At 40.1% G+C, this 115,343-nt stretch carries 90 protein-coding genes, 10 tRNA genes and 1 riboswitch (1 of these 101 running past the window's edge); of the genes, 74 read left to right on the forward strand and 26 right to left on the reverse strand.

The window, feature by feature from the left end; all coding sequences use genetic code 11:
* From L877_RS0100775 to rpsI, 11 genes are all read left to right on the forward strand, one after another.
* Nucleotides 1–474, forward strand: the 3' portion of a protein-coding gene (locus L877_RS0100775; RefSeq protein ID WP_026834469.1) for an XTP/dITP diphosphatase. Its footprint begins 114 nt before the window's first position; the window shows 474 of its 588 coding nt (coding positions 115–588); the start codon falls outside the window, past its left edge; the stop codon is at nt 472–474.
* Nucleotides 475–477: 3 nt separating this feature from the next.
* Entirely contained in the window at nt 478–984 is a 507-nt protein-coding gene (locus tag L877_RS11615; RefSeq protein ID WP_051437590.1) for a YfcE family phosphodiesterase, read from the forward strand.
* 14 nt (nt 985–998) lie between these two features.
* Nucleotides 999–1,475 (forward strand): COG2426 family protein, encoded by a 477-nt coding sequence (locus L877_RS0100785; protein ID WP_034784730.1) that lies wholly within the window; start codon nt 999–1,001, stop codon nt 1,473–1,475.
* A gap of 27 nt (nt 1,476–1,502) precedes the next feature.
* Nucleotides 1,503–4,187, forward strand: a complete 2,685-nt coding sequence (locus L877_RS14515) for a DUF6020 family protein (RefSeq protein WP_341349113.1) — start codon at nt 1,503–1,505, stop codon at nt 4,185–4,187.
* Between the two features lie 69 nt (nt 4,188–4,256).
* The gene (locus tag L877_RS0100795) at nt 4,257–4,949 is read left to right on the forward strand and encodes a glycosyltransferase family 2 protein (protein WP_026834472.1); all 693 of its coding nucleotides are present in this window, start codon (nt 4,257–4,259) and stop codon (nt 4,947–4,949) included.
* A 15-nt stretch (nt 4,950–4,964) separates the two neighbouring features.
* Nucleotides 4,965–5,324 carry a DUF2304 domain-containing protein gene (locus L877_RS0100800; protein ID WP_026834473.1) on the forward strand — a complete coding sequence of 120 codons (360 nt, stop codon included), beginning with the start codon at nt 4,965–4,967 and terminating at the stop codon, nt 5,322–5,324.
* A 9-nt stretch (nt 5,325–5,333) separates the two neighbouring features.
* Nucleotides 5,334–6,596: a lipopolysaccharide biosynthesis protein gene (locus L877_RS0100805; RefSeq protein WP_026834474.1), complete on the forward strand. Its 1,263-nt coding sequence runs from the start codon at nt 5,334–5,336 to the stop codon at nt 6,594–6,596.
* Between the two features lie 392 nt (nt 6,597–6,988).
* On the forward strand, nt 6,989–9,049 hold the full coding sequence (locus L877_RS0100810) for a GGDEF domain-containing phosphodiesterase (RefSeq protein ID WP_026834475.1): 2,061 nt from the start codon (nt 6,989–6,991) through the stop codon (nt 9,047–9,049).
* A gap of 25 nt (nt 9,050–9,074) precedes the next feature.
* Nucleotides 9,075–9,290 carry a hypothetical protein gene (locus L877_RS0100815; RefSeq protein WP_026834476.1) on the forward strand — a complete coding sequence of 72 codons (216 nt, stop codon included), beginning with the start codon at nt 9,075–9,077 and terminating at the stop codon, nt 9,288–9,290.
* Between the two features lie 183 nt (nt 9,291–9,473).
* On the forward strand, nt 9,474–9,902 hold the full coding sequence (rplM, locus tag L877_RS0100820; protein WP_026834477.1) for a 50S ribosomal protein L13: 429 nt from the start codon (nt 9,474–9,476) through the stop codon (nt 9,900–9,902).
* A gap of 21 nt (nt 9,903–9,923) precedes the next feature.
* Nucleotides 9,924–10,316 carry a 30S ribosomal protein S9 gene (gene rpsI / locus L877_RS0100825; protein ID WP_026834478.1) on the forward strand — a complete coding sequence of 131 codons (393 nt, stop codon included), beginning with the start codon at nt 9,924–9,926 and terminating at the stop codon, nt 10,314–10,316.
* Nucleotides 10,317–10,667: 351 nt separating this feature from the next.
* Here rpsI and L877_RS0100830 read toward each other — a convergent pair whose 3' ends face one another.
* Both L877_RS0100830 and L877_RS14020 read right to left on the reverse strand, forming a co-directional pair.
* On the reverse strand, nt 10,668–10,883 hold the full coding sequence (locus L877_RS0100830) for a hypothetical protein (RefSeq protein WP_207637208.1): 216 nt from the start codon (nt 10,881–10,883) through the stop codon (nt 10,668–10,670).
* On the reverse strand, nt 10,864–11,001 hold the full coding sequence (locus L877_RS14020; protein WP_156922950.1) for a hypothetical protein: 138 nt from the start codon (nt 10,999–11,001) through the stop codon (nt 10,864–10,866). The genes L877_RS0100830 and L877_RS14020 overlap by 20 nt, the downstream gene beginning before the upstream one ends.
* Nucleotides 11,002–11,373: 372 nt before the next feature.
* Between L877_RS14020 and L877_RS0100840 the strand changes: the two genes are divergently transcribed.
* The 6 genes from L877_RS0100840 to L877_RS14455 all read left to right on the forward strand — a co-directional run bounded on the left by L877_RS0100840 (nt 11,374) and on the right by L877_RS14455 (nt 19,784).
* Entirely contained in the window at nt 11,374–13,416 is a 2,043-nt protein-coding gene (locus tag L877_RS0100840) for a hypothetical protein (protein WP_026834480.1), read from the forward strand.
* A gap of 25 nt (nt 13,417–13,441) precedes the next feature.
* Nucleotides 13,442–14,779: a dicarboxylate/amino acid:cation symporter gene (locus L877_RS0100845; RefSeq protein ID WP_026834481.1), complete on the forward strand. Its 1,338-nt coding sequence runs from the start codon at nt 13,442–13,444 to the stop codon at nt 14,777–14,779.
* Nucleotides 14,766–15,935 carry a hypothetical protein gene (locus tag L877_RS0100850; protein WP_026834482.1) on the forward strand — a complete coding sequence of 390 codons (1,170 nt, stop codon included), beginning with the start codon at nt 14,766–14,768 and terminating at the stop codon, nt 15,933–15,935. Before L877_RS0100845 ends, L877_RS0100850 begins: the two co-directional genes overlap by 14 nt.
* A gap of 305 nt (nt 15,936–16,240) precedes the next feature.
* The gene (locus tag L877_RS0100855) at nt 16,241–17,557 is read left to right on the forward strand and encodes a leucine-rich repeat domain-containing protein (protein WP_026834483.1); all 1,317 of its coding nucleotides are present in this window, start codon (nt 16,241–16,243) and stop codon (nt 17,555–17,557) included.
* A gap of 349 nt (nt 17,558–17,906) precedes the next feature.
* The gene (locus L877_RS0100865) at nt 17,907–19,175 is read left to right on the forward strand and encodes a leucine-rich repeat domain-containing protein (RefSeq protein WP_026834484.1); all 1,269 of its coding nucleotides are present in this window, start codon (nt 17,907–17,909) and stop codon (nt 19,173–19,175) included.
* Nucleotides 19,176–19,661: 486 nt separating this feature from the next.
* Nucleotides 19,662–19,784: a hypothetical protein gene (locus tag L877_RS14455; protein ID WP_278244171.1), complete on the forward strand. Its 123-nt coding sequence runs from the start codon at nt 19,662–19,664 to the stop codon at nt 19,782–19,784.
* Nucleotides 19,785–20,143: 359 nt separating this feature from the next.
* On the opposite strand, the gene thiC is transcribed toward L877_RS14455, so the two are convergent.
* The 3 genes from thiC to thiE all read right to left on the reverse strand — a co-directional run bounded on the left by thiC (nt 20,144) and on the right by thiE (nt 23,001).
* Entirely contained in the window at nt 20,144–21,451 is a 1,308-nt protein-coding gene (gene thiC / locus L877_RS0100875; protein WP_034784731.1) for a phosphomethylpyrimidine synthase ThiC, read from the reverse strand.
* A 23-nt stretch (nt 21,452–21,474) separates the two neighbouring features.
* The gene (thiD, locus tag L877_RS0100880) at nt 21,475–22,281 is read right to left on the reverse strand and encodes a bifunctional hydroxymethylpyrimidine kinase/phosphomethylpyrimidine kinase (RefSeq protein WP_026834486.1); all 807 of its coding nucleotides are present in this window, start codon (nt 22,279–22,281) and stop codon (nt 21,475–21,477) included.
* 81 nt (nt 22,282–22,362) lie between these two features.
* Entirely contained in the window at nt 22,363–23,001 is a 639-nt protein-coding gene (gene thiE, locus L877_RS0100885; protein WP_026834487.1) for a thiamine phosphate synthase, read from the reverse strand.
* 52 nt (nt 23,002–23,053) lie between these two features.
* A riboswitch (TPP riboswitch) is annotated at nt 23,054–23,160 on the reverse strand.
* A 440-nt stretch (nt 23,161–23,600) separates the two neighbouring features.
* Between thiE and L877_RS0100890 the strand changes: the two genes are divergently transcribed.
* From L877_RS0100890 to rlmB, 17 genes are all read left to right on the forward strand, one after another.
* Nucleotides 23,601–27,188, forward strand: coding sequence for a S8 family serine peptidase (locus L877_RS0100890; RefSeq protein WP_084554717.1), 3,588 nt, complete (start codon nt 23,601–23,603; stop codon nt 27,186–27,188).
* Between the two features lie 26 nt (nt 27,189–27,214).
* Nucleotides 27,215–28,933, forward strand: a complete 1,719-nt coding sequence (locus L877_RS11620; RefSeq protein ID WP_051437591.1) for an outer membrane protein assembly factor BamB family protein — start codon at nt 27,215–27,217, stop codon at nt 28,931–28,933.
* 165 nt (nt 28,934–29,098) lie between these two features.
* Entirely contained in the window at nt 29,099–29,212 is a 114-nt protein-coding gene (gene rpmJ, locus L877_RS0100905) for a 50S ribosomal protein L36 (RefSeq protein ID WP_022749217.1), read from the forward strand.
* A 294-nt stretch (nt 29,213–29,506) separates the two neighbouring features.
* Nucleotides 29,507–29,875 carry a 30S ribosomal protein S13 gene (rpsM, locus tag L877_RS0100910; RefSeq protein WP_026834490.1) on the forward strand — a complete coding sequence of 123 codons (369 nt, stop codon included), beginning with the start codon at nt 29,507–29,509 and terminating at the stop codon, nt 29,873–29,875.
* 16 nt (nt 29,876–29,891) lie between these two features.
* Entirely contained in the window at nt 29,892–30,287 is a 396-nt protein-coding gene (gene rpsK / locus L877_RS0100915) for a 30S ribosomal protein S11 (protein WP_022341208.1), read from the forward strand.
* A gap of 29 nt (nt 30,288–30,316) precedes the next feature.
* On the forward strand, nt 30,317–30,910 hold the full coding sequence (rpsD, locus tag L877_RS0100920) for a 30S ribosomal protein S4 (RefSeq protein ID WP_026834491.1): 594 nt from the start codon (nt 30,317–30,319) through the stop codon (nt 30,908–30,910).
* A gap of 27 nt (nt 30,911–30,937) precedes the next feature.
* Nucleotides 30,938–31,900: a DNA-directed RNA polymerase subunit alpha gene (locus tag L877_RS0100925; RefSeq protein ID WP_026834492.1), complete on the forward strand. Its 963-nt coding sequence runs from the start codon at nt 30,938–30,940 to the stop codon at nt 31,898–31,900.
* Nucleotides 31,901–31,927: 27 nt separating this feature from the next.
* Nucleotides 31,928–32,464, forward strand: a complete 537-nt coding sequence (locus L877_RS0100930; protein ID WP_026834493.1) for a bL17 family ribosomal protein — start codon at nt 31,928–31,930, stop codon at nt 32,462–32,464.
* Between the two features lie 88 nt (nt 32,465–32,552).
* On the forward strand, nt 32,553–33,212 hold the full coding sequence (locus tag L877_RS0100935) for an ATP-binding cassette domain-containing protein (protein WP_026834494.1): 660 nt from the start codon (nt 32,553–32,555) through the stop codon (nt 33,210–33,212).
* Complete coding sequence (locus L877_RS11625) at nt 33,175–33,852, forward strand: energy-coupling factor ABC transporter ATP-binding protein (RefSeq protein WP_051437592.1); 678 nt, start codon at nt 33,175–33,177, stop codon at nt 33,850–33,852. The genes L877_RS0100935 and L877_RS11625 overlap by 38 nt, the downstream gene beginning before the upstream one ends.
* A gap of 25 nt (nt 33,853–33,877) precedes the next feature.
* Complete coding sequence (locus L877_RS0100945; RefSeq protein WP_026834495.1) at nt 33,878–34,585, forward strand: energy-coupling factor transporter transmembrane component T family protein; 708 nt, start codon at nt 33,878–33,880, stop codon at nt 34,583–34,585.
* Nucleotides 34,582–35,337, forward strand: coding sequence for a tRNA pseudouridine(38-40) synthase TruA (gene truA, locus L877_RS0100950; RefSeq protein WP_026834496.1), 756 nt, complete (start codon nt 34,582–34,584; stop codon nt 35,335–35,337). Before L877_RS0100945 ends, truA begins: the two co-directional genes overlap by 4 nt.
* 86 nt (nt 35,338–35,423) lie before the next feature.
* Nucleotides 35,424–38,885, forward strand: a complete 3,462-nt coding sequence (locus L877_RS13235; protein WP_026834497.1) for an Ig-like domain-containing protein — start codon at nt 35,424–35,426, stop codon at nt 38,883–38,885.
* Between the two features lie 162 nt (nt 38,886–39,047).
* A tRNA-Val gene (locus L877_RS0100960) sits at nt 39,048–39,120 on the forward strand.
* 28 nt (nt 39,121–39,148) lie between these two features.
* Nucleotides 39,149–39,222: transfer RNA gene (locus L877_RS0100965), tRNA-Met, on the forward strand.
* A 125-nt stretch (nt 39,223–39,347) separates the two neighbouring features.
* Nucleotides 39,348–39,824, forward strand: coding sequence for a 2-C-methyl-D-erythritol 2,4-cyclodiphosphate synthase (gene ispF / locus L877_RS0100970; RefSeq protein WP_026834498.1), 477 nt, complete (start codon nt 39,348–39,350; stop codon nt 39,822–39,824).
* A 42-nt stretch (nt 39,825–39,866) separates the two neighbouring features.
* Nucleotides 39,867–40,643 carry a 23S rRNA (guanosine(2251)-2'-O)-methyltransferase RlmB gene (gene rlmB, locus L877_RS0100975; RefSeq protein WP_026834499.1) on the forward strand — a complete coding sequence of 259 codons (777 nt, stop codon included), beginning with the start codon at nt 39,867–39,869 and terminating at the stop codon, nt 40,641–40,643.
* Between the two features lie 39 nt (nt 40,644–40,682).
* Here rlmB and L877_RS0100980 read toward each other — a convergent pair.
* Nucleotides 40,683–40,755: transfer RNA gene (locus L877_RS0100980), tRNA-Thr, on the reverse strand.
* A 73-nt stretch (nt 40,756–40,828) separates the two neighbouring features.
* On the opposite strand from L877_RS0100980, the gene L877_RS11635 reads away from it, so the two are divergent.
* The 4 genes from L877_RS11635 to rplT all read left to right on the forward strand — a co-directional run bounded on the left by L877_RS11635 (nt 40,829) and on the right by rplT (nt 44,789).
* A complete protein-coding gene (locus tag L877_RS11635; RefSeq protein ID WP_169729777.1) occupies nt 40,829–42,979 on the forward strand; it encodes an HAD-IC family P-type ATPase in 2,151 nt (716 codons plus the stop codon).
* Between the two features lie 693 nt (nt 42,980–43,672).
* Nucleotides 43,673–44,167 (forward strand): translation initiation factor IF-3, encoded by a 495-nt coding sequence (gene infC / locus L877_RS0100990; protein WP_026834500.1) that lies wholly within the window; start codon nt 43,673–43,675, stop codon nt 44,165–44,167.
* A 35-nt stretch (nt 44,168–44,202) separates the two neighbouring features.
* A complete protein-coding gene (rpmI, locus tag L877_RS0100995) occupies nt 44,203–44,406 on the forward strand; it encodes a 50S ribosomal protein L35 (RefSeq protein WP_026834501.1) in 204 nt (67 codons plus the stop codon).
* 26 nt (nt 44,407–44,432) lie between these two features.
* Nucleotides 44,433–44,789, forward strand: coding sequence for a 50S ribosomal protein L20 (gene rplT, locus L877_RS0101000; RefSeq protein ID WP_026834502.1), 357 nt, complete (start codon nt 44,433–44,435; stop codon nt 44,787–44,789).
* 437 nt (nt 44,790–45,226) lie between these two features.
* Here rplT and L877_RS0101010 read toward each other — a convergent pair.
* Nucleotides 45,227–45,311, reverse strand: a tRNA-Leu gene (locus L877_RS0101010).
* Nucleotides 45,312–45,427: 116 nt separating this feature from the next.
* Complete coding sequence (locus tag L877_RS0101015; RefSeq protein ID WP_242837096.1) at nt 45,428–45,886, reverse strand: Mini-ribonuclease 3; 459 nt, start codon at nt 45,884–45,886, stop codon at nt 45,428–45,430.
* A 334-nt stretch (nt 45,887–46,220) separates the two neighbouring features.
* On the opposite strand from L877_RS0101015, the gene L877_RS13240 reads away from it, so the two are divergent.
* The 6 genes from L877_RS13240 to carB all read left to right on the forward strand — a co-directional run bounded on the left by L877_RS13240 (nt 46,221) and on the right by carB (nt 59,854).
* Entirely contained in the window at nt 46,221–48,902 is a 2,682-nt protein-coding gene (locus L877_RS13240) for an Ig-like domain-containing protein (RefSeq protein WP_026834505.1), read from the forward strand.
* A gap of 207 nt (nt 48,903–49,109) precedes the next feature.
* On the forward strand, nt 49,110–50,822 hold the full coding sequence (locus L877_RS14235) for a hypothetical protein (protein ID WP_051437594.1): 1,713 nt from the start codon (nt 49,110–49,112) through the stop codon (nt 50,820–50,822).
* A 207-nt stretch (nt 50,823–51,029) separates the two neighbouring features.
* Nucleotides 51,030–53,330: an endo-1,4-beta-xylanase gene (locus tag L877_RS0101030; protein WP_026834506.1), complete on the forward strand. Its 2,301-nt coding sequence runs from the start codon at nt 51,030–51,032 to the stop codon at nt 53,328–53,330.
* Between the two features lie 245 nt (nt 53,331–53,575).
* Nucleotides 53,576–55,909 carry an endo-1,4-beta-xylanase gene (locus L877_RS0101035; protein WP_026834507.1) on the forward strand — a complete coding sequence of 778 codons (2,334 nt, stop codon included), beginning with the start codon at nt 53,576–53,578 and terminating at the stop codon, nt 55,907–55,909.
* Between the two features lie 188 nt (nt 55,910–56,097).
* Complete coding sequence (mscL, locus tag L877_RS0101040; RefSeq protein WP_034784738.1) at nt 56,098–56,529, forward strand: large conductance mechanosensitive channel protein MscL; 432 nt, start codon at nt 56,098–56,100, stop codon at nt 56,527–56,529.
* A 100-nt stretch (nt 56,530–56,629) separates the two neighbouring features.
* Nucleotides 56,630–59,854: a carbamoyl-phosphate synthase large subunit gene (carB, locus tag L877_RS0101045; RefSeq protein ID WP_026834509.1), complete on the forward strand. Its 3,225-nt coding sequence runs from the start codon at nt 56,630–56,632 to the stop codon at nt 59,852–59,854.
* 179 nt (nt 59,855–60,033) lie between these two features.
* On the opposite strand, the gene xylB is transcribed toward carB, so the two are convergent.
* From xylB to L877_RS0101060, 3 genes are all read right to left on the reverse strand, one after another.
* Nucleotides 60,034–61,512, reverse strand: a complete 1,479-nt coding sequence (gene xylB, locus L877_RS0101050) for a xylulokinase (RefSeq protein WP_026834510.1) — start codon at nt 61,510–61,512, stop codon at nt 60,034–60,036.
* A gap of 126 nt (nt 61,513–61,638) precedes the next feature.
* Entirely contained in the window at nt 61,639–63,129 is a 1,491-nt protein-coding gene (locus L877_RS0101055) for an L-fucose/L-arabinose isomerase family protein (RefSeq protein ID WP_026834511.1), read from the reverse strand.
* 190 nt (nt 63,130–63,319) lie between these two features.
* A complete protein-coding gene (locus L877_RS0101060; RefSeq protein WP_156922952.1) occupies nt 63,320–64,027 on the reverse strand; it encodes a hypothetical protein in 708 nt (235 codons plus the stop codon).
* Between the two features lie 141 nt (nt 64,028–64,168).
* Here L877_RS0101060 and L877_RS0101065 point away from each other — a divergent pair.
* Nucleotides 64,169–64,251: transfer RNA gene (locus L877_RS0101065), tRNA-Leu, on the forward strand.
* A gap of 73 nt (nt 64,252–64,324) precedes the next feature.
* Nucleotides 64,325–65,653, forward strand: a complete 1,329-nt coding sequence (locus L877_RS0101070; protein WP_242837097.1) for an MATE family efflux transporter — start codon at nt 64,325–64,327, stop codon at nt 65,651–65,653.
* Between the two features lie 239 nt (nt 65,654–65,892).
* Here the strand turns inward: L877_RS0101070 and L877_RS0101075 are convergent, their stop codons facing one another.
* Both L877_RS0101075 and L877_RS0101080 read right to left on the reverse strand, forming a co-directional pair.
* Nucleotides 65,893–66,990, reverse strand: a complete 1,098-nt coding sequence (locus L877_RS0101075) for a ComEC/Rec2 family competence protein (protein WP_026834514.1) — start codon at nt 66,988–66,990, stop codon at nt 65,893–65,895.
* Between the two features lie 20 nt (nt 66,991–67,010).
* Nucleotides 67,011–68,441 (reverse strand): undecaprenyl-phosphate glucose phosphotransferase, encoded by a 1,431-nt coding sequence (locus L877_RS0101080; protein WP_026834515.1) that lies wholly within the window; start codon nt 68,439–68,441, stop codon nt 67,011–67,013.
* 401 nt (nt 68,442–68,842) lie between these two features.
* On the opposite strand from L877_RS0101080, the gene L877_RS11655 reads away from it, so the two are divergent.
* From L877_RS11655 to hisC, 4 genes are all read left to right on the forward strand, one after another.
* Nucleotides 68,843–70,480 carry a S1C family serine protease gene (locus tag L877_RS11655; RefSeq protein ID WP_051437595.1) on the forward strand — a complete coding sequence of 546 codons (1,638 nt, stop codon included), beginning with the start codon at nt 68,843–68,845 and terminating at the stop codon, nt 70,478–70,480.
* A 162-nt stretch (nt 70,481–70,642) separates the two neighbouring features.
* Nucleotides 70,643–72,319, forward strand: coding sequence for an ATP-dependent Clp protease ATP-binding subunit ClpX (clpX, locus tag L877_RS0101090; protein WP_034784740.1), 1,677 nt, complete (start codon nt 70,643–70,645; stop codon nt 72,317–72,319).
* A 12-nt stretch (nt 72,320–72,331) separates the two neighbouring features.
* Nucleotides 72,332–73,516 carry a pyridoxal phosphate-dependent aminotransferase gene (locus tag L877_RS0101095; RefSeq protein WP_026834517.1) on the forward strand — a complete coding sequence of 395 codons (1,185 nt, stop codon included), beginning with the start codon at nt 72,332–72,334 and terminating at the stop codon, nt 73,514–73,516.
* A 23-nt stretch (nt 73,517–73,539) separates the two neighbouring features.
* Nucleotides 73,540–74,622 (forward strand): histidinol-phosphate transaminase, encoded by a 1,083-nt coding sequence (gene hisC, locus L877_RS0101100; protein ID WP_051437596.1) that lies wholly within the window; start codon nt 73,540–73,542, stop codon nt 74,620–74,622.
* A gap of 158 nt (nt 74,623–74,780) precedes the next feature.
* On the opposite strand, the gene L877_RS0101105 is transcribed toward hisC, so the two are convergent.
* The 5 genes from L877_RS0101105 to L877_RS0101125 all read right to left on the reverse strand — a co-directional run bounded on the left by L877_RS0101105 (nt 74,781) and on the right by L877_RS0101125 (nt 75,351).
* Nucleotides 74,781–74,852 (reverse strand) — tRNA-Gln (locus L877_RS0101105).
* Nucleotides 74,853–74,880: 28 nt separating this feature from the next.
* Nucleotides 74,881–74,954, reverse strand: a tRNA-His gene (locus tag L877_RS0101110).
* Nucleotides 74,955–74,960: 6 nt separating this feature from the next.
* A tRNA-Arg gene (locus L877_RS0101115) sits at nt 74,961–75,034 on the reverse strand.
* A gap of 91 nt (nt 75,035–75,125) precedes the next feature.
* Nucleotides 75,126–75,196: transfer RNA gene (locus L877_RS0101120), tRNA-Gly, on the reverse strand.
* 80 nt (nt 75,197–75,276) lie between these two features.
* Nucleotides 75,277–75,351: transfer RNA gene (locus tag L877_RS0101125), tRNA-Pro, on the reverse strand.
* 249 nt (nt 75,352–75,600) lie between these two features.
* Here L877_RS0101125 and L877_RS0101130 point away from each other — a divergent pair.
* Together L877_RS0101130 and L877_RS0101135 are read left to right on the forward strand one after the other, a co-directional pair.
* Nucleotides 75,601–75,873 (forward strand): hypothetical protein, encoded by a 273-nt coding sequence (locus tag L877_RS0101130; RefSeq protein WP_026834519.1) that lies wholly within the window; start codon nt 75,601–75,603, stop codon nt 75,871–75,873.
* A 68-nt stretch (nt 75,874–75,941) separates the two neighbouring features.
* Nucleotides 75,942–77,882 (forward strand): O-antigen ligase family protein, encoded by a 1,941-nt coding sequence (locus L877_RS0101135; protein ID WP_026834520.1) that lies wholly within the window; start codon nt 75,942–75,944, stop codon nt 77,880–77,882.
* Here L877_RS0101135 and L877_RS0101140 read toward each other — a convergent pair.
* Genes L877_RS0101140 through L877_RS0101150 form a run of 3 tightly spaced genes read right to left on the reverse strand, consistent with a single transcriptional unit; the run spans nt 77,839 to nt 80,680 of the window.
* Entirely contained in the window at nt 77,839–78,195 is a 357-nt protein-coding gene (locus L877_RS0101140) for a PilZ domain-containing protein (protein WP_026834521.1), read from the reverse strand. The genes L877_RS0101135 and L877_RS0101140 overlap by 44 nt on opposite strands.
* Nucleotides 78,196–78,221: 26 nt before the next feature.
* The gene (locus L877_RS0101145; RefSeq protein ID WP_026834522.1) at nt 78,222–79,175 is read right to left on the reverse strand and encodes a calcium/sodium antiporter; all 954 of its coding nucleotides are present in this window, start codon (nt 79,173–79,175) and stop codon (nt 78,222–78,224) included.
* A 14-nt stretch (nt 79,176–79,189) separates the two neighbouring features.
* On the reverse strand, nt 79,190–80,680 hold the full coding sequence (locus L877_RS0101150; RefSeq protein ID WP_026834523.1) for a sugar transferase: 1,491 nt from the start codon (nt 80,678–80,680) through the stop codon (nt 79,190–79,192).
* 457 nt (nt 80,681–81,137) lie between these two features.
* Here L877_RS0101150 and L877_RS0101155 point away from each other — a divergent pair, with 457 nt between their 5' ends.
* The 7 genes from L877_RS0101155 (at nt 81,138) to L877_RS0101185 (ending at nt 89,158) form a co-directional block, all read left to right on the forward strand.
* Complete coding sequence (locus L877_RS0101155; RefSeq protein WP_026834524.1) at nt 81,138–82,295, forward strand: glycoside hydrolase family 11 protein; 1,158 nt, start codon at nt 81,138–81,140, stop codon at nt 82,293–82,295.
* Between the two features lie 162 nt (nt 82,296–82,457).
* On the forward strand, nt 82,458–83,663 hold the full coding sequence (locus L877_RS11660) for an alanyl-tRNA editing protein (protein WP_051437597.1): 1,206 nt from the start codon (nt 82,458–82,460) through the stop codon (nt 83,661–83,663).
* Nucleotides 83,664–83,722: 59 nt separating this feature from the next.
* Nucleotides 83,723–84,637 carry a phosphate butyryltransferase gene (gene ptb, locus L877_RS0101165; protein WP_026834525.1) on the forward strand — a complete coding sequence of 305 codons (915 nt, stop codon included), beginning with the start codon at nt 83,723–83,725 and terminating at the stop codon, nt 84,635–84,637.
* A 63-nt stretch (nt 84,638–84,700) separates the two neighbouring features.
* Nucleotides 84,701–85,768, forward strand: coding sequence for a butyrate kinase (gene buk / locus L877_RS0101170; protein WP_026834526.1), 1,068 nt, complete (start codon nt 84,701–84,703; stop codon nt 85,766–85,768).
* Nucleotides 85,769–85,789: 21 nt separating this feature from the next.
* The gene (purE, locus tag L877_RS0101175) at nt 85,790–86,278 is read left to right on the forward strand and encodes a 5-(carboxyamino)imidazole ribonucleotide mutase (protein ID WP_026834527.1); all 489 of its coding nucleotides are present in this window, start codon (nt 85,790–85,792) and stop codon (nt 86,276–86,278) included.
* Between the two features lie 232 nt (nt 86,279–86,510).
* Nucleotides 86,511–87,773, forward strand: coding sequence for a leucine-rich repeat domain-containing protein (locus L877_RS0101180; protein ID WP_026834528.1), 1,263 nt, complete (start codon nt 86,511–86,513; stop codon nt 87,771–87,773).
* A gap of 176 nt (nt 87,774–87,949) precedes the next feature.
* On the forward strand, nt 87,950–89,158 hold the full coding sequence (locus L877_RS0101185) for a leucine-rich repeat domain-containing protein (protein ID WP_026834529.1): 1,209 nt from the start codon (nt 87,950–87,952) through the stop codon (nt 89,156–89,158).
* Between the two features lie 94 nt (nt 89,159–89,252).
* Here the strand turns inward: L877_RS0101185 and L877_RS13250 are convergent, their stop codons facing one another.
* Nucleotides 89,253–90,323, reverse strand: a complete 1,071-nt coding sequence (locus L877_RS13250) for an expansin EXLX1 family cellulose-binding protein (protein WP_051437598.1) — start codon at nt 90,321–90,323, stop codon at nt 89,253–89,255.
* A 143-nt stretch (nt 90,324–90,466) separates the two neighbouring features.
* On the opposite strand from L877_RS13250, the gene larE reads away from it, so the two are divergent.
* The 5 genes from larE to L877_RS0101215 are packed head-to-tail and all read left to right on the forward strand — an operon-like array spanning nt 90,467 to nt 95,132.
* Complete coding sequence (gene larE / locus L877_RS0101195) at nt 90,467–91,312, forward strand: ATP-dependent sacrificial sulfur transferase LarE (RefSeq protein ID WP_479723593.1); 846 nt, start codon at nt 90,467–90,469, stop codon at nt 91,310–91,312.
* Nucleotides 91,287–92,072, forward strand: coding sequence for a nickel pincer cofactor biosynthesis protein LarB (gene larB, locus L877_RS0101200; protein ID WP_026834531.1), 786 nt, complete (start codon nt 91,287–91,289; stop codon nt 92,070–92,072). Before larE ends, larB begins: the two co-directional genes overlap by 26 nt.
* The gene (gene larC / locus L877_RS0101205) at nt 92,065–93,348 is read left to right on the forward strand and encodes a nickel pincer cofactor biosynthesis protein LarC (protein ID WP_026834532.1); all 1,284 of its coding nucleotides are present in this window, start codon (nt 92,065–92,067) and stop codon (nt 93,346–93,348) included. The genes larB and larC overlap by 8 nt, the downstream gene beginning before the upstream one ends.
* A 21-nt stretch (nt 93,349–93,369) precedes the next feature.
* Nucleotides 93,370–94,500, forward strand: coding sequence for an aldo/keto reductase (locus tag L877_RS0101210; protein ID WP_026834533.1), 1,131 nt, complete (start codon nt 93,370–93,372; stop codon nt 94,498–94,500).
* A gap of 26 nt (nt 94,501–94,526) precedes the next feature.
* Entirely contained in the window at nt 94,527–95,132 is a 606-nt protein-coding gene (locus tag L877_RS0101215) for a hypothetical protein (protein ID WP_026834534.1), read from the forward strand.
* Nucleotides 95,133–95,207: 75 nt separating this feature from the next.
* Here L877_RS0101215 and L877_RS0101220 read toward each other — a convergent pair whose 3' ends face one another.
* Both L877_RS0101220 and L877_RS0101225 read right to left on the reverse strand, forming a co-directional pair.
* On the reverse strand, nt 95,208–97,181 hold the full coding sequence (locus L877_RS0101220; RefSeq protein WP_026834535.1) for a beta-propeller domain-containing protein: 1,974 nt from the start codon (nt 97,179–97,181) through the stop codon (nt 95,208–95,210).
* A 15-nt stretch (nt 97,182–97,196) separates the two neighbouring features.
* On the reverse strand, nt 97,197–97,703 hold the full coding sequence (locus L877_RS0101225; RefSeq protein ID WP_026834536.1) for an RNA polymerase sigma factor: 507 nt from the start codon (nt 97,701–97,703) through the stop codon (nt 97,197–97,199).
* Between the two features lie 286 nt (nt 97,704–97,989).
* Between L877_RS0101225 and L877_RS0101230 the strand changes: the two genes are divergently transcribed.
* Nucleotides 97,990–99,180 (forward strand): LL-diaminopimelate aminotransferase, encoded by a 1,191-nt coding sequence (locus L877_RS0101230; protein ID WP_026834537.1) that lies wholly within the window; start codon nt 97,990–97,992, stop codon nt 99,178–99,180.
* Here the strand turns inward: L877_RS0101230 and L877_RS0101235 are convergent, their stop codons facing one another.
* Together L877_RS0101235 and L877_RS0101240 are read right to left on the reverse strand one after the other, a co-directional pair.
* Nucleotides 99,181–99,993: a DNA-3-methyladenine glycosylase family protein gene (locus tag L877_RS0101235; protein WP_026834538.1), complete on the reverse strand. Its 813-nt coding sequence runs from the start codon at nt 99,991–99,993 to the stop codon at nt 99,181–99,183. It lies immediately after the preceding gene.
* Between the two features lie 12 nt (nt 99,994–100,005).
* Entirely contained in the window at nt 100,006–100,551 is a 546-nt protein-coding gene (locus L877_RS0101240; RefSeq protein ID WP_026834539.1) for a hypothetical protein, read from the reverse strand.
* 243 nt (nt 100,552–100,794) lie between these two features.
* Here L877_RS0101240 and L877_RS0101245 point away from each other — a divergent pair, with 243 nt between their 5' ends.
* The 9 genes from L877_RS0101245 to L877_RS0101285 all read left to right on the forward strand — a co-directional run bounded on the left by L877_RS0101245 (nt 100,795) and on the right by L877_RS0101285 (nt 115,265).
* On the forward strand, nt 100,795–101,700 hold the full coding sequence (locus L877_RS0101245; protein WP_026834540.1) for a DUF1002 domain-containing protein: 906 nt from the start codon (nt 100,795–100,797) through the stop codon (nt 101,698–101,700).
* 17 nt (nt 101,701–101,717) lie between these two features.
* Nucleotides 101,718–103,901, forward strand: a complete 2,184-nt coding sequence (locus L877_RS0101250; protein ID WP_026834541.1) for a bifunctional glycosyltransferase/CDP-glycerol:glycerophosphate glycerophosphotransferase — start codon at nt 101,718–101,720, stop codon at nt 103,899–103,901.
* Between the two features lie 68 nt (nt 103,902–103,969).
* Nucleotides 103,970–106,384 carry a bifunctional glycosyltransferase/CDP-glycerol:glycerophosphate glycerophosphotransferase gene (locus L877_RS11670; RefSeq protein ID WP_051437599.1) on the forward strand — a complete coding sequence of 805 codons (2,415 nt, stop codon included), beginning with the start codon at nt 103,970–103,972 and terminating at the stop codon, nt 106,382–106,384.
* 3 nt (nt 106,385–106,387) lie between these two features.
* On the forward strand, nt 106,388–107,566 hold the full coding sequence (locus L877_RS0101260) for a CDP-glycerol glycerophosphotransferase family protein (protein WP_026834542.1): 1,179 nt from the start codon (nt 106,388–106,390) through the stop codon (nt 107,564–107,566).
* The gene (locus L877_RS0101265; RefSeq protein WP_156922953.1) at nt 107,563–108,549 is read left to right on the forward strand and encodes a hypothetical protein; all 987 of its coding nucleotides are present in this window, start codon (nt 107,563–107,565) and stop codon (nt 108,547–108,549) included. The genes L877_RS0101260 and L877_RS0101265 overlap by 4 nt, the downstream gene beginning before the upstream one ends.
* Nucleotides 108,550–108,564: 15 nt before the next feature.
* Entirely contained in the window at nt 108,565–112,086 is a 3,522-nt protein-coding gene (locus L877_RS0101270) for a DUF5717 family protein (protein ID WP_034784743.1), read from the forward strand.
* A gap of 21 nt (nt 112,087–112,107) precedes the next feature.
* Complete coding sequence (locus L877_RS0101275) at nt 112,108–113,310, forward strand: DUF5716 family protein (RefSeq protein WP_026834545.1); 1,203 nt, start codon at nt 112,108–112,110, stop codon at nt 113,308–113,310.
* Nucleotides 113,311–113,320: 10 nt separating this feature from the next.
* The gene (locus L877_RS0101280) at nt 113,321–114,076 is read left to right on the forward strand and encodes a hypothetical protein (RefSeq protein WP_026834546.1); all 756 of its coding nucleotides are present in this window, start codon (nt 113,321–113,323) and stop codon (nt 114,074–114,076) included.
* 13 nt (nt 114,077–114,089) lie between these two features.
* Entirely contained in the window at nt 114,090–115,265 is a 1,176-nt protein-coding gene (locus L877_RS0101285; protein ID WP_026834547.1) for an AAA family ATPase, read from the forward strand.
* Nucleotides 115,266–115,343: the final 78 nt, after the last annotated feature.

Raw genomic sequence — 115,343 nt, forward strand, 5'->3', positions numbered from 1 at the left:
ATCGTAGAGGATGGCAAGACTTTTGAAGAAAATGCCATTATCAAGGCCAAGGCGATTTGCGAGGAAACAGGTGAAATGGTCCTAGCAGATGATTCTGGATTTGAAGTTGACTACTTAAATGGAGAACCGGGAATATACTCCGCCAGATACTTGGGAGAGGATACCCCTTATGAAATCAAGAATGCCAAGATTCTTGAGAGGTGTAAAGATGCAAAGGACGAGGAGAGAGGTGCTAGGTTCGTCTGTGTGATTGCATGCGCGTTTCCGGATGGCACTGTGAAGACGACCAAAGGTGTTATAGAGGGCAAGCTTGCTTATGAGCCGGCAGGAACACATGGATTTGGCTATGATCCTATATTCTATCATCCGGAGAGTGGATGTACAACCGGTGAGCTCTTGCCAGAGGATAAGAACAAAATCAGCCACAGAGGAATAGCTCTTCGAAAGATGGTTGATGTTCTTAAGAAAGGTTGATATATGGGAAAATATCTTGTATTTAGTGATTCTCACGGGAGCTCCGAGATGATGTTTAGCATTATAAGGGAGCATCAGACTGAGATTAGCGGAATATTTTTCTTGGGTGATATAGGTGGGGACGAGGACTTGCTTAGGAATTTGACAGGGTTGCCTACGTATATCGTCAGAGGAAATTGTGATTGGAGTTCCCAAGCCCCTGACGAGCTGTGTTTTAGAATTGGTAAGCACAAGGTGGCCATCACTCACGGTCACAGATATTCTGTGAATCGGGGCGTGGATGTGCTCAAGTACTGGGCCATGGAGAAAGAGGCGGACATAGTTATGTATGGACACACTCATGTCCCTTTTTTGGAGCGGGGATACAATCTCACGGTACTTAACCCGGGAAGTATCTCAAGGCCAAGGCAATCGGATTTTACGAAGACATATGCCATGATTGATATAGATGATGACAAGGATGTTGACGTTAAGTTTTATAGAATTAATGGTGACATATATAGATATTAGAAATTAGGAGGAAAATGATGCTAGGATATTTAGTAACTTTTTTGGTATCGATGGTACCGCTTATCGAACTTCGAGGAGCTATTCCAATTGGAACAGGAATGGGAGTACCGGTGGTTCAGGCGTTTGTGATTGCAGTAGTGGGAAATATGGTTCCTGTGCCAATCATCTATCTATTTGCCAGAAAAGTATTGGAGTGGGGAGCAGATAAGCCGGTTATTGGAAGATTTTTCACTTTTTGTCTGGAGAAGGGCAAGAGCGGTGGAGAAAAGCTCAAGGCAAAGGCAGGAAGAGGGCTTTTTGTGGCACTTCTTCTATTTGTCGGAATCCCTATTCCGGGAACCGGAGCGTGGACAGGAACATTGGCGGCAAGCCTTTTGGATATGGACTTTAAATCAACCATCCTCGCGGCTATGGGAGGCGTACTCTTAGCTGGAGTTATCATCGGATTGGCGAGCTTTTTGGGATTTGGTGCATTGTCAGTTATTAAATAATTTAGAATTTGTACGGAGGAGAATTAAATGAAAGTCCTTTCAAAACCCCTAAATAAAGCCAAAATTTTGCAGAGCATTATCATGGCATTTTTGGCGAGCATATCACTTAACCTCTCTCTAAGGGTAATTACCGAGAGAGAGCTTGTTGAAGATATGGGAATTAAGAATGCCGGAAAACTCTTCAAGTTCATATGGGATGTTAAGATGTCTTCTAGCGGCTACAGAATAGAGTCGATAATTGTATGGCTTGCTTTGGCAGCAGTCATATATATAGTTATAATGAAAGACAGAAGAGTATATCTCGCCGAGTTTTTGCTGGCGGCGGTATTCACATTCTTTGTGATTTTCGGTTACAGCTATAAGACCACAGCGAGCTGGGATTGCATCTTTGCAACCGGGAGAAATGTTCTGAAATCTCTCATTTCTGCAATCGGATATATGTGCCTTTTCTATACGGCAATCCGTGGGCTGATGATGATTATAAATGTTCTGCCCTTTAGGACTGAGAAGGAGAATCCGTGGAAATACTTTACCAATAATAAAAAATCCATATTTGCAGTTGCGATAATACTGCTTTTGGCATGGTTGCCATATCTTATTTCATATTTTCCGGGTCTTACAAATTATGACTTCTTTGATATGTTGGATTCGTTCTATGGAAACAATACCAACAGTATCAGAGTGACTTTAAGACTTGATCCCAATGTAACTATGAATAATAACAATCCTGTTCTTCAGACGCTTATAGGCGTGGCTATAATGAAGATTGGAACAGGGCTTGGTTCACCATATGCAGGTTTGTTCTTGTTTGTCGCAATCCAGACAATTATATATGTTTTTGTATTGTCATATATGATTTACTATCTTGCATATCGCAAGGTAAATCGCGTGATAAGAATTATTATAACAGCCATATTTGCGCTTGTGCCGGTACATTCAAACTATGCATTTACAACTCTTAAGGATACGAACTTCTCCTTTATTATGTTGTTGTACATTATTTGTCTGGTAGAATTCTTGACAAATACCAAGAGTTTTATGGAGAAGAAGAGAAACCTTGCATTTTTGGTTGTATTATCACTCCTTGTTATGTTCTTGAGAAACAATGGTGTGTTTGTGACTATATTTACAGCAATTCCTGTTATTATCGTTATGAGACAGTATTGGAAGAAACTTGTTCCGGTGCTAATCTTGCCGATTATTTTCTATTATTTTGTGACTGGCGTTGTATATCCGGCATTTTATATATCACCGGGAAATGCAGTGGCCGCTTACTCGATTCCGGTTCAGCAGCTCGCTAGGCTTGCCACAGAGAAACCTGGTGCAATCGAGAAAGAAGACATTGAAAAAATCAATAAAGTTTTTAACTTTGAGGCATTTGAAAAGCGCTACAATCCTGAGCTGGCAGATCCTGTTATGTCAAGTTTCAAAAAGGAGAGGACGGCACAGGAGTGGAGTGACTTTATGGGTGTCTGGAGCAAGTACCTCGCTAAGTATCCTACGGTATTTGTTCAGGCAACTATGAACGGTGCATATGGTTACTTCTATCCAAGTGCTTATAACTGGATCACATATACGGAGATCACGCCACCGGCGAAAACCTATGGAATGGTGCCATATACTGACCTCGAACCATATCATACAGAGGCCACCAAGCTCATATATGCACTGGGAAGCATACCTGGAATTGGTATGTTTGCAAGTATAGGATTCTACGTGTGGATGCTTGCATTTATCTTGGTTTATGTCATTAGGAATAGAAGGTTGAAGAGCATCTTGGTGCTCGTTCCTCTTCTCACTCTAGTTCTAACAAGTATTGCAAGTCCGGCAAATACCATGTTTAGATATGTATATCCAATCGTGGTTTGTACGCCTGTTCTCTTTGCACTTTTGGGAACAATAGGCAAGAGTGACAAAAAAGCCAGGAAGATTTCCCACACATTTGCAATCTGTGCATATAAGGAGAGTGAGTATCTCGAGGAGTGCATCCAATCAGTAAAAGACCAAACTGTAAAGACAGATGTGATTCTCGCCACTTCTACGCCAAATGAATATATAGCTGGTCTCTGCCAAAAGTATGAGATTCCTATGTATGTCAATGAGGGAGAGTCGGGCATAACTCAGGATTGGAATTTTGCTTATTCCTGCGCTGACAGTGAGTGTGTTACAATTGCACATCAGGATGATATATATGCAAGCAATTATGTTGAGGAACTGATGGCGTCTGTGGAGGAAGTTGGAAAGCCAATCATATTCTTTACCAATTACGGTGAACTCCGAAATGGGGAGAAGGTTCACAACAATAAGTTGTTGAAGATTAAGCGAATTATGCTAATCCCTATGAGAATATTTGCCTTCAGAAACAGCAAGTTCATAAGAAGAAGAGTGCTTTCTATGGGTTGCCCTATTTGTTGTCCGTCTGTCACTATGTTCAAGGAAAATTGTCCGCGGCGTGTTTTCAGTCACGGTTTTCGCTCTGATGAGGATTGGGAGGCTTGGGAAAAGCTTTCTAGGAGAAGTGGAGCATTTGTATACAATAAGGAAATACTCATGTATCACCGAATTCATGAAGATTCTGAAACATCTAAGATTTTGGGAGATAATGCAAGAACTGAAGAGGATTTTGTCATGTTTTCAAAGTTTTGGCCTAAGGGAATTGCGAGATTCCTGACTAAAGTCTATGGAACGAGTGAAGAATCCAATAATTTGTGATATTTTCAGAGTAATGTGTTATAATTGAAAATAGATGAGTCAAATATAAAGATGATTGGAGAGAAATAATTGAAGAAGTTAGTTGTTATTCCGGCTTACAATGAATCTGCTAGCATCGTCTCCACGGTGGCAGATATCCAAAAAAATGCACCGGATTTTGACTATATCGTCATTAATGATTGTTCGACTGACAATACTTTAGAAGTATGCAAGGCAAACGACATAAAGTGTTTGAAGTTGCCAATAAATCTGGGAATAGGCGGAGCTGTTCAGACCGGCTATCTCTACGGAGTCCGAAACGGTTACGACGTGGCTGTCCAGTTTGACGGCGACGGACAGCACAGTGCCAAGTATCTTGATAGCATGGTTAAGGCAATGGAGGAAAACGGTGTGGATATGGTTATAGGCTCTAGGTTTATAACCAATGAAGGGTTCCAGTCCTCTGCCATGAGGAGAATGGGAATCAAGATTTTGAGTACCGTTATAAAGTGCTTGACCAGAAAAACTATTACGGACCCAACTTCGGGAATGCGCCTTATTAACCGAGATGTTATGGAGATGTATGCCGAGGATTATCCCAAGGATTATCCGGAGCCTGAGAGTTTGGTTCAGATTATAAGTACCGGCAAGAGTGTTATGGAGATTCCGGTAATCATGAATGAGAGAACCGAGGGAGTTTCGTCGATTTCTCCTATAAATTCGGTTTATTATATGATAAAAGTGACACTGGCAATTATATTTACAAAGTTTAAGAAGAGATAGTGAGGAGGAGATGTCATGACAATTAGATTACAATTGATAGTTGCGGGACTTGTCCTCTTGATGCTTATCTATGTTTCGAGGATGATTTCCAAGGACAAAATAGATGTAAAGTATGCTCTCAGGTGGCTAGCGCTCTGCGTTCTGGTGCTCATACTGGATTTCTTCCCAGGAATTCTCTACTGGTTGGCAGGAATAAGTGGAATTCACCTTCCATCGAATATGATATTCCTTGTGGCGATTCTGCTCCTTATCATGACAGTATTTGCCCTGACAGCTAATGTGAGTAGGGTATCTCAAAAGAATACAAGGTTAATCCAAGAGGTGGCATTGTTGCGCGATGAGATAGAAAGATTACAAGAAAAAGAGAAAAAGTAAGGATAATAAATGCTGAAGAGATTGATTATTGGCGGAGAGCCAAGTGAAAAAAAACTATTTTTCTGGAACATGATGGGAAGTGGAGTATATGCCTTTACTTCCCTTATTTTAACGTATATGACAATTAGATTTGCAGGAGACAGAGAGGGCGGCGTCTTTGCCATTGCTCTCACACTGGCTCAAATGTTTATCTATATTGCATATTACGAGATGAGAAACTACCAAGTAACAGATGCTGAGGACAAGTTCACATTCTCTCAGTATCATGCTGTAAAAATCATTAATTGTATTGTGATGATGGTGATAGTAGCAGGATATATAATTGTTATGCGCTATGATATGCATAAGGCAATAATAGTTTTCTTGGTATGCTTTTATAGAATGCTAGATGGTTACTCAGATGTATATGAGGCAGAATTCCACAAGCGAGGAAGGCTAGATCTTGCCGGAAAATCCATGACTTTCAGATCGGTCATATCAGTAGCTGTATACTTTATTATCCTAATTTTAACCGGAGATTTACTGTGGTCTGTAATTGGCGCCATTGTAAGTGGTTTGATTGGAATCGGAGTATTTAACCTTCTTGTTTTTGATTGTGTTGGAAAGATAAGTGTTGAATTCGAGGGGGCTACGATAAAAAAAATTCTGACAGAGTGTTTTCCTTTGTTTGTGGGAATGTTTTTGTGGACCTATCTTCTCAGTGCATCGAGGATAGCAGTGGATGCCAAGATGGCAAGTGAGTTCCAGTCTTATTATCAGGTTCTCTTCATGCCTGTATCGGTAATCAATCTTTTTGCAGGATTTCTCATCCGTCCAAGCCTTCTAGGGCTGACGGAACAATATGCAAACGGAGATATGAAGCCTTTTTGGAAGACAATACGTAAAATGGTCCTTCTTCTAGTGGCATTTACAGTAGTTTGCATGGCTGGAGCTTATATCTGCGGAATTCCTATTCTTGAGGTGCTGGTTAAGTGCGACCTAAAGGCTTATAGGATTATGTTTGTATTTCTCATATTTGCAGGAGGAATTAACGCTCTTGTGTACCTGCTTTATTATATTATGACTATTTTTAGAGCGGGTAAGGGTATCATGATAGGATATATTACATCATCTGTAATTGCATTTTTTGTATCGGGGGTTTTGACTGAAAAACATGGGCTCTGGGGAGCTTCTTGGAGCTATTTGTTGTCGGTTGGATACTTGATGTTGTTTTTTGTGATTTGGATAATTAAGAAGAGGGTTTGGCATGCCCCGAGAGTGGGAGAAAGTTGATTGAGAAGAAGTGAGGGGCATGCCTATGTGAAAAAAGAGAATTTGGCATGCCCCCGGAGGGACTTGCTCCGTTCCTAAGCGAGCTACGGGGCATGCCTATGTGAAAAATCAGGATTAGGCATGCCCCCGGAGGGACTTGTTCCGTTCCCAAGCGAGCCACGGGGCATGCCTATGTGAAAAAAGAGAATTTGGCATGCCCCCAGAGGGACTTGTTCCGCTCCCAAGTGAGCCACGGGGCATGCCTATATGAAAAATCAGGATTAGGCATGCCCCCAGAGGGACTTGCTCCGTTCCCAAGCGAGCTACGGGGCATGCCTATGTGAAAAAAGAGGATTTGGCATGCCCCCGGAGGGACTTGCTCCGTTCCCAAGCGAGCCACGGGGCATGCCTATGTGAAAAAGAAGGGTTTGGCATGCCCCAAGAGGGGAAAAAACTTGATTGAGAAAGGACTGTCTATGAAGAAGAATAGTAGAGAAAAAAAGTTTAAAAAGATTAAGAAAAAACATATCTGGCCATCAATTGTTGGACTGATTCTGGTTACGATTGTTGTGGCTGTTTTGTCTGTAGCAAGCATGGCTCTTATAAGTGAATATATGCTTTTTGCAAGTGTTGAGAGGGAGTATGCGAGTGCGGAGAGCTTAGTGGAACTGTGGTCTGCAGTTGATAATTCCAATCCTAAAAAAGTAGATGAGCTTGTCAAGGGCAAGGTGGAGGCATATGTTGTCAGGGACGATAAGAAAAATATAGAGTATTCGTTCGGAGATAACACATGTGAGATGGACCATGAGTTGATGGTTTATACTACGGACAAGGGGGAGATTTTGCTCTATAAAGACAACAAAACTCTTGGTTTTGACAGCGACGGAACATTTGAATTGCAAAAGAGTATTGATGATTTTGTGGGATTCCAAGAGGGCAAGATTAGTATAGAAAAGAACATTATGAATCCCAATGCTATTTTTCGCGTAACCCCATTTTGGATTTCGATTTCTTCAGGGAAAAGGGAATTTTTGGTTAAGTCTTATGTTGGATTGTCTTATCCGGCTATCCTCCTATTGGCGCTTCTAGCAGGTATTCTTTGTTTTTTAACTATAGTGATTTATGTCGCTTTAGTGGCAGGGATTGTCAGAAGAGTAATAGATAAAAACAAGATGGTGGGACTTTTCCTCACGGATGAAGTAACCAGAGGTTATAATTGGATGGGATTTGTCATAAATAGCGGACAAATCCTAAAGCGGAAGAAAAATAGAAGAGCTAATTATGCAATAATTGATGTGAATTTTATTAACTATAGATACTTCTGCATGTGTCATTCCGTAGCTCAAGGCGAGGAAATTCTCCAGAAAATGAGTGGTATAATGCGAAGTATGGCAGCCAAAAGAGAGCTTGTTGGTCACTTTGCATCCTCAAACTTTGCTATCTTATTAAGATATGAAGATTTGGAGGAGTTAACCAAGAGGCTTAAGAATTTGACTGCAAAACTTGAAAGTGTTGATACAGAGCACAAGTTTAGTTTTCACATTGGAATAAAGCAGATAAATGATCCGAAGTTTGAGAATGACAGTAGAAAGCAGTTAATTGATATCGAAAAAGAGTATAACGATGCAAGTACTGCTACAACCACTTTGGATGGTAGTGATGAGTCGGGAATAGCATTATTTGATAATAAGCTTGTCGAGGAGCAGAAGTGGATAGAAATAGTCAATGCAAATCAGCAAAAAGCATTGGAAAATGAAGAGTATAAGGTGTTCTATCAACCGAAATATGAACCAAAATCAGGGGAGCTTCGAGGAGCAGAAGCTCTGATAAGATGGATTTCTCCTGAGTTTGGCTTTGTCTCTCCGGGAAGAATAATTCCTATTTTTGAGAAAAATGGTTTTATAACAGAGATAGACCACTATATGATAAGACATGTGGCAAAGGATCAAAAGCGTTGGTTGGACATGGGACTACCTATAGTTCCTGTATCAGTAAATGTATCAAGGGCTCACTTTATGGAGCCTGATCTGGCAGAGCAGATTAGGGATATAGTAGATGCAGAGGGAGCACCACATGAATTTATAGAACTTGAGCTCACGGAAAGTGCATTCTTTGATGATAAGAATGCGATTCTAAATACCATAAAAAAACTTAAGAGTTTTGGATTCGCAGTTTCTATGGATGACTTTGGCTCGGGATATTCATCTCTGAATTCCTTAAAGGATCTTCCGCTAGACGTTCTTAAGCTTGATGCGGAATTCTTTAGGGGGGATGTGGACAATGATAGACGCGAGATAATAGTATCTGAAACAATTAAGTTAGCAAAGAATCTCAGTATGAGAACTGTGGCAGAGGGAATAGAAGTTAAGGAACAGGTAGAGTTTCTCGCTCAGATGGGGTGTGATATGATACAGGGGTATTACTTTGCTAAGCCAATGCCAGTGGAGGAGTATGAGGAGAAGATGAATCTATAAACTAGAGTGAAAGGAATCGTGAAAAATGGATAATAGATTAATTGACAAGATTGCTAAGTATGGTTTAGCTATATCAAGCGGAATTGGTGTAATAATGTTCTCATCTGCAATAGTATGTGTACTTTTTCATAAAAGTCGCTATGTATTGTATTGTTTGTTCGCAGGAATTGTTGCACTGGGAATAGGTTTGATTGTATTTTTTATTACATATACTATAAAAAGAAAAGATTTATTAAACTAAAAAAACACTTGACAGACTCTCAAGACTAGTGTACAATAATATGGTGTGACAAAACGCATAAGTTTCTATGTGGTCTAGCCCGGCTGCTAAGATGCTTGTTTTGTCGGAGATCTACTGTTTCGGACATTGCAGGAAGATTTCAATGAAAATATAGTAATGTAAAACTAATAGGAGGTTTCCAGGATGAAAAGTTATATGGCAAGTCCATCCGATGTGGAAAGAAAATGGTATGTCGTAGACGCTGAAGGAAAGACTTTGGGACGTCTCGCATCAGAAATTGCAAATGTTTTAAGAGGCAAGAATAAGCCTATATATACACCTCACATTGACACAGGTGATTATGTAATCGTTGTTAATGCTGAGAAGGTTGTAACTACTGGTAAGAAGCTTAACCAGAAGATTTACTATCATCATTCAGATTATGTTGGTGGTATGAAAGAGACAACATTGAAGGAAATGCTTCAGAAGAAGCCTGAATTTGTTATGACTCATGCAGTTAAGGGAATGCTTCCAAAGGGACCTTTGGGACGTCAGATGCTCAAGAAGCTTCATGTATATGCTGGCCCAGAGCACAATCATGCTGCACAGAAGCCTGAAACATTGGATATTTAATTCTGAAAGGAGGATATAACATTGGCTACAGAGAGATATTATGGAACTGGTAGAAGAAAATCAAGCGTTGCAAGAGTATACCTTGTACCAGGTAATGGTAAAGTAACAATTAATAAAGTAGATATGGATGAGTTCTTTGGACTTGAGACATTGAAGATTATCGTTCGTCAGCCACTTGAGGCAACAGGTATGACAGATAAGTTTGACGTACTTGTTAATGTAAAGGGAGGCGGATTTACAGGACAGGCTGGAGCAATCCGTCACGGTATTGCTAGAGCACTTAATGCATATGATGCAGACCTTCGTCCAACTCTTAAGAAGGCAGGATACCTTACACGTGATCCTAGAATGAAAGAGCGTAAGAAGTACGGCCTCAAGAAAGCTCGTAGAGCTCCACAGTTTAGTAAGAGATAATATATTATATATTTTTGTGATTTACTCCAATAAAATAATTATGTTTACCAAAAAGGTCTTCCGTGTTATCGCGGGAGGCCCTTTTTTTATTGGGAAACGCATATTGCTGGTCTTACTCACGCCGTTCGTAAGACAATAAACGCATATTGCTAATCTTACTCCCTACGGTCGTAAGACAATAATCGCATATTGCTGGTCTTACTCACGTCGTTCGTAAGACAATAAACGCATAGCGCTGGGGGGTGTTGCACCAGCGGTTGAACGTCTTTTACGGAAAATTTCTTGGATACTCTCTTTTTTGCCGTACCATGCTCTCTTATTCAATCACTCGTTCAGCAATTCTATCTCCATTTACGGAAATTTCTTTGAATTTCTTAGTTTTTTCCGTACTTCTTCTTCTACTTGCATTCTCTGTTCAGCCCATTTTTTAAAGAATACGGCTAGATTTCTTGTTCCCGCCATTCTAGCCGTACTGACCACCAAAAATGTCGTGACACAGTTCCCCCAGTTTCCCCTCAGTACGGCTAGATTTCCTGCTCCCACCATTCTAGCCGTACCGCCCCTCAAAATACCGTGACACAGTTTCCCCAGTCCCCCTCAGTACGGCTAGATTTCTTCTTCTCGCCATTCTAGCCGTACTAACCACCAAAACCACCGCATCACCCTCTCCCCCGCCAGCTCTCACGGCCCTTCCTCCCCCGATATAAACTTCATAACAAAATACAAAATGGCAGAACTGGGACACATTTATTTCCTTTGAGAGCCGCATAAATTTTAAAAAAGTTAAAATGGCTTTTCAACAGGGCTTAGATAAGTGCGCCTTTTTCTGGAATACATGCTTGTTATCAAAAAAATTAGGATAATTCCCTTGATTTTAGACTAAAAAAGGAGCTGCACACTAACGATTTTTAATCTTTAATGCGACAGCCCCAATTCTTGCAATAAACAAATCTTATTACATACGATAATTTTTAAGGATTAGACAAAGTAAACCGTTGGGATATATAATTAGTCAAGTGATCACGAAAGATAAAATAAAGAGAGGAGAACAATCAATATGAGAAAAAATATAAAGAATAATATTAAAAGAGTAACGGCGGCTTTTGCTTTGGCAGGAATCCTATCAGGGAATCTGGGAGTACAAAGTGTAGATATCAAGGGTGCGGAGAACGATGCAAAACAATTTCCATGGTCAGTTACCAAACAGGATACAACCGGAAATTATATAGTTGATTCATATGGAATAAAGAAAGAAGATAATATTATTAGGGAGTTGACACAGGAGAGATTGTTGGATTTGGTCAACTCAAAGGGTGACTATTATATTATATTTGGTGGACCTGAGAAGAGCTCAAGTAAGAGTATTGTTCCGGAACTTTCTAAGCAGGCCAAAGAAAATGGAGTAAAAGAAATTTATGAATTTGATCCTGTAATTGACGGGTATCAGTTGGATGTAAGTGACAAGAATTCTCCATTTTACGGGAACTATACAACAGTAACAGGAGGAGATGGATCAAGGCATCTTGAGAAAAACTCTGTTTACCAGATTTGGGAGAGTGTGGTTAAGAACTTCCCTGACGGAACATTTTCCGAATATACTTCAGATGACACGCTTGTATTGCTGCTTCACAATGATGGAAAAACAAAAGCAGTTACAGACAAAGTTCTTGTTAAGAATGATGTAGAAGTTGACGCGAGCAAGGAAGTGAAGGAACTAATTCACGGCGGTAGTGAAAGCGGAGCTGTTGTGAAGGGTGATACTCGTTCTGATTTTGACTATTATCAGAGAGTATGGAATGCGAGTGCTTCGTATATTGAGAATACAAGATATGAGGCCGCTGCATTGAAGGCACAGGTTGACGGTGGAAAGAGAATTGGAACGAATGTAAAGCTCTTCGAAGATTCTGATAAAGATGGTTTTGCACTCAGACAGGTGACATTTAGAGAGTTAGTTGATATTTTGAATTCACCTGGTGAGCATTATGTATTCTTTGCATTGTCATGGTGCCACAATACACAGGCGATTATCTCTTCAGTTCAGAAGAAGGCAAAAGCAAATGGAAAGACAGTATATGTATATGATCCACAGATTGGTAATCAGTTAATCTGGAATGACGATTATACAGAAGTTAAGGGAGTTAGCTCAACTTTTAATTCCAGAACAAGCGTGACTGGAAGTGTAAAGCTTGGTGCAGAGTCCGTTGATGATGCTAAGGGAAGTAACAATATTAGTTATTTATATGGTGAACTTGCAAAGAATTACTTCGGAGAATTTATTACAGAAAATAATTCAAAGAAGAATAATAGCATTAGTTATTATCCAGATGGAGATATTACCAAAGAGCCAACTCAGGTTAAGCCATGGGATCAGGCTAATGATGGGGAAGTAAATAGTGCAATTAGACTTCAAATTCCATTTTTGTTTGAGTATAATAAGGCGGCTGCAAAGCCTATTACAAAGCAGTGGATTCACAAGAATGCTGCGAATGATGGAACATATACTGAGTACATGTTAGAGCTTGCATGGGTTTGGGCTACAGATCCTGCCAAAGCTTATTCAGAAAAGCAAAAGGCAGCAAAGGCAAAGCCAGAAGCTCAGAGATCTGAGGAAGAGGTTGATCTTACCAAGGGATTAATTGATGGCCTTAGCTATGTAGAATTCGGTCAGGAAGCTTTGAAGGAGTTGTCTACTGTTCTTGGAAGCAAGGGAAATGTTTCCCCAGCTGAGCCAAGCTCACCGGTTGAAAAGAAGGCTGATGAAATTAAGAAACCTGCAGCAACTAATAATACAGCAAAAGCAAATGCAAAGACTAGCGCAAAAGCACCAAAAGCTCCTAAGATTACAAGTGCTAAGGTGAAGAAAAACAAGCTTGTGATTAAGTGGAGCAAGGTTAAGAATGCTAAGGGATATGTAATTTACAGCTCTTCAAAGAAAGCTGGTAAGTATAAGAGTATTGCTAAGGCATCAGCAAAAGCTACCAAAGTGACTATTAAGTACAACAAGCGCACAAAGTTTGTCAAGATCAAAAGCTATATTAAGTCTGGTAGCAAGAAGGTTTACTCTGGATACAGCTTAGCCAAAAAAGTTGTAAAGAAATAGTTTATAGAGAATGAGGTGAAGTGATATGAGTATAGATTGGCTCTCATTTGCCGCACTGGCAACGGTTATAGCGCTTTTTGCAGTAATATTTATATTGAGAAAAAAGAAGGTTAACTTTACATTATTGATTTTGGGAACACTTGTAGCGGGTGTTGTAGTAGGAATTATATTTAGTGGACATACATCATATATTACACCAATAGGAAAGATATATGTCAGCGTATTAAATGCAATGGTTATTCCTATTATCAGCATATCGATAATCAGCAGTGTCACTTCACTTTCAGGAGTAGCACAGTTAAAGGGGATTGGACTTAAGTCCATCCTCTGGCTGTTAACCACGACGCTCATAGCGATAGTATTGACAATAGGATTGGGACTCACATTTGGTGTAGGTAAAGATTCATATTTGTCTATAGAGGGAGTAGATGCATCTTCATTTACAAATAAAGTTACTTCTTTTTCGGAAGTAGTAGTGAATTTCTTTCCGAGAAATATAATTAGTGATATGGCGGATGAGAATACAATTCCGGTAATCCTATTTGTATTATTGATCTCTGTTTCATATGTGCTTGTTGCGAACAAGAATCCTGAGAAAGTTAAGCCATTTAAGGATTTTGTGGAGGCGGCTAAGGAAGTTATATTCAAAGCACTCTCAATAGTAGTTCGCCTCACGCCATATGCAGTCCTCTCTTTGATTGCAACAAGCATAGGAAATGGAGTAAACAAGAAGGGAATGCTATGGTCGCTCGTAGTATTATTAATTGTATCATTTATCGCATTTGTAATCGATACATGGGTAATTAATGGTGCATTAATTAGTTTGTTTACAAATTTAAATCCGATCTATTTTTTTAGGAAAATATTCCCAGCGCAGGTTATCGCGTTCTCAACCCAGTCAAGTGCGGGAACATTGCCGGTATCACTTGATATTCTCAAGAATAAAATTGGTGTAGATGAGAAAGTGGCAGATGTAACCACACCTCTTGGAACAACTATTGGAATGCCAGGTTGTGCAGGAATCTGGCCGGTTATAATTGCTATTTATGGAATAAATGGTCTCGGGATTAACTTCAGTGCCAGTCAGTATGTGCTTTTAGTGGTAGTATCATTGTTTATATCACTTGGAACGGCGGGTGTACCTGGAACTGCTACGGTAACAACAGCAAGTCTACTGACTATACTGGGACTGCCTCTTGAACTCATCGTCTTAACTCTTCCTATTTCGTCTATTGCAGACACGGGAAGAACAGCGACAAATGCGACAGCGGCTATTGTATCTGCGACATTGGTTGCTGCAAGTGAAGACGAGATTCATGAAGTTGAAGATAAGGAATGGAGGAAGGAATATGCTAAGATTTAATAGAATATTGAGAATTGCGTCGATAGCCCTGTTTGCTGGAACGCTGACTATTGCAATACCTCAGTTTAGTAGAGATGCCAAAGCGATAGTATATGAGGATTGCGATCTTGATGGATACGATGATGCAACCGGTGCATCAATGCCTTGGATAGGATTTGATGCAACCAAAGGTGATGAAATTCCTTCGGATTGGGATGGAAAAACCATATACGGAAGCAAGGCTGAGTATAGAAAAGCTCATGAGAAGAAAGAGCAGGTTAAGCAAGAGCAATCTCAATCATCATCTGAGAAAAATGTTCAGCAGACAACATCATCTCAGAAATCTTCTTCAAAGACTGTAGAAAAAAAGACTGTTACAAGTGTGAAGAAGAAATCAGGAACAGCTACCAAGGCGGATTCTAAGAGTGACAAGAAAGACACAAAAAAGTCGGACAAGTCAAAAATCAAAGAATCCAAGAAAGCGGATTCCAAGAAAGATAAAGCTAAAGACGATAAAGAGTCCAAATCAAAGAAAGATGATAAGGATTCAGAAAAATCAGACAAGAAAGATAAAAAAGCAAAAAAAGAGGAGAAGAAAGCAGCTAAAGCTGATTCTGAGAAGGAAGAGAAAGATTCCGGAAAGGCCAATGAAGAAGTGGAGGGCAGCACGGGCGCGGATGAGGAATCAGCAGAAGAGCCAGCTGCGGTAGTAAGTGATGATACTTCAGAGAATTCTTCGAGTTCGGATGGAATCAAGTTAACGGTTAGGGAGTCGGATGGAAGCCTTATTCATGCAGGCGGAAATCTCACAATAACAGGTGAGGGCACTGAGATCGAGGGAACAAAAGTGTCTTTGGAACTTAGATCGGATAATAAGATTTCTCTAGGTGAGGTTGTTGTGAATGACGACGGAATATTTGAATTAAATGCTCAAATACCGGAAAATCTTGAGCCCGGCGAACATGAAGTTGTGGCAATAGTAGACGGACAAGATATTGTCAGCAACAAAATCCAAGTTGGAAGAAAGGGTGTTGAAACGTTTGCAGAGGCATTCTTAGTTGGCTTTGATGGAACCAATGCCGGATTTGTTCCTGGGTTGTTAATACTCATAACTCTTGGAGCTTTGTCAGCTGTTGGATATATTGTTGGTGGTGTAGTGAAAAAAGATAAGAAGTAGATAGTATAAAGTCAGGAGTCATTGTGTGAGTGACTACCTGACTTTTTTTGGAAACGCATATTGCTGGTCTTACAAGCTTTGCTTGTAAGACAATTTTTGTGAATCGCATAGCGCTGGTCTTACTCACGTCGTTCGTAAGACAATTTTTGCTAATTGAGACAAGTAAAAAAAACAGATATGCCATTTTATTGACTAATATTAGTGTTATTATTACTAAGGGTGTAATGGTGAATTGTATGCATCTGTAAGTGTTTATCCTCAGGGAACAGAGTGGGATACAATCAAGTAATTAAGGAGTATAATTAATGAAAAGAGAGAGTAAACTTAAAAACACTATATTAGTTATAGCATTGCTATCAATATGTGCATGCAACAAAGAACAAGTGGGAAACACTGTTGCTACGAGTAGTGCAGCAACTAATAAGGTATATAATGCAGAAAATGTGGTTACTAGTAACGTACCGACAATAAATCCCACATCAGAGCCGACAGAAAAGCCAGAGCCAACTCCGACGGTTAGTCCAATATCAGTGAAGACAGTAAAACTCAGTGATGAAGTGACAATCAAAGTCGAAATGGGCGAAAAGGAGTGTTCAATTTGCAAGATCACTGCGAAAAAATCATGCAGGAAGATTGTAATACCAGGAAAGGTTGATGGCAAACCTGTAACAAAGATAGAATACGAGTACAGATGGCAACCAATTGAAGATAGTACTTATAACATTTTTGGCAAAGAGAATAATAACAGTGATGTGGAAGAAGGAACACCAGAAGATTGGTATGAAGCCAATAATAAAAATATAGAGGAGATTATTCTTCCGGATTCTATCAGAAGAATTAAAGGATATTCTTTTATGGGACTAACAGGACTAAGGAAAATAAAGTTACCAAAAAATCTCGAAAAGATTAGCACAAGAACATTTGCAAGATGCTCTAGGCTTACAAGAATTGATATTCCAAAGAAATGTAAAAAGTTTGGAATGGGTGCATTTATATTGTGCTCAAATTTAAAGAGAATTCATATCCAAAAGGGAAACAAAAACTATGTAGAAATAGGAGATTGTATTCTCAAGAGAGATAAGATGTATATGTATACATTTGCCAATTTTAAGAAAAACATAGTTATTCCTAAAGAAGTAAAAGGTTTTTGTGGAGATTCCTTTAACTACTTTAAGCCAAGTACAATTACGCTTTCAAAGAAGAATAAATACCTGAAAATGAGGAGTAATTGCTTATATGAGAAGAAGACAGGAAAACTTGTTTTTGTAAAATCAAACTCCAAAAGGGAAGTAAAGGTACCGAATGGAGTAAAAGTATTAGGTAAAGAAATAGCAGTAGTAGGCTATGTGAATAAGATTACTCTCCCGAAAACTGTAAGGGTATGGTGTGAACAGTGGGCAAGGCATATGTATACAGAGCATGGTAATACAGAATCGACAGTGATTGTTGTTAAAGGTAATAGAGTTCCAAGATTTAAAGGAAATGGATATGTAGTTATACCAATAGGTGTTGAATTTGAATTCAAAGAAAAAGTTGCTAGAAAGTATAATAAGTTGTTTAAAAAACACGGATGCAGAATAATAAAAACAAATCAGAATACGTACTATTCTGATTTGAAATAATTGGAAACGCATATTGCTGGTCTTACAAGCTTTGCTAGTAAGACAATTATTAATCCAATTTTTTCTCAAAAAGTACTTGACATTATATATAATGGTTTAGGCAAGTGTGCGCATGCACACAAATAATAGAGAAAAATGGAGATTATAATCATGTAAAAAAAAGCATTCCGTTTACCTAGGATAATCAGCGTGAGGATGCGACATACAGACTTTTGGGATTAAAAAGATACATGAATTCTGCCGGGGAAAGTGAAGATAAATACCTTGATATGTATGGTTCTGTAAGCGTAACTCCATTTGGAGATACACCGGATACAATAAAGTAGTTATTTTATGGAGGATTAAGATTATGCAAACATTTAAAAGATATGCAATGAGTTCGTTAGTAGTGCTTATTGTAATTTGCGCTTGTGGGAAAGCGGAAAATCATATAACAGAAGCTGCAGATAGTATATTGCCAAGACAGACGGAAGAAGCAAAAGAATTAGTAGCACAGCCAGTAGAGGTTAAGGATATATCACTTAATAAAGATGTTATATTAAAAGTAGCTGTTGGCTCAAAGGGATGTTGTATTCGTAAAATAACTGCCAAGAAGTCTTGTAAGAAACTCGTTATTCCGGGAAATATTGAGGGCGTGCCTGTTACTAGTATTGAACATACTAGCAACAGTACAGCTGCGCCTGACGATGATGAAGATGACGACGGTCTTTCAATCAATATTTTTGGTGTGATGAATAATAATAGTGATTGTGACGGAGCTGCGTCTACAGAGGAATTAATGCATGCCAATAATACAAATATTCAGGAAATTGTACTTCCAGATTCAGTTAAAACTATAGCAAAATCATCATTTCAGGGCTTGACAGGATTGAAGAAAATTCATCTGCCGAAGCAATTAAAAGAGATTGAGGATTACACATTTGCAAGATGTTCTAAATTAAAGAGAATAGATGTTCCGCAAAATGTTTCTAAGATTGACATAGGAGCTTTTTGGCTCTGCAAGAGTTTCAAAAGATTGCATATAAAATCTGGGAATCAGTTTTTCTTGGAAAAAGGCGATGTGATACTGAACAAATCAGATTATTCGATGTTTATGTTTTCAAAGAAAAAGAAGAATGCTGTGATTCCCAAAGAAGTGAGAACGGTTGGACGGAATGCTTTTAATTTCTTTGAGCCTAAAACTATAAAGGTTTCAAAGAAAAACAAATATATAAAGCAAAAGCAAAATTGTATATATGAGAAAAAAAGCAAAACCCTTGTTGCCGTTAAAAGTGACAAGAATAATGTTGTAAATATTCCCAAAGGGATAAGAACTTTGGGGAGTGAAATTTGTTGTATTGGATTTGTTGATAAAATTATTATTCCTAAAAGTGTAAAGTACTGGTGTGAGTATTGGTATTATAATATGTACAACGATAGTTCTAGGAGTAGAAGATGTATTATTTATATTAAGGGGAAAAAGACTCCAACTATTATAGGTGATGGGGAAAAAGCAATACCATGGGACTATGCGTACAAATTTAAAAAGAATTACTTTAAATTGTTTTATAAGTCATTTAAAAAAAATGGCAGAAAGCTTAGATGGAGTAAAGTATTTAAAGCATATGTATGCGAATAATGCCCATTATTAAGATTTTTAGAGAGTATAAAACAAGAGCAGCATATCCTGCTCTTGTTTTATAGCAATAAAAATAAATGTGGCTGTCGCACTAACAATTAAAAAATTGTTAGTGCTCAGCTCCTTTTTGCAGGCTAAATTAGGGAGATTTTATTAAAATTCTTTGTTAATTGAGGAGTGAGGGGCATGCCTATTTGAAAAAGAAGGATTTGGCATGCCCCGAGAAGGGGAGAGACTTGTTCGAGAAAGAGTGAGGGGCATGCCTATTTGAAAAAAGGGGATTTGGCATGCCCCGAGATGGGAAAAGACTTGATTGATAATGCGTGAGGGGCATGCCTATTTGAAGAAAAAGGTTTTGGCATGCCCCGAGAAGGGGAGAGACTTGTTCGAGAAAGAGTGAGGGGCATGCCTATTTGAAAAAAGGGGATTTGGCATGCCCCGAGATGGGAAAAGACTTGATTGATAATGCGTGAGGGGCATGCCTATTTGAAGAAAGAGGTTTTGGCATGCCCCGAGAGGGGGAGAGGCTTGATTGATAAGCGTGAAGGGCATGCCTATTTGAAAAAAGAAGATTTGGCATGCCCCGAGAGGGGAGAGAGACTTGAATGAGCCTTCTGCCTGAATACTTTGATTCATACGATATCTCAGCTTTTTCGAAGCCTGAGATTTTATTGGAAACATCGGAATCGCATGGCGCTGGTCTTACTCACGTCGTTCGTAAGACAATAAACGCATATTGCTTGTAAGACAATTATTTTTTTGGAGGAATGTCAGCACTAGATAAGTATAATAATTGTCTTACGACCACAGGGAGTAAGACCAGCAATATGCGTTTCCAAAAAAACAGGAAGAGGCCAACCAGAGAGAGACTTCAATGCGCATGCATTGCGTCTCGAGTCGGTTAGACTCTTCCTGTTTTTAGACTGTCTTAGTGCGACAGCCCCCATGATTATGTAGATTAACTTGTTTTACAATATATCAATATATTCACCGGATAACGCCTTATTCATGCTTCGAACTGCACAGAATTTTCCGCACATACTACATGCTTCAGAGTGGTCATCTTCTGGAAGTCTGTCGTCGCGGATTGCCTTGGCTGTTTCAGGGTCAAGGGCGCATTCGAACTGAGCATCCCAGTCGAGGTTTCTTCTGGCATCGGCCATTTTGTCGTCAATATCTCTTGCATGCGGGATTCCCTTGGCGATGTCCGCTGCATGGGCAGCGATTCTTGAAGCGATGATTCCCTGCTTAACATCGTCTACGTTTGGAAGTGCAAGGTGTTCAGCTGGTGTAACATAGCAGAGGAATGCTGCTCCGTTCATAGCTGCAACTGCGCCGCCGATAGCAGAAGTGATATGGTCATATCCAGGTGCAATGTCAGTTACAAGAGGTCCTAGAACGTAGAAAGGAGCTCCCATACAGATTGTCTGCTGAACTTTCATATTTGCTGCGACTTGGTCTAGTGGAACATGACCTGGTCCCTCTACCATTACCTGCACGTTGTGGTCCCATGCGCGCTTTGTGAGTTCGCCGAGGCGAACAAGTTCTTCAATCTGGCATACATCAGTTGCGTCTGCAAGACATCCTGGTCGACATGCATCTCCGAGAGAGATGGTTACGTCGTGCTTTTCGCATATTTCGAGGATTTCATCGTAGTACTCGTAAAATGGGTTTTCCTCCCCGGTCATGCTCATCCATGCGAATACAAGTGAGCCACCACGACTTACGATATTCATTTTTCTTTTGTGTTTTTTAATTTGTTCAATAGTCTTTCTAGTGATTCCACAGTGAAGTGTGACAAAGTCAACACCGTCTTCTGCGTGAAGTCTTACTACATCTACGAAGTCCTTAGCTGTTAGGGTTGCAAGGTCTCGCTGGTAGTGGATAACGCTGTCATATACAGGTACAGTTCCGATCATTGCAGGACACTCGCTTGTGAGTTTCTGTCTGAACGGCTGCGTATTTCCATGGCTAGAGAGGTCCATAATCGCCTCTGCGCCAAAGTTTACTGCATTCATAACCTTCTGCATCTCGATGTCATAATCCTTGCAGTCTCGAGATACGCCAAGGTTTACATTTATTTTGGTTCTGAGCATAGAGCCCACGCCTTCTGGGTCAAGAGATTTGTGATTTTTATTTGCCGGAATGGCAACTTTTCCCTCGGCGACAAGCTTCATGAGCTTATCCACATCCATATATTCTTTCTTTGCAACAGTTTTAATTTCTTCGGTGGCAATACCCTTGCGCGCCGCATCCATTTGTGTAGTGTAATTCATTTTTTTCCTCCATATACTTATAATTATTTTGTAAAGTAACCATTAATATCAAATCCATGGTTTATCGGACCACTGCCCTTTCCAAGATCCAGACCGGATGAAATGGCTTTGGAAATATACGTTTTTGCTCGCTCTATTGCTTCGGATAAATCATAACCCTTTGCTAGGTTTGATGCAATAGCTGATGACAGTGTGCATCCTGTCCCGTGAGTGTTGGGATTGTTGATTTTTTCACCGGAGAACCAGTGGACTTCACCGTCTTTGGTGAGAAGTAAGTCGTCACAGGCATCTTCGCTTAGAGAATGTCCTCCCTTACAAAGTACGGAACAGCTGTACTTTTGTTGGATTTGCTCAGTTGCTTTTGTTAAATCGGCTTTTGATTTAATACTCATGCCTGAGAGTGCCTCGGCCTCCGGAATATTTGGAGTGATAACTGTTGCCAGTGGAAATAATTCGTCAGACAGAACTCTGACGGCCTCATTGTTTATGAGAGATGATCCGCTAGTGGCAACCATGACTGGATCGACTACAACGTTCTTTGCTCCATACTTCCTGAGTTTATCTGCAATCACTCGTATTAAACTCGCCTCAGAAACCATCCCGATTTTAACTGCATCGGGGAAAATATCTGTAAAGATACAGTCTAACTCATCGGCCAAAAAATCGTCGGTGGCATTGAGTATAGACGTGACGCCCGTCGTATTTTGAGCAGTCAATGCTGTCACTGCGCTCATGGCATATACGCCATTTGCTATCATTGTTTTAATATCTGCTTGAATACCGGCGCCTCCGCTAGAATCACTTCCAGCGATTGTTAATGCTGTTCTCATATAAGAATCCTCCTATTCTTAGCATTAATTTTATATAGCGGCAGAAGGTGGTGCCCCCAATCTGTCGCATCTAACACTAGACTATAAGACAGTCTGTGTTATAATCTTTTTTAATTCTCTTGTTGACTCTTCGATGTTTGGCATGCCATAGATGGCACTTATTGTCGCAATTCCGCTTATACCATTGCCCTTTAGTTGCGGAATATTATCCTTGGTTATTCCGCCTATTGCAGCTACGGGAATTGAGACGGTTTCGCATATTTTGCGAAGCATCTCATGAGTTATTGGAAGTGCATCTTCTTTAGAACTCGTGGGAAAAACTGCGCCGACGCCAAGGTAGTCAGCCCCCATCTGTTCGGCGGCAATTGCCTGCTCGATAGTCTTGGCCGTTACGCCTATAATCTTGTCTTTGCCGAGAATCTCTCTTGCCTTTGAAGCTGCCATATCGCTTTGTCCCACGTGGACTCCGTCAGCGTCGACTTCTGCAGCGATGCTTATATTGTCATTTATGATAAATGGTACGCTGTATTTCTTGCAAAGATCGCGAAGTGCTTTGGCTTCTTGGAGAAAAGCCGCTTCATCTAGATTTTTCTCACGGAGCTGAATCATAGTAGCTCCACCGCGAAGACTCTCTTCTACAACCTCTGTTAGAGGACGGTTGCCCAGCCAATGTCTATCGGTGATAGCATATAGTAAGATTTGCTCTTTTGAACAATTCATAGTCTTCCTCCATAAAAAAAACTCGCTGAATCTATGATTCACCGAGAGATAATACTAAAACTCTATATCTCCCTACGCTGGCATTATCCAAGTCAGGTTTAAGGGTCCGAGCTTTCATCTCGTTCTCAGCCTGTCTCACAAGCTCCCCTGATGTTATAATAAATTGATAAAAATATGGAAAAGGCACGGAGAGTGCCTTTTCCTGTGATGAGTTAGCACGTCAATGTGACGTCGAAGGAGTGACATCACATCAACAAAAGGAATATACAAAACCCCTTAAGCTTTTATGTCATTCGGCAAAAGCCGATGTCATCCGGTTGGAAACGCATATTGCTGGTCTTACTCCTTTCAGTCGTAAGACATTTCCTATGTAATTGTACCAAATCTGAAGTGATTATGCAAGGGGAAACTGCGTACTTTCGAAAAAAGTGTATTCGTGTTTCGATATAAAGGGATTGCAATTTGCATATTTCAATAACAAGCAACTGAACAATCACTCTGTCAAAATAATCTGAAATTATACAGGTTGATTTTAGTGTCTTACGCAAGTATAATATAATAAGGGAGTTCTATAATCAACTTGAAAGGATTGGAAAATTATGAAGAGGAGAATAGTGGGTGTCATGTTGGCGACTGCGCTTATGGCACAGCAATTTGCAGGCGGAATATTTTACCTTGATAAGAGAGGGACGGCAGTTAAGGCAGCTGAAACTTCATCAGAATGGTATGAAAACATCGATGAAATGATAAATGGTCAGAGATACGTGGAGGGCGAGGTGATTGCCCGAATTAACAAGACGGAGAGTCGCTTTCTCAGAAAATCAGCAAAGAGTTCATATAAAACTAAAAAATTATATGAATTAGAGGGGGATAGTGAGCAAAAGCTCTTATCGGAAGACGGCACAGCAACTACAGAGATAGTCAATATAAGCGACTCTACCAAGTCTACCAGGGAGTTGTTGGAAGAGTTGGCGGAAGATGATTCGGTGGTATATGCTGAGCCGAATTACAAGTTCAGTGCGGAGAGTTTGGCAGATGCGTCACCGGATCCAAGAAATAGTGGAAGCAATCTCAACACGAGAGATTTTAGAGATATGCAGTGGGGGTTTGGCGGCAGAGGTTTTCACAGTGGTGAGGATAATTATTCTATGAATATTCCTAACTGGGGTGGCGAATCAAACATGGATAATGAGGTTGTCGTTGCCGTAATGGATACGGGAGTTGACTGGACCCATTCGGATTTGACAGACAGAATGAAGACCTTTAGCAAGGAGCAGCAGGAGAAGCTTGGATGTGCTGAACATGGATACAAGACTCTGGCGACTGATCAGTCAGTTGTGGATGATCCTGGTTATGTTCACGATGTGATTGATTCTCACGGCACGATGGTGTCTAGTGTAATTGCCGGAAAATGGGATGAAAAGGGAATTAGCGGTGCTGCTTCTAAGGCAAAGATAGTTGGTATTGAGCTGGAAATCACGCCGGAATTCAGTTTGGCCAGTATTCTCGACGGATTTTCGTTTGTCAAGAGGGCGAACGAGGCCGGGATTGATATAGATATTATGAACAATTCCTGGGGATATGAATGTTCTTCTAGAGCTGTGGAAGATGCTGTCAGAGATTTGGGAGCTAACTATGGAGTTTTAAATGTTTTTGCTGCAGGAAATGAAATGATGCAGGGTGATGGAATTCCAAATGTGACTAGTAAGTTTTATGACAATCCATATGTGATTCGTGTGGGAGCTTCAGATATTGATGGAAAGATGGCTTATTTCTCAACTTATGGTAAGACATATGCTGATGTTTTTGCTCCGGGGCAAGATATACTACTAGCTAATAACAATTCTAAATCATCATATAATGTAGATCTGTCGCCGGTTGAGGAAGCATACTACTATGGCGCAGATGACGACAGGCCTGTCCCTTTTGAATTATCAAATCCTGATGGGAAAAAGGTTAAGGTTGAAATCAGCGATAAGGTTTCAGCTCAAGGCGGTAAATCCTATCATATTTACTCTGATGAGGGGGATGCAGAGGTGATACTGGTTTCGAAACCGGTAAATATAAGCGACATTATCAAGGGGAAATTGACAGATAATAAACTCACCTATTGTTTTAGATATAATGATGCCAAATCGAGGTTTGTAAAGTGCGAAGTAAAGGATGTAGATGGTAACTGGATTCAGGTATATGGCGGAGATGCGTATATATCGGATACAGCTTTTGTCCGCGTGTACAATAAAATCATAGATGTGGCGGATCTGGAAAATTTTCAGTATCGCATGAGCTTTAAGAATGTCGGAGGCAAAGACGGCGGTATTTACATGGATTCCATAGGCATAGCGACGTCTTCTTCGAACTTTACCATCAATTCCGGAACCAGTTTTTCAAGCCCTGCCGTTGCCGGCGCTGCAGCTATCTTCAAATCTCGCAACATGTCAGCAACTCCTCAGGAACTCAAAGCAGAGATAGTGGGTCATACTCGGAATATTTCTGACTTGAAGGAGTGTTGTGCAAGTTCTGGAATTGTGGATTTTGCAGTCCCTGACGAGGAAATTTGTCCGTGCATATCTGAAGTGGAAGTTGTCGGTGACAAGCACATAATCCGCGGTTTTAACTTTGGAAATGAAGAGGGAAAAGTTGCAATTGAATCAAGCAGTGGCCAAAAGTACAGGAAAATTTTCAATAGTATAGAAAAATGGTCCGACAAGGAGATAATTGCCAAGACGGATGGAAGTCCGGCAGGCATGCTGAGAATTTCTGTGACAAGTGCCAACGATAGAACTTATGTAAAGCAAGTTTATGCGGGAAAAAGCGATAAGTTATTTGAAAAAGTTCTCTCAAGTCCTGTCAAAGAGGATGGAGATACGTATTTCACAGCCAATGGTCCATTGATTCCAATGAATGATAAGATTTATTTTATGCAGTTGGGATCAGAGTATGAGTTTTCTTTTTACTGTGGAAGGATCTGGGAGTATGATATCAAGACCGATCGATGGTCTGAGCCAACCAAGCTTCCCGAGGCGCTGGCTGATATATCTGCCGTGTCATGGCAGGGAAAAATAGTATTTGAAGGCCGAACTATGACCAAGGATACCAGAGGATATGTGTGGGACGACTCTCCTGAAGAACATGTATATATATATGATCCTTCAAGTGGTGGATTCGATCGCCTTGATTCAACGGGATTGGCCGATGGAGCTTCCGTGATGACATTTGATAAGAAGCTATATATGTTTGATGGAGACAAGGCGATAAAGAATTATGGAATTGATACCGGACTCGGAGATACTTATGTTGAGATCCCACATTATGCATACAATCCTAAGTCGGTAGAAAGCGATGGAGCTATGTATGTGTTTGGTAGTTGCCCATGGAACAATCCAAACCTAACCATAGCAAAAATTGAAAATGGAAAGTATGTAGAAATGAATGAGATAGGCTTTGATTCTGATATGCTTAAACACAATTATAATCAATACTTCTATGACTCCATATCGGTATGTACTATAAAAGGCGGATTTATATATGCAGGTCCCGGTGAAAATGGAGATTATACTAGTATATGGAAGTATACGGCTGGAGTTTTTGAACCGTTTTCCAAGCAATTAGGGGATGAATATGTATATGATAAGGCAGTAACCAGCTATAAGGGCTACCTCTATGGTCTGGCATCGGATGATGATTGTCAAGGGGGGATAAGCTTCAGGGCAACAGCTGTTGATACTGTTCAAGTCGAGGAGACTTCGGCTCCGACTGCCACGCCTAAGCCGGTTGCATCGTCTAAACCTACTTTGGCTCCTAAGGCGACGGCAACACCGGTTGCAAAAGTGCAACCTAAGACGACTGCATCGCCTAAGAAATCTTCTAAGAAGAAAACCACCAGCAAGTCTACTAAGAAAACCACCAAGAGAAAGGCGAGTAAAGTTAAGTTGTTGGTGAAGAAGAAGAAAGTTGCCATGGGCAGCAGTTATAGAATTAAGCTTCGAAATAAGTATAAGCAGCCTATCGCCTACTATTATTCTAAAAAATATAAGAAACTTGGGATAAAGGTGAAGAAAAATGGTCGAATATTTACATCGTCTGACATTACGCCGACGGGAACGTATAGTTTTACCGTCAAGGCTAAAAAGACCAAGAAGTATAAATCCAAAAAATTTAAGTTTAGGTTGGAAGTTATAGAATAATATGGGCTGGATAAGAGGAGATAGGCATGAAAAAGATAATTAAAATAATAGGGATCATATTGGTTGTTGTAGCTATGGGAATAGGCGCTTTGTTTACGGTGCTCTTCACCGTTGGAAGAAACAAAGCCGGAAATGCTGACTTGACAGAAGAGACTAAATCTCAGGAATCTGACAATGCTGCTCCGGAAAGTGAGACAGAAAAACAGTTGATTGAAAATTTCGAAGTTTCACATACCAGCGAAACGATTCCATCGAAGATGATGGAGTTTACGGAGGTCAACGTCGGCGGAAAAAATGTGAAGAAGTACCACTCAGCGAATGATATAACATTCGGTGCACCATCTGCCTACAGCGACTTGGAGGGAGTTATAACTTTTCGAGGAAACAACTTCAGAGACAATCCCACATTTGGCGAGGCGGAGATGAAAAAGTACCAACTCAAGCCCCTTTGGAATGTGGGTACGGGATCAATGAGGGTTGGAGAGGCATATTGGAGTGGCAACGGATGGACAGGACAACCCCTTCTTGCGCACTGGCCCAGAGAAACTAAAAAGCATATGAAGATGAAGAAATGGGCCAAGGAAGATGATAATCTTGTTGAAGCTATATATGCCAGCATGGATGGAAACATATATTTTCTTGATATTAAGACAGGAAGAGCTACAAGAAAACCTATGAAACTTGGATTTGTATTCAAGGGTGCAGGTGCTCTTGATCCAAGAGGATATCCTATCATGTATGTAGGTGCCGGCTACGATAGTGCCAAGGGGACAGCCAGAGCATTTATCATAAATCTTGTGGATTGCACTGTGATGCATGAGTATGGTAGTGTGGATCCGTTTTCCCTGAGAGGGCACCTCAGTTACTTTGACTCCTCCGCCTTGGTGGATGCTGAGACCGACACGTTGATACAACCCGGAGAAAATGGAATTCTGTACTTGATAAAGCTCAACACTTCCTATGATAAGAGCACGGGTAAGCTCTCCATAAATCCGAAAAATGTAGTAAAGTGGCGCTACAAAGGAAAGCGAAACAACACGCAGAACTACTGGGTGGGCATGGAGGACAGTGCGGCTATATATGGAAACTATCTTTACATAGCAGACAACGGTGGAAATCTCATGTGCCTTGACCTCAATACCCTGAAGGTTTGTTGGGTTCAGGACATAGTAGATGATTCTAACTCCACGCCGGTTTTGTCAGTAGAAGAAGGCAAACTCTACTTATATATAAGTACATCATTTCATCTGGGATGGAGAAGCAAGACTACTGCGAAAGTACCTATATGGAAAATCGATGCCTCCAACGGCAAAGTTATATGGAAGAGAGATTATACGTGCTCATCTGTGGATGGTGCATCTGGTGGAGTTCAGTCGACTATTGCCTGCGGAAAGAAGTCTTTGGATAAGTATATATATGTAACAGTTAGTCGAACCAAGGGGACGGGCAGGGGTGTCCTTGCCTGCATAGACAAGGCGACAGGTAAAATAGTCTGGGAGCAGGAGGGCCCCTACAGTTGGTCATCTCCTGTATGCGTATACAACAAAGAGGGGAGCGGTGGAAAAGACATGGTGGTCTATGCCCGCTGTGATTCGAAACTAATAATGGTGGATGGACTGACTGGAGAAACTGCCAGCGAGTTGAGCCTTGGAGGTGGCAACGTGGAAGCGAGTCCGGCTGTTTATAACGATACTTTGATTATTGGAACACGCGGATGTAAGATATATGGAATTAAACTTGGCTAAAATAAAAGTCAAAAAAAACTTGCAATTGAATAAAAAGTATGATATTATTGTAAATGGACTTTGTCGCATTGCGCTCTTTTTGCGCGATTTTATAATCTTTCTAACCCAAAAGATTAAGGCAAAGTGCTGTAGAAACAAAGCAATAAGCGAAAGGAGGTTTATACTGTGAAAGTTAGATCTTCAGTAAAACCAATTTGCGAAAAGTGCAAAGTTATCAAGAGAAAGGGTCGCGTTAGAATTATCTGCGAGAACCCAAAACACAAGCAAAGACAGGGCTAAGAATTTATCTGATGCTTGGAGCGTGTGGCTTTAGGCTGTATATATGATAGAAGTCTTGCTTTCTGTGTTACAATATATACCGCCGTCATCGGTATACATTGTGATATCATAGCGCTAATGCTTTTACATTTCTCTGAATTAGATAAAGGAATTATTTAAGTTTTCTTATGTAAAGCATTGTTATGATTTAAAGCGGCTGCGAGAAAGTGGAGTGATCTGTGAAGCTTTCTCAACATGAAGTAATTGCACATATGTGCGGAAATTTTAAAGAAAATATGGAGGTGTAAAGTACACATGGCTCGTATCAGTGGTGTAGATTTACCAAGAGAAAAACGTGTAGAGATAGGTCTTACCTATATTTATGGTATCGGTCTTGCAAGCTCCAAGAGAATCTTGGCAGAAGCTAATGTAGATCCTGATATCCGTTGTAAAGATCTTAGCGATGAAGATGTAGCTAAGATTCGTGATGTTATTGACAGAACTCAGGTTGTTGAGGGTGACCTTCGTAGAGAGATTGCTCTTAATATCAAGAGACTACAAGAAATCGGATGCTACAGAGGAATTCGTCATAGAAAGGGACTTCCTGTTCGTGGTCAGAAGACTAAGACTAATGCCAGAACAAGAAAAGGACCAAAGCGTACTGTAGCTAATAAGAAGAAATAATTAGGAGGTTTTGTCAATGGCTAAGAAAGTTGCAAAAAAAGTGACTAAAAAACGTGTCAAGAAGAATATTGACCGTGGACAAGCGCACATTCAGTCATCTTTTAATAATACAATCGTAACTCTGACAGATATGCAGGGAAATGCTATTTCCTGGGCAAGTGCAGGTGGACTTGGATTCCGTGGATCTAGAAAGTCTACTCCATATGCTGCGCAGATGGCAGCAGAGACAGCAGCAAAGGCTGCTTTGCCACATGGATTGAAGTCAGTAGAGGTAATGGTTAAGGGACCTGGTTCAGGTAGAGAAGCTGCAATCCGTGCTATTCAGGCTTGCGGAATTGAAGTAACAAGTATTCAGGATGTTACACCTGTTCCACACAATGGTTGTAGACCACCAAAACGTAGAAGAGTTTAATTGTTATACAGATTTAGGAGGTATTAAAAATGGCAGTAGATCGTACGCCTGTTTTGAAAAGATGTAGATCTCTTGACTTGGATCCAGTATATCTTGGAATTGATAAGAAGTCTAAGAGAAATGCTAGAAGTGGAAGAAAATTAAGCGAGTACGGAACACAGTTGAAGGAAAAGCAGAAAGCTAAGTTCATCTATGGTGTACTCGAGAAGCCTTTCCGTAACTACTATGCAAAGGCTCAGAAGTTAAAATATGGTACAGTTGGTGAGAATCTTATGATCCTCCTTGAGCTCAGACTTGACAATGTTATGTTCCGTCTTGGTTATGGAAGAACAAGAAAAGAAGCTCGTCAGATCGTAGATCACAAGCATGTACTTGTAAATGGTAAGCCAGTAAACATTCCTTCATATCAGGTTAAAGCTGGTGATGTTATTGAAATCAAAGAAAAGTTCAAAGGAGCACAGAGATATAAAGATATCCTCGAGGTAACAGGAGCTCGTATGGTACCTGCTTGGTTAGAGGCAGACCATGAGAATCTTAAGGGAACTGTAACACAGGTTCCTACAAGAGCTGAGATCGATGTTCCAGTTAATGAGGTGCTTATCGTCGAGTTGTACTCCAAGTAATAAAAATCCCAAAAGGAGGGTCCTAGAGTGTTTGAATTTGAAAAGCCACGTATTGAAATTGCAGAGATTTCTGAAGACAAGAAATATGGTCGTTTTGTAGTAGAACCACTTGAAAGAGGATACGGAACAACTTTGGGTAATTCTTTGAGAAGAATAATGCTCTCATCTCTTCCAGGTACTGCTGTTAGTCATATTCGTATTGACGGCGTTGTACATGAGTTTAGTGCAATACCTGGAGTAAAGGAAGATGTTACTGAGATCGTTATGAACATCAAGAGCCTTGCTATTAAGAATACAAGTGAGGACTTTGGTGAGATTAAGACTATGTACATCGAAGCTGAAGGCGAGGGCGTTGTTACAGCAGCTGACATCAAGTGTGACTCTGATATTGAGATTATCAATAAGGATCAGGTTATCGCTACTTTGAACGGTGGTGCTGACTGTAAACTTAGCATTGAGATGACTGTTGTAAATGGTCGTGGATATGTAAGTTCTGATAAGAATAAGAGAGAGGAGATGGCGGTTGACGTCATTCCGATTGATTCCATATTTACTCCAATTGAGAGAGTAAATATCTCTATAGAGAATACTCGTGTAGGTCAGATGACTGATTATGACAAGTTGACATTGGATGTATTCACTAATGGAACACTTGCTCCAGACGAGGCTGTCAGCCTTGCTGCCAAGGTTATGAGTGAGCATCTCAATACATTTATTGATTTGTCAGAGAGAGCATCAAATGCGGTTATCATCGCAGAGCCTATCGAGGAAGAGTCCGGCAAAGTGCTTCAGATGAGCATTGATGAACTTGAGCTTTCAGTTCGTTCATTTAACTGCTTGAAGAGAGCCGGAATCAACACTGTTGAGGAAATTACAGAGAAGACTCCAGAAGAGATGGTTGGTATCAGAAACCTTGGAAGAAAGTCTCTTGAAGAGGTTATTGCCAAGCTTGAAGATCTGGGCTTAAGTCTTAAGAAGAACGAAGAATAATAGATAATAATTTAGGAGGATTGTAAGATGGCAGGTTATAGAAAGCTCGGAAGAACAGCTAGCCAGCGTAAAGCATTGCTTCGCAACCAGGTAACAAATCTTCTTTATCATGGAAAGATCGTTACTACAGAAGCTAAGGCTAAGGAGATCCGCAAGATCGCTGAGCATATGATAGCTATGGCAGTTCGCGAGAAAGATAATTTTGAGACAATTACTAAGACTGTCAAGGTTCCACAGAAAGATAAAGATGGAAAGCGTGTTAAGGAAGTTAAAGACGGTAAGAAAGTTACTGTATTTGACGAAGTAGAGAAGTCTATCAAGAAGGAGAACCCTTCAAGAATTCACGCTAGACGTCAGATGAATAAGATGCTTTATGGTATCACAGAAGTTCCAACTACTACAGCTGGAAAGAAAAAGGGAACAAAGACTGTTGATGTTGCAAGCAAGCTCTTTGATGAGATTGCTCCAAAGTATGCAGATCGCAAGGGTGGTTACACACGTATCATCAAGATCGGACCACGTAAGGGCGATGCAGCTATGGAAGTTGTAATTGAATTAGTATAATTAGTTCTGTATAATATATGATAATCCACAGTTTAGATAAGCTGTGGATTATTTTGTTCTATGGCAATGTATAAGGAGAAAAACAGCTTTGAATAAACAAAAAAATTGTATTATTGATATGAAAAATATATCCTTTGAATATATCAGAAGAAGCGCTGATGGCCAGGAGATATTAGGTGAACAGAAAGTCCTGGAGGGGTTTAATATAAAGATTTTTGAGGGGAGTTTTATCGCGATAAAAGGCGCTAATGGAGTAGGTCTTACGACATTAGGTAGATTGATATGTGGTAAGCTTATTCCCGGTGAAGGAGATATGACGGTATGCGGATATGATATATTCGATGCCTCAGAGAGAGAAGAAATTAAGAAGATAGTGGGAATGACAGAGAGTAATCCGGCGGAATATTTTACTCAAACACTTATACGCGAAGAAGCCGCGTATTCATGGGGCAAAGAATTGCTCAGGATAACGGGCTTGTATGAGAAGAAAAATAGTACAATTGATAAGCTGTCATATGGAGAGAAGTCTTGTCTTGGAATAGCTTCTGTGCTGGCGTCTAAGCCACGTATTGCCGTATTTGATCAAGCTGCAGCTGGCATTGACAGCGACAAGAAGATAAAGATAATAGATTATATAGCTGGGCTGTGTGAGAAAGAAGGTTTGACTGCAATTTGGTTAACCAATAATTCTATGGAAGAGGAGATAATAAATGTCAATAATCCTGAGTGGAGTGGAGTATACCTATGATAGCCACGGGACAATGAGTAATCTTGCGTTATATGATATAAATATGAATGTGGAAAAGGGCGAGAAGTTTGTGATTCTTGGCGGCAATGGCTCTGGAAAGACGACCCTATTAAATATAATTAGTGGATTGATTCTGCCTACAGATGGGAAGGTATACTGGAGAGGTAAGGATATTAGCGAAAAAGATTTTTCTATGAGGGAATACCGCATGTGCGCCGGTATTATAACTCAGGACTTTGAGAGTCAGTTTACAGGGAGAACGGTGGAAGAGGACGTCAGAAATGGGATGGGAAGCCTTGATAGAAAGCTAGAATGCGACCTAAGAGTCTTTAAGGCCTTGGAGAAAATGGGGATAGGTGAAGATTTGCTCGATATATCGCCTGGTGTCCTCTCCTATTCTCAGAAAAAACGCGTATTGCTGGCAGGAGTCCTAGCTAAGAGGCCTGAACTGTTGATAATAGACGACTTTTCTCTAGGGCTGGATGAAGAGAGCAGATCTGAAATTTGGGGCATTATAGAGGAAATGGTGGCTGAGAATAACTCTACTGTAATACTCGCAACAACATCCAAGGAGGATGCCGAAAAGATGGGTGGTCATGGGATAGTGCTCGAATCAGGAAGAATAAAAGAGTTTTTTTGATATAAAGGATTGATGGAGAAAAAATATGAGTAAATTAGAGCTTGGAAATTACCATAATATCAAATCTATTATTCACCAATTGAATCCGAGGATCAAGATATTGGTGATTTTGATTATGATAATATCGTGTATTTTTGCCAAGAATTATATATATTTATCGGTGTGTTTGGCGGTAGTGTTTGTGGGATATAACATGGCAAAGATTCCGGTACACAAAGCCCTTTCGGGGACAAGAGGATTGATAATTATTATTGTAATGATAGCGCTTATAAATGCTTTGTTTCGCGGGGGACAAGTTGTATTTGAGTGGTTGAATTTTAGATTGACAATTGAGGGCATAAATATGGGAGTGAGAATTCTGATAAAATCAGTTGTATTTATATGGGGCATCTCTCTCGTTACTTTTACAACTACTAATGCGGAACTTGTGGAGGGTTTTGAATTTGTTCTCGGCTTTTTGAGGATTTTTGGCATTAATGTGAAAGTGGTATCGATTTTTGTCGCGGTTTGGCTTGGCTTTCCTCAAGCTGCCACAAGGGAGTCGAGAAAAATAGTCCGCTCCAGGGAAATCCGCGGAATATTTTCCCGAGAAGAGAGAATAGATGTGAGAGTTAAGCTAGAGCTTATGCGAGTGAGAGATTCACTTGCCGGGGCTTATGGTCGGATGGGCGCTATGAGGGAAGAGATGATATATAAGATTGGAGAAAATGAGAGTGGCAGGAGGATGAGATGAGAGTAAAGCTAGTTATTGCCTATGATGGCACTAATTATCATGGATGGCAGATTCAAAATAACGGCGAGACAATTCAAGGGAAAATTGTGGAGGCTATAAAAAGTGTCACGGGCCAGCTTGTGGAGGTTATAGGGGCCAGTAGGACAGATGCGGGAGTGCATGCCTATGGAAATGTTGCCATATTTGACATTGAGTCGAGGATTCCCGCTGAGAAATTTGCAGGGGCACTCAACAGTTATCTCCCTGACGATATAAGGATTGTTGAGTCGAGTCTTGTGACAGATGATTTTAATCCCAGATTTGTAAAGGGAGTAAAGACCTATGAGTATAGGATTTTTAATGCGCCATATGATTTGCCTACAATTACTGGGCATAGCCAGTATGTGAGATATGATATGGATACCGAGCTTATGAGAAAAGCTGCCACCGAGTTTGTGGGAGAACATGATTTTTCTGCATTTTGTTCTGCGGGAAGCCAGGTAAAGAGCAAAGTGAGAAATGTTAGAAGTGTGGAGATCCTCTCTGAAAAGGTGGATTATGCGAGAGATGCAAAACTTATCAGAATTCGTGTGACAGGAGATGGATTTCTCTATAATATGGTGCGGATTATGGCGGGAACGTTAGTTGAGATAGGATGTGGGCGAAGAAGTATTGGTGATCTGAGAGAAGCACTGAAAACAGGGGAGAGAACTAAAGCCGGGAGAACGGCACCTGCAAAAGGTTTGACCCTCATGGAGATAAAGTATGAATAATTTGCGAAAGCTGGAAAAATGTAGTATAATTGAGAGTGAACATTTAACTCTGACATAGTCAGGAAGTTTGATTGAGGAGGAAGAAAATGAAGAAAGTACTATCTGCAGTATTGGCGTTGGCTATGGCTGTCAGCCTGGTTGCCACACCGGATGGAGCGCAGGCAGCAAAAAAGATGAAGCTGTCCAAGGTTAAGGCCAAGCTCAAAGTCGGTAAAACGCTTAAGCTCAAGGTTAAGAACAAAAAAGGAAAAGTAACTTGGAAGTCTACTAAGAAGAAGGTTGCAACCGTATCCAAGAAGGGCGTGGTTAAGGCTCTTAAAAAGGGAAAGGCTATTATCAAGGCAACAGTTAAGAGGGGCAAGAAAAAGCAAGTATTAAAGTGCAAGATCACAGTTGTCAATAAGAAAAAGACCAAGAAGAAGGCGAGTGCCACTGTAGCGCCAAAAGCTGCAACACCTACGCCGGCTATTATGACAAGCAAACCTATGCCATCAGAGACACCGGTGCCTGTTGATGTTAATAATGCTAAGCTCTGGAATGACAAGGATGGAGTATTTGATATAAGTGGTATTTCTTTTGGAGAAGACAAGCATATATATCAATATATAGACTCAAAAGTATGTGTCATAGATGGCAAAGAAAAAAGAATTAAAAATGTAGTCAAGGATTTGAAAAAGTGCGCATTTGATGTGAAACTTGGCGATAAAACTGTCAAAAATGTGGTTATTGACAAGATTTCACATTCCAATGAGCCTTGGTTTAGTGATGGTAATATCGAAGATTATTACTCCTTCAATCTCTACGTATACAAGGATGGAGTGACCTATTATCGCACATTCTTCATGATGGTATCATCGGGGGATTATGGTGTATATAGCATTGAAAATTTGGAGTTTTCTGATTTTAGTTACGATGGTAAAAAGATTGAATTAGAAAAAGCCATAGATAAGTTTAATACATTTTACTTTAATCTGGGAGACAATAAGTCAATCAAGGAATTGATTCCGGATATTAAAAAGGTGACGTTCAAAGCCACATGCGGTGGGGAAAAGTTTGAGAATGCAAAAATAGTCCATTGTCAGTGGATTGGCGATTCAATGTACAAGAATAACAAAGATGAGGGTTATTATTCTTGCATAATGAATGGAAAAATCAAGGGTGATGATACAATGATCAGGGTTGTTTTTGCTGAGTACAACAGCGCTATTATGATCAATAGAATCGTTGATTCATCTTTGAAACCGCTGGATATAGTTGATTTTTCCAATAAGGATAAGCACAAGATTCTCGTCAAACTCAGAAAAGGAGAGAGTCTCAAGGATAAGTTTAAAGCACTTGACTCAGAGTATAATGTCAGTGTTCTTTACAAAAACAAGGTCTATCATAATGTGGAATTAAAGAACTTCAAGTGGAGTGATGTTCCTAAGTATGAGGATATTTCCGATGAGGGATGCTATTCATTTGATGTGGAAATAATTGATAATGGCAAGACGGTTAAGAGAACATTTTACCTGTGTGCAGTTCACAGCTATATGGATACTCCGGAAGCAAATAATACAGAGTCTCACACGTTAAGTGGGGTAATGACCGATGAGGATGGAAATCCATGTGCCAATGAGGAATTGAACATTTATAAGAGAATATACGAAGACGGCGAGTATTATTTTAGCCATTTCGAGTATGTAGAGACTGATTCAAATGGAAAATATTCACGTGAGTTGAGTCAGGGTGAATACTATATAGCAGATAAATTGCACGTAAATGACAGGATGTTTACTATAACTGATTCAGATGTTGTAATTGATTTGAGAACTAATTTTGTCAAAACAAATATTGCGATTACTTTGAATGGCAAGCCGTTGTCAGATAATTATATAACGCTGTATGTTGGAAATTCAGAGGACGACCAGTCTTTGTATCTGAATCTTGATAAGGATGGAAAGACAACATGTTACCTGCCTGAGGGAAGAGTTGCAGTTAACTTCGAAGAGGACTATGTGGAAAAACAAGTTGTCAAATCTCAGGACATTAGTGTGGATTTTGGATATACACAGGTATCCGGAAATGCATATTCAGCAAACGGCGATATAATAGAGGATGGCTCAATCAAGTTTGTACAAGAAGGTGTTGAAAGTAGCAGTAGAGCATATATATGGCAGGGAAAATATTCCTGCTTCATCAAAAGTGATGCTGACGCTGACCTCATATATGAATATTGTGATAAATCTGTAACTTTGGGACATATCAGTGCAACAAAAGATCCGGTTAGTAAGGATTTAAATGTTCCGCTTTACAAGATTACAGCTACATTGAAATCGGCGAATGGTATGAGTGTTTCAGGAGAATCTGTGCATTTTGATTGTCAAAATCCTGACATTATTCATAGTGGAGAGGACGACGAGCCGGGAAATGTAGAATATGCGAGAACAGACAAGCACGGAGTGGCTTCCATCATGGTTCTTCCGGGAGAATATGACGTCTATGCTCCATATGCAAGGGAGGATTCTTCCGAAAAGAGCTCAGTGGAAGTAACTGATAGTGATGTCAATGTGGACGTTGTTTTGAAAGCAGACTTCTATCACGTCAGAGGAAAAGTTTCTGCGCTGGGAGAGGTTCAGACCTCAAGAAAGCTTACATTTGTGAATAGCAAGGACAAGTATGCCGATAGACAGAGTGTGGTTACAGATGAGGACGGATACTATGATATTCTTCTCAAGAAAGGCGAGTACAAGGTATATCCAAACGTTTGCTCAAAGGCGGCAAAGGTTATCACAGTAGATAAGGATATGAATATCGACCTTGACTTTGAAATGTATAGAATATATGGTACTGTTACTACTAATGGAGAAATCAAGCGCGGTGATGCTTATAGTGTAAAAGTGTTCAAGAAACTATCTCCGGAAGAGGGGACTAAGAAGATTAGGTCCAAGGATCTCTATTGCAATGGAAGTTATAGTTTCTGGATAGCAGAAAAGGGCGATGTGACCATATACTTCGACAATGACCGTGTTGCCGATGTGACTATTGATAAGCTCAATACGAGAGTTGATGTTGCAAACAAAGTATATAATGTCAGCGGCAAGGTTACGAATTGCAAAGATGATACAGTATATATTGAGTTTCGTCGCAAAGAAACGGGGACGGGCAAATGGTTTATAACAACCGAGAAAGACAATTATGCATATTCAGTTGATATGCCAAAGGGCGAGTATGAGATTCGCATTAACGATCTGGTAGTGGATACACTGGTTGTGGAGGATAATGACACAATGCAGGATATTAAGGCGCCTACGTTGTATGAAGTAAAGCTAGACCTAACAATCAATGGTACCAAGAGCATTCGCGAAGGTATTGTTGTATACAAGCATGATGGATACAAAGAAAAGATCATGTATGACTATTGTGATGTAGGTCCTAGTGGAACAGTATATCTTCCTGCCGGCAAGTACAGCTTTGCCTTTTACTCCGAAGAGTATGTGTCTAGTGGAGAGACTGCTGTCTTTGAAATTGATGAGGACACAGACGTAGTTTATGACTATTTAACTTGAAACCAGTATAAAAGAGAACACTCCTGAGGGGTGTTCTCTTATACATTATACGTAAAAAATGTTCCGCGGAATTTTTTTGAAAATTGGACGAAAAATTTCTTGACAAAGGCAAATCGATATTGTATAATTAATCTTGTCGTTGCGAAGTGACGCGAAAGACATGGGATCTTAGCTCAGCTGGGAGAGCACCTGCCTTACAAGCAGGGGGTCACAGGTTCGAGCCCTGTAGGTCCCATATTTCTCGAAAGAGGTTAATTGTATATGGCGGGATAGCTCAGTTGGCAAGAGCACACGGTTCATACCCGTGGTGTCGCTGGTTCGAATCCAGTTCCCGCTACTTTGGTAATATGGTGCATAGCGAGGCTGTGCACCTTTTTTTGGAAACGCATACTGCTGGTCTTACAAGCTTTGCTTGTAAGACATTTTTTGGAATAAGGAAAGCATGAGTAGGAGGAATAGCATATGAGAGTTGGTTTGGGCTATGATGTACACAAATTCGCAGAAAACCGCAAACTTATTATAGGTGGAATAGATATTCCTTATGAACGCGGCCTTTTGGGACATTCTGATGCAGACGTGTTGACACATGCGATCATGGATGCTCTTCTTGGAGCGTTGGCGCTGGGAGACATCGGAAAACACTTTCCCGATACAGATCCCGAGTACAAAGATATCTCGAGTATCAAACTGTTGGAACATGTAATGAAACTGATAAATAGCAAGGGATATAAGGTGGGAAATATAGATGCAATTATCATTGCCCAGGCGCCTAAAATGTTGCCTTATATGGATAATATAAGAGAAAAATTAGCAGAAACTATGGGTATTTCGATAGATCAACTTTCTGTCAAAGCCACCACGGAAGAGGGACTTGGTTTCACGGGAAGAAAAGAGGGAATAGCATCTCAGGCAGTATGTATGTTGGTGCCAATTCAATAGTAGTCTCAAGTAAATAGAATTAAGATTCGAAGGGAATTAGAGATGGATAGGAATAGAGAATTAGATAATAATAATGAGTTTCAGCTCGAGGGAAGACATGCAGTAAGAGAGGCCTTTGATGCGGAAAAACCTGTGGACAGAATATTTGTCCAAAAGGGGCTAAATGACGGCCCTATTTCCACAATCATCAGAGAGGCCAAGAAAGTGGGCACGCTGATTGACTTTGTGCCAAAGGAAAGACTTGATATGATGAGTGACACCGGAAAGCATCAGGGCGTAATCGCCAAAGTTTCGGCATTTGCTTATAGCACAGTGGATGATATGTTTGATTTGGCGGAAAAGAAAGGTGAATCCCCTTTTATATTTATCCTTGACGGTATCGAAGATCCCCATAATCTCGGCGCGATTATCAGAACGGCTAACCTGGCCGGGGCTCATGGTGTGATCATCCAGAAGAGGAGAGCTGTGGGGATAACGGCTACGGTTGTGAAGGCATCCGCCGGAGCGATACACTACACCCCTGTGGCAAAAGTGACCAATATAAGCAATACGATGGAAGAACTCAAAGAACGAGGCCTGTGGTTTGCCTGCGCGGATATGGATGGTGAGATAATCTATGACCAAAATCTCACAGGTTCTCTCGGAATCGTGATAGGAAAAGAGGGCAAGGGAGTGTCCCGCTTAGTTAAGGAACACTGCGATTTTGTGTCGAGAATCCCAATGTTCGGCGATATAGATTCATTGAACGCCTCTGTGGCAGCCGGAGTCATGGCGTTTGAGGTTGTGAGACAGAGACTGGCACGGAAAAGTAGTTTGTAAGACCAAAAAAAGAAGCATGGAAAAACCATGCTTCTCTTAAGCTAGCGACGGGAATCGAACCCGTGACCTCATCACTACCAATGATGTGCGCTACCGACTGTGCCACGCCAGCTTACTTTTAATATAATACATTAATGTTGCAAGAAAATCAAGTACTTTTTTGAAAGGATTACAAATTGGAGAATTTGAGAAGCAAAAAACAGATTTTTATAGCGCATATTTTCACCTACTTTAACTTCCTAAACCTTGCCTTAGCTGCGCTGATTATCATATCAGGGCAGTATAAAAACATGCTTTTTATGGGAATTGTTGTATCTAATTCTGCTATAGGCATATATCAAGAATTAAAAGTCAAGAAACTCATAGATGCTCTATCAGTTGTGACAGCCTTGAAAGCCAAGAGGTTAGATATTGGTCGTGGGAATATTTTACCTACAGATGTAGAAAGTGTTTCTGTAGAAGATGTGATGATTGAGGACTTGCAAGTTGGTGATTTTATCAAATTGAGCACGGGAGATCAGATTCCTGTGGACTGTGAGGTTGAGGTGTCAAGAGGATTTGAGGCCAATGAATCCTTGCTGACAGGTGAGTCAAATGCAATTAAAAAGGAAAAAGGTGACAAGCTTTACTCCGGGAGCAGCGCAGTTGCCGGAACTGTATATGCCAGGGTGATTCATGTGGGTGAGGATAACTATGCCTCGACTATTGTAAAGAAAGCTAGAACGAAGCGCAGAGCGACGTCGGAGATGCAAAATACGATTAAGAGAATTATAAAGGTTGTGGGAATCGCTATAGCACCTATCGGTCTTATTTTGTACTATATTCAGCGCTATCAGACAAGCAATACGATTTCTGATTCGCTGGTAAATACGGTTGCGGGTGTGCTTGGAATGATCCCCGAGGGTTTGGTGCTGTTGACAAGTATCTCATTTATATTGGGTGTGGGGCGATTGGCTAAGAAAAAGGCCTTGGTCCAGGAAATGGAGGCTATCGAGGCTTTGGCACGAGTTGAAGTCCTTTGTCTTGACAAAACAGGAACCATCACCAGCGGAGAGCTCAATGTGGAGGAAACTAGGCTTTTGACTGATATCTCACAGGCTGAGTTTGATAATATAATATCAAGTATAATTGGTGCATTTGAAGAGAGCAATGCTACCGGAAGAGCGTTAGCTGCACGGTTTACCGCCGCAGGCACCATGGAAATTGCAGAGGGAATTCCATTCAGCTCGGAGAGAAAATATATGGGTGTTGAGGTACTTGAAAACGGAGAGCGCATAAGTTATTTGCTTGGAGCGCCGGAGTATCTCACCGATGACAAAGTGGTTTTGGCGGATATTGGGGAGTTTGAGAATCAGGGGATGAGAGTGATTCTCCTTGTGAGACACTCTTCTGATGCGGTGGTTGCGCTTGGATACGTAGTTATGTCTGATGTAATTAAAGCCGATGCTCCCGACACATTTCGCTTTTTTGAGAAAAATGGCGTGGATTTAAAGGTAATCTCCGGCGATAATCCAAGAACTGTCTCGATGATAGCCGGCAAGGCAGGCCTCAAGAATGCCGACGCTTACGTGGATGCCAGGGAACTGCCTGACGATGAATCAATTAACGAAGAAGCTTTAAAATACACCGTCTTCGGGAGAGTTTCTCCGGAGAAGAAACGCCTCCTGATAAAGGCTTTCGAGGCAGATGACAAGGTGACTGCCATGATTGGCGACGGAGTAAACGATGTGCTGGCCCTAAAGGATGCAGATTGCGGAATCGCCATGGCAGCCGGAAGTGATGCGGCAAAGCAGACTGCTCACATCGTCTTGATGGATTCGAATTTTGCATCCCTCAAGGATGTCGTTGCCGAGGGAAGAACCATAATATCGAATATAGAGAGAGTAAGTGCTCTATATCTCACCAAGACAGTATACTCCCTCCTCTTGTGCATTATATTCATCATAATGCGAGAAAGATATCCATTTATACCGATTCAGCTCAGTTTAATCGGGGGATTAACCATAGGAGTTCCAAGTTTTCTCCTGGCCTTTGAGAGACACGAAGAGGCAATATCAAAGGGCTTTAGAAGGCACGTCTTATCTATAAGCGTTCCGGCCGCAGTAATCCTAACAATTATTCTTGTTGCCAATACATTGTTGCGTGGAATGTTAGGTTACGGTGAAGCTGTAGCCACGCTTGTAAATTTCTTCGCAGGAGCAGCTGTAGGCTTCGGAGTTCTTATAAGAGTATGCCTGCCGATGACCAAACTTCGCGCCACCATGTGCGCAGTTCTCGTGGGTGCATTTGTGCTGGCTGTAATGTTGATGCCGAAGTTCTTTGGACTTGGGCTTTGAGGGACTTGGGGGATGTTTTGGTTTTTTGGAGGACTTTTGTGTTAGTGATGTTTTGGCTTTTGGGGAGTTTTTACGGCTAGATTCTTGGATTTGACAGAATTAGCCGTACCATGTGCTTTTTTTGACTGTTTCGTTCATTCTTTCTTGCCAAGAATACGGCTAGAATTGAAGATTTTTGAGTTTTAGCCGTATTTCAATTCAAAAGTCTATGAAAGAATCTTAATATAAGTTTTGAATTACGGCAAAATTGTGTGATTTTTGAAATCTAGCCGTAAAATCTTTTGGATAAGCGTGACACGATTTTGAATTTGTCTGGGGCGTACGGCAATTTTTTTATAATCAGTTAATCTAGCCGTAAATTGCTCCTGAGTAGCGCGAACAAGAACAACAAGAATATTTTTCTTAAAATCTCTTGACAGATAGATTTTTCTATGATAAGATAATCGAGGTAATGAAAGCAGAGTTATCCACTCTCACCTTGCCGCGTGGCTTAGCCATTGCGAGTATGGTCATATTATAATAATATCATATTGGTATGAATGTATAATTTATGTGGATAGCTGGCTTATAGACAGCTATTTTTTTGTGCGATTCTTGGGGAATTCGCAGAGAACGGAGCGCAAGACTGCGGTCGTCGGAGATGTGTTCCGTGGCTAGAAAAGGATTTGGAGGTATAGAGTTATTAGCGATTTAATGATTAATGAGCAGATCCGCGATAAGGAAGTACGCGTGATTGACTCAAACGGTGAACAGTTGGGAATTATGTCAGCGAAAGAAGCATACTTTAAGGCTAAAGATGCAGGACTTGATCTTGTAAAGATTGCTCCTAATGCAAAGCCACCGGTATGTAAGATCATCAATTATGGTAAGTATCGTTACGAGCAGGCTCGTAAAGAAAAAGAGGCAAGAAAGAAACAGAGAACAATTGATGTTAAGGAGATTCGTTTGTCTCCAAATATCGATGTGAATGATCTTAATACAAAGGCAAACCAGGCCCGCAAGTTCCTTACTAAAGGTGACAAGGTAAAGGTGTCGCTCCGTTTTCGTGGTCGTGAGATGGCTCACAAGAACGTAGGACGAGAAGTTCTTGACAATTTCTTCGAGAAACTCGAGGACATTGCTGTTATCGACAAAGACCCTAAGATGGAAGGCAGAAGCATGGTTATGTTTATAATGCCTGCGAAGTAATTAGAATTTGAATACTAAATATGGAGGAATGAACAATGGCAAATCAGAAAATGAAGACAAAGAGAGCCGCTGCTAAGCGTTTCAAAGTTACCGGAAGTGGCAAATTAGTTCGTAACAAGGCGAACAAGAGTCACATCCTTACAAAGAAGACTACTAAGAGAAAGAGAAATCTTAGAAAGCAAACTGAAGTTGATGCTACTAACGTTAAAACAATGAAGAAAATCATGCCATATATTTAATGGTTCTTTGAAGGAGGTAATTTAGAATGGCTAGAATTAAAGGCGGTTTGAACGCTAAGAAAAAGCATAAAAGAGTATTGAAGTTGGCTAAAGGTTATCGTGGAGCACGTTCAAAGCAGTATCGTATTGCTAAGCAGTCTGTTATGCGTGCACTCGAGACAAGTTATACAGGTAGAAAGCAGAGAAAGAGACAGTTTAGACGTCTTTGGATCGCTCGTATCAACGCTGCAGCAAGAATCAATGGACTTTCATACAGCAAGTTCATGTATGGTCTTAAGTTAGCTGAGGTTGATGTTAACCGTAAGATGCTTTCAGAGATGGCAATTAGTGATCCAGATGGATTCGCTACACTTGTTGACCTTGCAAAGAGCAAGCTTGCTTAATTTTATGTAAATATTGAATTTGATGAGAACTCCCGAGAGTTGGTCTTGGGGGTTCTTTTTTTGGGGGGAAACGCATATTGCTAGTCTTACTCACGTCGTTCGTAAGACAATAAACGCATATTGCTGGTCTTACAAGCTTTGCTTGTAAGACAATTATTGTAGAGCAATAAAAATAAACCACTGGCTATGCCGATGGTGACGATTCAAAATTGTAAATCTGTATGATTAGGCTTCAAGGCTCGTTTCTCTCCCCTCGCGGAAGATGGGGTGAGAGGGAACAAGAAAAAGGTCCAGTGGACCTTTTTCCCCGCTCACCGACCGAGGCAGTTCGCTGAAAGCGAAGCTGCCGAGACCTTGAAGCTGTGGATTCGGGGCTTCCGAAGGAAGCCAAAAAAAGAGATATGGCTCTTTAGAACCATATCTCTTTTTTATCTTCCTGCGGAAGATGGGACTTGAACCCACACGTTCGCAATGAACACAAGATCCTTAGTCTTGCTCGTCTGCCAGTTCCGACACTTCCGCATGCAATTTAACACTGCCTATCTATCATAACAAATAAATCGACATTTGTCAAATGTTTTTTGAAAAAAATTAAAAAAATTTCAGAAAAGATTGATCAGTACGGAAAAAGCCCTGAATTAGAGCTTTTCACTATCTAATACTTCCGAGATAAGTTCCACGCATCGGGATACGTTTCCGCTTAAGTAGAGATATCCCATCAATGCTTCGAAGCCGGTTGCTCGTCTGTAGTCTGCGACAGAGGCATTTTTGGCTACAGAGTGAGATTTGGCATTTCTACCTCGCTGGTATACCGCCCGTTCTTCTTCGCTTAGATATGGAAGAATTTCTTTTATAAGAAGAGATTGACTTCCGGCATTGACTAAACTGCTGGATTTTTTGTGCATTTTCTTGACATTTCCTCTGTATTTTTCTACGATTAGGGACCTTATGATGATTTCAAACACAGCATCGCCTATGTAAGCCAAGGTTAGAGCTGATAATTGGGCAATATCACAGTCCATCGGGCCGTAGCTTTGGTGAAGTAGATTTAGTATATCATTTTCTGAATAATCGATTTTGTTGTTGTTATTTTTCAAAATAATTGCATCTCCTCATAAAAAAATGTCAAAAAAATCAATTTTGACACAACATTGTCATAACTATACATTATATTTTAAAAAAAAACTAGATATAAGTCAAGTTCTAGAAAACGTGACGTGCTTGGCTGGTTTATATCTTGGCACTCGAAAACATGCGGGAAATCAAGACTTGGAGAGAGAGTTGGTTTTATGTATAATGTGCGTAAAATCTGTGAAATGTTCCTTGCATAATTTGTTGAAAAGTGCTATAATTGTTTCGTGTATCGCTATAGGGGGAATGAGCGTTTTTTCCTCCATAGCAAAATTTATATCAAAATAGGAGGTATTACTGATGAGACAGAACAAACAGACATTTCAGAGTTTGAAAAAGGTTCTTGCATTCATGTTAGTGTTTGCTATGGCTGTTTCAACTTTGGCTGTATCATCAAACTCTGACGCTGCATCAAAGAAAGTTAAGAAAGTAACTATCGGTGCAAAGAAAGGTGTTGGAGTACTTGTACTTAAGAAGGGACAGAGCAAGAAGCTTAATGTTTCAGTAAGTCCTAAGAGTGCAAACAAAAAGGTAACTTACAAATCAAGTAACAAAAAGGTAATTAAAGTATCTAAGAAGGGTGTCGTTAAGGCTGTTAAGGCTAGCGGCTCTGCAAAGATTACTGTTACTTCAAAGTCAAACAAGAAGAAGAAGGCTACTATCACAGTAAAAGCTGGTAAACCTATTACAAAGATTGGCATTAAGTCATCCGCAAAGGTTAATTGGTCAAGTGCCAACCCAGTTATTACTACAAATCCTAAAACAGGACAGAAGACAAAGACATACCCTAGCTTCTCAGCTACTACTAAGAAGACTAAGGGAGCTTTCACATTCATGGCTGGTAGAACTTTGACTGTAAAGACAAACATTACACCATCAAAGGCTACATATAAGTCACTTAAGTGGAAAGCTAACAAGTCTGCGCTTAGAGTAATTTCGTTTGGTTCATATGCTAAGCTTACAATCGACAAGAAGTACGGCGGAAAGTCATACAAGGTAACTGTATCAGCTAAGGACGGAAGTGGTAAGAAAGCTACATTTAAGGTAAATATCACTAAGTTCGTTACTGACAAGACTCCAGCACCTACAGCTGCACCACTTACAGGTAAAGCTACTGTAGTTGAAGACTTTGAATCATATAAAGTAGGACAGGCATGGGGAAGATATACAGCAGGCGGATATTCTAAGTCAGGACATATGACTGTAGTAACTGACCCAGAGAATGCAAAGAATAAAGTTCTCCAGATTAAGTATGATGGAGAAGAGCAGGCATTTGACTATGCTCCTGTATTCGATGTTGATCTTTCTAAGCTGAAAGACCAGGAGGGTGCTTCTACTGCATCTAAGACGCTTGGTTCATACTCAGGTGTTCGTCTTGACGCCAGAGTAGTTGGAACAGGTGGTTCATATACAAGATATAAGAGAATTTACTGCTACTTTGATAAGGCAGGTAATATTAAATCAACAGACTATTTTGCCGCTAACGACAACAAGTCAGGTTCAGCTCACGTTGACAAAGATGGTAAGAAGGTAGCAAAGGGTGCTGCTAACGAAGAGAAGAGACTTAGATTTGGTATTGAGAACAGCATGGCTACAGGTACAAAAGATGAATACGGTATCAAGTTGTGGAACGGTACAGAGTCTAAGGAATCAACATATTACTTCCCATTTGCTTATGAGAGCAACTGGAGTGATGATGATGTTAATAAGCAGTTCGGTAAGGACTCTTGTACATCAGGATTCAAACTCAAGGATGGACAGACTATCGGAGGCAAAGCTGTTAATGTTGGATTTGCTACAAGATCATTGTCTATCGATCAGGGTGTTATCAAAGAGTATGATGATACTCTTGTTAATGATAAGAAGTTCGATGTTGTTATCGGATCAACTTATGATGGACTTCCAAGTTATAAGGCAACAGGTGTTAATGTAACACTTTACATTGATAACGTTCGTCTTATCGAGGAGGATATCCCTGTTAAGGCTATCAAGATTGATGGTGATTTGGCTGAGGTTAACCCAGGTACTGCAAATACACTTAAAGTTGCATATACACCTGCTAACACAAGCCAGAAAGAGATTGCATGGTCAGTAACAACTGATGCAGCAAACAAGGATAAAGTAACAATCGATGCTTCAGGTGAGCTTAAGATCGCAGAGGATTTCGTATTCGGCGAGGGTAATGCTGATAAAGAAATCACTGTAACAGCTACATCAAAGGCTAACAACAAGCTTGTTTCAAGCAAGAAGATTGTTGTTAAGTATGTTGCTCCAGCAGATTCTGATTTGATTCTCGATCCACTTGGTATGAGAGCAAATGATAAGGTTGATACTGAGGGTGTTGTGATTGAAGCTGCTAAGGATGCTGAGGGAAATGATTGTGTAGAGTACAAGTTTACAAAGAACAATCAGTCAACATTCATCGAGCTTCCACAGTCAATTAACCTTAACTTGTATGATGCTGTTGAGGTGAAGGCATATGCTCCAGCACAGATGACATTGGAGTTGTTCCCAGAAGAGCTTGCTGCTAAGATGGCAGAAGGTGTTGATTGGTGGGATGCAGACGTATTCGGAGCATCTGCACAGACATATCCATTCTACCTTGGATCACATGCATTAAGACCAGATCATGATGTATATGATCAGGCTGAGGTAGCTAAGTGGGAAGCTGCTGGTTGTACAGACATCAAGGAAGACGACAAGGGTGTTAAGTACATTCCTAAGGGAACAGCACTTGGAGATATCAGTACAGAAACTGGTGTATTCAAGGTTGCAGATATTGTAAAAGCAGGTAAGGATATCACTAAGATTAAGTACTTGAGACTCGGAACAAACAAGATTCCTACAGGTATTTACGATGAAGAGAAGGATGAGGATGATTGGACAAAGGTTCATTACTACATCTATAGCATCAAGTTTGTAGCTAAGAAGGGTAATGATGCAGCAAGTGGATCAGCAGTTTCTGGTTCAAGTGTTCAGTAAGCATTCTTCGTGGGAATATTTTAATATTCCAAAACTCCAAACTTGTTTGGAGCTGAATTAAGAAAATAATATTAGTAATTTCGCGGAATGTTCTGGCTTTTATAGTCAGGCATTCCGTAGTCCATAAATATAATTGATCTATTAGATTAATTGATGGAGTTATTACTAGATTATTTAATAAAATATTTTATAATGGAGGGAATAGTTTTGAAGAAGAACTACCAAAAGACAATTGCAAAAGCAATGGCAGTTGCTATGGCAGCATCTCTTGTTGCTACAGTACCAGCTGACGCTGATGCAGCTAAGAAAGTAAAGCTTAGCAAAAAAACTGTAAAAGTTGCTGCAAAAGCAACAACAAAAGTAACACTCAAGAATGTTAAGAAGAACAAGATTAAGAGTGTTAAAGTAAAGATGTCCAAGAAGGCAAAGAAGATTGCAAAGGTTTCTTGGAAGAAAAAGTCTGTTAAAGTAAACGTTAAGGGACTTAAGAAGGGTACAGCTAAGGCTACTCTTAAAGTAACACTTAAAGGTGTTAAGAAGGCTACAAATCTTAAGTTGACTGTTAAGGTTTCAGCTAAGAAGGCTACAAAGCCAGCAGCAACTAAGGCTCCAGCAGCTTCAGCAGCAGCAGCTTCAAAGGCTCCAGCAGCTTCAGCAGCAGCAGCTTCAAAGGCTCCTGTAGCTTCAGCAGCAGCAAGTGCAGCAGCAAGTGCAGCTCCTTCAGCAGCAGCAAGTGCAACTCCTTCAGCAGCAGCAAGCGTTGAGCCAACTCCTGTAGCTTCTAAGGCTCCAGTTGTAACAGCAGCACCAAAGGTTGCAATGGTACAGGATAATGTTGTTACATTTGGCAAGGAGACAACAGGTGAGTATGGACAGGTTACATTCAATGAGGATGGAACTGTTAACTTTAAGACAGATAAGCCAGCTGATGAAACAGGAGCAGTTACAGGTTCTGTATTTAACAACGGATGTGTATTCTACCTTTCACCAGATAAGAAGAAGGTAAGCCTTGAGGGATATCAGTACATCAAGCTTACACTTAAGCTCAGCGAGACTTCAGTCAACTCTGAAGGAAAACCTATGGAAGTATCTATGATTACTTTCTCAGGTGGAGAAGATCCAGGAAATTACTGGGATAAGCATGATACATGGGGAACAATGGTTGAGTCTAGACAGAACGCTGATGGATCAACAACATATATCTACCCAGTTAATGATGAGACTTTCTCAGCTGTTAAGAAAGCAACTGCAGTAGGATTCCTTATTAAGGCAACAGACTATGTTGGTGATTATACAGGAGAAGAGCCATATAAGGCAGCTGAGGCTACAGTATATGGATTCTCATTCAGCAATACTCTTGAGGATGAGGCTGAAGAGACAGCAGCTCCTACAGCAGCTCCATCAAGCGAGCCAGTTGTTATTGAAACAGGAGATGTAGAGACAACTACTACAGAGACTGAGTCTTCAGAGACAGCAGCTCCTACAGAGGCTCCAGCAGCAAATGTTGTTTCATCTGATGTAAACTATGATGTTACAATCGCTGCAGGTACAGGCCAGTACAGCGGATATGTTGCATTTAACATTTCTGACTTGCTTGCTAAGGTTCCAGAAGGGAAAATTGTAACATCAGTTAAGATTTATGGTACATCAAACTCTAGTGCACTTTTCGCAAACTTGGTAAATAAGGAAGTTGAAGGTGCAGACCAGTATGGTAACTTTGCTAATAAGTTCGGTCTCGATGAGGCTGCTTTGACAGCAGGTGCTGAGCTTACTGTAAAGAGTGCATGCAATCTTGGAAAAGCTACTACAGGAACAACAAATCTTGTATTCCAGAACAATGCATCTCCAGAAAGTGACATTGTTGCTAAGATTACAAAGGTTGAAATTTATTTTGGCGATGCTGATGCTGATGTAAAATAATTTCAAGCAAAGTATATAAAGTAATTCAAGGTGCATATGCATGCATATGCACCTTTTTTTCAAAACTAGGGAATATAACAAATATATTAAATTGTTTGAGCCTATGGAATGCGATACAGCTAGTGCGCAGTGGGCTTTAAACGGAAGGGCAGAGTTAAGATAACACTAAAGAGTAAGCCGTTAGGCGAATAATCTAGGAGGGTTCATATGAATAAGAATATGAAAAAAGCTATTGCTAGCGTGGTTGCAGCAACTTTGGCTGTATCACTGTCTAGTGCTCTTGGCACATCAGAAGCAGATGCTGCTAAGAAAATTAAGCTCTCAAAGAGCAAAGTGACACTAAAGGTTGGAAAAACTAAAAAAGTTAAAATCAAAAATGTAAAGGCAAAGAAGATTAAGAAGTTGACTGTAAAGTCAAGTAAGAAGAAAGTTGCCACAGTTAAGAAAAAAGGCAAGAATGCATTTGTAATTAAAGCTGTAAAGAAGGGATCAGCCAAGATTACTGCAAAGGTAAAGGTTGGCAAGAAAACTACTACTTTGAAAGTTAAAGTTAAGGTAACAGCTAATGATTCAGCTTCATCAAAATCAGATGATGCAACAACAAGTGCAGCACCAAAAGCAAGTGATGCGCCTGCAGCGAGTGGCGCTCCAGCAGCAAGTGGTGCACCTGTAGCAAGTCCAGATGCAACTGCAAAGGCAAGTGAAGCACCTACTGCAGAGCCTACACCTACACCAAAGGCTAAATTTGAGAATTACGAAGAGAGCTTCGACAATGGCCCTGGTGATTGGGTTGCAAGATTCAGTACAGAAGACAGTGAGGCAGAAGGCCTTAATACAAGAGTTGAAACTCTTGAGTCAGAGCCAGGTGCTGATGGAACTGGAAAAGCAATTGTAATGAGAGACAGAGTTAAGGGATGGAATAGTATTGGTATAGATTTCACCAACGATGTTGTTGAAGGTGGTTCATATCAGGTAACATTCTGGGCTAAGGTTCCTAATTCAGTTCCAGAAGATGATTTTGAAGAAGAAGATGTGATGAATCTTCGTGTTTCTGGTGGATATAAGTTTGAGGAAGATAGCGACGAGACATACTGCAACTATCCAGCAGATACAGATTATAAAGTATACAAGAATAAGTGGACAAAGTATACAGTAGACTTTACTGTACCAGAGGCATTTGCTTCTTATACTTTCTACTTTGAGACAAATGGATATGGAAAGATTGATTTTGCAATCGATAACGTATCAATCAAGAGAACAGCAGTTCCTAAGTCATTTGATCCATCTTTGCCAAATCTCAAGGATGCATATAAAGAGGTTGGATTTAATAGACTTGGTACAGCAGTAAGTTATGATACATTGTTGAACAAGAACAATCTTGAGTTTGTAAAGAAGCACTTCAACAGTATTACTCTTGGAAATCAGATGAAGCCTGATGCTTTGTTGACAAGAGCTACATTGGAGATTCCAGAAGAGGAGAAGGCAAACTTCTCAAGCGTAGTTGACTATGCTAAGTCAATTGGATACTATATTCCAGATGATTATGCAAACTACGAGTGCAACAAGGATAAGGATGGAAATCTTCTCGTTCCTGAGATTGATTTCAAGACTGTAGATAAGATCCTTAAGATTTGTAAGGATAACAATCTTGGACTTCGTTATCATACATTTATCTGGCACCAGCAGATGCCTAAGTCATTCTTCACAATTGGCTATGTTGACAATAATGACAAGGTTAAGGTTGATGATGTTGTAACTGATAAGGATGCTCTTATGAGTCGTGAGGAATTGTATATCAGAACAGTTATGCAGCACCTTATGAACAATCCAAACTCAGATGTAATCTATGCTATGGACGTAGTTAACGAGTTTACACACTGCAGAAACGAAGGTGGAGATAATGTATTGAACTCACATAACTGGTGGAAATACGCATTCGGACCAGACTTCGATCCAAAATCTGAGTATGTAAAGAAAGCATTCGTATATGTATATGATGAGCTCAAGAAAGCTGGTAGAGAAGATAAGGTATCACTTATCTACAATGACTACAGCACATATGCTGGAAATACAGCAGAGCAGATCATCGATCTTATTAATTCAATTAATACAAAAGATGATATCAACCCATATGGAAAGGTATGTTCCGGTGTTGGTATGCAGAGTCATATGAGTACTCAGGTAACTACAAATGATATCTCTAGTACAATTAAGAAGTTTGCTGATCAGGGATATGAGATTCAGATTACAGAGCTTGATATTGTAGATCATACAAAGCAGGATATTGCTGAGAAGGATGCTGCTATCGCAGAGGCATATTACAAAGCAATGGAGACATATATCAAAGCTAAGAAAAATGGTGCGAATATTTCAACAATCGTTATCTGGGGACTTACAGATGCGACAAGTTGGCTTGATGGACAGCGTCCACTTCTGTTCGGTACAGATATCTCTGATGTTAAGGATGCATTCTTCAAGGTTATTCAGGCCGCTGAGGATAACAAGTAATCAAATTGCATAGTTCTGAACAAAATGCAATATAACTAAAATATTATAACCCGTGATTATTCCAAATTTAAGGGATGGTCGCGGGTTTTTTCATACCATGCTATTGCAATTATTGTTTTTTTATGGTAAAATTGTATAGTGAAACTAGAGAAAATGTCAGATTTTTATGCAAATTTGACATGAAGCTTAGGCTTTGTAGTATTTGAAAATATAAAGTCTAAAGAAATCTATTTGGAGGGTTATATATGCATAAGACAATCAAGAAGACATTGGCCAAATCTATGGCGTTTGCTCTCGCTGTAACTATGGTGGGAACATTGAACGTATCAGATGCTGATGCTGCTAAGAAGATCAAACTTAGTAAGAAGAGTGTTACACTCAAAGTTGGCAAATCAAAAACTATTAAAGTTAAGAATGTAAAAGCCAAAAAAGTTAAAAAGTTGACTGTTAAATCTTCTAAAAAGAAGGTAGTGACAGCAAAGAAAAAAGGTAAGACAGCTTTTGTTGTAAAGGCTGTTTCCAAGGGAAGCGCCAAGGTAACAGCAAAGGTAAAGGTTGGTAAGAAAACTACTACCTTAAAGCTTAAGGTAAAGGTCTCAGCTAATGCTGCCAAAAAGGGTGGTTCTCAATCAACAGAGACTAGCAAGCCTGCGGATTCAAGTGCATCACCGGCTGCATCTGGAGCGCCTTCAGCAAGTGAGACACCAAAAGCAGGAAAGGAGACTGCCACACCAGTTCCAACAGCAACACCTGTACCAGACAAGAGATTCACAAAGCTCGAGGAGAGTTTTGATGGTCCCGTAGATGCAGATGGAAAAGTTAACGGATGGACTGCTAGATGTAATCCTGATGATAACAAAGAAGCTGGATTAAATACCAGACTCGAGATACTCGACGAAGGTGTTGAACCGGGAAGTAAGTCAGTAGTACTTAGAGATAGAGCAAAGGGATGGAATGGTATTTCTATCGACCTTTCAGATACAATTACTGAAGGTGGAACTTATAGAGTAACATTTTCAGCTAAGGTTCCTAATGATGTATCAACAGATGACTTCGAAGATGATGATGTATTGAATCTTCGTGTTTCAGGTGGATATCAGGTAGAAGAGGACACAGATGCTACATATCGCAACTATCCTGCAGATACAGATTATCCAGTATATAGAACAAAGTGGACAACTTATACAGTAGAATTTTCTGTTCCGGATGCTATGTACTCATATGAGTTCTACTTTGAGACCAATGGATATGGTACAATTCCATTTGCTATTGACAACTTAAAGCTTGAGAGAATTGCGGTTCCTAATCCATTTGACCCAACTCTTCCAAGCCTCAAGGAGACATATGGAAAACTTGGATTCGAGAAGTTCGGTACAGCTGTATCATATGATACACTTCTCAATAGTAATAACATGGGATTCATCAACCACCATTATAACAGTATAACACTTGGTAACCAGATGAAGCCGGATGCTATGCTCACTAGAGAGGTTCTCAAGATTCCTGCAGAGGAAGCTGATAAGTACAAAGATGTAGTTGAGTATGCAAAAGCACTTGGATACTATATCCCAGAGGATTATGCAAACTATGATTGTAACAAGGATGCAGAAGGAAATATTCTCATTCCTGAGATTGACTTTAAAACAACTGATAAGATTTTGAAGAAGTGCCATGATGAAGGAATTTCAATGCGTTATCATACTCTTATCTGGCACCAGCAGATGCCGAAAGCATTCTTCACAAAGCAGTTTGTAGATACACAGGTGTCATCCGACAAGGAGAAAGATGATCCTTCAGATGTTGTAACAGATAAGGATGCTCTTATGAGTCGTGAAGAGCTTTATATCAAGACAATCATGGATCATGTCATGAGCAGTCAATATTCAGATGTTGTATATGCAGTTGATGTGGTTAACGAGTTTACACATTGTACAAATATTTCTAAGCAGATCGGTTCAGATAACTGGTGGAAGTATGCATTTGGAGAAAACTTTGATCCAGAATCTCCATATGTAAAGAAGGCGTTTGTATTCGCATATGACATTTTGAAGAAGCATAACAAAGAAGATAAGGTATCACTCATCTATAATGATTATGATACATATGCACCAGGTACAGCTGAGCAAATCATCTCACTTATTACCAATATAAATAAGAAGGATGATATCAATCCATATGGAAAGGTATGTGCCGGTGTAGGTATGCAGTGTCACTTCGCAAATGCACATGGAACTGCAGCAAATCTTGCAACAACACTTAATAAGTTCAAAGAGCAGGATTATGAGATTCAGATTACAGAGCTTGATATCACAAATCAAGGTACAGTTACAGAGACAACAACTGATGAAGAAAAAGCTGAAATCAACAAGAAGGTTGCTGACAGCTACTATGACATCATGACAGAGCTTATCAAAGCTAAGAAAAATGGTGCCAACATCAGAGCAATTGTCATCTGGGGACTTACAGATGTGACAAGCTGGAGAGCTGAGAGTCTTCCACTTCTCTTTGGTACAGATGTATCAGATGTGAAGGAGGCATTCCATAAGGTTATTAAGGCCGCAGAGGATGCTTCTAAGTAATTAGTTCTCACATATAAAAGTGTAAAATGTTCCGGGGGGTCCGTCTTTCTAGACGGGCCTTCCTTATAATCAGAAGTGAGAATTTTGAGCGAAAATTTTTCTTGCATTCACTTCTTCTATATGGTAAAATAGTTTAGATAGAAAAAAATGGTAATAATATATTTCATAATAGATACTTGGAGGTAGATATGAAGAATTTTATCAAAGAGTTTAAAGAGTTTGCTCTTAAGGGCAATGTAATGGATCTTGCAATCGGTGTTATCATTGGTGGCGCATTTACTGCTATCGTGACAGCATTTACTGAAGATTTTATCAATCCATTACTTAACATGATTGGTGGAGCAGAGTTTGGTGGAAGAATTCCACTTCCATTTGGTCCAGCTGGCAATGCATTGCTGTGGGGAGATTTTCTCTCATCAGTAGTTAACTTTCTTATCGTTGCATTTATTCTTTTCCTTATGGTTAAGGGACTTAACAAGCTTATGTCTATTGGAAAGAAGGAAGAGGAAGCTATCGCGACAACTAAGAAGTGTCCATTCTGTAAGACAGATATCAATATCAAAGCGACACGTTGCCCACACTGTACATCAGAAGTTCCATTGGAGGACGAAGAGGCCTAAGGAGCTTATATACAAGCAAATAATCATAACCCAGTCATTTGATTGGGTTATGTCTATGTAATATTGAAGTTTAGTAGATTATACCAAGGAGGACAAACAAATGGCAAAAAGAACAGATATTCACAAGGTGCTCATAATAGGTTCAGGTCCTATTATTATCGGACAGGCTTGTGAATTTGATTATTCGGGAACTCAGGCGTGTAAAGCGCTTAAGAAACTTGGATATGAGATTGTATTGGTGAATTCTAATCCAGCTACAATCATGACAGACCCTGAGACGGCTGATGTAACTTATATCGAGCCACTCAACGTTGACAGATTGGAGCAGATTATAGCTAAAGAGCGTCCAGACGCGCTTCTTCCAAACCTCGGAGGACAGTCAGGACTTAACCTATGTTCAGAGCTTAATAAAGCGGGAATATTGGACAAATACAATGTTCAGGTTATCGGAGTTCAGGTAGATGCCATTGAGCGTGGAGAAGATAGAATCGAGTTCAAGAAGACAATGGACAAACTTGGAATTGAGATGGCTAGAAGTGAAGTTGCTTACTCAGTTGAGGAGGCGCTTGATATAGCTGATAATCTTGGTTATCCGGTTGTTCTTCGTCCAGCATACACCATGGGTGGAGCCGGCGGCGGACTCGTATATAATAGAGAAGAGTTAAAGACAGTATGTGCACGTGGCCTTCAGGCTAGTTTGGTGGGCCAGGTGTTGGTAGAAGAGTCAATCCTTGGTTGGGAAGAGTTAGAGCTTGAGGTTGTTCGCGATAGTGAGAACAACATTATCACAGTATGCTTTATTGAGAACATTGATCCACTTGGAGTTCATACAGGTGATTCATTCTGTTCTGCACCTATGCTTACTATTTCAGAGGAGTGTCAGAAGAGACTTCAGGAGCAGGCTTACAAGATTGTTGAGTCAGTTCAGGTAATCGGTGGAACAAATGTGCAGTTCGCTCACGATCCTGTGACAGACAGAATTGTTGTAATAGAGATTAATCCTCGTACATCTAGATCATCAGCACTTGCATCGAAGGCAACCGGTTTCCCAATTGCCCTTGTATCTGCTATGCTTGCAACAGGTCTTACACTTAAAGATATTCCATGTGGAAAGTATGGAACTCTTGACAAGTATGTCCCAGATGGAGATTATGTGGTAATCAAGTTCGCTAGATGGGCATTCGAGAAGTTCAAGGGTGTTGAAGATAAGCTTGGAACACAGATGCGTGCCGTAGGTGAAGTTATGAGTATCGGTAAGAACTTCAAAGAAGCTTTCCAGAAGGCAATTCGTTCTTTGGAGACAGGAAGATACGGACTTGGTCATGCCAAGGATTTTGACAGCAAGAGCAAAGAAGATCTTTTGCAGATGTTGATTACACCATCAAGTGAGAGATATTTTGTAATGTATGAAGCTCTCAGAAAAGGTGCAACAGTAGAAGAAATATTCGAGATAACAAAAGTCAAGGAATATTTTATCAACCAGATGAAGGAACTTGTTGAAGAGGAAGAGCTCATCGCAAAGAACAAGGGAAATGTTCCGGCAGATGATATCCTCACACAGGCTAAGAAGGACGGATTCTCAGATAAGTACCTCAGCCAGATTACTGAAGTTCCGGAAGAGGATATCAGAAATAGAAGAATTGAGCTTGGTGTAGAGGAAGCATGGGAAGGTGTTCACGTAAGTGGAACAGAGAACAGTGCTTACTACTACTCAACATATAATGCAGAGGACAAGAATCCTGTTAACACAGACAAACAGAAGATCATGATTCTCGGTGGAGGTCCTAACAGAATTGGACAGGGTATCGAGTTTGATTATTGTTGTGTTCATGCTGCAATTGCATTGAAGAAACTTGGATTTGAGACCATTATCGTTAACTGTAATCCTGAGACTGTTTCAACGGATTATGATACATCAGATAAATTGTACTTCGAGCCACTTACCCTTGAGGATGTGCTAAGTATTTACAAGAAAGAAAAGCCAGTTGGAGTTATCGCTCAGTTTGGTGGACAGACACCACTTAATCTTGCTTCAGAGCTTGAGAAAAACGGTGTTAAGATCCTCGGAACTTCTCCATCAGTAATTGATTTGGCAGAGGACAGAGACCTCTTCAGAGAGATGATGGAAAAACTTGAGATTCCTATGCCTGAGTCAGGAATGGCTACAACTGTTGATGAGGCAATTGCGATTGCTGAGAAGATTGGTTATCCTGTTATGGTTCGTCCTTCATACGTTTTAGGTGGACGTGGAATGGAAGTTGTATATGACAATGACTCTATGACAGAGTACATGAATGCCGCAGTTGGCGTTACTCCGGATAGACCAATCCTTATTGATAGATTCCTCAGTCATGCTACTGAGTGTGAAGCTGATGCTATCAGCGATGGAAAGCATGCATTTGTTCCAGCTGTTATGGAGCATATCGAGTTGGCAGGAGTTCACTCAGGTGATTCTGCTTGTATCATTCCATCAGTTCATATTTCTGAGGAAAATGTTAAGACAATCAAAGAGTATACACGTAAGATTGCTGAGGAGATGCACGTTAAGGGTCTTATGAATATGCAGTATGCTATCGAGAATGGCAAGGTATATGTTCTTGAGGCAAACCCAAGAGCGTCTCGTACAGTACCTCTTGTTTCAAAAGTATGTAACATCAGAATGGTGCCACTTGCTACTGATATTATCACATCAGAGCTTACTGGCCGTACATCACCGGTACCAGAGTTGAAGGAGCAAAATATTCCTAACTACGGAGTTAAGGAAGCTGCATTCCCATTCAACATGTTCCCGGAAGTTGACCCTGTTCTCGGACCAGAAATGCGTTCAACAGGCGAGGTTCTCGGATTATCTGCTGATTACGGTGAGGCATTCTTCAAGGCTCAGGAAGGTATTCAGTCAAAGCTTCCGCTTGAGGGAACAGCACTTATCTCTGTTAATAGAAAAGATAAGGAAGAGGTTGTTGAAGTTGCAAAGAGCCTTGAGGCTGATGGATTTAAGCTTCTTGCCACAGAGGGAACATATAATATCCTTACAGAAGAGGGAGTTAAGGCTACTAAAGTTAAGAAGTTATATGAGGGCCGTCCAAATATCAATGACATGATCACTAACGGTGATATCGATTTGATTATCAATTCACCAGTTGGAAAGGATAGTGTACATGACGATAGTTACCTACGTAAGGCCGCTATCAAGGCGAAGATTCCTTATATGACAACTATTGCAGCTGCTAAGGCAACAGCAAATGGTATTCACTATGTTAAGACTCATAAGGATGGCGAGATTAAGTCATTGCAGGAGCTTCACAGTGAGATTACTGATAAATAATTGTTTTTAATAGAGATAATTATAGGAGCATGTAGCTGGCTACATGCTCCTATTTATTGTCTTACGACCATAGGGAGTAAGACCAGCAATATGCGTTTCCAAATATGGTGATAAAGAGTATTCAGTAAAATAGCCCTTCGCCGTTTGGCGAAGGGCTATATATATTTTTTTATAGAATATTATGCTTTAAGAGTATCATAAAGAGGCTTTACTGTTGGGTAAATCTCCTTGAACTTCTTGTACTTAGCATCATACTTAGCTGCGATAGCTGGATCTGGGTTAACAGAATCGATAACCTTGACAATCTTGTTGGCAGCTTCTTCAACTGATGCATATTCTCCGCATGCAACAGCTGCAAGCATAGCTCCACCAAGTCCTGGACCTTCTTCGCTCTCGATAATGTTTACTTTGATGTTGAGAACATTTGCGATAATCTTTCTCCAAAGTGGGCTCTTAGCTCCACCACCGCAAATCTTAGTCTCATCAATCTTGATTCCAAGATCTCTAGCAACTTCAAATGAATCACGGATGGCAAATGCAACGCCTTCAAGAACAGCCTGTGTCATGTCAGCTCTTGTTGTGTCCATTGACATTCCGATGAAGAGTGCTCTTGCATCTGGATTGTTGTGAGGAGAACGCTCACCCATGAGATATGGGAGATAATAAACGTTGTTTTCGCCAAGTTTATCATCTGTGATAGGTACCTGCTCTGCTGGGTAATCCTTTGTTCCGATGATTTCGTCCATCCACCACTTGTTGCAAGAAGCGGCACTGAGCATACATCCCATAAGATGGAAGTTTCCGTCAGCATGTGCGAATGAGTGGAGTGCGTTGAACTTGTCTACGCCAAAGTCCTTGCTTGAGATAAAGATTGTACCTGAAGTTCCGAGTGAAATATTACATCCACCATCACCAACTGTACCTGTTCCAACTGCAGCAGCGGCGTTGTCGCCGGCACCGGCAGCGATCTTACAATTAGTTGTGAGACCGAGCTCAGCTGCAGCAGCCTCTGTCATAGAACCAGTGATTTCGTAGCTCTCAAAAAGCTTTGGAAGCTGTTCTTCCTTGACAGAGCAAATCTCCATCATTTCTTTCGACCAACATTTATTCTTAACATCCATAAGGAGCATTCCTGATGCATCTGAGTAGTCACAGCTGTGAACTCCAGTCATCTTGTATGCGATATAATCCTTTGGAAGCATGATCTTTGCGATTTTAGCAAAATTTTCCGGCTCATTTTCCTTAACCCATAGAATTTTAGGCGCAGTAAAGCCGGCAAATGCGATGTTAGCTGTATACTCGGATAATTTATCTTTTCCGATAACATCATTGAGATAGTTAGTCTCTTTTGTAGTACGTCCGTCGTTCCATAGAATTGCCGGACGGATAACGTTGTCGTCTGAATCGAGGATTACGAGACCGTGCATCTGGCCGCCGAAGCTGATTCCTGCAACCTGATCTTTGTCAAATCCGTCTGTTAACTCCTTGATACCCTCAACAACTGCATTCCACCAGTCCTCAGGCTTCTGCTCTGACCAACCTGGATTTGGGAATGAGAGAGGATATTCCTTTGATACGATGTTTTTGATTGAACCGTCTGCTTCCATCAAAAGAAGTTTTACAGCAGAGGTTCCAAGGTCAACACCAATGTACAACATAATTAATTCTCCTTTGGTAAAATATTTGTTTTATTAAATCACACAGGACTTTCGTGAAAAATATCCCGCACCGATTGAACGGTGTAGTGAAATTCTCTAGCCGAAAGCCCTGCAATTATTGTCTAATTATGCAAATGGATTCTCTGTTGGATAAAGTACGCCTGCTGGCTGATTGTATCCAATCTCATTAACATCTACACCGATGTACTTGAATACTTCGTACAATGTCTTTCCGAAGTGTCCAAATGCAACAGCACCATGGTGAGGATAGTTGCCCTCGATAAGTACGTGACGGTAGAAACGTCCCATCTCTTTGATAGCGAAGATACCAATTGAACCAAATGAACGTGTTGCAACTGGAAGAACTTCACCGTGAGCGATGTAAGCACGAAGCTTAGCATCTGCTGTACTCTGAAGACGGAAGAATGTGATGTCTCCTGGGGCGATATCTCCTTCGAGAGTTCCGTTTGTAACCTCTTCTGGAAGTGAACGAGCCATGATCATCTGGTTCTTCATCTCGCAAGCACTCAACTTGCTTGAGCATGTATTTCCACAATGGAATCCCATAAATGTATCCTTCATTGTGTAATCGAATTTGCCCTTGATATCCTCATCATAGATATCCTGAGTAACTGTATTGTTGATGTCAAGAAGAGTAACTGCATCGTTACTTACAACTGTTCCGATGTACTCTGAAAGTGCACCATAGATATCAACCTCACAAGATACTGGAATTCCACGACCTGTCAAACGGCTGTTTACATAACATGGTACAAATCCGAACTGAGTCTGGAATGCTGGCCAACATTTACCTGCAATGGCAACATACTTACGATATCCCTTGTGCTCCTCGATCCAATCGAGCAATGTAAGCTCATACTGAGCAAGCTTGTTAAGGATCTCAGGCTTCTTGTTACCTGCGCCAAGCTCTTTTTCCATATCAGCAACAACTTCAGGAATACGAGAGTCTCCCTCATGTTTGTTGTATGCTTCAAATAGATCAAGCTCTGAGTTCTCTTCGATTTCAACACCCAAGTTGTAAAGCTGCTTGATTGGAGCATTACAAGCAAGGAAGTTAAGTGGACGAGGACCGAAACTAATAATCTTTAAGTTTTCAAGTGCGTAAACTGCCTTTGCAATTGGAACAAACTCATGAATCATATCTGCACACTCCTCAGCAGTTCCTACAGGATACTCTGGGATATATGCTTTTGTATTACGAAGCTTGAGGTTGTAGCTAGCATTGAGCATACCACAGTATGCATCGCCACGTCCCTGGATAAGTCCACCATCTTTTGATGTCTCCTCAGCAGCTGCTACGAACATCTTAGGTCCGTCAAAGTGCTTTGCAAGAAGAGTCTCTGAGATTTCTGGTCCGAAGTTTCCAAGATATACGCAAAGTGCGTTACATCCTGCCTTCTTGATATCTTCAAGAGCCTGAACCATGTGAATCTCGCTCTCAACGATACAGATAGGACACTCATAAATCTCTGCTGCATCATACTTCTTTGCGTAAGCTTCTACCAAAGCTTTACGTCTGTTTACAGATAGTGTTTCTGGGAAACAGTCACGGCTAACTGCAACAATTCCAATTTTCATTTCTGGCATGTTATTCATTTTTCATAACCATCCTTTCGCTATTTAGTTTTATACTTACATATACTGTAAATAAATTTTCTTCTTATATTACACCATTTATGCGTAATTAGACACAATATTATTGTACTCGAAATCAAGGAAAAATGCAATAGAAAGAATTGATTTGAGGAAAAAAAATCCCCGCTCCGAAAAGAGCGGGGGAACGTACTTAACAGTAGGAATTAAACATCATGCCAGAATACATTGAAGATTCATATGAATTTCCGATATCATTCTGATGCAAGTGCGCGTAGCTGTATACACTTTTTTCAACATATTCCATTGGATTCATACTCATGTACTCACTTTTCTCTTTGAGCGCCTGCATAAAACCAGTCGGAACCTCGAATTCACGATCCTCTGAGATGCTTAGATAACCGCCGTCGACGACATCAAAGCCACTGGAAAAAAGTTCCTGCGCGTAATCTGATACTAGGTCACGAAGTTCAGCGCCTGGACGAGAAGGTCTGTTATGTGCTTCACCATAAGCATCGCTCTTATGGAGCAGTTCATTGAAAAGACTTGCAGTCTTTTCGGCATATGCTCTGGTTGATTCCGACTCTCCATCTAGAACATTCTGTGCTGCTTCACCAATCTCGATGGACAACTCCTTGACATCAAGGGCATAGTCCCTAGTCTGGCTGGAAAGTCGTATCATGGCAAGAGGGTTTGAATTGTTCAGAGAAACAATTGACTTGTACTTCTCTTTGAGCTGCCTACGGTTATGAACACTGCTTTTAGGAGACACATCAGGGATGTGACCGCCGATGTACAAATTGTAAGCTTCAACCATGATATCACCACCTTCCTCAGATATGGGCACAAACCGAATATAAGTATTATCCGGGCTTCCATGATATTGTATTGTGCCTAACATTTGCGCCAAAAAATCCTACTACTACAACTTTATTATACTATGGCTGAAAAGAAAATGCAAATAAATGTAGATTTTTGTCATAAATAAAAAAAAAAAACTCTTGACAACCCCACATGGCATGATATATAATGGCATTGTTGTGCGGATGTGGCGGAACTGGCAGACGCGCTAGATTTAGGTTCTAGTGGGTAACCCCCGTGCAGGTTCAATTCCTGTCATCCGTATTGAATAGCAGGCCACGACTGATTAAGTCGTGGTCTTTTAACATTTTGTATTGTCATGAAAAGAGGTTTTGTGATGACTAAGAGAGAAATGATGACGACGGTTCCGGTTCCGAAGTTGATTGTTAAGCTTTCAATACCAACAATCATTAGTATGTTGGTTACGGCTATTTATAATACGGCTGATACATATTTTGTTGGGAGAATTTCCACAGAAGCCACGGCAGCTGTAGGACTTGTTTTTTCAGTGATGGCTATTATTCAGGCCATGGGATTTTTCTGCGGTCACGGTTCGGGAAATTTTCTGGCGAGAATGCTTGGAGCCGGAAAGATGGGAGAAGCCAATATGATGGCATCAACCGGTTTTGCACTGGCCTTTATCGCGGGAGTTGTGATTGCGATAATTGGCAACATATTTGCAGAGCCTATTGCATATAAGCTCGGTGCAAATGCAGATACCATCAGCGATACCATAGATTATATGTCTGTAATTCTCATGGGGGCACCATTTATGATGGGGCAGTTTGTGATCAACAACCAACTCAGATTTCAGGGAAGCGCAAGTTTGGCTATGGTTGGACTCATGTCAGGTGCAGCTATTAATGTGATTTTAGATCCACTCCTGATTCTCGTGTTTCACATGGGAGTGAGAGGAGCCGGAATTGCCACTATTTCCGGACAGATATTAAGTTTTTGCGTTTTGCTTGTCATGAGTATGAGAGGCGAAAATATTCGGATAAGATTTAAGAACATCAAGTTTTCAAAACATTTTTTCAAGGAGATTACCAATGGTGGGGCGCCGTCTTTGCTCCGTCAGGGACTAGCTGCAATCGCGACACTTCTTCTCAACACATTTGCGGGAATGTACGGAGGAGCAGCGGCCATTGCGGGAATGTCGATTGTCACAAGAGTGATGATGATGCTTGGATCTGCCTTGATAGGATTTGGGCAGGGGTACCAACCGGTTTGCTCATTTAACTATGGTGCGGGATTGAAGGAGAGAGTTAGAGAAGGTTACTTTTTCTGCTTGAAATGGGGCTTGCTTTTTTTGGCTATCGTGGGAATATCTTGTTTTTTCTTTGCGCCTGAGGTTGTCAGATGGTTTAGAGATGATGACGCCGTTGTGGCAGTTGGAATAGTTGCACTTCGATGTCAGGCGTTGGTATTGCCGTTGATGGCGCCGATAGTGATCAGCAATATGATGTTGCAGTCCATAGGAAAAGGAGTAAAGGCGAGTATTGCAGCCTCTGCGAGAAATGGAGTTTGCTTTATTCCTGTCATACTTATTCTCCCGAGTCTGCTGGGGCTTACGGGAGTGGAGATTGCTCAGACTATAGCGGATATTATGGCATTGGGAATAACGCTTCCTATGGCATTTAGTGAGTTGAATAAACTAAAAAATTAAAAGGACCTTAGGGTCCTTTCTTTGCGGAATCGCATATTGCTGGTCTTACTCCCTTTGGTCGTAAGACATTTGATCGGAATCGCATACTGCTGGTCTTACTCCCTGCGGTCGTAAGACATTATGTCCCCTGCAACCGCGCATTCCTCCTGCTCGGGTCTACTATAAATAAAACAGAGATGCCGGTTATGCAACTGACTAGGCCAGAAGCACTCTCCTCGAACAGGGGACATATTAACAAATTATTTACCGCATACACTGCAAGGTTCATAACCTTGAGATTTTGCGTCTTTCAAGCTGATTTTATAACAGCTTGAGCTCAAGTAACGACAGCCTTTGAAGTGATACTTCTTACCGGTTCTGGTGATATATACTGTTGAGCCGGAAGTAGACGAAGTGTCGCTTGTCTTCTTGCTGACCGTTCCATTTTTATTGGAAGTATAATTACCGGATGAGCTGTTGTGTTTTACCGCTTTAAAGGAAAAAGAAATCTTTTTTCCATTGGTCTTTGCGATGATGCAGCCTTTCTTGTCGGTGCGGTATACCTTTTTTGCAAACTTATTTGCTCGGTTGAGAACAAATTTATCCGGGTGACCATAGCTATTTCGCCCCACTGAAAAAATAGCGACTCCGTACTTTGAAGTGAGAGCTTTTTTCTGGAAAAGCACGCCGTTAGCTGTGTCTGATCCGTGGTGGGATATTAGATATATATCGGATGAAACATCGTATCCGGCTTCAAGGATATCGCCTTCTACACGGGCTGTTGCATCTCCCATATAGAGAAATGTTCTGCTGCCGTAGGTCACTCGCATTACGATGCTCGCCTCGTTTTTATCTGTGGTGCTGGCATCAACGGACAGAACCTTGCCGGAACAACCCTTGCCCAGCTTGATTTTGTCTCCCGTGGAAGGAGTAATCTTCTTTACGTTGTAGTCAGATATGGCGCGGACCATTTTTTTGTAGCAGAGCGTGGAAGATTTTATCCTTGGCATGATGATTTTTTTGACTTTATACTTGGCTATTATGTCGCCGGCGTTTTCCATGTGATCGGCATCCGGATGAGATACGATGAGTGTATTAATTTTCTTGACTCCGAGTTTTTTTAACTGCTTTTTGAGTTCATCGTACTCGCTCTTCTTGCCTGTATCAATCAGGGTGTTTTTCTTGCCTACCTTGATTAGCTCGGCATTTCCCTGGCCTACATCTAGGTAGGCAAAGGTTGCCAGAGAAGCGGCCGCTACTGTATTGTCAAAACTCTCACCATGCCACTGCACAAATGGCATGGTGAGAGCAAATATAATCATTAAACTAAATACTCTCTTGGATAATTCCCTTTTCATATTTATCACCTTTTCTAATCCTAGTAGGCATTTTCGTTGACGAAGCCCTTGACTACGGTGAGTAAAAGAATCTTGATGTCAAGCATGACTGACCAGTTTTCAATGTAGTAGAGGTCGCAGTCCACGCGAAGACGAATAGATGTGTCACCGCGGTAGCCGTTGACCTGAGCCCAACCTGTGATTCCAGGGCGAACCTGGTGCTTGACCATATATCTTGGAATCTCTTCCTTGAACTTCTCCACGAACTGAGGCCTTTCCGGACGAGGTCCCACCAGGCTCATCTCCCCCTTGAGAACGTTGAAGAACTGTGGAAGTTCGTCAAGGCTTGTCTTTCGAATTATCTTTCCTATAGGAGTGACGCGAGGGTCGTTCTTGGTAGTCCAACCCTTCTTCTCCTCAGATTCCTGCTGAACCGCCATAGAGCGGAATTTGTACATCATAAATGGTTTTGAATGAATTCCTATGCGCTCCTGCTTGAAAATCAGCGGACCATCACTTGTGGCCTTGATTATGATGGAGATTACCAACATTGGAATTGAGAATAGGATAATGGCACACAGTGAGCCGACGATATCCATTGCTCTCTTGACAAATTTGTTAAATGAATTGGTGAGCGGAACATTTCTCACATGTATAACCGGCAAACCATCCAAGTCTTCAGTGTAAGGTTTTGTGGGAATGACGTTGTTGTAGTCGGGGATGAACTTTGTGTGGACACCGGATTTCTCCGTGATTGCCACGATTCCCTCCAACTGGTTGTAGTTGTCAATTCCCAGTGTGATGGCGATCTCGTCATAGGAATTTGTGGCGAGAATCTCTTCAAGGTCTGAGACGTCGCCGATTACCTGGATATCACGATATGACTTTCCATTTTGCCTGGAGTCGTCAAGGATTCCGTGAACTACATATCCCCACTCAGGATGGGAGAAGATACGGTCTATATAGGCCTTGGCTGTACGTCCGTATCCAACCAACAAAACGTGCTTGAGGTTGTGTCCCTTCTTGCGGAATTTCCTGAGGATTGTGGTTATTGCAAGGCGGAAGAAGATTTCAAAAGAAAAATTCAGCGCCACGAATATCAATATAAATAGTCTGGCATAGTTACCGCTTTTAATGAAGTAAAGGGCAGCTGTGCAATAGAGGATACCTACAATATTTGCCTTAAATATGTTGATGAGCTGAGCTCGTCTGCTTGTAACTCGCTTGGGATCATACAGATGGAAAAGATAGTATGATACAACGTAACAAGGTATGAGCAGTGGAAGCATCTGCGCGTATTGCTTAAATGTTCCGTAGAGCCCGATTGGCTCATCGATAATCCTTAGTCGAATTAAGACACTGTACTCCTCGTCAAATCTCAATATATATGATAAATAAAATGAAAGTACCAATATGCTTATGTCAATGACAAAGCGAAGCACATTGAGTAACTTCTGGTTTCCTTTGATCAAAGTTCTAGCCTTCCTTTCAAAATTAATGACATTCCTCTATATAGTATAGTATATTTTTCTGATTTAAACAATATGGGTTCTTAAAAATTGTCTTACGACCATAGGGAGTAAGACCAGCGATATGCGTTTCTTAAAAAAACCTGCCTTAGTTGAAGAACTAACTTCAACCAGGCAGGAGAAAATAGAAAAAAAATGATAATTGGCAAAATTATCTGTGAAATCAAAATCGTCTTTGATTTCTTACAAAAACAATTTTAACACATTTTTGACATAATTTCAATAGCGAACTTCTTTTTTAACCGAATATTTTAGAAATATTCACAAACTTAACACAATTTGACTCTATAATCGTTATTGAGCTCGATTAATAGGGGGATGAAAAGTAGATAGGAGGCAGTAAGATGGATAATAACGAGTTTGAAAAGAATGATCAAGATGAATCATTAAATCAGGGGGAAAATCAGAGTCAAGGGACTGTGAATCAGGATATACAGAGCCAGAACGCAGGGACTCAGGGAAGTGAGAACCAGGCAAATCAGCAAGCTGAATCGCCTTCGGAACCACAACCTATGCCATCTCAGGATAATATTTATCGCTATCAGAACGTGAATGCCACGAGTGATAGAGAGAGAAGTACTTCTGATAATAACAATAGAGATAACAACAACAAGGTGCCGATTTGGGCAAAAGTTGTTCTGTCGGTAGTTGCACTTATAGTAGTGGGATGTATGTGCTTTTTGGGCGGTCTCGCTATCGGTGATACAGTAAATCAGAGCCAGGATGCTATATCTTCAGTTAATGGCGGCAACAGTAATGGCTCGGGATCGGGAGACCAGATTAAAGCGGTTACAGGAGCTGCTATAGCAGGTGCTGGTACAAATGATGTTTCGGGCATTGTTGAGAGAGTTATGCCATCGGTTGTGGCTGTAAATGAGACGAGCATCAAGAAGACTTTCTTTGGAGAGTATCCTTCAACCGGTGCCGGTTCCGGATTTATCGTTAAGCAAGACAAAGATGAGCTTCTCGTCGTAACCAACAACCACGTAGTAGAGGGTGCCGACAAGATTTCAGTAAAGTTCTGCGATGACACATCTGCAGAGGCTAAGATTAAGGGAACAGATGCAAACTATGACTTGGCTGTTATTACAGTTAAGCTCAAGGGATTAAAAGATTCTACCAAGAAAGCAATTCGCGTGGCATCGCTGGGACATTCGGATGATGTCAAGGTTGGACAGATGGCTATCGTAATTGGTAATGCTCTTGGATATGGACAGTCTGTAACTGTAGGTTACATCAGTGCTAAGGATAGAGAAGTGAAGATGCAGAAGGACGAGTCAAGTAATGATGTTGTTACGAGAAAGCTACTTCAGACCGATGCAGCTATCAATCCAGGTAACAGTGGAGGCGCGCTTATTGATGCCAACGGAAATGTTATAGGAATTCCTTCTGTAAAGCTTGTTACAACGAGCGTAGAAGGTGTTGGATATGCCATTCCTATGAGTCAGGCGATTCCAATTATCAATGACTTGATGGACAGACAGGTTCTCGATGAGGACGAGAAGGGATATCTCGGAATCACAGGAAAGAATATCACGGACGACATTAGCCAGGCTTACAAGATTCCTAAGGGAGTTTATGTATATGAAGTTTCTAAGAACGGCGCTGCTGAGAAGGCGGGCATCAAGAGTGGAGATGTAATTACCAAAATCAATGATTACGAAGTTTCTACGATTGATCAAGTTCAGAAAAAGGTCAATAGCATTAAGGCGGGAACAAAGGTTACAGTTGTTGTCATGAGAAGTGATAATGGCGAGTACAAAGAGAAGAAGATTGATGTGGTTCTCGGAGATGCAAGTGATATCAAATCCCTTGGGGGAACTGAGAACAAGCAGAATCCTGGTAATTCACAGGGTTACGGTTCTGATGGATCAGGAAGCTCAGATGGCTTTGGTGGATTCTTCGGCGGCGGTCAGGAAGATGACAGCTATGGAAGCCCATACGGCGATTCTGACGGAAGTACACAGATTATACCATGGTAATACCTTGATGGAATAATATACAGTTTGAAGCTCTTATGATGAATCTGTGCGGGAGAGTGTCTCTTCGCAGCTGGATTTTGTGATAGGAGCTTCTTGCTATTGTAATATTTTTCAAACAAGGTTATAATAGGTATTAGTTTCACGATTAATGGAGGAAAATATATGAATGATAACAATATAAATGACATTCACTCAGACAAGGACAATAATGACAATAATACCAAAAACGACGGTTATCAGCGCGTTTGCATGATATGCCACAGGCCGGAGAGTGAGACGTCCGGCATGATACAATTTATGTCCGGCATGAGTGTATGCAATGACTGTATTCAGACTCTTGTTGACAAGAATACCACCAATGGGATGTTCGACCCGTCTAAGAGTAATTTGAATATGAGCGATGTCATGAGCTTTGTCTATGGCAATCAGTTCAACAAAGTAAACCCACCTAGCGATGTCCAGAAAGATGGCGAGAAAACTGAAATGAGTACAGTTGATAAAGCAGGTGAAAATGTTCCGACAGCCGGTGAAGAAACTGAAAAGTCTGCCCAACAAAGCGAAGACAAATCCGATAGTGATAAGAAAAAAGGATTTGGCGGAATATTTCCCAATATTGAATTCATCCCCTTTGGGGGACCGTTTATGGGACTTGGCGACGACATGCAGGAGCGCATGAAGATTAAGCCTAAGAAGAAAAGAGTCACTAAGAATCAGGAGTTGCTTGAGACTCTTGACATTAGGAATCTTCCTGCACCCCATGTAATCAAGGGAAATCTTGATGAGTATGTCGTGGGTCAGGAATATGCCAAAAAGGTGATTAGCGTAGGCGTTTATAATCATTATAAGCGAGTTCTTGCGATGCGTGAGCTGGAGGAGAAGCTTGAGAATAGTGACGATCCCAGTGCGGTGGATGATGTTGAGATTGAAAAGTCCAACATGCTCATGCTTGGACCTACGGGTAGCGGTAAGACTTATCTTGTGAAGACTTTGGCAAAACTTCTTCATGTTCCCCTTGCCATAACGGATGCAACCTCCCTCACTGAGGCGGGTTACATCGGAGATGACGTGGAGAGCGTGGTTTCAAAGCTTTTGGCCAATGCTGACAATGATGTGGAAAGAGCAGAGTCAGGTATCATCTATATTGATGAGATTGATAAGTTGGCGAAGAAGGAAAATGCGAAGCAGAGAGATGTAAGTGGAGAGTCGGTTCAGCAGGGACTCTTGAAGCTTCTTGAGGGAGCAGATGTGGAAGTTCCGATAGGTGCAACCAACAAAAATGCCATGGTACCTATGACGACAATCAATACGAGCCATATTCTATTTATATGTGGCGGTGCATTTCCTGGGTTAGATAAGATAATTAAGCAGCGATTGACTAAGCACGGTGGCATGGGATTTGGAGCGGATCTAAAGGACAAGTATGACGATGATCGGAATATTTTCGCCAAAGTTGAGACGGAAGATATCCGTTCGTTTGGCCTTATACCTGAGTTTATCGGACGTCTTCCAATCGTATATTCCTTGGAGGAGATGGATGAAAATCTGATGGTTGAGGTCTTGACAAAACCAAAGAATTCGCTGATTAGACAGTATCAGAAACTGTTTGAGATGGATGAAGTTAAGCTTGAGTTTGAGGACGATGCTCTTCTGGCTATAGCCAGACAGGCGGTCAAGAAGAAGACAGGTGCCAGAGCTTTGCGCTCGATAATTGAGAAGCATATGCTCGAGATCATGTACGAGATTCCAAAGGATGATTCCATAGGCAAGGTGACAATTACCAGAGAGTATATCGAGGGCAATGGGGCGCCAAAAATCGAATTGAGAAATAATTCAAAGTAAAGGAGAATTTTTATGATAGCAAAGAAAATGGAAGGCCTTGTAAAGGGCAGCAGTGTTATTAGAGCGATGTTTGAAGAGGGAAAGAAAATGGCGAAGAAATATGGTGCAGAGAATGTGTATGATTTCAGTCTTGGAAATCCAAGTGTGGCACCACCGGAAGATGTCAAAAGAGCATTTGTAGAGGAAGTCGAGAATGAAGATCCAACTTTCCTTCATGGTTATATGAGCAACACGGGCTATGAAGATGTAAGGGCTGCTATTGCAGAGCATATCAATGAGCTCCACGGCACAAAGTTCGACGGTGGAAATATCATTATGACAGTTGGTGCAGCGGGAGGCCTCAATGTTGTTCTGAGAAGTTTGGTTGATCCGGATGACGAGGTAATGGTAATTGCACCTTACTTTGGCGAGTATGATAACTATGTGGCTAATGCCAACGGCAAAGTGGTTGTTGTTGCACCTAATCCACCATCATTCCAGCCTAATTTGGATGAGTTTGAGGAGAAAATCACAGCGAGAACTAAGGTTGTTATAATTAATACTCCTAACAATCCTACAGGTGTAGTATATTCTGAAGATACACTCAAGAAGATGGGAGAAATCCTTGAGGCAAAGGGCAAGGAGTTCGGAACTGATATCTATCTCTTGTCAGATGAACCATACCGTGAGTTGGTATACGACGGAGTAGAGGTTCCATATGTGACAAAGTACTATGCCAATACTATTGTTGGATATTCATACAGTAAATCTCTTTCTCTTCCCGGCGAGAGAATTGGCTACTTGGTAATTCCGTCAGAGGTTGCGGATTTTGAGTCTGTATATGCGGCATGTGGCGTTGCAACAAGAATTCTTGGATTTGTAAATGCGCCTTCTCTTCAGCAGAGAGTTATCATGAAGTCATTGAAGTCTTCAGTGGACGTATCAATATATGAGAAGAACAGAAATCTTTTGTTAGATCATCTCAAAAAGCTTGGATTTGAAGTTGCTACACCTTCCGGAGCATTTTACCTATTTGTAAAATGTCTCGAAGAGGACGATAAGGCATTTGCAAACAAGGCCAAAGAGGAAAATATTCTCGTGGTTCCGGGAAGCACATTTGGATGCAAGGGATATGTTAGAATTGCATACTGCGTTGATTATAAGATGATTGAACGCGCTTTGCCGGCGTTTGAGCGCCTTGCAGCAAAGTATAAGTAAAGTGGAAAATAGGAGATGATAAAATGTCAAGTAATAATACAGATAATGTCGTCACACCGGCTTTTGTGAAAAATTTCCGCAAAGTGACACCCTATACACCGGGGGAGCAGCCACAGCGCAAGGTTATAAAGCTAAACACCAATGAGAATCCATATGGACCCGCTCCGGGAGTTGAAAAGGTGAGAAATGGCATCGATATCGATGTTCTGAGATTGTATCCGGAGCTTGAATCTGCCTCTCTCTCTGCGGCCATAGCCGAGTATCACGGAGTTCCATATGAGAAAGTTTTTGCCGGAGTTGGCTCGGATGATGTTCTCTCTATGGCGTTTCTTACTTTCTTTAATTCGGAAAAACCGATTGTATTTCCGGATATCACATACTCATTCTATCCGGTTTGGGCTAATGTGTACAAAATTCCTTATAGAGAGATTCCTCTGAAATCCGATTTTACAGTGGATGAGAATGATTATTTTTGTGAGAATGGTGGAGTGGTAATCGCCAATCCCAACGCGCCTACTTCCATATCTATGCCTCTCGACAAAGTTGAGAAGATAATTCGTGAGAATAGGGACGTTGTAGTTATCATAGATGAGGCTTATGTCGATTTTGGCGGCGAGACAGCTCTTGGGTTGGTGGATAAGTATCAGAATTTGTTGGTTGTCAGAACATTTTCGAAGTCAAGATCTATGGCTGGTGTGAGAATCGGATATGCTATTGGAAGTGAGATACTGATCAAAGCTCTGAAGGATGTAAAGGAGTCTGTGAATTCCTATACGATTAACACGGAGTCTATCAAGATGGGTATCGCCTCTATTCAAGATGAGGATTACTTTGTAGAGAAAGTCAATCAGGTTGTGGAGACAAGAAAGTGGACCGCGTCAGAACTCGAAAAACTTGATTTTAGGGTGCTTGACTCTTCGTCCAACTTCCTGTTCGCCTCTCACGCTAAAATGCCTGCAAAGGACATATTTGAGCGTCTGAAGGAAAAGGATATATTTGTCAGATACTTTACCAAAGAAAGGATCGACAATTATCTTAGAATTACCATTGGTACCGGGAAAGAGATGGAGTTGTTTATCGAAGCCTTAAAAAGTATTATAGAATAAAGGACTGTCGCACTAAGATAATCTAAAAACAAGAAGTGACCAACCGACTTGAGATATGGCGCATTTGTACCAAAGTCTCTCGCTGGTTGGTCACTTTTTTTATTATATATAAGTTTTAGACTAAAAAAGACCGCCAAAAACTGACGGTCGAATAATCTCTGGGCTAGCTGGATTCGAACCAGCGAATGTAGGAGTCAAAGTCCTATGCCTTACCCCTTGGCGATAGCCCAATATTCATAATAATCCCAAATAGGAAAGGGTGGGTAATGGGATTCGAACCCACGGCCTTCAGAGCCACAATCTGACGCGCTAACCAACTGCGCTATACCCACCATAATCGTGTCAGGAGGGATTCGAACCCCCGACCCACGGCTTAGAAGGCCGTTGCTCTATCCAACTGAGCTACTGACACATATTTGTTGAATATACTATCTCCTCAATAGGCGGTAAGTATTAAAATATACATCTCTGAATAGTTCTTACTACATCCAAAAATGTAAAAAAGCGGGTGATGGGAATCGAACCCACGTATCCAGCTTGGAAGGCTGGTGTTCTACCATTGAACTACACCCGCATGGACTGCCGTGTTTACAGCAATGAAATTTTTAAAATGTCGAATGTAATGGAATCATATACTTCATGTTCACATTAAAGTCGGGGTGACAGGATTCGAACCTGCGGCCTCCTGATCCCAAATCAGGCGCTCTAGCCAAGCTGAGCCACACCCCGTCACGACATTTTTTTGTGTGTGTTTTGTCACAACGCAATATCAATATTATCATATGGATTTTGTTTTGTCAACTTATTTTTGAAAAAAAATTTAAAAAATTTCAAGTTTTTTTGTCAGGAGCACAGAAAAGCTCCATTTTGCGCGGCTTTTTATGAAAAATTTGCAGAATATTCTGATTTGTGATAAAATAGTTTAGTAACAGCCTGCGGGTTTGCTACATAGATATAGTAAAACTATGGAGGAACACGATGAAAGTTTTTAATGAAAAGGAAATGGAAAAGGAGAAAGAAATGCAGGTTAGGGAGACTAACCATGCTAGACTTCTCAAGATGTGTCCTATATGCGGATACCGCGAAGAGGTAGATGATTATAACAAGGATGACGAGATCTGTGAAAAGTGTGGAAAGAGCACATATACTTTTAGAAGCGTCAAGAGTATCAGGAAAGTATTTGTAGGTGAACTTGAGAAAGAGCGCAGAGAGAAAGCAGAGAGAAGACCTAATCGAGATAGAAGAAGATAGTGCTTGGGAACTCAGTGTGCGAACATTTTTCTTTATATCTTATAAAAATACAACATTAGGAGAATGTTATGTCTAAGAAAAAATCCAGTAAAAATAACATAACTAAGAATGTCAGGAAGCCGGTTAAGGCAGAGGTTATGCCTAAGGAGGACAAGAGTATTCTGTCGCTCTTGCCAATTATCTTTGCCCTTGCTGTGATACCGTTGGTGGTGCTGACTAAGGATTATACAACTAATCTGACGGGATATATCTGGTTTCAAGCTACAGAGATTAATCAGATTGATTCCTTTGAGTATACTAAGAGTGTTCTGGTCATTATTGTGGGCTTGATTTCAGCCATAATGATTGCCAGCAGGATGCTTGGATTGTGGGGCAAGAAGAGTGTGCTGGAGGGAAGAGATAAGCTTGTATACATATTTGCGGGTATATATAGTTTATTTGTGATTTTATCATCCCTATTTGCAAAGCAGAAGGATTTGGCATTTGGAGGCGGAGGCTACAATCAGTGGCAGTCTATGTGGGTACTGCTTGGATATGTAATGCTTTTTTTGGCCGCATATACGGTTTTGACAAGTGAGCATAAGGTATATACGCTGCTCAAGTGTTTCATGGTTTCTACGGCCGTTATAGGGCTTGTAGGCGTATTGCAGACTGCGGGGCATAATCCTCTTGCGTTTGAGTTTATACAGAAGATTATGACTAGCCAAAGTAGCGTTAACAAGATATCGTTTAGCCAGGAGTTTTCCCAGGTCATACTGACTTTCAACAACCCTAATTACAGTGGTGTATACCTGTCAACGGTGATACCTTTGGTGGGGGCGATTGCCTTCATACTTCCGAAGGAGTTGGAGGGAGTCAGTCACAAGTGGATTCTATCACCTGTTTTTGCGGGAATCGTGGAAGCAGAGCTACTTGTGTCTCTCGTTGGAGCGGAGTCCTCTGCATCTGCCATCACCTTGGCAGTTTGTATAATTATAGCTGTGGCAACTGTGACAATCATAAAAATATCTACTATGTTGACTGACAAGATCAAAGTTTTCGCAATTATAGGCGGGGCAGTGATTGTGATTGCCATAGGTCTTTTTGGTGCGGTGAATTCCACGATAGGAAAGCAGACCCTGGCGAAATTCAAAAAAGGAGAGAGAGATACCCGTAATCTTGTGAATATGGTTAACAATAAAGATAATTCCATATGGGTCGAGTTCAGGAACGGCGAGACGTTTACAGTATATCCGCAGGTTACTCAAAGTGGAGAAGTGTCTGGCTTTACAGCTAAGGATGCAGGAAAAAAGGACTTGGCTATGAATTATGATGAGTCCAAGTTTGAGTATTCTGTAAATGATGATAGATTTAAGGCGATCAAGTTTAAGGTGATAAACTTTAATTTGGACAATCAGATCAAACCGGGATTTAAAGTTTTGGATGAACCCAATGCCATAGAGTGGAATTTCATGGTGAATGAAGGAAAAGTGCAGTATTTCACTCCTTTTGGCAAGTTTATGAGCCTTCACAAAGTTGAGAGATTCGGTTTCCAAGAATCAGAGAACTTTGCAAGTCGAAGAGGTTATATTTATTCGAGAAGTATACCGCTTTTGCCAAAGTACTTTTTTACAGGTGTCGGTCCCAACTCGTTTATCATAGCATTTCCAAATGATGATTTCGTGGGAAGCAAGCGTGTAGGAGGAAAAACTAAGCTGGTTGATAAACCGCATAATATGCTTCTTAACACTTGGATAACTACAGGTGGAATTTCATTTATAGCTTATGCCATGTTATGGATATTGTATATTATAGGTTCGGTGAAAATAGTCCGAAAATTTAGACTCAAAGGAGCCATGGCCAAGATTAGTTTTGGACTTATGCTGTCAGCTATAGGCCATGCAATCGTAGGAGTAACCAATGATCCGGTGGTTGGAACTCAGCTAGTATACTGGATACTCCTGGGATGTGGATATGCCACTAATTTTATTTTATCAAAGACTCATCAAGAGACGAAATATAATCATTAAATATATAATCCATTATGGAGGCGGCTCCTATTATCTCACAACCGTAGATAAAGCCGTCTTCTATTTCTTGTTGCCTAATTATCTGAACGACACAGTTAAGAGAGTCGTTTTCACACAGAGTGAGCTTGGCATTAAAGTAGTAACCGACAGGAAGAACGCTCTGGGTCTTAAAACCAATTCCGCACTTTGAAATATCGATTATAGTAATAGGGGCATGAATGTCCTCAACGCGTTCATTATCCTGTTTAAAAAGCGATGTGATTTCTAGAGATAGAGATGCTGGCCACCTCTTTTCACGTCTCATTTCTATCATTTAAAATACCTCCTTTAAATTATATATTATCTGACAATAATATATACGGCAAAGATAATATAAAACACCACGAGTATGATGCCTTCTTTGCGCTCTAATGTGCGCTTTGTGGCGCTGAATATAAACATAAATATACTTACTATAGCAAGTAAAATAAGATCAAATAGGTTGTCTCGCTGGAAGGTTAGCGGACTGATAGTCGAACTAATACCGATGATTAGTAAAATGTTAAAGATGCACGAGCCAACAGCATTTCCAATTGCCATGTCGACTTCGTCTTTCTTGGCGGCAACAGCTGAGGTTACAAGCTCAGGAAGACTAGTTCCGATGGCACAGATGGTAAGTCCTACAAGGGTTTCGCTCATTCCGAATGTAAGAGCTATAGTTGTTGCCGAACTAACTACAAAATCTCCACCAAATTTTACGCCGGCAACTCCGACAATGATAAATATAAGGCTCAACCAAAGTGGCCTGGTTGGAGTGTTGCCATCATCGTCGTCTCCTGAATTCTTGCGAGCTTTCTGGGCGGATCTAATCATCATTATGATGAAAACAACAGCCAAAACCAAAAGGATAATTCCATCTACTCTTCCGACTTCCCAGCCAATTGCTCCAAGTACAGCGAGGAGAACAGCGGTTCCGATGCATATAGGGATATCTCTTTTTATTGATTCCTCACTGACTTTAAGTGGAACCAGTATTGCGGCGAATCCACAGACAACCAGAAGGTTGAAAATATTCGAACCGGTTATATTGCTTATGGCGAGTGAGTTCTTCCCCTCCAATGAGGCGGATATGGAAACCGCCAACTCCGGCAAACTAGTTCCCAGAGAAACTATGGTCAATCCGATGATGAGTGAAGGAATCTTCATCATCTTAGCTACATTAGAGCTACCCTCGACAAATATATCTGCTCCCTTAATCAGGAAGACAAATCCTAAAAGTAGTATTCCTATTGATTTAAGTAATTCAAGTGTCATCGTATAAATTTCTCCTATTTTGCTCCCGATCCTCGGAAAACCTGAAGAACGGTATTTATTAATATTTTCACATCGAGTCCAAGGCTCCATGTGGTTATGTATTTGACATCAAGTTCTACAACTTGTTCAAAATCAGTTATATCACTGCGCCCACTTGTTTGCCAAAGCCCGGTGATGCCCGGTTTGGAGTTGAGGCGAGCCTTGTGGTGCGGTTCATATTGCAAGTACTCATCCATTGTAGGTGGTCTGGTTCCCACTAAACTCATATCTCCGAAAAGTACGTTGAAGAACTGTGGAAACTCATCGATGGAATATTTTCGAATAAAACGTCCAATTGGTATTATTCTTGGATCGTTGGTCATCTTGAACATAAGTCCATCGGCTTCGTTCTGATCCATTAATTCTTTCTTGCGTTCCTCTGCATCTAGGTACATGGAGCGGAACTTATATATTGTAAATCGGCGGCCGTTCTTGCCGACTCTTGTCTGCTTGAATAAAATTGGTCCGGGTGACTGTATAAAGATAATCGGTCCAAATATGATTGCAAATATAATAGCCATAAGGCTACCGACAATCCCTCCCAATATGTCGAGAGTTCGCTTGATGATAAGTTCTCCGGATGAGGCGAGTTTTAGGCCTGTGGTGAGAACATACTGGCTACCAAACTTCTCTATGGTGCTCTCGTCTCCGGAATCAATATTGGCAATCTGTGCATGTACAACAACACCGATGCTTATAAGGTTCGATGTGAGTTTGCCCCTGTCCTCAGGAGACATCTCCGATGACAGCAAAACACTGTCCACAATATTGTTAAGAAGGTACTTTTCTACCTCGTCAAAGCCACAAACAATCGGAATTCCGTATATATGCCCTTCGGCTATCATGGCATCTAAGTCATCGTCATAATCTTCTAGTTTGACATTAAAAACATCTGAGAAGATTATCTGTTTGTATGATGCGATATCTGTCAACACAACACCGATAGGCTGATATCCCCTGTGGTTTTGCACATCTTGGACTGCATTAAGTACAGTTTCAAGGGCTCGCTTCTTGTCGGTTATAATCAGGATGAGCTCATTGTTAGGGTTGTTAGCCAATTTCTTGCGGACGTGGTGCTTGAGCAAACATCTTCCAATCGCGCAAGTTGTGAGCTGAGTTGCCAGATATATTGACATGGTTTGTCTGGATAACTGATCTGACGTCTTTGTTAAAAAGAAGAATATAATGGCGAAACCGAACAAAAGCAAGCAGTGAGTGAATGTATTCCAGATTTCGCGAAGATAACCTCTTCTTATAACATTCTTGTAACTCTGGGAAAACAAAACAATCAACAAATCCAACAACACCAAGATTAATGCGGTGTTTAGGTAAAAACGGTTATGTAGAAATGTTCCCCACTCGTGTCTCGTTGAGTATCCAAGATATAGTGAAAATAGTGTACAGACCTGGTCAAGTATTATAAAGTCAAGGTGCTTGTACCACTTCTTTTTTTGCTTATTGTACATTAAACCCCATTCCTTTTTGAAAAATATTTTGTGCAAGTATCTTTATTATAGTACATAAGACTAAAAAAAGCAAGGACGACAAAACTTTACACAGGGGCTAAAATGTAAAGAAAAACAAAAATAAAAAATATAAAAAATTTATAAACAAATTGCGATAATTTTCGAAAATTTCAATCGGTTTTTGCTGTAAATACTATAACTATAAATAATCCTTTAAAGAATTATAAGCAAATGCTTATATGAAAAAATTACAAAAAAACACTTTATTTCTTCGAAATTTTGTGATATATTAACAAATAGGTATTGAGGAACTGAAAATGCGATGCAAATATTTGGGGAATATACCAGAATTCACATACCTGGTATAAACACATAAACTTGGACTAGGTATTCAATAAACCAAAGACATCGCAATAGAATATTTAGTCCACACGAGAGAAGGGAGGTTGCTTAATAAATGCAACTAAAGAAACTTATGGGGGTTGTAGCTGGATTGCTTTGCGCAGCAGCAATGGTATTGCCTACTGTGCCAACTAAGGCAGCAACACAGATCTACGACAACAAATCAGGAGTGATTGATGGTTATGACTATACGCTCTGGAAAGACTATGGTAACACCACAATGTCACTCTATGGTGGCGGCTCATTCGGATGTGAGTGGAACAGCATCGGTAATGCTTTGTTCCGTACAGGAAAGACTCTTGGAAGCAGACAGAACTATGCTTCATACGGAAACATCACATGCGATTATACATGCGACTACCATCCAAATGGAAACTCTTATTTGTGCGTTTACGGTTGGTCACAGAACCCATTGGTAGAGTACTATATCGTAGACAGTTGGGGATCTTGGCGTCCACCAGGAGGATCATCTAAGGGTCAGATTTACGTAGACGGTGGTACATATGATGTATATGAGACAACTCGTTACAATCAGCCATCTATCGAAGGTAATAAGACCTTTAAGCAGTATTGGAGTGTACGTACAAGTAAGAAGACAAGCGGACGTATTACTGTAAGTGATCACTTTAAAGCTTGGGCTCAGAAAGGTATGAGCCTTGGAAATCTCTATGAGGTGGCTTTGAATGTGGAAGGTTACCAGAGTAGTGGTTGGGCTACTGTATCAAAGAATGTGCTTACATTCGGTGGCTCATCAAGCAACAATAACAACAATAACAACAATAACAACAACAACAACAGTAACAATAATAACAATAATAACAATAGTAATAACAACAATTCTGGCGGATGGAATGGCCTTACAGTTCAGTGTGAGAACATGAATTTGGGCGGTCAGTATGCAGGCAAGATTAATTCACCATTTAGTGGTGTAACATTGTATGGTAACAATGATTCTTGCTCATATACACAGAATTTTGGATATGGTACACATGACTTCACATTGCGTGGATGCTCAAGCAATAACAAGCTTGCTAGTGTAGATTTGTACATCGGAAATCAGAAGAAGGGTACATTCTACTATGGAGATAATTATCCAGCATCTTACACAATCAAGAATGTTTCTCATGCACTTGGTGACCAGCAAGTTAAACTTGTTTGCAATAGCGATGACGGTACATGGGATGTGAACCTAGATTACTTGCAGATTAATTAATGATAATGATAAATCGGACATGATTTAACTTAATATAACCTGGTTGAAAGGGCGCTATTAGCGCCCTTTTTGAATATTAGGAATCGTGGGTTGTCACTTATTCTCTAATAATGTATAATAGTTATTGTGTCAATTACTTCATATTATAGAGAGGAAAGTGGAATGGAATTATTATATGAAAGCAACAGTTATCTGACTGAGCATGAGAGTGCGGTGTCGGAATGTTTTACAGAGGGAGATAAGATAATTGTTTCTCTTGAGGAGACAATATTTTTCCCGGAAGAAGGTGGACAGTACGCTGATACGGGAATTTTGAGGCTTGAGGGACTTGGGAAAGATATCAAGGTGCTAGATGGATTTTTGCGAGACGGCAAAGTATATCATGTGGTCGATGAACCTGTGGAAGTCGGCCTTAAAGTTTTGGAGGTTCTCAATTGGGGAAAACGCTATATGAGAATGCAGAACCACAGTGGCGAACATGTCTTGACGGGGACGATTCACAATTATTTTGGATATGATAATGTGGGATTTCATTTGAGTGATGAGGGACCTGTGACCATGGATGTAAGCGGTGTACTCACCTGGGATCAAATCAAGGACATGGAGAGAATAGCGAATACTATTATTCAGAAAAATGTTCCGATATCTTGTTATTATCCTTCGAAAAGCAAATTGAAGAACCTTGAGTACAGAAGCAAGAGCGGGATAGAAGGCGACGTCAGAATAGTCAGGATAGGTGAGGGGGATGAAGTTTATGACTATTGTGCTTGCTGTGCACCGCATGTGGCAAGAACGGGGGAGATAGGTCTTGTTGTGGTGCTAAGTGCGGTTAAGTATAAAGGGGGCATGAGGTTAGAGATATTGTCGGGCCAGAGAGCTGTGGAGTATACAAGAATGCAGTTGGATACTTTAAATGACATAGCTAAGTATCTCACCACATCTTCAGATGAAGTATTGAACTCTATCAGAAATTTACAAGCCAATATGGACAGGCAAAAAGAGTTAATAGGTGAGCTTGTCTGGGAGAAAATCAATAGTGAAATAGAGAAGCAAATTGCCGATGGAAGGCCCCTTCTCTTCCTCGATTATGACATAAATAATATAGCTATGAAAAATGCTTATAATAAGCTTAGCGAGAGTTTTGAGGGATATGTAGGTGTTTTTGTGGGAGATGATAATAAGGGATATAGGTTCAACGCAGGCAGCAGAGAACTGGATTCTAGGAAGCTTGCGGGGATTATGAGAGAGGAACTTGACGCCAAAGGCGGTGGAAATGAAGAGATGATACAGGGGCGTGTAGACGCACCCCGGTCGGCAATTCTTGATTTGATTGACAGAAGTAATTCAAAAGAGTATAATTGTATCTAGTGGGTTTTCCACTAGAAAGCGAAAGCAGTAAATTCGATAATTGAATGGAGGAAAAGTAAATGGCACGAACATTTGACGATCTTTTGAAGAAGGTTGCAGAGTGCAGCACTAAGAAAGTAGCAGTAGCAGTTGCTCAGGATGATGCGGTTCTTGAGGCTGTAGTTGCAGCAAAAGAGAAAAATATCGCAGAGGCAATTCTTGTCGGAGATAAGGACAAGATTGAGGCTATTGCAGCGGAGATGAAGATTGATATCTCTGATTATGAAATCGTTGATGTAAAAGATGATTATGAAGCAGCGCTTACAGCTGTAAAGCTTGTACATGATGGCAAGGCTGACATGTATATGAAAGGCTTGATTGATACCAAGTCATTCCTCAAGAGCGTACTTGATAAAGAAGTGGGACTTAGAACAGACAAGACTCTTTCTCACGTATGTATTTTTGACGTAGAGGGTCATGATGGACTTTTGTTCCTCAGTGACGTGGCATTTATACCATATCCTGACCTTGAGACCAAGGCAAATATCATTAGAAATACAGTTGAGATTGCGCATGCTTGCGGAATTGAGACACCAAAGGTTGCTCCACTTGCAGCTGTAGAAGTGGTTAATCCTAAGATGCCTGCTACTGTTGAAGCGGCAGAGCTCACTAAGATGTGTGAAGAGGGCAAGATCACCGGTTGTATCGTTGACGGTCCTCTGTCATATGACCTTGCAATTGATCCGGAGGCTGCGCGCCACAAGGGTGCTACAGATCGTAAGATTGTAGGAGATGCAGATGTTCTTTTGTTCCCGGATATCCATGCCGGAAACATTCTATACAAGGCAATGGTTCACAATGCTAAAGTTGTCAATGGTAATGTATTGACAGGAACTAAGGCGCCTGTTATCTTGACTTCGAGATCAGATGATTTTGAGACAAAAGTTAACTCTATTGTTGTAGCTGCTGTAGTTGCAGAGGAACTTAATAAGTAGTATTTATGAGATGATAAAACTCTCGGAATATTTTCGAGGCTTTTATATGAGAGGAGAAAACATATGGCATACAATATTTTGGTAATTAATCCTGGCTCAACTTCGACAAAGGTAGGAGTTTATGAGGATGAGCAGAAGATATTTGAGGAGACCCTCAGACATTCTACAGAGGAAATTGCAAAGTATGACAATATAATTGATCAGAAAGATTTTAGAAAGAAAGTAATCATTGACATGCTTAAAAATAAGAACTATGATGTCAATGCATTTGATATTATTGTAGGACGTGGTGGGCTCTTGAAACCTATTCCGGGAGGAACATATGCAGTTTCTGACGAGCTTATCGAGGATTTGAAGATTGGCAAGCAGGGACAGCATGCGTCAAACCTCGGTGGAATTCTTGCCAAGGAAATTGGTGATGAGGTCGATGCGGCAGCTTATATTGTAGATCCTGTTGTTGTTGATGAGCTTGAGCCGGTTGCAAGATACTCCGGAATGCCTGAACTTCCAAGAAGAAGTATTTTCCATGCTCTTAATCAGAAGGCAGTTGCTAAGCGCTATGCCAAGGAGATTGGTAAGAATTACAATGAGATTTCACTTATCGTAATTCACCTCGGAGGTGGAGTTTCAGTTGCAGCTCATAAGAACGGAAAAGTTGTAGATGTTAATAATATTCTCGATGGAGAGGGTGCTTTTTCTCCAGAGAGAGCGGGAACTGTGCCTGTTGGAGATCTTATCAAGCTTTGCTTCTCAGGAAAATATTCCGAGAAAGAAATCTACAAGAAGATTTGTGGAAACGGTGGATTTAATGGATATATCGGATCCAACAATTTCCTTGATCTCATGAAGATGAAGGAAGAGGGTAATGAAGAGGCGGCAAATGTAATTGATGCATTTATCTATCAGATTGCTAAGGATGCAGGAGCTATGGCTACAGTTCTCAATGGAAAAGTAGATCAGATTATCTGCACCGGTGGTATTTCATATAGTGAATTTGTTATAAATGCTCTTAAGGAGAAAATCGGATTTATCGCTGATTTTACTGTATATCCGGGAGAGGATGAGCTTCTCGCACTTGCCCAGGGTGGACTTAGAGTTACAACTGGTGAAGAGCGCGTGATGGAATACTAAGAAAGTTTAGGAGGGCGACAGGTGAAAGTTGCTATTATTATGGGCTCAACTAGCGATCTTGCTAAGGTTGAACCTGCTATAGATATCTTAAAAGAATATGGTGTGGAAGTAAATGTTCGCTGTTTATCAGCACATAGAGCTCACAAGGCTCTGTCTGAGTTTATAGAGGAGTGCAATGAGAATGGCACAGAGGCCATAATTGCAGCTGCAGGTATGGCAGCAGCACTTCCTGGTGTTGTTGCAAGTCAAACTGTAATTCCGGTAATAGGAGTGCCTATTTCAGGTTCAGTTCTTGATGGAGTAGATGCATTGCTTTCTATCGTGCAGATGCCACCGGGAATTCCGGTTGCTACTGTTGCAATTAATGGAAGTAAGAATGCAGCTCATCTTGCACTTCAGATTATTGCTAATAAGCATGATGAAGTGAAGCAAAAGCTGGTTGCAGCAAGAGCTGATATGGCTAAAGCTGCGGATGCAGCAAATGAAGAGGTAATCTCTAAGTATAATTAGATGAAAGATTATATGTGATATTAGGCCCCTCGCTAGGTAATTAGCGAGGGGATTTATATTTTAAGGTAGTTTAGTATTGAGAAGTGAGTGAATTCGCATAACAGAGTAATATTCAAGATATTTTATTGTTATTTGTAATTGGGAAAAATATTGGTATTTTAATACAATAGATACGTGTCTTTTTTTTGCCACATATATTCAGTATAATTAAAGAGTAATTATGGAGGTAATAATGAAGAAAGAAGTAAAAAAAATAGTATTGATTGTATTGATTATGAATATAGCAATTTGTAACTGTGTGAGTCAATATGATGTAATGAAAGCTGAAACGTCGCATGAAATCGGAGCGAAATCGACCGCAGAGCCAAATGTATCATCATTAGGCTCTGCAGCAAAACAAACTGTTAAAACAGTCACGTTAGCAAAAGGTGTGGAAGCAAGAGTGAGCTTTAACGATGAGGGCTGTTGGATACAGAAACTAAATGTTGAGAAGAGTATTAGGAAACTTGTTCTTCCCTCAAAAATTGAAGGAAGAACAGTTGTGACAGTGGATTACAAATCTCAGGACTCTCCGTATTATTATGAGGATGATATGACTAATATCTTTGGAAAAAAGCTTGAAAAACCAGAAGATGATAGTTGGAGCCCTAAAGATATCTATCCTTCCAATAATAAAAATATTAAAGAAATTGTTTTGCCAGATTCCATAAAAAAAATTGGTGAACGCTCATTTGCGGGCTTAGTTGGTCTTTCAAAGATAAAACTACCACGTAATCTCGAAAAAATAGAGGCTGAAACTTTCGCGAGATGCGAAAAAATCAAAAGTCTAAATATTCCAATCAAAGTAGAGCAAATTGATCAATCAGCATTTATCTATTGTAAAGGAATAAAGAGTCTTCATGTCAGTAAAGGTAATAAAAATTTTGTTAAAGAAGGAGATTTTATTCTAAAAAACGACAAGAAAACAGTATTTTTACTTGCTAAGAGTAAGAATAAAGTGGTTGTGCCACGAAATGCCTCGATGTTTGAGGACGGAATGTTTTCCTATTATACACCAAAAAGAATTGGAGTTTCAAAAAGCAATAAAACTCTTGCGAGTAGTGGGAATTGTGTGTATAAAAAAAAGAATGGTGCTCTTTTGCTTGCAATTTCAAACAGAAGTAAAACTGTGAATATTTCTTCGAAAGTTAAATCTATAAAAACAGGTGTAATTTGGAGTGGGAAGGTCAAAAAGATAATTATACCGAAATCTGTTAAAGCTCTATATAAGAATTGGTATTTGGGGCTTTTTACAGAAAGTAGCCCTAATACAGTTGTTTTTAAAGGGAAAAAACCACCTCGAATTAAATTAACTGATTCTGAATCAGTTATGCCATCAGCTGTAAATGTTATAGTAGCTAAAAATGCAATTAAGAATTACAAAAAATGGTTCAAGTTGAATTTTATAAAGAATCGCTTTGATAAAAAGAAGAAAGTTTTTTATATTAAACAGTAAATTTGGGGCACCTGACGGTGCCCTTTTGTCTTATGTAAAAACATATAAAATGGGACAGTTTTCTTCAAGACACTGACTATTTTTTGTCATAAATGCTTGGTATTATTACTTAGTAATGGAATTGAGATTGGAACTAATATATTTAATCTTTTAAAGAATAAACTGGAGGAATTGACATGAGAAAAAAATTAGCTGGAATATCAGCATCAGTATTGCTAGTATGTATTTGTTTTATGGGGATGTATTTGACTTGTACATGCAGTAATGCTGAAGAGATTAAAGGTAAATTGGATAATGTAAAAATAGTGAAACTAGGAGATGGTATTACTGCACAAGCAAGTTTTGATGATATTGGTGTTAGTTTGAAAAAAATAAACCTATCTAAGAAATGTAAGAAAATCGTGATTCCTGAAAAGATAGAGGGAAAGCCTGTAGTAAGATTAGCATCTTCTGTAACAGATAGCGAGAGCGATTTGGATGATGAGATGACTAATCTGTTTGGGAAAGAATTTGAACCAGCAGAGGATGGAGATTTGTCTGTAGAAGAAAGATTTCCGGCCAATAATGTATTTGTTAAGGAAATTGTTTTGCCAGATACAGTTTCCTATATTGGAAAAAGGTGTTTTGCAGGTCTAATAAATCTTAAAAAAGTAAATATTCCTCTTAATACAAAGAGTATCGAAGAGGAAACTTTTGCTAGATGTGAAAAGCTTAAACAAATTACTTTGCCAAAAAAAATTGAGAAAATTGATAAAACTGCGTTTGTATACTGCAAAAGTCTTGAAAAGATACACGTTAAAAAGGGGAATAAGAATTTTATTGAAAAAGGTGACTTTATTCTCCGTGGCGACAAAAAGACAGCATTCATGCTCTCGCGCAGAAAAAAATGTGTCGTTGTCCCTGAGAGTGTTAAGTATTTTGACAGAGGTACTTTCGATGAATTGACTGCCCAAAAGATTGTAGTTAGCAAGAAAAACAAGATATTATCTTCAGATAATAACTGTGTTTATAAGAAGAAGGGAAAAGTGTTGGTAGCGGCTATTAGCTCGAATAAAAAGAAGTTCGTTATCTCTTCAAAAGTCAGAGTGCTGTCAGGTACAATCGCTTGGGGAGGATTTGCTAGAAAAGTTATACTTCCATCTACCATAAAAAAAATCTGCGGTAATTGGAAATGGGGATTGTACTCTGATAATAATAATCAATTAATTGTATTCAAGGGAAATAATCCACCTAAGGTTTCAGGGGCCAATCCCAAGAATGCTCTGTTGTCTCAAGTTTATTTGCGTTTTAATAAGGGTGCAGAGGGGAAATATAAAAAGCTTTACAAAAAATACCATATCAAACTAATATGGTCTAAGAGTAAAAAAGCATATTATTGTATATAATAAGTATTGAAAACCAGGGCTGTTACATGAAAACGATTCCATGTAACAGCCCTGAGCTTATCTATAATCTTATCAAATTCTAGAGGTCGTATTTTTAATATGGAAAGTTGTTCTTGCCGGATATCACTTCTTTTTTGTTATTCATTGGTATATTTTTTTCTTCGATGACATGGCCGTATATATCCGTAATTCTAAAACTATATGGGCCGGTTCCCATTCCATTAGGAGCGGCGAAGTAGTTGTATTCTTTGCGCTCGAGAGCAACATACTTCCCGGTGGATTTGTTGTAATACTCGAGAGATTTTACTGGATATCTATGATTTCTAACCTGAATCTCTGCCCAATATTGGCTACTTGTTGGCTTCCACAGAAAAGCTACAGGATCTGTAGTTGGGAGTGGAACAATCTTCCAACTTATCTTCATTCGACCGGTGACTTCTGGTTCGATTTTCTTAAAAGCGGCTCTGGATAGGTCTATATCTCCGACCTTTCCTTCAGGGAGTCTGTCTGTTATCAGAACATTTATCTTATCTCCGTCTTTGTCAGTAATCTCAATATAGGCACCGGCCAAGTTGTTCATGTAATCTGTTGTGTTCATGGCAGCGGTATAGTATATTTTTTCAAAATCATCCAGATTTGCAGCTCCTGTGGATTCTCTATCATAAAATGTTCCGTCACCGGTGTGAATCGTGTTTAGTGAGTATTTGCCTGCATCGTAGGATGCTGTGTCTGGAGCTGGCGTGCTACTTGTCGTTGGGATAACTCCCGGAGTGGACACTGGTGACACGGCTTTGTCTTGGTGTTTTGTGACTGAGCTAGAAGTTGTCACGTTTACAGTGATTTTTCCCTTGGCTTTCAATTTGCTATTTTTGTAGGCTTTAATTATTAATGTAGTTTTACCTGATTTTTTTCCTGTTATAATAAGTTTCTTTTTCTTGAATTTGTACTTTATAATTTTCTTGTTTTTGACGGTTGCCTTAAATTTGCTATATTTATTTTTTATAACAACTGTCTTTTTCTTTCCTACATTTACAGAAACTGTCTTTTTTGAAAATTTCAACTTCTTTACTGATTTGGCTGATGTGTCACCGGCATATGGCGATAATGTGGCACTTACGAGAGTTGCCAAACATAGTGCGCATGATATTGTTCTCTTTTTATTCATGATTTACCTCCGAATACTTGATTATTTTTGCTCTCTCTTGGAACATTTTTCTACAATGAAAATTATGCAACAAAAATGTTGTAAAATCATGGCAAATATTGTAAAATTATCTACATAAAGATTTCGTGTAAGGAGATTATGAGGTGTTGAGAGATATTGGTGGAGAGGTTATGGGGAAATACTCCGACCTCAAGAAAAATATTAAGCAGATGGGGTGTTTGGCGGTTGCATTTTCAGGTGGAGTGGATTCGACTTTTTTGTTAAAAGTTGCAAATCAAGTGCTGTCTGATTGGGTTATTGCGATAATTGTCAAGTTGAACTCATTCCCAGATAAGGAATTTGAGAATGCCGTGAGATTTTGCCAAGAAGAAAAAATTGAATATAGGGTGATAGAAGTAGATGAATTATCTATTGATGGATTTGCTGCTAATCCTGTGGATAGGTGCTATATTTGCAAGAGCAAGGTCTTTGGTGAAATCAAGAAGCTGGCAGAGAGTATGAATATTCACCAGGTTGTTGAAGGAACCAATTCTGATGATGAGAGTGATTATAGACCGGGGATGCGAGCTATCAGGGAGCTGGGAGTGAAGAGCCCTCTAAAAGAAGTGGGATTGACTAAGGCAGAAATCAGAGAATTATCTCAGAATATGGGACTTAGGACGTGGAACAAGCCTAGTCTTGCATGTTTGAGTAGCCGTTTTGTTTATGGAGAGCAGATTACTAAGAAAAAGCTTAAAATGGTCGAAGATGCAGAGGAGTTCCTGCACGAGTTGGGATACAGACAGGTGAGAGTGCGTATTCACGGAGAAAATATGGCGAGAATTGAGCCTGTTCCTGAAGATATATCAAAGGTTGTATTTCAAAGAGAAGAGATTAATAGCAAGTTTGAAGAAATTGGTTTCAAATATGTTACTCTAGATTTGAAAGGTTATAGAACCGGAAGTATGAATGAGGTGTTGTTAGATGACAAAAACGAGGGAAATTCTTGATGGAGTTAAGTGCGGTGATATTAGCATAGATGACGCGGAGAGATACTTTGCCGGTGTGCCATTCGAAGAAATGGACTATGCAAAATTAGATTTTCACAGAAAAGTGAGAACTGGTTTTCCCGAGGTTGTATTTTGTCAAGGCAAAGATGATGATTTTCTCGTATCTATTTACAAGAAGATTTTGGAGGCTGAGGGATGTGTGTTTGGGACAAGAGCAACACAGGATCAGTATGAGATGTTATCTGGAAAGCTTCAGGGAGTGTCATATGATAGAATATCTCGGATTTTGAGGGTTGGTGAGTTTGCGGATAATAAGGTTGGGTGCGTTGCAGTCTGCTGTGCGGGAACAGCGGACATACCGGTTGCGGAGGAAGCGGCACAGACTGCGGAATACTTTGGCACCAAGGTGGAGAGAATCTACGATGTTGGTGTCAGCGGTATTCACCGTCTATTGTCGAAAACGGATATATTGCAAAAAGCAAATTGTATAATAGCGATTGCAGGCATGGAAGGTGCGTTGGCAAGCGTCATTGGAGGATTAGTTTCTAATCCGGTAATTGCAGTTCCTACGTCGGTGGGATATGGAGCCAATATGGGTGGTCTTTCGGCTCTATTAACCATGATTAATTCCTGCGCCAATGGGGTGACAGTAGTGAATATTGATAATGGTTACGGAGCAGGATATGTTGCCACTCAGATCAATCGTTTGGCGGTGGGAAGGGAAGACAAAAGCCAATTAGAACGGAGGCAGTATGAGTAGAGTTCTTTTAGATTGCGAATCTGGTGTAAGTGGTGATATGATTGTTGCGGCACTTATAGATCTTGGTGCCGATGTTGAAGTTTTAGATAAGGCATTGTCGTCAATGAAAGTGCAAGGCTTTCAGACCAAGGTGAGTCGAGTTAATAAAGGCGGAATTGATTGCTGTGACTTCGATGTCATACTCGATGCAGAGCATGAAAACCATGATCATGATATGGAATATCTGTATGGACATCTTGACCATAATCACGAGCATGAGCATAATCATAATCACACACACAAGCATGATAGCGCAGAGGTTCATCGCCATCATCATGGAGAACATAGAAATTTAGATGATGTTTATTCGATAATTAATGCTCTGGATATTACGGAAAATGCAAGAGATTTGGCAAAGAAGATTTTCTATATATTGGCTGAAGCTGAAGCTAAAGCTCATGGTAAAGAAATACAAGAAGTACATTTTCATGAAGTTGGAGCTATAGATTCTATTGTGGATATAGTTGCTGCTGCGGTATGCTTTGACAATCTTAAGATTGATTCGGTTATTGTCCCTTCAATCAGCGAGGGTAGTGGAAGTGTTAGATGCCAACATGGAATTCTTCCGGTACCTGTTCCGGCAGTGATGAATATTGCGACGAATTATAAGCTTCCCATCAAGCTTACAAAGAGAAAAGGTGAGCTGATTACACCTACAGGAGCCGCATTTGTTGCGGCAGTAATGTCTGAGAAAAATGTTCCGGATGTGATTGTCCCAAAGAAAATTGGAATCGGCGCAGGAAAGCGTGAATACGAGCAGGCGAGTATGGTGCGGGCTATTTTACTTGATGAGGAAGTAGAATCAGAATACATATGGAAAATCGAGTGCAATATCGATGACAGCACGGGCGAGGAACTAGGATATGTAGCTGAGAAGCTAATGAAAAAAGGTGCAAGAGATGTATATTACACCCCTATTTTTATGAAGAAAAATCGTCCTGCATGGTTACTTTCAGTGATTTGCGACGAACAAAACATGACCTATTTAGAAGATATTATATTTGCTGATACAACGACAATCGGAGTGAGAAAACAGAAGATGGCTAGACGAGTTCTTGCGAGAAAAATTGTCGATGTAGAGACAAAATATGGTATGGTTCAAGTTAAGGTATGTGAAAACGGGGGCGAAAAAAAGTATTATCCTGAATATGAGAGTGTAGCAAAGATCGCGAGAGAAGGCGATATTTCTCTTAGGGATATTTATATTGATGCAGTAAAAAATGCAAAAGAAGATTAGATTTTGAGAGGAGAAATTAGAATGTCAAATATTGGATTAGAAGGAGACGTTAAAAAGCTTGGATTTGGACTTATGCGTCTTCCTAAAATAGGCGAGGAAATAGATGTGGAGCAGACCAAGAAAATGGTTGACATGTTTATGGAGGCTAGATGCACTTACTTCGATACTGCATGGGCATATGCTGGAAGTGAAGTTGCGATGAGAAAGGCTTTGGTGGAGAGATACCCGAGAGAAAGTTTTACGGTGGCAACAAAGAATGCAGCATGGATAAATTGTAAGACAAGAGAGGATGCCATAAAGCAGTTTGAGACTTCTCTAGAGCAGTCCGGTGCGGGATATTTTGACTTTTATCTTCTTCACAATCTCGGTCAGCAGAGAACTAAGGTGTTTGAGGACTTTGAGATGTGGGATTTTGTGAAAGAGATGAAGGCGGCAGGAAAGATAAGGCACATTGGTTTTTCTTTCCACTCTAATGCAGAGGAGTTAGAGGAAATCTTGAAGGCGCATCCGGAAGCAGAATTTGTTCAGTTACAGATAAATTATGCAGACTGGGAAGATCCCGATATTCAATCAAAGCGCGTCTATGAGATGGCGAGAAAATATGGCAAGCCCGTTATAATCATGGAGCCGGTTAAGGGTGGCTTGTTGGCTAATCCGCCTGAGGGAGTTAAGCATGTATTAGATGCTTATAATCCTGATGTTTCATATGCTTCTTGGGCAGTGCGATTTGCGGCTAGCCTTGAAGGTGTATTTGTTGTATTATCCGGTATGAGTAACGTTGAGCAGATGGAGAATAATCTCTCATATATGACGGACTTCCAGAAACTCTCAAGTGATGAGTTGAAAGTAATAGAAGAGGCTAGGGCTGAGATTGCTAAAATTCCTTTGATTCCGTGTACAAAGTGCGATTATTGCGCTAAGGTATGTCCAAAGAATATTGGAATATCAGGAACATTTGATGCAATGAATCTTCTGAAAGTATATAATAACAAGGAGCGTGCGCAGAATCAGGAGCATAATACAGTTGTTTATCCGGGCAAAGGACGTGCAAATGAGTGTATCAAGTGTGGTAAATGTGAGGCTGCTTGTCCGCAGCATATAGCAATCAGGGAATATTTGTCTGAGGCAGCTGCGGCATTGGGGATGGAATAGAATAAAAGTGAAGTGAGGAAAATAAAATGGAGACAAAAGAAAATAATATAAGAGGCACCGTGTCAAGTATAGCTTATGGAGGACTTACGATTCTTCGTACAATGGTAATGCTAATTTGCATTTCCGGAATATTTGCCAACAGAAGACCGCATATAGTATGGTTGTTGTTGATAGCAGCAATTATTCTATCGCCAATTATTCCAGGTATTTTCAAAAGGCGAAAAGAGAATAAGAAAAAAGTTGTTGCGAGTATTGTGACATTCTTTGTTGGTTTTATAATAATGATTGTATCGATGTTTATCTTGTCTGGGTTGAATATTGATGAGAGAGAAGTTCTCTCTATGGTCACGAAGGATGTCAATAATTCCATTCCAGGAGAAGTTAACATTGATGATTACAAGATTACAGACCAGCATAAAAATGCGAGTACAATCAATGCCAAGATAACAGTATCCTTTTCCGCAACGATTAAGGACAAAAGAGAGCGCCATAATTGGTGCTATGAAGTGAAGTATGACAGACTGGAAGATATATATGGAATTACACCATATACTAGGGATGGGGAAAAGGTTGATCTGAAGAAGTTATATGGGGCTCACAAAGTGGAGACAGGTAGTGCTGAGAATAAGTAGTAGTGCTAGGATGTATAATTAATTGAATATACTTATATTAAGGGGCTGTCGCGCTAAGACAGCCCCTTTTGTCAACTACAGCTTATAACTAATTATTTCATCGCTATTATTTACATCTACTACATAGAAGTATTCGCCAATTCTAATGCCTCGAACGTCTTCCACATCATAGGTTTTTTTGAGCCTATCAGCGTGAAGAGTGTTCAATTTGCCATTTTTGTAGTTAAATACTGTATACCATACGCCGTTTTGGCTGGATGGATTGATGTCAGTTGAATTATCTGTGGCCATACCAATCAGCATGCGTTCTTCGTCGACAAATATTGCTTTATGGTTCTCACTTGCAGACAAATAAGTTTCTTTGAATTCTTTTGTGAGCTTTTCTTTGACACCACCGTTCGGGGCAATGTCGAACAAGGATAGTTTTATGTTTGCATTACCGGATTCTCCAATTCCAAGTAACATATCTTTGCCGAAGTTGTGAAGATAGTTTGAGAAACCTGGAAGCTTTAATTCCGATAATAGTTTTGGATTCTTGGCATCTTTGATATCTACAGCAAATACGGGATCTGTATTTCTATATGTAACAAAATATGCGATATTGTCAATATAATACGATGAATATATAGTTTCTGTAACTCCTAGATTATTTATAAAACCTTGGAGTTTTAGTTTCTTATCCATCACACAAAGGCCGTTAGAAGTGCCTCTGCGGTCGCCTGTAGTGGTATATACATATATAAAATTACCATTGTATTCGTGCATATAATACGGACTATTTATCATTCCATCTACAACAGTATCTGCCTCAAAGTTAAACTCTCCATCTTTATATGAGTACTTTGTTATGCTGCTTCCGTTGGTACGTCTCTTAACAGTTGATTTGTTTTCCCTCATTATGAGGTAGATATTCTCAGTTCCCATATAATATGTATTAAAGGAACCGAGTAAGGCAATTTTATCAGAAAAATGTTCCGCTCCGGAGATATCAAGGCTAGTGACAACCGAGTATGAGTGAGAAGGAGTCGAGCCAACAAAGAGTACTTTTTCAGGCTTGATTAAGTCTCCGTCGATGGATGGGACGAATTCATCTGGCTTATCCGGTACACAATCGTATGAGAATGTTTCATAAGATGTGTAAGTATAGAGATAGTTTCCGACTAACCTGGTGGTTCGGAATGTTCCGTCCTGTATATGCTCTTTTACCAGCTTAGGAGAGGAAATATCCGATATGTCATATACGCTAATTATTGTTTCGTAAGAAGGAACTATGTAGTCAAATCTTGTTTTCTTCTTGTTTTGATCTTTGCGTTCCTTCATGCGAGAACCTATCACTACAAGCTTACTATCTTTGATATGAATCTCATCACAATAAATATCATCTAGCATAATCCTTGAAAGGCGTTCTGTCTTACCATCGTTGGCATTATGGATATTGATACATGCGCCTGTAGGAGTTTTGCCGATAGTATAGATATATTTTCCGTCAGTCTTGACAATATCTCCTTCCATAACTCCCTTGACTTGGGTGTCGGTCTCAGAGTAGCTGCTTTGTGAGCTAGATGATTTGCTATCATCATTAGTTGCGGCATCACCTGCATTTTCCTGGATTTCAGCGCTTCTCTCTTCTATGTTACTGTTGGATTTGAAGGTAATTCTATCTGCTTCATCATCCATTACTTGACTATAGTGCTTATTAGTGGTATTTATGATATCTGAGATGTCCTCGTAGGATTTGGCGTATTTGGAGTTCACATGTTCGCTTGAATCACTGCTGTCTGCTAATTTTGTTGGGGCTAATGTTTGGTTAATGGAATTTGATCCGATAATCATTCGTCCCACAGTTCCGATAACTAGGACACCGAGGAAGCAGGCTGCAAGAACGCCAAGAACTTTCGTGGCGGAATATTTGCTCTTAACTTTTGTGTTTTTGAGCTTTTCTTCCATATTATCCGGTGAGAGAGAATCTGGAACCGGATGAGACATGGTTTCTTCTTTGATTTTTTCGATTACTTCTTTGTTGTAATCTACTTTATTTTCGTTATTCATATTATCATCCTTTCATCATTTATCAAGTTTTGTTCTCAGTTTTGCAAATGCTCGACTCTTGATGGATCTCACGCTTCCCTCTTTCTTTCCGATGGCCGTGCCTATTTCGCGGCTGTTGTAACCTGCAAAGATGGAAAGAGTGACCACGAGCCTTTCTTCGGGTTCGAGAATTGCCAGAGTTTCAGCGACGAAGGAGTTTGAGAAACCATCGTCTGTCGTTGATTCCTCCTGAGCACCGACATCTTCGATAAAAAGCTCCTTCTGTCGGCAAAGTCGTCTGCACTCATTGGCAGTTATCTGGAATATCCAACTCTTAAATGAACTGCTACGTCTGAGTTTTTTTAGATTTTCATATGCTTTTAAAGTGGCTCCGCTGACGGCGTCTTCGGCTTTGTGTTCATCTCCTGTCATACTCAGGGAAAAGTAATATAAATCCTTATAATACTTTTCATAGAGTTTGGCGAAGGCATGAACATCGCCGGCCTTGGCTTGCTCCACATATGCCCATTCTGAATTTGTCATAAAGCACCTCCATTTTTTATACTTTCATAGATTAGATTCGAAAGTACTCAGAAACGTTGCAAGAAATTTGATAATACCATCAAATTATATCATAAAAAGATGTTAAATGTAAATGAAACTGACTATTTGTAAACATGAAAAGTGGATATAAATAAAGTTTTTGACCCCAATACCCTAAAAAAATAAAGTTTCTGTACCAGAAATCTTGACATAACAAAAAAAGATAGTATAATAGCAAGTGTGAAGTTAGATTTCGTGATAAGAAATGATCGAAAGGAGATTACGAATGTTAAAAGTCAATAAGAATTATGCAAATTTGAAAGAAAGCTATTTGTTTGCGGGAATCGCCAAGAGAGTCAATGAATATAGTGCTTCGAATCCAGACGCGGATATTATTCGAATGGGAATCGGAGATGTTACACTTCCACTGTGTGACGCGGTTATAGATGGACTTCACAGCGCAGTTGATGAGATGTCAAAAGCCGAGAGTTTTAAGGGATATGGTCCAGAACAGGGATATGGCTTTTTGCAGGATAGTATTAAAGCATATTATAAGAAGAATGGCGTTGAGCTCGATACAACAGAGATCTTTGTATCAGACGGAGCTAAGAGCGATGTTGGAAATATCTTAGATATCTTTGATAAGGAAAACTTGGTTCTCGTTCCGGATCCTGTTTATCCTGTTTATGTAGATACCAATACGATGGATGGCCGTGAGATCAAGTATATGAATGCCAATGAAGACAATAAGTTTGTGCCGGATCCCGATGAATCCATCGATGCAGATATTATCTATATTTGCTCCCCTAACAATCCAACGGGTGCAGCATATGATTATGAGGGACTTAAGAAGTGGGTGGATTATGCCAATGCCAGAGGTGCTGTGATTCTCTACGATGCTGCTTATGAGGCGTTTATCACAGAGGAAAATGTTCCGCGAAGTATATTTGAAATAGAAGGTGCCAGAACTTGTGCTATAGAGTTTTGTTCACTTTCTAAGACCGCTGGATTTACGGGAACTAGATGTGGATATACAGTGATTCCTCATGAGTTAGAGAGAGAGGGAATGTCTCTCAACAAGATGTGGCTACGACGTCAGACAACCAAATTCAATGGAACATCCTATATTGTACAAAAGGGTGCTTCATGTGTATTTTCAGAAGAGGGCCAGAAGCAGATTCAGGAAAACATCGAGTATTATAGAGAAAATGCTAAGATCATAATGGAGACATTAGACCGCCTCGGAATATTTTACACAGGTGGTAAGAATTCACCATATATCTGGCTCAAGTGTCCTAATGATATGAAGTCATGGGATTTCTTCGATCTTTTGTTGGAGAAGGCCAATGTGGTTGGAACTCCCGGCGAGGGATTTGGTGAGAATGGAGAGGGATTCTTCAGGTTGACATCCTTCTCAAATCATGAAAATACCAAGGAAGCCATGGCAAGACTTGAGAAGCTTATAAGCGAGATGTAATCACTTTCCGTGAGTCATGTAATAGAAAGCATATTGCTGCATGACACCGGCGATATCCCCGTATTTTACGAAGGGATTGGTGCCGTTATATTCGTTATCAATTAGGCGTTGGATCCATACGTCGACAGGTGCGAGACTTTTTCTTCCATAGGAGAAGAGAGCCACGCAGTTTGCGACTTTGTCTCCGACGCCTTTTATTGTCTTTAGTTGATTTATTAATTCGTCATCGTCAAGCGCTTCGAGTTCGTTCAGCTTGATATCTTTGTCTGCAACTTTTTGAGCGGCATCTATAATATATCCTGTTCGGTATCCCAGACCACATCTGTTTATATCATCGAAGCTGGCGTTTAGTACGGCTTCGGGAGTTGGAAAGGAGTATATCTCTTCGTACTCGGTTGTATATTTTTGTCCGAGAAGTTCTGAGAGTTTCTCGATGGAACTCTTAATTGCCGGAATATTTTTCCTCTGGGATATGATAAATGAAATAAGGGTTTCGAAGTGTGGTTGTGCTAGAAGTCTGATGCCTGCGCCGAAGTCGCTGGCGTTATGCATAAAAGGGTCGTCGACTATTGACTTGCGAATCTTGCTGTAATTTGTTCCCAAGTCGAAAAATGGTGTCCAAATATTTGTCCAATCGGCTTCGGAACAGTCTACTTCGAATTTGTTTTCTTCTATTTTCTTGATATATAAAATCTTATCATCCAATATAAATCGAAAAAGACCAGGGAAATCTGTTAGTTCCTTGGCGCGAAAACACTGGCCGCTGTATTCTATTTTCTTGAGGTCAAAATCATCTTTTATAGTAATTATCAATTTGAAACTCCTTTATATACCGTGATCAAAGTTGTTGCCCATGAGAGAATTTTTCTTGATGTTAGAGATGTTCTGGTTGAATTTATTGGCATTGCTATCGCCAATAGTGGTCTTCATCTGAGTTCTTGTGACGCCACCAGCAACATAGATGCGTCCGCATTCAGGGCATACTGCGGTATGTAATGATACAGAGCTAGATATTAGTTCTTTGTTCTCTTTGGTTGCCTCTTGTCTGGCATTTGCAACATGTTCCTGTTCATGGCCCATGACAACCGCACCGGATACGTTCGGGTCGATATGACCAGGCGTCTTGAATGAGACATCTCCCTCGTTGGAACCGTCTACATACTTTCGCTCTTTGCATGTCTGGCATTCTTCCTTGCCAACTTTTTTGTCTCCTGATGTGGCATTGGTAGAGGGACTTCCATCGATGGAACTCTCGTTTGGGAGAGCACCTTGGTCGACCGGCTTTGTTTTGTCGGGTTCAGTAGGTGAGTTAGCACCTAGCCCGTTATATGAAACATAGCTTGTTCCGCTATCTATTCCGTAAATACCCATAGAATCACCCTTTCATAAAAAAAGAAGTTGTAGTGATTGTTTATGTTCATTGTATCGAAAAATGGGGGAAAATTCAATATCAAATTTTATTGTTGTAACCTGGTTGTGACTATGGTAGCCATGCACTTGACATACCACCATATAGAGTGGTAAAATATAAAATGGTATGCCATGTATAGTATTTCATGGGTGGAATGAGAAAAAATCGTGGTTTGCCATTTGGTTGAAATGGAGGGATTACAATTGAAAAAGAGAATTATTCCGATGATGTTGACGGCTGCGCTGGGAATCTCCCTTGTGTTAGGAGCAGTTCCGGCAGAGAGTGTGAGTGCAGATGCAGTTGCGGCGAAACCGTATATATCATTTGGTGCAGACCTCAATAAGAAGGAAAAGGCATCGGTCATGTCTATGCTCGGTGTAAATCAAAGTCAATTGGGGCAGTATCAGGTTATCACAGTTACGAATGACGAAGAACACAAGTACCTTGATAGCTATCTTTCGAAGGATGTAATAGGCACGCGTGCCCTGTCATCTGTTAAGATTGAAAAAGCTGAAGAGGGCAAGGGAATACAGGTTACGACCCACAATATCAATTATTGTTCAAGCGGTATGTATACCAACGCGCTTACAACAGCCGGTGTGATGGATGCAACTGTTACGGTTGCCGGACCATTTGAACTGTCTGGAACGGCGGCTCTTGTGGGTACTATGAAAGCTTATGAAAGCATGACCGGAAAGCAGCTGGAGGCTGCCAACGAAGATGCGGCAGTGAATGAGCTGGTTGTGACAAGTGAGTTAGGCGAAGAAGTTGGAGCAGATAAAGCTGAGAGGCTTGTGGCATTGGCTAAGCAAAAGATTATTGATGGCAATCTTTCTTCTCAGGAAGATATCGAAAAAGCTATCAAGGAATCTGCTGAGCAGGTCGATATCAAGGATTTGACAGATGAACAGATCAAGGAATTGGCGAGTTTGTTTGAGAAGATAAAGTCGCTCAATCTAGATATAGATAAGATTAAACAGCAAGCAGAGACTGTATATAACAGACTTCAGGAGCTCGGAGAAAATGTGGAGAGCGCCAAGGGGATTTTAGAGAAATTAGTTGATTTCTTTGAATCAATAGCAAACAGTATAGCGAACCTTTTTAATTAGTGCTTGGAGGGAAAGCGTTGAAGATTAGTGTTATTGTGCCATTTAATGGTGAAAAGATTTATTACAGAGATTGCCTTGATAGTATTCGGGAACAGAACTATAAGGATATCGAAGTGATAATGGTGTGTGATGGATGTGGAAGACCAAATCTTGATAACTACGCTGATTTGAATTTGAAAGTTGTTGAATTAGCAGAACATAGTGGTGTGGCAGCCGTGCGTAACGAGGGCATCAAACACGCGACAGGCGAGTATGTGATGTTTCTTGACATTGATGATTATGTACTGGAAGATACAATAGAGTTATTGGTTGCCAAACTTAAGGATAATAGAATATGTTACGCAGATCAGGTTCACAGCTGGTATAGTCGAAGAATCTTCTTGGATGACAAGCAGGGTAACAATCCGGTGGATGATGAGGAAAATTCAGAAGAGATGGCCGATGTGGAGAGCGAAGTTACTGATAATCCATATGAGCACATCTTCATGAGGTCTGGAACATTTCAGAGTATAACAATTCTCGGAATGTTGATTCCCAAAAAGGTTTTTGAAGATGAAACTCTTAGGTTTGACGAGGCGTCTGTGTACTTTTCGGACCATTTTCTCTTGGCAAGATTGTTGCAAAGCGATATAGAGTTTAAATTTGTAGAGTCGGCAAAGTATATCAAGAGAAGGCACAATGATCCGATTAACAATCCGTCTATGTTACAGAAGAAAGATGGAGAAAAGAAGATATATGAGAGCATGGTGGCATATACTCAGATGAGGACTACAATGTCTGATGAGAAGTCAACTTGGTTGGATTATAAATATGTTAGACATATTATAAAGAAGATTTCAGCGTTTTTGGTTGAAAAGCCTAAGAAGAGGGCAGATGTATATGCGAAGATGCAGAAGACTGCCATGCTTGTGGGAAATAACGGAGCTGAGAATCTCATCAAGAGGCACGGAAGACAGGTGCTGAAGATGGCGAGAACAGGTAATCCTGAGGTGTTTGTGAGAAGGACTATCAATCACTCCAGGTGGAGGACTCTAAAGACGATTTCTACTCAGAGATCTCAACTTAAGAGATGGCTCTATGACAATGTCTATACCAAGATGAAGATGTTAGACAATACGATTATGTTTGAGAGTTTCTTTGGAAAGAGCTATTCGGACAGCCCGAAGTACATATATGAGTACCTCAATGAGAATTATGCGGGAAAGTATAATTACATATGGGTATATGCTGGCAAGAAGCACAAGATTCCATATAAAGCAAAGCAGATTAAGAGATTTAGTTTTGCATATTTCTGCTATATGGCTAGGTGTAAATACCATGTATTTAACGGTAGACAGCCAGTGTATTTTATTAAGAGAAAGGGCAATGTCTTCTTGGAGACATGGCACGGAACCCCACTGAAAAAGCTTGTTTTTGATATGGACGATGTGACGACAGCATCGCCGCTCTACAAGGAGCAATTCTATATTCAGACAAGATCGTGGGATTATCTCGTGGCGCCAAATCAATTCTCGGAAGATGTATTTAGACATGCATTCTTATATGATGGCAAGATGTTAGAGACGGGATATCCCCGCAATGACATACTGTATAAGAAGCATGACAAGGAACTTGTGGATTCAATCAAAGATGAGATTGGAATTCCTCGGGATAAGAAAGTTATATTATATGCGCCTACTTGGCGTGATGATGAGTTTTATGGCCATGCCATGTATAAATTCACACTTCAGCTGGATCTGAAGAAGATGCAAGAAGAATTGGGAGATGAGTATATAGTATTACTCAGGACCCACTACTTTATATCGGATTTTCTCGACTTATCAGAACATGAGGGATTCGCATATAACGTAAGTAAGTATGATGATATCGCGAGATTGTATCTCGTATCGGATATGCTTATAACGGACTATTCTTCTGTATTCTTTGACTATGCAAACCTGAAGAGGCCGATGATTTTCTATATGTATGACTTGGAGAAGTATGCATCTGTCCTCAGAGGTTTCTATATTGATATCGAGGAAGAACTCCCTGGTCCGATTGTATTGACCACGGAGAAGGTGATAGAGTCAATTAGAAATATCGATGAAGTCAAAGAAAAATATTCCGCGAAGTATGAAGAATTTAGTGAAAAGTACTGCGCATGGGAAGATGGTACGGCTTCGAAGAGAATAGTGGAAGCGGTATTTGATAATAAGGAATAATGTATTAGGTTTAGTATTAGGTTAAGTATTTAGGTTAAATAGAAGTAATTCTTGGAGGAATTAGAAAAATGTCGAAAGTTAGTATAATTGTCCCATATCTCAAGGGACCAGCTTATTTGCGTGAGTGTGTTGAAAGTGTTATGTCACAGGGGTTAGATGACTATGAAATCATCATTGCCGACGATAGAGATGGTCACGAAGTACCGGAGGATGTACTTGCAATACCTCAGGTAAAGCATGTTGTTCTCGATGATGAAATAGATGTTGACGAGTTTTTTGATGCGAAGAGCAAGTTCTTTGATGAAAAGAAGAGATTGAATCTCGGATTGACAGTAGAGGAATGGGAGCAGAGAAAGGCAGAGAAGGCAGCAGAAAAGGCGGCTCTAGAAGAGGCTGAGAGACTCAGACAACAAGAGGAAGAAGACGAAAATGAGCTTAATGGTGGCGGAGATGATGACAAAAGCGATGATTCAGATGATTCTGATAACGATGTAGATATCGTTTTGAGACCGTATGGAGTTGCTACGGCCAGAAATCACGGTGTAGCTCATGCTACAGGAGATTATATATATTTTCTTGATGGGGATGACTACTTGCATGAAGGTTGTCTCAAGGGTCTTTTGAAGGTGGCAGAGGATAAGAAAGCCAAGGTTGTCACCGGAAATAGAACTGATACCTGGTTTAAACCAATCAGTTTTGACTTTGAGAAGTCCAAGCCGGATTCCCAGATTGAGGGTATTGTTCCTTTGGAGGGTGAGACTCTCATTGAGATTATGTATAAGAGAGTTACCGTTCAAAACTTGCTGATTAACAGAGAGTTCTATAATTCTCTGGATATTTGTTTTGATGAATATAATACATACTACTGCGACATGCCGGTTGCAACTAAAGTGATATGTGCTGCAAAGGGAAGTGCTTGGGTAAATGGAGATTCAATCTATATCTGGAGACATAGAAATGATCCAATCCATCTGCCTGCTATATCTCAGAAGAAGAGAAGCAAGAAAATTCGCGAGTTTGTGGAGGCGTATGAGAAGTCTCTCGAGTTTATAGGTGCAGACGATGATGATATGAGAACGGCTATTGATCATGAGCTTGCAATGTATGCCATGAACAAATTCCCTAACAATCTCAAGGGAAAGAATTGTGTTAGATATTCAACTCATCTTTCCAAGATGCCTAAGGCTCACATTGCCAGATTCAAGAAGGATTACAAAGCAGTTTCTAAGATGACTCTTGGCCTTCTTGTAAAGGGTAAGTTTAGAATGGCTAAACCTCTTTCAAAGTTTGCATCAGTTATGAGAAAGAAGAGAGGTTTGTTTGGAAAACCTATTCAATACTGGAAGTTCTTGGATAAGAGGATATTCCAAAAGATGCCATTAAAAGACAATCTCATATTTATAGAGAGTTTCTTCGGTAAGAGTTATTCGGATAGTCCAAAGTACCTCTATGAGTATATTTACAATAAATACGGCGATAAATATGAATATGTATTCTGCCTTAACAAGCGTGCGCCGGAGATGCCGGGACATCCTAAGATTTGTAAGAGACACACTCTTAGATATGTATATTATACAGCTAGGGCAAAATACTTTATCTGCAACACAAGACAGCCTGCTTGGTTCAAAAAGCGAGAGGGTGTTGTGTTCATGGAAACATGGCATGGAACTCCACTTAAAAAGCTTGCTTTTGACTTAGATGATATCCATGCAGCAAGTCAGAATCATAAGAGAATATTTTACCGTCATGCGAAAGCATGGGATTACCTTGTTTCTGCAAATCCTTTTTCAACAGAAGTATTTGAGAGAGCGTTCTGTGTACCTCGAGAGAAAATTATCGAGGTGGGATATCCTAGAAATGACATCTTGTATTCCAAGGACAAGGATAAGATTGCAGAGGATGTCAAGCGCGAATTCAATATTCCGGAGGGCAAGAAGGTTGTTCTCTATGCACCAACATGGAGAGATGATCAGTTCTATGCAAAGGGTAAATACAAGTTTACTCTCGCCATGGACTTTGCCAGATTGCAGAAAGAGCTTGGAGATGAGTATGTAATACTTCTAAGAACTCACTACTACATTGCCGATATGGTTGATTTGAGCGAGTTTGATGGATTTGTATTTAATGCCAGCAAGTACAATGATATTTCGAGATTGTATCTTGCGTCGGATATTTGTATAACAGATTATTCTTCAGTATTCTTTGATTATGCGAACTTGAAGAGACCGATCCTCTTCTTCGCATACGACTATGAGAAATACGAAGGGGAACTTAGGGGAATGTATATTGATATGAATAAGGAGCTTCCTGGACCGATTCTAAAGACTAATGATGAAGTTGTGGATGCGCTTAAGAATATCGATAAGATTAGCAGCGAATATGCTAGCAGGTATGACGAGTTCTATGACAGATTCTGTTCAGTGGATGACGGTCATGCAAGTGAGAGAACAATTAATATAATGTTCGGAGAAGGGAATATGTGATAAATGCGTTTATTGGTTAAGAAAATAGCAATATTATTATATAGAATATTGTGTGTTATATTTCCAGTAAAACAGAATAGAATTGTATTTGATTCAAGTATGGGACGTAGTTATTCGGGAAATCCGAAAGCTATATTTGAGTATATGGTTGAAAACGGATATACGGAGAAATGGGAATGTACCTGGTTTTACGAGGACAATCCCTATCCTATTCCGGGTGATGGCTTCCAGTATAGATACGGAAGATTGAGATATTTGTTCTATATGGCGACTGCTAAAATATGGATATTTGACTGTCGTCAGCCAGAGTTCCTGATTAAGAGAAAGAATTGTTATTATATTCAGACTTGGCATGGAACTCCGCTCAAAAAGTTGGTTCTGGACATGGAAGATGTATTCATGGCCAATGAGTCTGACATCGAATCATATCAGAAGACTTTTGTGAAAAATGTTCAGATATGGGATTATCTAATATCCCAGAATCCATTTTCCACGGTTACTTTTAGACGAGCATTTGCTTTTGAAGGAGAGATGCTTGAAATTGGATATCCAAGAAACGATACTCTGGTTGTTCATAACAATGAAGAGTATATAACTAAACTCAAGAAAAATCTCGGCCTTCCCGAGGATAAAAAAGTCATATTATATGCACCGACTTTTCGAGATGACGAGTTTAATGAGGATTCCACGTATCAATTTAAACCTCAATTATCATTTGACAAGCTCCGTGAGAGGTTGGGAGATGAATATGTTGTGATCGTGAAGTACCATTATTTGATAGAAGATTATATTGATTGGTTTGCTTATGCTGATTTTATATATCACTTCGATCAAACATATGATATTGCAGATTTGTTCTTGGTATCAGACATGCTGGTTACAGACTATTCATCTGTTATGTTTGACTATAGCATTCTGAAGCGTCCAATGTTTTTCTTTGCATACGACTTGGAAAAGTATGAAAATGAGCTGCGCGGTTTTTACTTTGATTATAAGGGAGAAATACCCGGCCCGGTTTCAACGACAACGGATGAATTAATCAAGGATATCCAAGAGCATGATGTAGAATTATATAAGAAAAAATATGATAAATTTGTACAAAAATTCAATCCTTTTGATGATGGAAAATCATCAAAGAAAGTCGTCGACTTAGTTGATATGCTGACGAGAGGAGGAGTATGATGAACTTAGGAACAGTATTTATTGCACTCGGAGGGGTGTGTCTCGGCTATGTTTTGGTTGGGCTGGCAGCAGCTATTGGAAAGCTGATCGGTGGCCTGATACTAAAGTTTAAATTCGAGAGATTTGTGTTTTTTATGGCTGATGTGAAAAAGACAGAAAAGGGATTTGCTTTTGGGCTCTGTGAACCGGAACCATTTATAAGTCTTACCATGTTTGATCCCAAAGATAGCAAGATGAGAAGTCTTATTTCCAACAGTTTATCACTTGCTTGTGCACTATTTTGTACAGAGACATTGGCTATTGGACTGTGGGGAACTAAGACAATTGCAAAGTCTGCATTTACAGTTCCTATGGCAATTATAATGATTGCATACAGTCTATTTCTTCTGGTCAAGGTTCTGATCGTTGAGCAGAGAAAATCCTCTAAGACAACAGGTGGAGTTATCTGGAGAGGATATCAGAAGGCAAGTACTGCTATAAAAGAGGGAACTAGACCGGCTGAACTCACTTTTGAAGAAGTTTCAGAAGAGATTTCAGAGGAGATCAATGTAGGAGCTGCAGACAAGGGAACATATAAGAAGTATCTGTTGCTTCAGTATTATCACTACCTCGAAGCAGGCAATTACAATAAGCTAATTGATGTTGTAAACAAGATTGAGGATATTGCTCCGGACAAATGGAGTTATTCAGATATAGGTATTTTGGCCGACATGACATTTTACTATGTTGTAATTGGTCAGAATATGGGAAGAGCAAAGTATTATGGAAAAATATTCCAAGAAAAGATGAAGGGCTCGGAAGAAGTTAATGTAAAAAGAGCTTATGCATATTGGCTGTTTTTTGTTGAAAAGGATAGGGGTGCGGCTCTCCAGATTGCCATGGAGGCAATGAAGATGGTTGACAGTTACAATCTCATAGGTTGTCGAGAAATGGAGAGAAAGTTTATTCAGGCGTTGCTTAATAACATTGAAAGTAGCAATTAAGGTATAGGTTGAGATATGAAAGAAAAAATGATGTTGCTCTCACAGGGAAAATTCGTATACCAGGAGCCCAAGGTGAGATTGTCGACAGAAAAGTTAATATTTGAGGTTTCCCAGGCCGGTGAGACTAAGAAATCCTTTGTAATATCCAATACCAGAGGAACCAACATAAAGGGTTTCTGTGTTTCGCCCTGCAATTCTCTCGAGTTTAAGCCTGTATTTAGCGGCAAAGAAAACGAGATCGAGGTAGTTGCCAGAGCGGGAGAGCATTCTCCGGGGGAAGTAATAGAAGGAGAGATTCAGATTGTCACAGATTGTGGCGAGACGGCTCTTCCTATGGAAATTCGCATATTTGCCAATGCTCTTTTGCCTGAGATTACAAGTTATGATGATTTTGTGGAATTGGCCAAGAGAGACTTTTCGAAGGCAGCAGAGATTTTTTGTGACAATAAATTTATTGACTCTTATATTAATTCATATAATGATAAAAGACTATATCAATATTTGACTAAAAAAAATCCCAAAGAACAAGCATTAGAGGAGTACCTTGTCAGTCATAGAGATAAAAAAGCTATGCAATTTATGACCAACAGAACCCAGTTGGTATTCAAGACAATGGGACAGGATATAGACAGTGAAATAGTAGTTGGTATCGGTCCTTGGGGTTATACAAATATTAGAGTTTCATCGACGGCAGATTTTCTGACTCTTGAAAAAGAAGTTCTGACAGAAAAGGATTTTGTAGAGAATCACTCTGTATTAAGATTCCATATTGACGGTAAAAAGGTTGCTGAGTGCAATCGCCATGCTGTAATTGTATTTGAGAATATTTATCAAAAAATAGAAGTAAAAGTAAAAGTTGTAGGAGAGTCGGGTGCCTATGGAAAGCAGAAAAAACACCAACTCCAAGAGTGCTATGCGAGATTTCACAGAGCTCAAATAGCTTTTATGATGGATCCGAGAAAGTCGGTGGAGTTAGTTAAGGTTCTCAGTGAGTACAGTGATATATTCGAGCGAGACGAAAAGAATAAGATGCTTTATAGGGGATACTTGGGATATCTCACGGGAGATCAAGCCTATAAGGATGAATTTCTTGATTATATCATCGGAATGAGTGCGCCTGATTCATATGAGGATAATGAGAAGATTATGAGATATGTATTGACACAATATGTCAAGTATCTCATTGATGGAGACCAAGAGACTAAGAGAAATCTGATAGAAAGGTTGGGAGAATACTATTCTGCCAATTGTAGAAATATAATGACATTTATTTTATTAGATCGTCTTGGGGGAATAAGTGAATTTCCGATTAATATACGCAAAGAATTGGAATATTTCGCTGAGAAAAATGTAAGAAATCCATACGTATCTCTCTATCATATGACGCTTCTAATAAATAATACTGATGCATTGACAGAGCTAAATCCTCATAATATTACCACTTTGTTTTTTGGCCTTAAGTATGGAATTATGACAAGGGAGTTATCTCTCAAAATAGCTTTTCTAATTGCGAAGAACAAAAAGCTTAATCCATCACTTTTGGCGCTTCTGTCAGGCTGTTATAGAGTATTTCCTTCGGAGGATTTGTTACATGGAATATGTGCACTTCTCATAAGGACGGAGAGCACGGACAAGAAATTCTTCCCTTGGTTCAACTTGGGAGTTAGCAATAGACTTAGGATTACAGAGTTATTCGAGTACTATATGTATACTATGGATTCGAAGATGTTAGATGCTGCATTGCCGACTGTGGTGACATATTTTAAGTATGAAAACCATCTTAGATCCTCTGTTAAAGCTAGTTTCTTTGCAAGCATTGTTAGAAATAAAAACAAGCATCCTGAGTACTATGAAATCTATCGTGATATGATCAGAGATTTTGTAATTAGTCAGATTAAGAAACGCGTTATAGATCAGAACATGGCAGTGCTTTATGATGAGTTTATATCTGAGAAGGACGTCAATATAGATATTGCAGAAGATCTAGTGGAGATATTGTTTGATTACAATATCAGAGTAGACAATCCTAATATAGATAGAGTTTTGGTTGTCCAAGATGAAACTGCAGTAAAGAAAGTATATAATCTCAAGAGATCTGAGGCCAATATTGCGCTTCCGACATCTCATTATAATTTGTATTTCCTAGATAGGGATGGAAGATATCATGGACGTACAATAACTTATCATTTGGATAAATATCTCATGGTCAAGACCCTAGCCAAAAAGTGTTATGAGCTGGGGGTCAACAATGAAAAGCTGTTAACACATGTATTTTCTGAGGCTTTGAAGAAAGATCAGATAAATGCAGTAGATGCAGAGGCTATACATTCAGTGATAAAGAGTGATAAATATGGAATTGAATATGGGACTAAGGCCCTGTTAAAGCTTTATGATTTTTACAAGTCGACCGGTGATGATGCCGCATTAGCAGAGGTGATATCCCGAATGGACTTTAAGTATCTTCCTTCTTCCAGAAGATCCGGAGTACTTCAGACATTAATTCAATTCAAGGAATATGATAGAGCTATCAGTGAGTTAAAAAAATATGATATTAAGAGTGGAACTAAGAAAATCTTACTTCTCTTGGTATCGTCAAAAATTGAAGAAAATCCGCATCAGTTTGACCCGTTCTACATGCAGTTGGCTGACGAGTTGTTTGGGAGCGGAATTGCAAATGAGATTAGTCTCAGATATCTCTGTGAGTTCTATATGGGATATACACATCATTTGTTGGAGATATATAGAAGAACGATAAAGCGCGGTGTGGATATTACAGATGGAGCTATCGAGCGACTTTTGGGACAGGCCTTATTTGTGAATGCAGATTTATCTGAGTATAAAGATGTATTTCTGGAGTATCATGAATATGGCGCAAACAGAACACTTGTTAAGGCTGTTCTGAATTCATATGCATATTTTTATATTACGAGAGATATAAAAATAGACGAAAAGATAGTAAGTATTCTATATGCCGAGAGCCTCAAACATACCAATGAACTACACAGTTTGGCGGTATTAAAGTACTTGTCATGTCAAAAAGAGTACTCTGACTTGGAGCGAGAATATGCTGAATATCAGATTAGTAATTTCTCGAATGCCAATGAGGTATTTCCTTTCATGAAGGATTTTATTGGGAAATTACAAGTGCCAAATGAGGTTGAGCAATGTGCCACGGTGGTATACTTTAGTTCCAGAAGAGGCGACCCACAAATTCGAATTATTGACAAGGATCGCAGTGAAGTCAAGTCGATGAAGAGGGTTGTTGCCGATATCTATGTATTTAACTGTCCGGTTTTTGTTGGAGATGACATGGACTATGAAATAATAGAAAAAAATACTTTGACCGTACTGGACAAAGGGCATCTCAGTTCCGGAGTTTCAGTTTCGGCTATAGGTGATAGAATAGACAGTTTTTATGATATTATCAATTTCATGAGTAAGGCTGTCAATGAGGGTAATAGTTCTGATTTCCAGCGTTTTGCAGCGGAGTATCAGAAGAAACAACATATTGCCGACAGTTTGTTTGGACCTATTTGATAGTTAGGAGAAGGAGAATTCATGAGTCAACGAAAGTTATATGTGGGATTAGATATTTATAACGATATTACATATATGTCTGTGATGCGTGATGGCGCTGAGCAACCTGAGTTGATTGGTTTTGGCAAAAATGCTGACATCAGGATTCCCACCTTGGTCAATGTACCGGGTGCCAACGAAGTGCTTGAGGGATTTATGGGTAAAGTATTTCGCGGAGAGGACATAATAGTCAACGATAAGAAGATTGATCCGACTCATATCTTCATGTCATTTTTCAGTCGAACACTGACGATATTGCGAAAAAAATATCCAAGTGAGACCATCGCTTCACTCGTTGTGACAACGGAGTTTGACGATTATAAATATTATGAATATATGTATGCCGGTTTGGAGAGAATAGGTATTAAAAAAGACAGGGCTATGATAGTTAGACATGCTCAAGCTTTTGTCCAGTATGCCACTGCACAGGACAGAAAATACTGGGTGAACAGTGCTAGCTTAGTTGACTATTCAAGGGGGCATATCCACTATTATAACATGAAGGTAGATACCTTTAGGCATCCGTCAACTCTCAGTGTAGAGGACAAGAATTATGATGAATTTATCCCTATGTTTGAGAATGAATCCACTAGCGATGAGGAGAAGAATTCAATCTTTCTCAATATGGTTAACGGTGCAATTCACGGGAAAATCATAACGAGCATTTATATGCAAGGTGACGCATTTGCCGATGGATTTGGAGAGGAAGCTATGAAAGAAATGGCTCTCAATAAACATATATTCAAAGAAGAGTTGATCTATGTCAAAGGTGCGTGCTATGGTGCCAGAGCATTTTCCTCTGAAGAAGATAACAAGTTCATCTATATAGATGATAATATGATTCTTGCAAATGTCACAACTAAGGTATATACCGATGCTGAGGAGCAGACAATAGTCCTTGCAAAGGCGGGAATTCCATGGTATCAAGTGGATTTGGACTTTGATGTTATCCCTGATGGAGATGACAAATTAGAGATTGATTTTAAAAATGTTCTTACCAATCAGGATATTTATAAGGTCATACAATTAGATGGTATCAAAAAAAGGCTTGATAAGGAAACACGTATTAATGTCTCGGTGAAATTTGTAAAAAAAGACAGATGTATCATCACTGTTCGAGACAAAGGCTTTGGTGATTTTATCCCTTCTTCTTACAGAATATGGGAAGAAGTAGTTGATATTTAGGGAGGTCCTTATGTTTATATTATGTAAAGGTTCACGCGCTAAAAAACCATACATAGTGCCGATTTCCGAAGAAAAAATATACTCGATTGAAGAGATGTGTTATTACATATATAACAATATATATAAGATTACAGAAGAGTTTTTTACAGATGATCTTCCGGCTTGGATAAGAGATGAACTTCATATGTTATATCTTGCCAAGAAGATGAAACAGCTCATCGACGAAAAACACGATATCAAGGATTTGGTCGTGACAATTATGTGCGCTTGCGACTATTATCGCGAGGAAGAAATAGTAAAACTAGTGACAGTTATGGAAAAGATTGCGCACCTGCCAAGCTATAAGCGCAACAAGATGAAGGCCGATCAGTACTTGAGTGCAGGTAAATACTCTATTAGTCTGTTGGAGTACAGAAGTATTCTGAATCACCCCTCTGTAAAAATGTTCAGTGACGAGGAAAGAGGCGCTCTTCTCCACAATCAAGCTGTGGCACTTCTGCATGTATCTTCTTTTGAAGAGGCGGAAAAAAGTTTTGAAGAAGCATATATCATGAACAAGCGCGAGGAGACAAAGCTTCAGTATTTGTTCATGCTACTTTTTGAAAATAAGCAAAGGGAGTTTGAGGAAAAGGCAGTTAGCATGGGAGTTACACCCGAACAAATAATTAAGATTAAGAGCACATATGATAAGATTGAAGGCGAGTGTGTAGTGGAAGATAGAGACCCTGCCTTCATCACAGAATGCATCGCCAAGTTGCGCGATTAGAGGAGAATAAGTTATGGGGTTATTTCGAAGGAAGAAAAAGAAAACTAATACAGCTCCTGAACTTAATACGGATACGATAGAACTACAAATCGAGGAACCAAAGCTTGAGCGTGAGAATGTAGATATCAAGAAAAAGAGTCAAAGATTGGAGTACATCCAAAGACTTTACGAAGAAATCCAGGATGAGAAACAGCAGATGGAGCGAGTTAAAGTGGAGTACTCAAGGGTGACAGAATCCCTCAAAGACATCCAGTGTATAGACCAGTGCTATCCCGAGGAGCGCGCGACAATCAGGGATATTGCGTCTACTATATATGAACTCAGCAGAGAGCGGAACGAGCGTATGAAGCATTTGGTCAAGTTGGCGGAAGATCAGCGAAGCGCACTTCAGAAATACGAAGAAGACGTGGAACATGATCTTGGAAGTTTACGTGAGTACGAGGACTATTTTACACGCCTAAAAAGCGATATGCGCCAGCTGACGAGTGAAAAACATATGCTTGTGGAGGACAAGACTGAGATAATGCAACGCCAGGGACTTTTGAAGAAAGTGAGCAAGGTCTTGGCTCTTCTTGCTTGCCTGTTTACCATAATGATTGGAATTATTTTTAAGGTCTACAAATCGGATATTACTATTCCGTTCATATTGATTGTGGTATTTACGCTGGTATTTGCGCTGTTAATAGTCAGTGAGGCCAGAAAAAATAGAACGGATATGATAATAACAGATAAGAAGTTAAACCGAGCAATATACCTTCTTAATAAGGTTAAAGTAAAGTATGTCAATACCAGCAAAACGCTTAATTACTTATGTAGGAAATACAGGGTAAAAGATCATATTGAGCTAGAGTATGTCTGGGGGCAACACTTGAAATTAAATCGAGAGATGGCGAGACAGCGCGAGGAATCATTTATTCTCAGTGAGAAAAATGATCAGTTGGTGAACTGCTTGCATAATATTGGAGTGAAGGACAAAGAAATATGGTTTTATCAGGCTAAGGCCTTGGTGGATCCTAGAGAAATGGTAGAAATCAGGCATGAACTCAATGAGAAAAGACAACTGCTCAGAGATCAGCTTGAGTATAATCGCAATGTCATGCAAAACTATCTCGAGGAGATTGACCGCATAAGGGAGATGAATCCTGAGTATGAAAAGGATGTGGAATTCGTGCTGAAGAAGGCGTTGTAAAGAATTTAACAAGGGGGCTTCACAAAAGCTTCTTGATAAAATCAGTCGATAATGTTATCATTAGACTAGTATAAATTT

This window comes from Eubacterium xylanophilum ATCC 35991, from assembly GCF_000518685.1.
Taxonomy (GTDB): domain Bacteria; phylum Bacillota; class Clostridia; order Lachnospirales; family Lachnospiraceae; genus Eubacterium_F; species Eubacterium_F xylanophilum.

Excerpts from the sequence above, each read along its gene's own strand:
- L877_RS11615 (WP_051437590.1), top strand. The coding sequence starts at position 478 with ATGGGAAAATATCTTGTATTTAGTGATTCTCACGGGAGCTCCGAGATG.
- L877_RS0100785 (WP_034784730.1), top strand. The coding sequence starts at position 999 with ATGATGCTAGGATATTTAGTAACTTTTTTGGTATCGATGGTACCGCTT.
- L877_RS14515 (WP_341349113.1), top strand. The coding sequence starts at position 1,503 with ATGAAAGTCCTTTCAAAACCCCTAAATAAAGCCAAAATTTTGCAGAGC.
- L877_RS0100800 (WP_026834473.1), top strand. The coding sequence starts at position 4,965 with ATGACAATTAGATTACAATTGATAGTTGCGGGACTTGTCCTCTTGATG.
- L877_RS0100805 (WP_026834474.1), top strand. The coding sequence starts at position 5,334 with ATGCTGAAGAGATTGATTATTGGCGGAGAGCCAAGTGAAAAAAAACTA.
- L877_RS0100815 (WP_026834476.1), top strand. The coding sequence starts at position 9,075 with ATGGATAATAGATTAATTGACAAGATTGCTAAGTATGGTTTAGCTATA.
- rplM (WP_026834477.1), top strand. The coding sequence starts at position 9,474 with ATGAAAAGTTATATGGCAAGTCCATCCGATGTGGAAAGAAAATGGTAT.
- L877_RS0100840 (WP_026834480.1), top strand. The coding sequence starts at position 11,374 with ATGAGAAAAAATATAAAGAATAATATTAAAAGAGTAACGGCGGCTTTT.
- L877_RS0100845 (WP_026834481.1), top strand. The coding sequence starts at position 13,442 with ATGAGTATAGATTGGCTCTCATTTGCCGCACTGGCAACGGTTATAGCG.
- L877_RS0100850 (WP_026834482.1), top strand. The coding sequence starts at position 14,766 with ATGCTAAGATTTAATAGAATATTGAGAATTGCGTCGATAGCCCTGTTT.
- L877_RS0100855 (WP_026834483.1), top strand. The coding sequence starts at position 16,241 with ATGAAAAGAGAGAGTAAACTTAAAAACACTATATTAGTTATAGCATTG.
- L877_RS0100865 (WP_026834484.1), top strand. The coding sequence starts at position 17,907 with ATGCAAACATTTAAAAGATATGCAATGAGTTCGTTAGTAGTGCTTATT.
- thiC (WP_034784731.1), bottom strand. The coding sequence starts at position 21,451 with ATGAATTACACTACACAAATGGATGCGGCGCGCAAGGGTATTGCCACC.
- thiD (WP_026834486.1), bottom strand. The coding sequence starts at position 22,281 with ATGAGAACAGCATTAACAATCGCTGGAAGTGATTCTAGCGGAGGCGCC.
- thiE (WP_026834487.1), bottom strand. The coding sequence starts at position 23,001 with ATGAATTGTTCAAAAGAGCAAATCTTACTATATGCTATCACCGATAGA.
- L877_RS0100890 (WP_084554717.1), top strand. The coding sequence starts at position 23,601 with ATGAAGAGGAGAATAGTGGGTGTCATGTTGGCGACTGCGCTTATGGCA.
- L877_RS11620 (WP_051437591.1), top strand. The coding sequence starts at position 27,215 with ATGAAAAAGATAATTAAAATAATAGGGATCATATTGGTTGTTGTAGCT.
- rpsM (WP_026834490.1), top strand. The coding sequence starts at position 29,507 with ATGGCTCGTATCAGTGGTGTAGATTTACCAAGAGAAAAACGTGTAGAG.
- rpsK (WP_022341208.1), top strand. The coding sequence starts at position 29,892 with ATGGCTAAGAAAGTTGCAAAAAAAGTGACTAAAAAACGTGTCAAGAAG.
- rpsD (WP_026834491.1), top strand. The coding sequence starts at position 30,317 with ATGGCAGTAGATCGTACGCCTGTTTTGAAAAGATGTAGATCTCTTGAC.
- L877_RS0100930 (WP_026834493.1), top strand. The coding sequence starts at position 31,928 with ATGGCAGGTTATAGAAAGCTCGGAAGAACAGCTAGCCAGCGTAAAGCA.
- L877_RS11625 (WP_051437592.1), top strand. The coding sequence starts at position 33,175 with ATGTCAATAATCCTGAGTGGAGTGGAGTATACCTATGATAGCCACGGG.
- L877_RS0100945 (WP_026834495.1), top strand. The coding sequence starts at position 33,878 with ATGAGTAAATTAGAGCTTGGAAATTACCATAATATCAAATCTATTATT.
- truA (WP_026834496.1), top strand. The coding sequence starts at position 34,582 with ATGAGAGTAAAGCTAGTTATTGCCTATGATGGCACTAATTATCATGGA.
- L877_RS13235 (WP_026834497.1), top strand. The coding sequence starts at position 35,424 with ATGAAGAAAGTACTATCTGCAGTATTGGCGTTGGCTATGGCTGTCAGC.
- ispF (WP_026834498.1), top strand. The coding sequence starts at position 39,348 with ATGAGAGTTGGTTTGGGCTATGATGTACACAAATTCGCAGAAAACCGC.
- rlmB (WP_026834499.1), top strand. The coding sequence starts at position 39,867 with ATGGATAGGAATAGAGAATTAGATAATAATAATGAGTTTCAGCTCGAG.
- infC (WP_026834500.1), top strand. The coding sequence starts at position 43,673 with ATGATTAATGAGCAGATCCGCGATAAGGAAGTACGCGTGATTGACTCA.
- rpmI (WP_026834501.1), top strand. The coding sequence starts at position 44,203 with ATGGCAAATCAGAAAATGAAGACAAAGAGAGCCGCTGCTAAGCGTTTC.
- rplT (WP_026834502.1), top strand. The coding sequence starts at position 44,433 with ATGGCTAGAATTAAAGGCGGTTTGAACGCTAAGAAAAAGCATAAAAGA.
- L877_RS13240 (WP_026834505.1), top strand. The coding sequence starts at position 46,221 with ATGAGACAGAACAAACAGACATTTCAGAGTTTGAAAAAGGTTCTTGCA.
- L877_RS0101030 (WP_026834506.1), top strand. The coding sequence starts at position 51,030 with ATGAATAAGAATATGAAAAAAGCTATTGCTAGCGTGGTTGCAGCAACT.
- L877_RS0101035 (WP_026834507.1), top strand. The coding sequence starts at position 53,576 with ATGCATAAGACAATCAAGAAGACATTGGCCAAATCTATGGCGTTTGCT.
- mscL (WP_034784738.1), top strand. The coding sequence starts at position 56,098 with ATGAAGAATTTTATCAAAGAGTTTAAAGAGTTTGCTCTTAAGGGCAAT.
- carB (WP_026834509.1), top strand. The coding sequence starts at position 56,630 with ATGGCAAAAAGAACAGATATTCACAAGGTGCTCATAATAGGTTCAGGT.
- xylB (WP_026834510.1), bottom strand. The coding sequence starts at position 61,512 with ATGTTGTACATTGGTGTTGACCTTGGAACCTCTGCTGTAAAACTTCTT.
- L877_RS0101055 (WP_026834511.1), bottom strand. The coding sequence starts at position 63,129 with ATGAATAACATGCCAGAAATGAAAATTGGAATTGTTGCAGTTAGCCGT.
- L877_RS0101060 (WP_156922952.1), bottom strand. The coding sequence starts at position 64,027 with ATGTTAGGCACAATACAATATCATGGAAGCCCGGATAATACTTATATT.
- L877_RS0101070 (WP_242837097.1), top strand. The coding sequence starts at position 64,325 with ATGACTAAGAGAGAAATGATGACGACGGTTCCGGTTCCGAAGTTGATT.
- L877_RS0101075 (WP_026834514.1), bottom strand. The coding sequence starts at position 66,990 with ATGAAAAGGGAATTATCCAAGAGAGTATTTAGTTTAATGATTATATTT.
- L877_RS11655 (WP_051437595.1), top strand. The coding sequence starts at position 68,843 with ATGGATAATAACGAGTTTGAAAAGAATGATCAAGATGAATCATTAAAT.
- clpX (WP_034784740.1), top strand. The coding sequence starts at position 70,643 with ATGAATGATAACAATATAAATGACATTCACTCAGACAAGGACAATAAT.
- L877_RS0101095 (WP_026834517.1), top strand. The coding sequence starts at position 72,332 with ATGATAGCAAAGAAAATGGAAGGCCTTGTAAAGGGCAGCAGTGTTATT.
- hisC (WP_051437596.1), top strand. The coding sequence starts at position 73,540 with ATGTCAAGTAATAATACAGATAATGTCGTCACACCGGCTTTTGTGAAA.
- L877_RS0101130 (WP_026834519.1), top strand. The coding sequence starts at position 75,601 with ATGAAAGTTTTTAATGAAAAGGAAATGGAAAAGGAGAAAGAAATGCAG.
- L877_RS0101135 (WP_026834520.1), top strand. The coding sequence starts at position 75,942 with ATGTCTAAGAAAAAATCCAGTAAAAATAACATAACTAAGAATGTCAGG.
- L877_RS0101140 (WP_026834521.1), bottom strand. The coding sequence starts at position 78,195 with ATGATAGAAATGAGACGTGAAAAGAGGTGGCCAGCATCTCTATCTCTA.
- L877_RS0101145 (WP_026834522.1), bottom strand. The coding sequence starts at position 79,175 with ATGACACTTGAATTACTTAAATCAATAGGAATACTACTTTTAGGATTT.
- L877_RS0101150 (WP_026834523.1), bottom strand. The coding sequence starts at position 80,680 with ATGTACAATAAGCAAAAAAAGAAGTGGTACAAGCACCTTGACTTTATA.
- L877_RS0101155 (WP_026834524.1), top strand. The coding sequence starts at position 81,138 with ATGCAACTAAAGAAACTTATGGGGGTTGTAGCTGGATTGCTTTGCGCA.
- L877_RS11660 (WP_051437597.1), top strand. The coding sequence starts at position 82,458 with ATGGAATTATTATATGAAAGCAACAGTTATCTGACTGAGCATGAGAGT.
- ptb (WP_026834525.1), top strand. The coding sequence starts at position 83,723 with ATGGCACGAACATTTGACGATCTTTTGAAGAAGGTTGCAGAGTGCAGC.
- buk (WP_026834526.1), top strand. The coding sequence starts at position 84,701 with ATGGCATACAATATTTTGGTAATTAATCCTGGCTCAACTTCGACAAAG.
- L877_RS0101180 (WP_026834528.1), top strand. The coding sequence starts at position 86,511 with ATGAAGAAAGAAGTAAAAAAAATAGTATTGATTGTATTGATTATGAAT.
- L877_RS0101185 (WP_026834529.1), top strand. The coding sequence starts at position 87,950 with ATGAGAAAAAAATTAGCTGGAATATCAGCATCAGTATTGCTAGTATGT.
- L877_RS13250 (WP_051437598.1), bottom strand. The coding sequence starts at position 90,323 with ATGAATAAAAAGAGAACAATATCATGCGCACTATGTTTGGCAACTCTC.
- larB (WP_026834531.1), top strand. The coding sequence starts at position 91,287 with ATGACAAAAACGAGGGAAATTCTTGATGGAGTTAAGTGCGGTGATATT.
- larC (WP_026834532.1), top strand. The coding sequence starts at position 92,065 with ATGAGTAGAGTTCTTTTAGATTGCGAATCTGGTGTAAGTGGTGATATG.
- L877_RS0101210 (WP_026834533.1), top strand. The coding sequence starts at position 93,370 with ATGTCAAATATTGGATTAGAAGGAGACGTTAAAAAGCTTGGATTTGGA.
- L877_RS0101215 (WP_026834534.1), top strand. The coding sequence starts at position 94,527 with ATGGAGACAAAAGAAAATAATATAAGAGGCACCGTGTCAAGTATAGCT.
- L877_RS0101220 (WP_026834535.1), bottom strand. The coding sequence starts at position 97,181 with ATGAATAACGAAAATAAAGTAGATTACAACAAAGAAGTAATCGAAAAA.
- L877_RS0101225 (WP_026834536.1), bottom strand. The coding sequence starts at position 97,703 with ATGACAAATTCAGAATGGGCATATGTGGAGCAAGCCAAGGCCGGCGAT.
- L877_RS0101230 (WP_026834537.1), top strand. The coding sequence starts at position 97,990 with ATGTTAAAAGTCAATAAGAATTATGCAAATTTGAAAGAAAGCTATTTG.
- L877_RS0101240 (WP_026834539.1), bottom strand. The coding sequence starts at position 100,551 with ATGGGTATTTACGGAATAGATAGCGGAACAAGCTATGTTTCATATAAC.
- L877_RS11670 (WP_051437599.1), top strand. The coding sequence starts at position 103,970 with ATGTCGAAAGTTAGTATAATTGTCCCATATCTCAAGGGACCAGCTTAT.
- L877_RS0101260 (WP_026834542.1), top strand. The coding sequence starts at position 106,388 with ATGCGTTTATTGGTTAAGAAAATAGCAATATTATTATATAGAATATTG.
- L877_RS0101265 (WP_156922953.1), top strand. The coding sequence starts at position 107,563 with ATGATGAACTTAGGAACAGTATTTATTGCACTCGGAGGGGTGTGTCTC.
- L877_RS0101270 (WP_034784743.1), top strand. The coding sequence starts at position 108,565 with ATGAAAGAAAAAATGATGTTGCTCTCACAGGGAAAATTCGTATACCAG.
- L877_RS0101275 (WP_026834545.1), top strand. The coding sequence starts at position 112,108 with ATGAGTCAACGAAAGTTATATGTGGGATTAGATATTTATAACGATATT.
- L877_RS0101280 (WP_026834546.1), top strand. The coding sequence starts at position 113,321 with ATGTTTATATTATGTAAAGGTTCACGCGCTAAAAAACCATACATAGTG.
- L877_RS0101285 (WP_026834547.1), top strand. The coding sequence starts at position 114,090 with ATGGGGTTATTTCGAAGGAAGAAAAAGAAAACTAATACAGCTCCTGAA.